Here is a 112789-nt window from a genome sequence, read left to right on the forward strand (position 1 = left end):
AGTTCTTGGTTTTCGAAAAGATACTGTAATACTAGGGCTAATTGGTGAATCGATAGGGATCTCAAAAGAGAGTGTTATTATTCCATCAAAAGAACATTTTACCATAAAACTTTCATCAGATTTATTAGGTTGTGTCATAAATTCAATGGGAGACATTGCTGAAGGTTTTAAAGAAAAAAGTGGTTTATTAACTAATGAAAAGCGTGGGATCAACCAAAGTTCACCAAATTATTTGCAAAGAAAACCAATACAACATCCATTTGTAACCGGTATTAAAGCGATCGATGGGCTAATTACCTGTGGAATTGGTCAACGATTGGGTATTTTTGATTCTGCTGGATGTGGAAAAACATCACTTATACATATGATGATACAACATGCCAGTGCAGATATTTTTGTTATCGCATTAATTGGTGAACGGGGGCGTGAGTTGACTGAATTTGTCGATACACTGAAACAAACTGGTCATATTGATAAATGTGTTATCGTCTACGCCACTTCTGATTACTCTTCAATAGATCGGGTAAATGCTGCTCTGGTTGCTACAACAATCGCAGAATATTTTCGCGATGAAGGAAGTAACGTAGTACTGTTTTTAGATTCAATAACACGTTATTCCAGAGCATTACGCGACGCGTTGCATTAGCTGCAGGAGAACCGCCAGCCAGACGCGGATATCCTGCCTCTGTATTTTTGAAGCATTGCCAAAATTATTGGAACGGCCAGGTCTTACACAAAAAGGGGGGGGGGCAATAACAGCATTTTATACTATATTATTAGAAAGTGATGATGAGCCTGATCCGATTGCAGAAGAGATCCGTTCTATTCTTGATGGACACATTTATTTAAATCGTAAATTGGCAGAAAAGAGTCATTACCCAGCTATTAGTATTCTACAAAGTATAAGTCGTGTAGCTTCTCACATATGTGATCAACAACATTTGAGTCATGCTGCTCAAGTTAGAAAAATTTTAAGTAAAATTGAAGAATTGAAAATATTTATTGATTTAGGTGAATATAAAGAAGGCGAAAACTGTGAAAACGATCAGATGTTATATAAATATAACAAAATAAATAGTTGGCTTATACAATCTCCAGATGAAAAAAAATCCTTTGAATCAATAAAGCAAGAGATGTATGAGATTTTATCGTAATGTAAAAAAAAGGCATACTTTAATATGTCAAAAAATAAATCAGAACGATATTTTACTGCAAAACCTAGATAATAGAATACTGATAATTGAAAATGAGATAAAAGAAATCAATAAAGAAATTTTATTTGTTAGTAATTTATTGGCAGATATTAATAATGTGGGGTTATTATCAAGAGATGAGTTGTTTTCAATAAAAAGAAAACAAGCGGTATTTAATCATAAATTAATAGATTTAAAATTGGAGAAAGCAAAAAAGGAAGCTGATCATCAAGTTGTTATTTTAGAAAAGAAAGAAAAATTAAACACTAAAAAAATTTTACATATGAAAAGCGAAAAGTATATTTTTTTATTAAAAAAGAAATGGTTAAAATTATTCAAAGGAAATATCTTATTGAAGAAAATGAAATAGAGGAAGTTCTTTATGCCAAAAGTCAGTTCAATAAAAACTTTTAATATACAATCAAAGCAGAATGGGACATGCTCATTAGATGATATCATTAAAGAAAATATAAAAAATAGCAAACCATTATCTAAAATCGATTTATCAAAAACTAATGTAATTTATTATATGATAATACTATATTTCATGATGGTAGATATAGCTATGATCTTGATGAAACTGATATCTTAATGAAAAATGAAGAAAAAGATAATACAATAGTAGATAATCAACTTTATAATATTTCTTTAAGATTATCTGATGTTAGCATAGAAAATATTATAATGAGTAATCAATCAATATTCAAGGCTTCTCGAAATATAGAGGAATTAAAAAATGATAACTTTAGTAATCATAAAAAATATGTTCCAACTGATAAAAAATCTGGCCGGATACACTATGTAAAACATGAAAATAGTGTTATAAAAAAAGAAAATATTGCCAATAAATTAAGTATTAATAATACAATCGATACAGATTATATAACTAACTTAATTCACTTTATTGGTTCATCATCCCGTGGGCAGAGCAAACAAATTAGGGTAAATAATTTATTTAACTATCAAGAAATGAATTTAACACCAAGTTATGAAACAATGCCAATAAGTTATAAAAGTAATATTGATTGCAATTACCATTCAAGACTTATTTTATCCAAAAGAACTTTTAATAAAAAAATTGAAATGCCATCATTGGAAAATTTACAAAAAAATAAATGTATAAAAAATAATTTTATTAATTACAATGAAAATAAAGAGTTGAAATATTTTTTCAAAAAATGGGGAAAAACACATTATGTGGATATAAGTATAAATAAAAAATTCCAATGTTATCGAATATTTAGCTTTAATCCATCAGATTCATTGGTTGATAATAGAATTCATAGTTATTTGAATAATAATAGTAACTCTGAAAAAAATCTTCTTATTATAAGAAAAGACAATAAGGATCAATTTAATGAAAAAAGTGATAAATACTAAATTTTCTTTGAGGATGAGGAATGATAAAAAATTATTTTCCTATAAAAAGCCACAAAGAAATTAATTTAAAACAATTATTAATTACTTGGCAAAAAAAAGGAATTAGTCAAAAAAGATTTCCATTACCAAATGGAGAGCTATCATTATCTTTTTCTACCAATAAAAATTGCAAAGGGATCATAGACCTTAGAGAATGGTTAGAATTAATAAAACCAGATTTAAGCGGTTTATCTATGTATGCCTGGAAATTTGATGAATTAGAAACTCTTTTTTTAAATAGCTATACATTAAATGAATTTTTACCTTCTGAATTAGAATTTAATACTTTATATAGTAATGGAAAAGTTAATTGTAATGATAGCGATTATAAAAATATCATCGCTATGCTCAGAACAGATTATGGTAATATCTGGATCCATGATATTGATAATAACTTGAATCATGTAAGTAAATTAGAAAAATATAAATGTGAACACATCTCAGTGGAACTAATTTTAAGAATGGGATTCAGCAATATAACTGTATTAACTTTAAATAAGGTTAATGTGGGTGATATTTTATTTGTGAATTAGCAAACACATGATGTGGTTATTCAAAATAAAGTTATCGGACATTTTACTAATGATAATGGAGTCTATATGATAAATACAAATTTTTATAATGATAATATTGATGATACAATCAATGACGATGATAATCTAATAGAATCTAGTGATAAGTTAGGCTCTAAAGGTGATATACCCATTACACTTGAATATATTTTACAGAAAAATAAAATTCCTTTATCAGAATTGGAAAGCATTTTTCAAGGTAAGGTACTACCATGTGACTTAGCCGCAGAAAATAATATTAAAATTGTTGCTAATGGGGTTTTAATTGCAAAAGTAAATATAATTTGGATTGAAGATAGATTGGGTGTAGAGATCACTCATTTATTTCATAACGAAAAATAAACAATTGTTAATACAGAGAGTAAAAGTAGAAATTATGAATAATGATATTTCTCTGATTACCCTATTGGCGTTTTCAGCCTTATTACCATTTATTATAGCGACTGGCACATGCTATATAAAATTTTCTATTGTTTTTATTATGGCTAGGAACGCTTTAGGACTACAACAAATTCCTTCTAATATAGTATTAAATGGTGTTGCATTAATGTTGTCATTTTTTGTGCTACTGCCTGTAGTGAAAACCAGTTATCAAGAATTTAATAAGGTTAATATAGATTATAAAGATATTGATTCTATTATTAATTCAGTAAACTCTGGATTAGGTGGATATAAAAATTATTTAATAAAATATTCAGATAAAGAATTAGTGTCATTTTTTGATAAGTTACATCAAAAGTCAGATGATGGAAATTATGATCAATATGAAAATGGTAATGAAAGCTCTATTATTTCATTGCTTCCTGCATATGCCTTAAGTGAAATAAAAAGCGCTTTTACTATCGGCTTTTATTTATATTTGCCCTTTGTTGTTATTGATTTACTTATTTCAAGTATTTTATTATCACTTGGAATGATGATGATGAGTCCGGTAACAATATCTGTTCCTATAAAATTAATTTTATTTATATGCTTAGATGGATGGAGCTTGTTATCCAAAAGGATTAATAACTCAGTATATTGAACTAGCAACAGGATAATATATAAAGTTTATGAGTAATATAATTTTTGCAAGTAATAAGGCATTATATTTAATATTGATCTTTTCATTATTTCCGGTCATCGTCGCTACTATTATTGGGCTAATTGTTGGGCTTTTTCAGACGATAACTCAGCTACAAGAGCAAACATTGCCTTTTGGATTAAAATTAATTGGTGTAATGGGATGTTTATATTTACTATCAGGTTGGTATAGCGAAGTTCTGTTAAGTTATGCTCATGAAGTTATTAAGCTAGCACTATCGTGATTTAATATTATGCATATAGATACTAATTTTTATTTTAATATTTATAATTTTTTGTCTCATTTAGCTGTCGTAGCTTCGCGTATTTTTCCAATATTTTCTATTATTCCATTTTTATCTAACAATATTCTATCCTCCACGATTAAATTTCCTCTTTCACTATTTATTGCTATGGGTGTATGGCCATATGATGCATATGATTTACCTCAATTTGAATCGACCAATTATTTAGTCATCTTGCTAAAAGAAATTATTATTGGATTAATGATTGCTGTTTTTATTTCTTTACCTTTTTGTGTTTTACAAATAGCAGGAAATATTATTGATAATCAAAGAGGAGCGACATTAAGTAGTAGTATTGACCCTATTAATGGTGTGGATACATCCGAGCTGGCTAATTTTTTTAATTTATTCGCGGTGACACTATTTTTAGCTAATGGTGGGGTTATAACTATTTTAGAAATTTATAATTATAGTTATCGTTTGTGGCTACCTTTTTCAATGGAATTGCCATCAGTTTCAAATATTTTAACTTTTATTTCTTATGCAATTTCAAAAGCGATAATGTTAGCGAGTCCATTAATTATTATTTTTTTAGCCACTGAAATTATGCTTGGGTTACTTGGTCGATATGCACATCAATTAAATCCATTTTCTATTGCTTTAACTGTTAAAAGTCTAATTTGTTTTACTATACTGATGATTTATTTTTCTTCATCTTTTAGCGAAACGGTATTAGTCATGCAGCAAATATCTTTTAAATTGATTGAAAACAGTATCTAATGGAATACTATGTCAGCAAACAAAACGGAAAAACCAACGCCTAAGAAGCTAAAAGATGCAGCTCAAAAAGCAAAAAGTTTTAAAAGTAAAGATTTAGTTATCAGTTGTCTTATTTTTTTAGGTTGTTTATATTTGACAAATTATATTAATTTCACAGCCATAATAGATATTTGGGCGAATACATTAAAAAATAATCATCGTATTACACCATTAAATTATACTTTTGTCCTTTTATTTTCGGCATTAAAGATTTTTTTACCTTTTCTTTTTTTATGTATATTAATTATTATGCTTACGACGATGGCACAGACAGGATTTAAAATTGCAACTAAAGTATTAAAATTAGATTTTAATACTTTAAATCCTATCAATGGAATTAAAAAAATATTCAATATTAGAACGATAAAAGACTTCATTAAAACATTTTTATTTATCTTAGTATTTTTTATTGTTACATATATTTATTGGGGTAATAATAAAAAAGTTATTTTTGCTCAAATTTATTTAAATATTCAAGATATTTTTTTAGTATGGAAAACGTTACTTATCGATTTTATTATTGTCATCTATTATTGTCTTGATTTTAGATTCTGTTGCAGAGTATTTTATTCATATTAAAGATTTAAAGATGGATAAAAATGAAGTTAAACGTGAACATAAAGAGCAGGAAGGAAATCCTGAAATCAAATCAAAAAGAAAAGAATTGCATGTCGAGATTTTATCCGAACAAGTAAAAAGAGATATTAAGAGTTCAAAATTTATGATTGCTAATCCAACACATGTCATTATTGGTATCTATCTAAATCCGCAAATAGTTGCTATACCAATGGTCTCAGTATTAGAGAAGAATCAACGAGCGCTTGCTGCTCGCGCCTATGCTGAAAAAGAGAGTGTGCCGGTAATAGAAAATATTGCATTAGCGCGTCGAATATATAATACCCATCAACTTTACTCTTTTATTAATTTAGAGGAAATTGGTGAAATAATTAAAATTTTAAGTTGGTTACAAAAAGTTGAAAATGAGTGGGATAGCGAGGTTACATAAAGAATTAACATTTTTTATGAGCGTTATTTATGTGAACACGATTTATTTATCTGTTTTAATTGTGAAAATGAATGCTAATAGCAATTCAGGAGATCTACTATGCCCTATAATAATGAAAATATATCTCTTACTCAGAATGAACAAGATAGTTTTGGTCTTGAAGAAACTATTCTGACCGTTATGAATACGGGTGCCACACTAAAAGATATTTATGAAATAGATGAGAATGTTATAGAGAATATTTATGCGCATGCTTATGAATTTTATCAGCAAGGTAGGCTTGATGAAGCTGAAAAGTTTTTTAAATTTCTATGTATGTACGATTTAAAAAATGCTGATTATTTCATTTGCTTAGGTGTTGTTTATCAGCTTAAAAAGGATTATGCTAAAGCCTGTGATATTTATGCTTTATCTTATGTAATGGCAAAAAACAATCATTGTCCGGTTTTTTATTCAGGCCAATGCCATTTGCAAATGGGAGATATTGCTAAGGCACTTTATTGTTTTGATTTAGTTTGTAATGAAAGTACCGATGTTAAATTAGTAAAAAAAGCGGAAGTCTATCGAAAAGTTATTAAAGAAGCTAGATTATCAGAAATAGAAGTTAAAACAGAAACTTCGATTTCTTAATGTTTTATATTTTTAATTAGGAGTTATTATATGGGAGAGATGGATACATTTAATATAAGAAAAAATTTTTCTAATAATTTTAATAATGAAGATATAAATGCTGATCATTTTAATGAAATTGCCGGCGTTATTAAAGATAAAATTACTATTTCTCCCAAAGAAAGTATTCAATTAAATAATAAAGCTAAATTAGAATTAATTCTAGCATCAGAGTTTAACAATAAAAATGTATCTGATAATTCAATAGATATTCCGTAGATTAGAAAGCCTAAATTTTCGCTGTCAGAAAAAGGTAATTTATTATTAGTATTAGCTGAAATGCAAAAAATTAGTGTCGATCTTCAAGGAAATAAATTAAAACTCAGAATTGAACTTTTTAATGTTAAATTAAAGGCTAAGACTGAAAATGCTAATCAATTATTTAATGAAATAGATCAGTTGAATCATGAACATCAACAACAATTAGCGCTTTTAAGTAGCATGAAAATCAAGCTTGAAAGTTTACAATTGAGTAAGAATGAGCTTGAAAAAGAACTTAGTACTAAAAAAAATGATAAAAATAACAAACAGATAGATTATTAAAATTTGAAAGAAAACTTAGCTGATAAAGATTTGGCCTTAGAAAACCAGTTAGTAGAAGAAATTAATGATCTTGCTGAATTTATTCAACAAAAAGAAACTGACTTAGTCTAATTAAACGACACATTTGAGATGTATTCAAATGAGTGTAAGACTGCTATGAAAGAAATAGCTCAATGTACGGGTTTAATTAATGATGCGCTTAATAAATTGAGTCAATTCAAAGCAGCAGACAGAATAGAAACTGATAAACCTATTGAACAGCATATTAAAGAAACTCTCTCAAATACAGGTGAATTATTAAAAATTTTATCAACACTAATTATTAATATCGGTAATTGTGCAGTTGATAAATTAAAGGATGATCTTGAGATTAATCGTAAACGGGCGATGGCTAATCAAAACGAATTGAAACGCCGATCTCAAGAGTTTGACCTGCAGGTACGCAAAGCCGAACAAACGCAAAAAATAGCTAAATGTGTAGGGCAAATCCTTGGTGGTTTGGTTATGGCTATTGGGGCAGTCAGTGCGTTATTTGGCGGCGCTGGAATTGCTTTGATGGCTGTTGGTGTAGCGTTATTAGCGGCAGATTTTATCGCTGAAAAAGCGACCGGTCGATCATTAACCGATAGGATCATGAGCCCGTTAATGGAGCATGTTTTTATGCCATTAATAGAGATGTTAGGTAAAGTTGTTGATGCGATATTGGAATACACACCACTGGGTGGTTTGTTAAAAGAGATCGATAAGGCAGCAGGAACTGTGATATATGTCGGATAACAAAGGGCATTGTAACGGCGGTGGGCGCGGTTGCAGCCGTTATTGCTTTAGCTTATGTGGGGAAATCGGCGGCAAAGTTTCTTATTGAAAAAATGTCACAAACTTTTATTGCCTCAATGGTACAAGTTGCTAAACAAGCAATAGTTCAGGTAATAAAGAAAATTATTCCCAACATGGTAAAAAATGCAACTAAGCAAACATGAGCGGTAGTAAAAAAAATAATTGATGAGATTACTAAAAAGTTAGAACAAATTGCCAGTAAGATTTCAACGATGATGGAAAAAACAACTCAGCAAATCAATAAATCTGTATTTAAAAATATGAAATTAAGCACACCAGAAGAAATTCATCGTTTAATGAAAATTACCGGAAATAGATTAGTTATGAGTAATCAAGTCATTATGTTTACCAATACAGCAGCGCAAGGAGGTTTAAACGTTAATGTTGCCAATGTTCAGCTCCAGAAAGCTAAGATCACTGCTGATATGTTGTTTGAACGGTATGAAATTGATCGTTTAATGGATGATTCAAAGAATTTATTTACAACTTATAAACTTCTGCAAGAGAGCATTATGAAATTATTTTCTAATATAACAGAGATAATCACTGCTCAGAATAATACTGGTAAATATATTACTAAGTCTATGCGTGCTTAAATTAAACAGGAAAATATGACAGCAATAAGTACTTCTGATAATAGAGCTATTTTGTATCAAACGGATCGTAATATTGATGATGCCGATACTATTTCAAATAAGGAAAAAACTTCTTTAGCTGGATTGTCTCTATCACCAATCGATATAGAAAATATAATAAATAATAGCACCCAGGATGAAGCGGAAAAATCTGTAATACGACGACCAGATGTTAAGAGTTATGGAAAGGTTCAAGCTAGTGATGTGAAAAATGCTTTTGAGGATTTACTTACCAATATTGAAAAGAAAGAACAATTATTTAACTTTTCTCTATCAGATGAAGATCTTGCGAGTATTGCTGATACTATAAATCGTTTGGAGATTACAAAGTTAGCGAATGGCTATACAGGTAACCAGGATAGCTTACTTCTGGCAATGATTAAGGCAGCTTTGAGTCAGTCAGAGACTTGTCGTCAATTAGCCAATATGGAGGATCGCATACGACTCAATTAAATCAAGTGCTAGTAATACGGTTATGGCGGCTCAGGAAGGGCAAAAACAAGCGATAACAACGGCAATGGTTTCTCTTGCCATGGCGGGTACTGCAACTTTTGGTTCGATTAAGAGCTTAAAGAATCAAAATTCGTCACTGAAACTTCATGAAACTCAATCGGTTAAACACAGCGCAGCTGCAACAGAACATTGAAATGCGGCCTTAAATGCCTCTCGTGACCCAGAGATGAATAAGTAGAAAGCTTGATGACTAAAGCTCAGGAATTTCAGAATAAATCCCAATTTTCACAGGTGGCTGGACGCGAAGCGCAAAATGAAGCGCAAAAAATTTTCGTGGCGTCAAATGCAGTGCAGCAAAATTCAGCATCGGTGGGGCAGATGGCAGGACAACAGCATACGACAGCGCAGGCAGAAAAATCTGGGCAATCACAAATGGATTCTGCGCAAGAACGTACTTTTAGTGAAGTAGCGCAAATAACTAAAAAAAATCATGAAGAATCCATCGCATTAGTGAAAAAAGCATTAGAGATGTACTTGGAAGAGAGCCAACGTAGAGTCGTAACTTGTGGAGCTATTATTGGTTAATTTGTTAACGACATTCGATTTAAAAAGTAAAGCACTGGATTAATATTACTGAAATTTAAGGCTAATATGAAGTGCCCTGATTGGGTTTTTTAGGCAATATCGGTAAAGGAATGGAGATGGAAATTTATAACCCCTTTATATATAAGGCATCCATTTTTTATAAAAATGATGATAACGGTGATAATGCTGATATTGATTTTCCTAAGGCGAATAATAAAAAAGCCATCATTGATAATTCAGAACTTCAATTAAATGAACTAAAAAGTTGGCGTAACCGAAATGAAAAGTTGGTTGGATACAATAAAAAATTAATTCAGTCCATGGCAAAGGAAGCTAGTAATAAATTAGTTCAATCAGCAGAAATAATAAATAATAATGGCCGTTTGTTGTTATCGTCAAACTCCCTACGCGCAGGGCAACAAATAGAAAATCAGATAATGACATCGTTATCGGATAGTCTTAATTATGAGGGGGAAAACAGTGAAGAGATTGACAAAAAAATTAGAACGATACGTAGCGTAATAGATAAATATAAAGAAGAAAATATACCTGGTTCAAAAAAATCATTATTTAATAATGCTAATTTTTCTAAAGTTAAATCAAGCCGGGAAATAGCTAAACATTTATTTCAAAGTATTACTAATATTAATAAACATTATTTAAAAATTTTTCAGGATGGCGCTAAAGTTTATGCCGATGTGTTAAGAGAACTCAATGAAATACTTGCTCCATTTAAAGATGCGATAAAAACGGATAAAGATACGGTTGAATTTAAATTTGATGAAACAAAAGAGATAATTGATAATCTTATAAAACTGAAAAGTAAGTATGGCCATAGAAGGCTGGTATCTGCTAAAGGTAGTCTAAAAAATCAAGATGAGGCGATTGCATGGGCTAAACAGCTTGGTTTGGATGCCAAGAAATGCATTGTTATTGATGGTAATAATTTTTATCTTAAAATAGATATTAGCTTTATTGATCAACTAATTGACCCTTTTCCAAAGGTTAGCACTAAAAAAGGTGAAAAAATTTTTATCGGATGCTAGTTTTAATTCAGCACGCTTGGCAATCTGGTTTTGACCAATTTAAAACAGAAGCGTAAACTCTTTCACAAACCGTGACGCAGAAATACTCAAATGCTAATGCTATTTACGATAATGTTATTAAAATATTGACCAATACAATTAGGGAATTACTAGAATCGAATAAATCATTCCTTATTACTTAATTGGAGAGGAGTTATGCCTAATCCATCTTATATTAATAGCACCAAATTAGCAGCAAATTTTAGTCTGCCACTAGACAAAACTAATTATTCTAAAGATATATCAACCCAGTATGCTAGAGGGATCCAAAAAGTTAGTAATAGTAAAGATTCGATTGCTGTTACTTCATATTCTGAGCAATCTGTTTTAGCCTTTGATTGTAACGTAAATAGTAATATTAATTACAGTGGCAATGTTTCTCTCAATGAACGCATGTATAAAGCTAAGAACAGCATGCCAGATTCAAAAAAGGCCATAATGATCAGTTGTGATAGTCAATTCGAGCTATTAAAAACAGGCTGTCAGGTATTTTTTACTCATTCTCCTGATAGCTTCAAAAAAATACTTTTAGCCAACTAACAAATGAACAAAAAGAATATCTTTATCTCTTTTTTGCCCTATTTAATTTTATACTAACATCAGATTTAACTAAAATTCACAAAAAAATCATATGAAGAATTTAATGATTTTTTTAAAAAAATATTAAAATATAAATGTGATACTTCAATATTAGATGGGACAACCACTAAAAAAGTAGAACAAGCACTTAAATTTCAAAAAATGGCTAAAGATTTATTAAGTAAATATAGTGAAACTAAAAATGGACCATCTTTTTCTAATTATATTAAACAACTTGCATTAACAGAATTATATGCTCATTTTAATAAATATGATATTAAACAAAATATCATTGATAGCGAAATAAAAAATGGACGAATTTTTTCGCCAAGTTTTAATATTCTCTATGATAAAAGAATGTCAACTATCAATAATGAAAAAGATATCTTGAGGCGCTTTAATAATATTGTTAGTCTTGAATTTATGATTTTTGATACATTAAATCGTTCATATGAAAAAATTGTAGAGGATACAGCACCTAGTGCTCCGCCTGAATCATTGATGCCTGATTTTCAAAATGTGAATATTATTGGATGGAAGCCAGAGTACCGGTTAGAGTTTCAGCCACAATATATTAATAAAAATCCTTGATTTGGTAACAGTTATTGCTAAATTATATAAAAGATGAACTCATGTTAGTGAAAATTAAAATAGCTATAATTTAATTTTATAAATAAGATAATTGATTCTATTTGATAACTATAATAAAAATTTAAAATATTAAATTTAATAAATAGTACTATATTTTTAATACGGTATAGATTTTAATTAAATAAAATTTTAGCTGCATCATTTATAATGAGATAATATATGGATGCTTTAGATTACAGAATGACAAATAGTATTATTGCAAAATGCCTCAATTTATCAATTAAAGAAATTTTACCAGAAATGCATTTAATATATGATTGCATGGCTGATTCTTTAATGTTAATAGATTTATTTATTGAACTAGAAAATTATTATCATATAAAATTTACCAGTAACAATATTGAAAATATAGAAACTGTTGATGACATATACAAATTTTTAAGGGCGATATAAAAAAATTTCAAGCAAAATATAGTAGTTACATTAGTAAATATTACGAGATTTATTTTTTCCTTCGTTAATTATGATTATAATTTGATGATTATCTGGTTATGATTTTTTTATAAAAAAACATATCTTAGTCGAAAGTAATAATTAGATAAGTATTAACTGTATGGAGATGAATAAAGATAACCAGCTCGTTTTTAGGATCCTGAGTGGAAAACTAGCTGGGTGTGAATTTTTGCTTGATAATCTTCATACTGTTTTTATGGTTACAAATGATAGCACTATTGAGACAATACATAAGGGAAATTTATATCCAAATAACCTTATTTATATTCCTTGTGTTGATCGCGAATATAGCTTTGAAATAGTTGTTGAAAATAATGCATTAAGTAGTAATGGTAATATAACTGTTAGAGAAATCAATGATGAAAATATAGATAATGGACAAACTATTGCATTAAATGAAATATACCATGTTAATGACCTTTCGTTTGCGATTCGTAACATGAGTGATAGCTTTAACGCAGAAGTTTTGCATTATCGTTACCCTATTATTAATATAACGACAGAGAAGGTTTTGCCAGTTAAGAAAAATTATTTAGCCATAACCATGTTTCTTTTATTGATATTATTACTTATAGGTTTATGTGCTTATTTTTATTTTACTAGTGAGCAGAGAAAAATATCTAAGCTTTCTGTTTTATTGCGTAATGATTTAGAACATTATCGCATAAGCTATGGTCAGGATAATATTATATATCTGTTAGCGAGTAATGAACGTTACGTTTATCATGCTAAAAAGTTATTGAATAATAGTGATGATGATAATCAAGTGAAAGTATTATCGAGAAAGCAGCAAATAAAAGCTATTTCTTGGTGGTTAAGAAAAAATTTTCCATCAGCCTATTTTCACTCTATTGAACTGGATAAGGCAGAGCAGCCAGTAATATCACTGAGTAAAGAAAGGACAAGCCTAGCAGATAAAGAAAAATCGAATATTATTAATAAATTAAAAAAAGATTTTTTATTTGTTAGAAATGTAGTCTTTCAGTCGATAAGTGATAAATATATTGAAAATATATCAGAAAATGGAATTAAAAAATTAAAAATAAATTATAAGAAAATTGTCTCTAAAAATAGTATTACTTTTTTTATCTTAGATAATTTAAGTGATCAGGAAATTCAATCAATAAAACTTTTTATTAATAATTTTTATCAAAATTGGGAAAAGAATTATATTTATTTTACTATTGAGTTAAATAGTGACTGGCTACAAGATAAATCTTATAGGTATGGTAGTAAAAATTATATACGTACTTCTCCATTTCACTATTATTTTAATAAAAATTAACAGGAGGTTTTATATGACTGTATCACCTAGCGGTGTTAAAGTTGGTCCGGCTGATGAAGGTAAATTTGATACAACACAGTCTGTTGGTGGTTATCTGGTACAAAAATCTGCCAGCTTTGATAAGGGTGTGGTAAATATGAATAAAGAACTTGATGCAACCTTAATTGAATTAACTAAAGATCCATCAAATCCCATGCTGTTAGCTAAATATCAGTCTCTACTCTCTGAATATACCTTGTATCGTAATCTCCAATCTAACGTAACAAAAACGCTTAAAGAGACGTCTATGAATACAATTAGAAATACGTGAGCTAAATTTTATAGAAAAATATTTCTGTTAAGAGTGATTTATGAAAACAAAGATTTTTAATTCTTTTGCTAGTAACTATCTTATTGATATTACTAACTTAACTCCTGATTCAACTGGCTTGGATAATCATTTAATAGCCAGTTTTTCTAAGTTATCTCACAAAACTAAAATGGAATATGATCAAATATTGAATATGGCAGAAAACCCTATCAATATTTCGGATCCGAAGTATCTAGGTTATCTTCAGCAAAGGACCGCAGATTATGGTTTACGTATTTCACTATTACAAACGTTAGTTCGTAAAGGAGTAAATGCGGTTGAAATATTATTGAAAACCTAGTATGAAAAAAATTTATCTCAGCATAATTTGGCTACTGTTATTATTAACGGGCTGTCATGAACAGGAACTTCTTAAAAATTTGGATCAAAATCAAGCTAATGAAGTTATCGCTTTATTACAACAAAATAATATTGATCCATATAAAAAAGAGAGCGCTAAATCGGGTTATATTATTTATATCGAAAAAGAAGATTTTATTCCAGCGGTAGATTTAATTAACCGTTATGGTTTACCACGTAAACCAAGATTAGAAATTGCGCAAATGTTTCCATCTGATAGCTTAGTATCATCGCCGTTAGCTGAAAAAGCACGCCTCTATTCAGGAATTGAACAGAGGTTAGCGCAATCTTTACATTCTATTGAAGGTATCGTAACTGCCCATGTGCATATTAGCTATGAGTTGAATAGTATTGAAAGCAAAAAAGAACAAAAATATCATGTTTCGGCATTGATTAAATATAATGATACGATTAAAGATGTAAATCTATTAATTAATGATATAAAAAGATTTTTAAAAAATAGCGTCAATGGCGTAAGCTATGATGATATTTCTGTTGTTACCACAGAAATGGAACAGATAAACCGATTAAAATTAACATCTAGTCATCAAGGGGCAACATCTGGTTTAATATGGCTATTTTCTGCTAATGTTTTTATTATTTTAATCATCTTTTTTCTATTTTTCTTGATAAATAAAAATAGAAAAACACCCGCTTTACTGACGATGAATAATAATTCGGTAACAAATTTCATTAAAGAAAAACTTATTATGAAAGATAGAAGTAATAAATAAATGGTTATGTCTAGTAATACAATTAATTTTTTTGTATGATCCGATATCTTGGATGCATCGCGATCATTTTTCTATTCCTGCAATTTTTAATAATAAAGTTTGTCGATCGATTTTTAATAGTGTGGTAATAAATTTTTATTCTCTTCCGATTGATAGTACTTTTAATCAAAATTATGTTGAAAGATATATTATAGAAAATTGGAAGAGCATGTTGCAGGTTTCCTTTATGTTAGCTTGCTTACGCTATCGTTCTCTATTATTTCACAGTGGAAAAATAGTAAAATTAGATGAAAATATAAGAAACTTTTGTAAGTTAAATATTATTGATGATTTTTTTCTTGTCGAAAAAAATGATTTTGCTGATATTGATTTTTGGTTATTAGCCAGAAATGAATTATTTATATTTCAAGACTATTTATCAGATACAGTAATAAAGCGATTGGCGATATTATTTCCCCGAATAGACAATAATGATTCTAATTTTGCAAAAATAAATCCACAATTTAGTTTATTAAAGTTAGCTGTTCAATATGCAAAAAGATATCAATATAATAGATAATGTTTTATTAAAAAAAGAGATATTGGCTGAACATAATAAAGCATGTTCAATTGCAGAAAAATCAAGGAATTATGCCAATACTGTAGTTAATAATGCAGTCAAAGAGTCAGATAGAATAACCAAAGAAGCATTTTTGATCGGCTACAAAGCCGGATTAAAAAGCATTATTGATAATATTATCTGTTATTTTAAAAATTCTGATGATATTTATCATGCAATGCAGCAAAAAGTACTAAATCAAGTTAGTCAAAGTTTGGTTAATATTATAAATGATGAAAAGTTGGTTTCTTATTTTATTAATAGCTATTTAGCTAGTTTTTCTACTAGTTCAGCAACAGATGAACTTATTATTATTCAGCCAGAATTATATAAAAAGTTGGAATATAAAATTATTAATAGTATTGATTTTAAAAAAGAAAATATTATTTTTGATTATCATGCCGAAAATTATTTTCTTATTAAATATAAAGATAATATGATAAGACTTGAGCATAATTTTATATTAGAACATATAAATTTATCTATCCAAGAAAAATACTTTTATAAAGAAGTGATCAAAAATATTGATCAACTTATTGATAACATTTAACCTTTAGGATAATAGCATGAAAATTCCGATAATTGATAATATTGTGTCATCTATTGCACCATCCTCTCTTAAAGAAACTAAATTATTAGATGATAGATTGAGAGAAAATATAATGGCTACAAATGGTAATGATTTCTCAGAGGTAAATAAAAAATCTGGAGTTAATATTATTTTTTTACTCAACTTCGTGAAATATATGATAAAGCCCAAGAAGATGAAGAGGAAGGATTATAAATGGTAAGTAAAACTTTTTTTATTTATCTTATCATATTTTTTCCTTGCATTATCAGTGGTTGCCATAATTTTCGTGATCAGAGTAATTTTTCAGGCAGCGATTTAAATAATAATTTAGAATGTGACAAAGTAAAAAGTAATCTAAATAAATCTACACCGATAGTTTTGTATAAGGGAATGGTAGATTGCATAAAAATAAATCAATATAAAAATGGTATTTTCCTCTATCTATTAGCCGGGAGTTATACTTATTATGATGCAAATCGTATAAATACTTTTTATGCCAGAAAGGTTCATCATGATTTATTGACTGAAAATTTAGCTTTGTTAACTACAGCCGAATATAACTCTTTTTGGCGTATTTTGAAAAATTTTATGCAGCAAGAAAATCAAAGAAAGATGGTTTGTAGCAAAATTGAGCGGATTGGAGCTCCTGATTATCAACCAATTTATATGTTAAGAAATAAAGTTACTACAATATCACGATATGATATTAATTATGTTTTATTCAAAAAAAGTTTAAATAACTACTTGAATTGTTGATATTAATTATTATTAGTTATTATTTTTAATAAAAAATAAATTGTTTATCATAAGTTAGTCTTTTATTTTCTTTAAATGTTATATTTCAGTATTTATTAATTTTTCCATCATGATTATGATTAACATTTTAGTTAACATACCATTATGCTAAATGTCTAATTTGATGGTGAATATTATGGATTGTATAAATTATAATATTGGACAAATGATAAGAAAAAAAAGACAAAAATTGCAAATTTCGGCAGCAGATCTGTCAGCATTATTAGGTATAAGCCAACAACATCTCTCTCGTTACGAGAGAGGAGAAGTTAAGATTAATGTTGAATGGTTGATCAAAGTTTCAAGGGTACTCGATATCGCTATAGAAAGCTATTTTGTTAATTCCAGAATTAATTTCTGGGAGGACTATTATAGTATGGGAAATTGTTTAATGGTAACTAAAAATAAGCGTTAATGTGTATCTAGTTTATTTTAAACAGTATATTAGAACTAGGAATTGCGATAATAATGATCAAATTTCAAATAGAATCTTCTTCGTCCCTATAGAAAAATAAACTGCACCTTTATTTTTCTTTTTAATAACCAATAAATAGTTATTGCCCCCATTTCTTCGATAGGAATTGGGGGGTTTTTAGTTTTTTTAGCTAAATTTATACTAGTGTATTATGCTATGTTTGACTTAATTGTATAAATTATTTCTATTTTCAGATGCGTATCTGCCATAATAAAAAATAAATATTATTTATGCTATTACTGGTTTTTATTATTAATTATTTAAAAAATTATATATTATAAAGCAGAGCGTATTTATCGAAATAACCTTTAGTAGTGTTACTAATATAAATCATGTCAAATTAAAAACAGACATTAATAGTAATAATAATAAGCTGAAAAACAATAAATCAGCAAAACAAAGATTAGATGAAAATATGGCAACAGTGATATCCTCAGAGGAAGTGCTTGATATTGCTGCTCATTTTGAAATGATGAATGCAATGAGTGCTCATCGAGCAGAAAATATACGTAATACTCAATTAAAAAAAACGATTTCAAGCGAAATTCTTGTTGATGTTCTCAATTTAATTAATGCTGCTGACAATAATATAAAACATCTAAATAATATAACTGGGTTGAGTTATTATCTTACAGTAAAAGATAAAATTAATATAAAACAATTACAACTAGACAGTTGTAGACAGCAATTAACGTTATTAAAAACAGATGAAGAGAAATATAAAATAATTGAAAATGAAATAGTTGAGATTGAAAATGATATTGAAGTTTATCGTAAAGTATTGTTGATAGCAGAAAAATCTACTCGTGCTCATCAACTTAGTACTATAGGTTTTTCAGTAAATACAATTCCTATTTTTAGATTTACTCAAGCGTTAAACAATATAATTAAAAAAATTTTTTATTATTCTCTATCAGACAATAGTAGCAAAGTGTTTATCTATGGATTAGATAACATAATTAATTTAATTGATCAAACGGATAAATATGTTTCTGATCACTACTTAAATATGATTGAAGCATTATATGAAAATAAATTAAAAAGTATAGTAAGAACACCTATACATTTTAAAAGAGAAGATATGATCCAGAATATAATTAGACTGCATGCAGAAGGTTGGCAAAATAAAACTGTCGCAGAAAAAGCAGAATTATATGAAATGATTAACGTATCGGATAGAATAGTAACAAAATTTAACAGTGGTAAATCTGTTATTGAACCAGAAATTGAAACATTAAATATTTATGCAATATCTGTTTTAGCATCTATTTATGAAACCGATTCACATGTATTTGGTAAATTATCATTAGATGATCTTATATCAACAAATTATGTTTATAGCTACAAAGATGAACGAGGTAGAATTCAAGTTGATATAACAACAATTTATGAATATATGTTACGACATATAAAAGAAATTGATTCACCATTATCAAAAAGAGATCATATTAAACTAAAGTTTCCTGCTGAGTTTCAACCAGGTTTAATTTCTTATCTGGAAGAAGAGTGCGAAAATATCAAAGAGCATTATTACTTTATTAAAAATTTTCAACAGTTAGAAAAAGAAGTAAATGATATTAATGAGTTAATACTGAGCTCAGTGCAATATTTAACTAATTTTTTATCTGATTTGGGTAATAAATATCGGGTGAAAAACCTTTCTTTAACAGATGAAGTAGATTATAAAATCATAAGACGGGGTTTTGGATATTTGGATGCTACTCACCCAGTTAGTAAATCTAAAAAATTTACAATATATGATATTCTTATAGGTAGAGATAGACAATATATATCAAAAGAATTAGGTTTTATTAATTATTCTTTACTGAGATCATTTCCTCTAAAATATAATAAAGAAATAATCGACGTTATTGATTCAGTTGATATTCAAGCTGATTATACTAATAAAATAGAACTATCAAAAAGTAATAATAATTTAAAAAATAATTTTTATCATTATATCGATGATTTAATTACTGTTTATAATAATAAAAGCAAACCTTATTATCTTATCGAAAATTGTTCATCACTGTTAGTTTATGCGCAGCCTGAAATAATAGATCGGACTGGGTTAGACCAAATTAATTATCAATATATCCATCCTGAAAATACTCCAATTAGTGTGATCCTCGATCACTACCGGTCAACGCCTTCAATTTAGTTCATTACGTGATATGAAAAATCAAATAAAAGATAATAAAGAAATAAGTGCTTGGTTTAATTATCACTTTCCGCTTGATTATAAAATGGCTGCTTTAGAATTAAAACTAATAAAGAAGGGTAAAGATTATTCTTATTTATATGAAAATATATTGGAAAAGTATCTTGCTGATATAGATGTACTAGTTTTTTCTCATAGTGAAGATAACATATTTAATACATTTGAATATATTAAGTTATTGATATTAGCTGTTTTTTTATGGGACCTTTAGGGGCATTTTTATATGGTAGTTTAATTTCTGTGATACCTTTACTTGGCCAGGCAGCTATTAGTGATACAGCGGAAGAACGTAATAGTTATCTAAAACAAGCAGCCTTTGCGATGGCTTTAGAAGTTGCCGGCAGGATTTCCACTGTGGTTTTACAAAAGATCATTTCTAAGGCAGCTACGCTTTATGCGAAGATTAAATTACCTAAAAAAGTATTTGCTACTCAAGATAATATTTTTAGTGACTTGTCTCATTATGGAATAAACCGAAATTTAACGTCCAGCATAGCGGTAAAAACGGCAGAGATAGCGGTCGCAACCACAGAATATTAATGTTATTAACAGGACTAATATGATGAGTTATTTAGGTTTGGCTCCAAGAAATCGTATAAGAGAAGTTATTCGTTCAAATATGCTGACTGGGACAAAGTATGAAACTGCCGAACTTTATATTGCTGATATATTAAAGCAAGCCAATGTAATCAATGAGTTGCAAGAACGGTCATTAATTGAAAATCTAAAGAAGACAAAACATTATACTAATTTTTTGCATAATAGTGGTTTATTTAATAATGTCAAAAAAATAACCACCATGGATGAGCTTTTGCAAATTAAACAAGGAGAACTTGTTGTTTTTACCCAAACGCTGGCTAATACAGATAGGCCAGTACATGCTATGGTCAGTGTTGGTAATGGTCGTTTTGCCGGGGTAAAAAATAACCTATTGGATGTTAATTTAGGCGATGGCAAGAAAATTATTACAGCAGAACAATTAGGCCAATTTGACAGCGGTATTTTAAAACATTCTAGTTCATTGGAAGCAGCAGGATTGAATGTTTGGGCTGGTTACCCTAAAGGAGCAAAATATAGTTATGGCCAACCAATAGAAGAAGTTGCTAGAAAATTAGCCTCAGAGCCTATCGCAAATTCAGCAAAATGTGTTGCTGAGCTATTAGAGCAATCAGGCGAGTTATCTTCTGAGTAAGCATTGGTATTTTATGACGTGGCGAAAGCACTATATTCCTCCAATACTCATCAAAAGGCGTTACAACAGTTGATTACTAATCAAAAACAAATTAATCATTATTCTGAATTAGCGTCGTTACCCAAAGTTAGCCTGGTTGCTTTTCATGAGAATAATTATACAGTTAAGAAATTAATGGTTAGCTTGGGTGATGGAAAGTTTGCAATTAGGCATGCAGATCATTTGGAATTAGCTTTTGGTGGTAATTTTACCCAACTTGCTGATGGTAAATTTGGTCCCTATCAAGTAACGGCCGGTAAGGTTAACTTATCGGCAATGCGGCAAGCGTCATTGTCACGAGTTACGCAATCTCCAAAAAAGAAGTATAAATTTAAAAACAAGAAAAAATCAGGGTGTTCATATTTTGTCGGGTTATCCATGTATTAAAGATATCTATAAAACATTCTTACAAGTAAGCAGTTTAAGATACTCTGGTTTAGCGTTATCAGAAGTAAGCCCATCGCCTTTATCTCATGACACTGTTAGCCGATGGCTAAAAAGTAGATGTTTTAGACCTAAAGACCTATGGCGATTAGTTGAACCTTCTATAGACAAAAAAAGCCCTTGCGTACTAATTGCCGATGATACATTGATTGCCAAAACACGTAGTAAAAAAATAGAGATGGTCCATTATCAATATTCAGGTAATGAACATGATGTTATTGCTGGCATAGGTTTAGTTAATTTGCTTTGGCATGATCTGACGAAGGTTGAATCAATTCCTATCAATTATCGTATTTATGATAAAGATTCTGATGGAAAAACAAAAAACACGCACTTTTCCGAAATGCTCACTCTTGCTAAAAAAAGAGGGATCATGCCAGAAGCCGTAGTGATGGATGCTTGGTATTCTAGCCTGGATAACCTGAAATCAATTTGCTCTCATGGTTGGATCTGGGTAACCACGCTGAGGAAAAATAGGATTGTTAACCATAACAAACAACTGAACAAGTTAGACATCTCAGAAGAAGGAACGTCAATACACTTGCGAGGATATGGTTGGGTAACCGTTTTCAAATTTACAGCCAAAAACGGCCGTATTGATTACATAGTAACAAACAAAGAGAATCCCACCCGTCAATACCTCAAATCTATCATGGATGCCCGTTGGTCTGTTGAAGTTTATCATCGAGAAGTTAAACAAAACTGTGGTATTGAACGCTGTCAGGCTCGCACGAGGCGAGCGCAAAGAAATCATATTTTTCTCGCTATTTCTGCGTGGTTTGAACAACATAAACGTCGTATATCTGAAAAAATAACCCTTTATCAACAAAACACGAGTTTCGCACGGGCATATAAAATTCTAGAAATGGCTTCAGAACAATAATTAATCTGTAACTTGCTAAGACGTATAAATTTACTTAAATTACAATAAGTTATTTTTAATTTATGAGATTTTTTCTATTTATATATTATGCTGAATTAAACTTAAAAATAGAGCGTTTTTTTATTGGTGCGAAACTCGTGCAAAATTGGGACGTAATCAAAAGTGCTATTACTGAGCAAATCCGTGTTTTATTAGCGTACCCAAATTAGTTTTGTGCGAAACTCGTGATTGTTAGGGAAAGATTCCATTTTTGGTTTAAAAGGTAATAAATTACTTATCAGAGCACATGGCGCACCATCGATTATTAATTATATGGATTCGATTGAATTTGCAAATGTTGTTAAGGGGTTAATTTTAAGAACAGAAAATTCGATTGATTTACGAAGTGTCGGCGCTATAGAGTTACAATCATGCTTTGGTGCTTTTGGCCGATATCCTTCCGGAAAGATTTTAGCGAATGAATTAGGTAAAAAAGTAACAGCTTATCCATTAACTTATAGTGAAAAGATTGCGCAAAATCCCGAATGGTGGCTGCCGTATCCTAAAACATTTTTGCCATCGAGTTATTTTAATTTTACTCAACTATGGTTAATTAATCAGCAACACATGCGTAATCATAATTTTTGGAATAAATTACTTGGTTTACACAAAAACGTTACAACGATTAATAGTCGCATTACCCGAGCAGTAGATCATAATGAAGCGGACAGCATTATTGAATCACTAACATATGATATAGCAAAGTTAGTCTTAAAAAAAATAAGCATTGATGATTTTTTACAATTATATGCAGAATATTTTAGTGATAATTTAACAGAGGTTCCGCCAGCTGTGCTAAAGTCAGCATTAGAGGCTTTATTGGGTAAGGATATACCTGATAATGAACAAAGTTTTGCTCAACAGATAATAGTCGTTTTTTCGTTAAATAGATATTCATTTCAGTTATTGGATAATTATCTCACCAATATATAATAGTCTTAACTGATGATTATATTATTAGCTGATGTACATGCAGCTAATAATAAATCCATTTTTCCGTAAAATTTAGTAGTATTGAATTCTATTATCAATAAGGATGATAGCAGAATAATTACTGTTAAAAAGCGTTAAAATTTTTTCGTATTAAAACAAGTTTTCGCTAGTCTATTTTAGGCGTTGGTATTGAAGGTTTTACTATTTATCGTTGAATGTTGCAATTTAGCGCTAAAATTTTCACTATGTTAGCAATAGGATGAATATCTTGGAAAATGCTAATGGCAATTTTTCATTTAATTTTTTTAAAATTTATTTTTTTAATTAAATTTTAAATTAAAAATAAACATTAAAATAACAAAATAAACTTGGAAATATTTTAATGTATTAATGAAAAAACCTTATCTTTAATGTCAAGTTAAAAAATAACAAAATTATCTTTACTAATTATTTTAATAAGTAACAAAATAAAAAAATGACTTTATTAAATTTTTTATTAATCGTGTTTTGTAGGATATTTATTTTGAGGATATAAAATGACTAACATAGAATTTAAAAGTAGTCGTTGGACCAGAGCTGATGCTCTTAAAGTTTGTATTGATGATCCAACCATGACTCAACCCCTCATTGATTATAATTTTCCTGTTATGGATGAAACGTTGTTTATCTGGGATACCATGCCGCTGAGGAATTTCGATGGAACGATTGTTTCGGTTAATGGATGGTCAATCATTTTTACGTTAACGGCTGAAAGACGTCCAGATTTATTCAAATATAAAGATGGTCGATATGATATAACAAGTGATTGGCATGACCGTCATGGTCGTGCTCGTATCTGTTACTGGTATTCAAGAGATGGCCAAAGTTGGGAATTCGGTGGTCGAGTGATGCAAGAAGGGGTTTCACCTACCAGCAGAGAATGGGCTGGCACACCGATCCTGATCAATGATAAAGGTGAAATAGAGTTATATTATTCCTGTGTCACACCAGGCGCGTGTATGGCTAAAATTTGTGGTCGTGTTGTTACATCAAACACTGAAGTTAGAATGGTAGGTTTTGACGAAGTGATTCAGTTATTTTCGGCGGATGGTTTTTATTATCAGACAGAAGAACAAAATCAATACTGGAATTTCAGAGATCCATGGCCTTTTATCGATCCTATCGATGGAAATCTGTATATGGTGTATAAAGAAGTAATTTATTTGATACTTGTGGGAACATCCGGGAATTGGCGGGAACTCATGGGATTTCTTAGGGTTAGCTCGGATTTATCTATTTGATACCGATGAGCAAAATATGAACAAAAATGAGCCTATAGGCAAAATATTTGATACTTACTGCAATGGATTTAATACCGTTTTAAAATAGCTTTAATATAGTAAAAAGCATTAGCTTAGCAAGCGCCTCAAGCACTGGCTTGGTGCTTATGATTTATTTCTTCAGAAAGGGTACTACATTGCTTGATTTCACGCAAAATCTCTCTTACGCGATTAGGTGGTAATTCCTGCAAACTAAGAGCTGCCTCCCTTGCCTCTCCTGAAAGTTTAAGTAAATCTACACCCCCCTGTTCTAGTAATAAAGCTAATAATTCAGCACCTTTGCGCCCAAGTAATCTAGCTAACTTTTCCCGTTCTACAGGCTCCAACGACCTTAAAATAGCATTAAGATCTTGCAAGTTACGATCAAGTAATGACTCATTCTGTTGTGGCTGTTGTGGCTGTTGTGGCTGTTGTGGCTGTTGTGGCTGCTGGCCATTAACTAACCAATCAATACTGACATTTTCTTTACAAGCGATTTTTTGAATCATACTTAGTAAAGGTTGAGTATTTTTGCTTAAGTAGTTATTCAAAGTTGATGTTGGAATCCCCCAGTCTTTTGCGGCTGCTCGTACACTTCTGCTACCTATAAGTGCTTTCAATCGGTCTTTAAAACTTTCTTTTTCAGTATGTTGCAAAGAAAAATCTTTGCTTTTAGCATCTGTCATTTTCTTTTCCTCTAATTTATTGAATCAAAAGGCTTTGTTTTAACTTGAGCAATTTTCGTGTTAAAAACGAAAAGAAAGGAGCTAATTTGCTTTACTTTGATTCAAGTTAAGATAATAATATCTATGGATAACACACCCATGTTATCTGCATATCTAACCTTTTAGGATAATCGAATAATGCTTATAAATGAAGTTTTAAACCGTGATTGGCACCGCCAACATATTGTGGCTGCGGTGCATGTGAAAGGGTTCACACTTCGCCAGCTCTCCGTTCAGGCAGGATTAAAGCCAGATTCACTAAAAAACGTGCTATATCGCCCCTGTAAAAAATACGAACGTATTGTTGCGGAGGCGATCGGTGTTGCTCCTGAAGAAATCTGGCCAAGTCGGTATCGTCGTGCCCGTGAGGTAGCCTGATTATGTTTGTATCAGTGAATGAATTAATCGGGATACCTGGTTTACCTAGTACTGTGCAAGGCTTGCGTTGGTCTCTAAATAAATGGGCCGCTGGTTCTGTTTCGATGAAACGCAAACGTCCAGGCACCAAGGCTTACGAGTACCACATTGATTGCTTACCACCTGAAGCCCAGAACGCGATCCGTGAGCGTCATCTTCAACAACTGATGATCGCTGCACCGGTGGATGATGCTGCCAAACAACCCACTGTATCAAAGGTCAACACCGATCCGGAGAAGCTTGGCAAGTTGGACGTTTATCGCCGTTGCCCTGCGTTGATTGGCAATAAACTGGCCGACCTGACGGACAAGCAGCGCCAGATTGCCGATGCGAGAATGTTACTGGTACAGCATATCCTTACTATCGGCCAACAGCCGCGTTATAGCTGCGCACAGGCCATCCGCTTTATTGTCCAGCAGGCGAAAAAAGGCCAGTTGCCCGAAAGCATCGCGCAAGCGGCACAGGTGGCTAATGCCAAGAAGGGCAAAAGCCGTCAACTCAGTGAAATCACCCTTAAGCGCTGGCTGGCCGACTACAAAAAAGCCGCCACGCCCGCCGAGCGCCTGATTATCTTGGCACCGGGTAAGCGCGAGGTGGTCAAACCGGAGCAGATAGCCTGGTTACATGACTATCTGGCGCACTATCGCAAGCCAAACGGGTGCAGCATGAAAGAGGCCTATGTGGATTTTTGCGCCGAATGGCAACAACGCTATGCCGATGAGCCGCTGATGTTGGCCGCGCAGCCTTCCTACGATGCGGTGCTGTACGCGATGGAGAAACTCCCCGAAATCGTCAAACAGCGCGGGCGCAAAACCGGCAGCGAATATCGCCAGCTGGAAGGGTTTGTCCGCCGCGACTGGACCAGCCTGCCGGTTAACTACGTCTGGATTGGCGACGGTCACGGCATGAAGATGAAAGTCGCCCATCCCGACCACGGTCAACCCTTTTCGCCGGAAGTGACTTTTATTATCGATGGCAGCTGCCGCTATATCACCGGCTGGAGCCTGTCGCTCTCCGAGAACGTGATTGCCGTTACCGATGCCCTGCGGTATGGCATTGCCACTCACGGCAAACCGTTTCTCTACTACTCAGATAACGGCAGTGGTGAAACCAATCTCACCCTGGATGCAGACGTGACCGGTATTCTGCGGCGGCTCGAGATTGACCACCCGACCGGTATCGCCGGCAATCCCCAGGGGCGCGGCATTATCGAACGCCTTAACCGTACCTTGCCCATGTACCTTGCCCGCCGCTTTGCCACTTATTACGGTACCGGCGCTGACCGGGAAACCGTGCGCAAGACTGGCAAGGCGCTTAAATCCGCCTTAAACGCTCAGGCAAAGGGCCATGCACTGACGGTCGCCCAGCAGAGCACGTTACGCAAGCTGCCCTCCTGGGAGAGGCTGATTGATGAAATCAAGGCCGGGGTCGAGTGGTACAACGCCCGTCCGCACAGTGAATTACCCAAACGCCCCGATGGCCAGCATTACAGTCCGGCCGAGTTTCGCCGCTGGAAGCTGGAAAACGAAGCCACCGAGCTGGAGTGGCTGACACAGTTTGAACTGCGCGACCTGTTTATGCCACAGACCGAGCGCACGGTCAGGCGCTGTGAAATCCGTTTCCTTAACAATATTTATTATGCCGCCAAACTGGCCGAGGAGCACGACCGCAAGGTGTTAATCAGTTACGACATTCACGATGCCAGCAAGGTTATCGTGCGCCGTATGGACGGTACTTACCTCTGTGACGCCCTGTGGGACGGCAATAAACAGCTGGCCTTCCCGGTAACGGCGGAATACCACAACCGGCAGCAACGTATCAAAGGGATGCGTAAGCGGGGTGAGGAGAAAGTGGCATTAGCAGAGGCAGAAAATACCCTGACGTTGCCGGCTGAAAAAGTCAATGACCTCGGCTTACCGGTCAATGTTTATCGGCAATTGGGGAATACCGCATTAAAAGCTGAGGTTGAAGAACAGAGCGACCTTGATGCGGAAGCCGCGTTACAACGGGGTTTGGCATTACTGGAAGCCCAGCAGATTGACCCGCTGTTGTAAAAAAGCCATCTGGTCGGCAAACCGAATGGCCTTATCGAAACACAAAAACACTTTCTTTCAAAGAGGCAAGATGATGACTCAAAATGATGATCTTATCAAGACGCTGCATCAACTGATTGATTCAGGCCAGGTCACACAGGCGCAGATTGCCCGTGAAACCGGCCAGTCGAGTGCAGTGATATCCAGCTTTATCAACGGTAGTTATAACGGCAATAACCAGCGCGTCGGTGAACTGTTAACCCGCTGGCTGACGGATTATCAGCAAAAAAAGACTTTGCCCGCGCCGCCGCAGTTTGTGGAGACGGCCACGGTCAAGGAGATATGGGCGGTGTTCCAGTTTGTCCGGCTGGCGCAGTGCATGAATGTGATTGTCGGGGTGCCGGGGGTGGGCAAAACCTTTGCTGCCTGTCAGTACTGCCAGCATGCCAATACCTGGATGGTGACCCTTTCCCCGGCCCACGCCAGCATTACCGAGTGTCTGCTGGAGCTGGCGGAAGCGTTGGGTCTTAGCGACCTGCCCAAAAACAAGGGGACGCTGGCGCGCGCGATACGGCGGCGGCTGACCGGCACTCACGGGCTGGTGATTGTCGATGAGGCTGACCACCTGGGCATTGACGGCCTGGAGCAGCTGCGCGCCATTCAGGGTGCGACCGGGGTCGGGATGGTGCTGATTGGTAACCCGCGCGGCCTGTCGAAATCGGCCCGCTCAACCCAGGGGGCGGATGACTTGGCTCGGCTGTACAGCCGTATCGCCCGCTCCAAACGGCTGTTAAAGGCCAAAAAAGCCGATGTGACCGCGATTGCTGCCGCCTGGGGCATTACCGGCGAAAGTGAGCTGACGCTGGTACAGGCCATTGCCCAGAAAGCCGGTGCCTTGCGGGTATTGTCGCACACCCTGCGCCAGGCGTGGCTGATGGCCAGCGGTGATGCACAGGTCCAGCTGGGGGAAAAATACATCAAGGCGGCCTTCAGGGAGGTGTATACCGATACCGACCTGCTGCCGGCAAGGGGGTGAGTATGGGCGGTGTGCTCTTTACCGACAGCGCCGGACGCCAGGTGCTGCTCAATACCCGGCGGGTGGTGTCTGTCTCGCTGGAATCGTCACACAGCCTGTTAGTGTCGTTTGGCAACCGGGGAGACGCGCTCTATGTGTTGCCGGATGCGCAGGAGGTGATGATGCAGGTCTGTCATGACATGAACCAGTTACTCAGGAGAGCCAGTGATGAATAACCCTTTACGCCATGAAGTCCGCGCCCTGCGGCGTATGGCCCGCTACGCCAGCTATAACGTTGATGGCACTATCCGGCCCAATATTACCCTGTCACGCGGGGCAACGCCGTACCTCTGGCTGGACCGGTATGAGATGGCGGCGGCGACCTTGCCCCCGGCCCAGCAACAGTATTACCGGTGGCAGGGATTTGATGTGGATGTCTGGGAAGCGCTGCAACTGGGCTGTTATCTCTCTGGCCCAAGCCGGCGTCAGGCGTGGTACGCCGCCTGGCACACCTTACGGGCATTGCTGTCCGGGCGGTCAGTGCCGTCCGAATCGGGGCCGGTTTTACTGAGCACGCTACTGTATGAGGCTCGGTTATCAATGAAAAGGCTGAATAAGGAAAGGTCATCATGATGAACATGTTTGATGCCATGAACGCCGTGCGCCGCCGGCTACGTCAGGCGGGCAGCGACATCCTGCATACCCGGCGTTACTGCCAGCGCCCGTTTATAAAAATCACCCCGCCGGTACGCCCGGGGGAGAGGGATAACGCGACGGAAATCACCCTTTGCTGCCAGGGAGAGCGCCGTCAGGTGTATGCCCGCCAGATTGAGGGGTGTCTGGTGTATTGGGACACCACAGAAGAGAAGAGACCACAGGAGTGATAAAAGCGATGAAAAATAGCGTGCAACGTATGAAAAATCCCGCGAGCGAAGCCGTACCACAAAGTCGGGAAGCGGTCTGCCAGGCGATAAAAACCCTGGGCGATCTGAAACGGGAACAAGTGCGCACCGAGACGCAGATGAATGACGCGATTGCCAATATTACCGGGCAATATGTTCCCAGGCTTGAACAGCTGAAAAAAGAAGGCAAGGCATTACTTAACGGTATCCAGTCCTGGTGTGAAGCGCATCGTCAGGCGCTGACGCTCGACGGTAAAGTGAAAACGGTCAACTTTACCACCGGTACCGTCAGTTGGCGATTGCGTCCAGCCTCCTGCGCTATCCGTCATACGGATGAGGTCCTGGAGGTACTCCGACGTATGCAGCTTGAACGTTTTATTCGGGTAAAGGAAGAAATTAACAAGGAGGCGATTTTAAACGACCCCAGTGCCGTAAAAGGGATTGTCGGCATTACCGTGAAAAACGGTGTGGAGGACTTTGAAATCAAGCCTTTTGAACAAAAAGACGCCGGATAATTCCGCGCGCGTTATTTCGTTTTACCTCTAATAACCTGAGTTCGGGATAAGCGTTAGTTATGAGAAAATAAAAATAGCTCATTTATCAATAAAAACCTTTTAAAATCAATAAAATGATAAAAAAAGGAATATTTTTAGTTGGTTGTAGGTTAAAAAATAAGCTATTTTCTCTGCTAAAATCATGAAAAAAGCCAAAATTTAGCACTGTTTTATGTAATAATTTTAATTTAAGTAATTGAATATATAATGAAAAAATTTATATTCCTTATCCCGAACTCAGGTTCTAATAGTGTTAAATCCGGCGCGTGCGTCAGGGCTTCGTGCGCGCCAAATTCAGCCGAGGACATATTATGTCAGTGAATGAACAGTCTATTTATGATGCCGCCCTGGCGCCATGACCGGCAAATGTTAAAAACCATTGAGCGCTGTGGGGCACTGGCCGGCGCGCTGTGCCGTTTTCTTTCGCAGGGGCAGAATATGCGACAAGTCTGTCAAACCGTGGCGGACATGGAAATCATGCTCGCCCAGCTTCGCCTGAACGGTCTGGCGGCGATGATTGACGATGAAAAAGTGCGCAAGCTGGACGCCTTGTCGCAACGCCTATTGACCCAACAACCGGCGACGATAAACACGGGGGAAGGATAAGTCATGAACCGGGCTACCTTAATCAAACTTATCCATGTGGCCCGTCGGGAGTTGCAGCTGGACGAAGCGACCTACCGCGCGGCGCTGATGAAGGTGTGCGCCGATAAAACCAGTTGCCGGGAAATGACGGTACCCGAGCTGGTCAGGGTGTTACATGCCTTTCAGCAAAAAGGCTTTACCGTGCGTTCAAAGCCGGTTTTACGCGGCGTTAAACCCGCGTCACCGGTCGCTAAAATCCTTGCCATCTGGCAGACCATGCACCGCCAGGGGTTTGTGCAGTCCGGCGATGAGGCAGCACTGAATGCCTGGATAAGGCGTACCACGGCAAGGGAGAACGGTGGCCTGGGGGTGGCACAGCTGGCCTGGCTCAATCAGGATAACGCCCTGGCCGTCAAGGTGCTTGAAAGTCTTAAGCGCTGGCATCGGCGCTGCATGCTGGCGACACTCCCCCCGGGTACGCCGGCTGAAAGTTATCCGCGCGTTTGTCAGCGTTATGAGGCCGAGACCCGTGTATCGTCATAACGTCGGTAACGGGGTATCTTCACCGTGGGCAGAAGGGGCGTCTCGCTTTAGGGTTATGGGATAATATATTGTATAATAACATTATTACTCAACTCACCTGATGAGGTAGACGATGAAGATACAACAAGCAGATTTACTCGCCGATGATACCCAGCTGCATGCGTTAATTGACCGAATAGACACGGTGGATGAGGAAACCTTACAGCCTCAGTGGCCACAATTACTCGCCGCGTTGGTGGATGTGATGGATAATGAACTGCAACGCCAGGGATTTACCGCCCCCCAATCTCGCCCTCTGGCGCGTAAAATGGCGGCGGCCCTGGCCGCGTATGCGGGTGGGCGTAACTATTATTTGCCCAAAGGCGACAGTCTGCTTACGGCGTTACGCGACGATGAAATTTTCCACCGCTGGCAGCAGGGCACACCGATTGAAACGCTACGCAAGGCATACCGGCTCGGCCAGATACAGATTTATAAAGTGATTGCCACCCAGCGCCAGCGCTATGTCAAGCGTACCCAACCCGCCCTGTTTGCCGACTAACCCCTGCTAACGTATCCGAACAATCGACTGGCCCCCAGGGGACGGATTGTTAACGGAGCGTAATCCCCCGCCTTATCACGCAACGCTTACCCTGTGACCAGGAATCCCTGTATCAAGGTATCGCTATGCCGCCGTTGCCCGACCCGTTACGTAAAAAACTCCTCGCCGTCTCCGGTGCCGGTCTGTTGACTATTGCCGCCTGCTATACCGCGTTCTGGGAAGGTCACGCCCTCCAGCCCTATGCCGACAGCGGCGGGGTGCTGACGGTGTGCTACGGCCATACCGGTAGCGATATCACCCCCGAGACGACCCAAACGCCGGCGCAATGTGAGGCCCTGCTGGCGGCGGATATGCGCCAGGCTTTCGCTGTGATTGACCAGCAGGTCACCGTACCGCTGTCAGACGGGCAGCGCGTGGCGCTCGCGGCGTTTATTCACAATGTCGGGTCGGGGGCCTTTGCGCGCTCGACCCTGCTAAAGCGCCTGAATGCCGGCGATATCCCGGCGGCCTGCGATGAGTTTCGTCGCTGGGTTAAGGTGAAGGGCGTCACGCTGAACGGTCTGGTCAATCGCCGCGCCGCCGATGAATGGCTGTGTCGGCATGGACTGCCTGACCCCGAGGCGACGCTGTGAACACGTTACTTAAAACGGGGCTGACGCTGTGCCTGCTGGCGTTATTACTCGCTACTGCCGGCTGGCTCTGGCAACGTGAACGCCTGCGGGAAACCGCGCTGCACGACTTGCGCCAGGAGCGGGACGAAGCCTGGCAGGCACTGGCAGAGCAACGCCAAATACAGCAGGTATTTCATACCTTGGAGCAGACCGTCACGCATGAAAAACAACACCTGCGCGGAGAAAGCGAAAAGGACCGCCAACAGGTGCGCCAGCGGTTATCGTGGGTCAATTGTGCCCGTGAGCCTGTGCCTGGCCCTGTGGCTGACCGGGTGCGCCGCGCCGCCCGTGAAAGTGGTGACGTTGCCGCCCGTACCGCTCCCTGAAGGCTTACTGGCGGCCTGTCCGGCTCCGCTACCACCGGAGCCGTTGACCTTTGGGGCCAGCGTGGACTATTCCCTGCAACTGCTGGCCGTGATTAAACAGTGTAATGCCGACAAGGCCGCGTTGCGCCAGGCCGAGCATTACCGACAAGAGCAACCCCATGATGAGTAAACGATGGAAACGATAACCCCCTCAATACCGGACAACGGACGGACCCGAACCCCGCCCGCGCGTTATTGCGCCGCGTGCCGGGTTCCGATAGACCCGGCAAGGCTGGCCGTGATGCCCCAGGCGCGCTGCTGTGTGGCCTGCCAGGCACGACGGGAGCGGCGGCGTGTGGGTTAACGTGCTTAAAGACTCTATTGCCCCGGCGCTCTCTGCTGCCAGCACCGCAGGGGCGCTGTTTATGTGGCTGATGCGCCGCTCCTTTGCCGGACGCGAGCAGGTCGAGCGCCTTAACGCCCGTCTGCTGACGGTAGAAACCCAGCTGGGTAATGCGCCGTCGGCACAGACAGTGCATGCCCTGAAAGTGGAAATCACCGAGCTGCGCGGCGATTTGAAAGAAACCCGCGCCAGCTTGCAGGCGGTGACGCATCAGCTAGAGTTACTGGTGGAAAAAGCCCTTTACCGGAGTGACGGATGATTGACGATATTTTGACGCAAGACCAACGCCTGGTGATAGTGCGTTCACTGAATGAGTATCACGGCGAATTAAATGAATCGGTGTTGCAGGACTGCCTCGACGCCTACGGTCATAAGGTGTCGCGCGACCGGGTGCGCGTGTTACTGGCCTGGCTGGCGGAGCAGGACCTGTTGCGGCTTGATACCTTGCCCGGGGGTTATCTAGTGGCCCATCTGAGCGGGCGCGGGCAGGAGGTCGCCGAGGGTCGCGCAACCGTGCCGGGCGTGAAGAAGCCACGTCGGCGCTAGGGAGGTCGCGATGGAAGAAAACCTCACGCGCGGGCGCGCCAGTAAGGTGGATTTATTACCGGCGGATATTCGTCAACGCCTGTTTGCCCTGCTGCGAGAAAAACGCATTACCCAGTTACAGATTGTGGACGAGATTAACCGCCTGATTGATGCCGCAGGCCTCCCGGTCGAGCAACAACTGTCCCGCTCAGGGGTGAACCGGCTGGCAACGCAAAACGAGCGCGTGGCGCGGGATTTACGCGAGCTGCGTGAGCAGACCCGCGCCCTGACCGCTGAACTGGGCGAAAAACCCACCGGCGAAACCTCGCGGCTGATTATGGAGATGGCGCGCTCCCTGCTGTTCAAGGGCATCCGCAAGCACCAGATTGCCAGCCAGGATAACGACGAGATTGATATTGATTTTCTCAAAGAAGCCATGCTGGCCGCCCAGCGCCTGGAGCGCACGGCAGAGATGAGCCACAAGCGCGAGGCACAAATCCGCCAGGCTTATGCTGAGGAAGCGGCGAATGCCGTCAGTGAAGCGCTCCGTGGACAAGAGGGCATGAGTCACCAGATGGAAAGCAAAATCCGCGACATTTTGCTGGGTAAGGCCTAATGCATTTTTTAACGGTTTGATTTTTAATGGAAACAGACAATGCGAACCGCTGAACAACCGGCCCCGATGCACCGATTGACCGACCCGCGCAAAATTGACCTGCGCGAGGCCACCCGCGCCTGCGGCGTCGATGTGCCCGAATCACTGGCGTTACCCGAAAATGAACCGGTGTTTTTGCCTTATCAACAACGCTGGTTCCTCGACGACAGCCCGGTGTGCATTGCCGAAAAATCCCGCCGTACCGGCCTGACCTGGGCCGAGGCCGGGCGCAACGTCATCACCGCCAGCAAGTCGCGGCGCGATGGCGGACGCAACGTGTTTTACGTCGGCAGCAAGAAGGAGATGGCGCTGGAATATATTGCCGCCTGCGCGCTGTTTGCCCGCGCCTTTAACCAGCTGGCCCAGGCCGATGTTTACGAGTCCACTTTCTGGGACAGCGAGAAACACGAGGAAATTCTCCAGTACATGATCCGCTTTCCGCACAGCGGCTTTAAAATTCAGGCGTTAAGCGCTCGCCCGTCCAACCTCCGTGGCTTGCAGGGCGACGTGGTGATTGACGAGGCGGCGTTCCATGAATCCCTTGAAGAGCTGCTCAAGGCGGCGCTGGCGCTCAACATGTGGGGCGCGCGGGTGCGGTTGATTTCCACCCATAACGGGGTCGATAACCCGTTTAATGCCTACATTCAGGACGCCCGCGAAGGGCGCAAGGATTACAGCCTGCACCGCATCACGCTCGATGAGGCGATTGGCGAGGGACTGTATCGCCGTATCTGCACGGTCACCGGGCAGATGTGGTCGCCTGACGCCGAAAAATCGTGGCGCGATAACCTGTATAAAAATGCCCCCAATCGCGAATGTGCCGAGGAGGAATACGGCTGTGTGCCGCGCAAGTCGGGCGGTGCCTATCTTGCCCGCCCGCTGATTGAGGCGGCGATGGCCCCGACAGGCCGTGTCCCCCTGCTGCGCTTTGAGGCCCCGGCGGTATTTGAACTGTGGAGCGCCGCGCAGCGTGAAGCTGAAGTGGAGGCCTGGTGTCAGGCGCACCTCGAGGCGGTGCTGACGACCCTTGCGCCGGACTGTCGTTACTGTTTCGGCGAGGACTTTGCTCGCAAGGGCGATCTGTCGGTGTTTGTGGTACTGGCCATCGCCCCGGATTTAAGCAAGCGCGAGGCGCTGCGCGTCGAGCTGCGCAACGTCACCTATGACCAGCAAAAGCAGATAATGCTCACCATCCTGACCCGGCTGCCGCGTCTGGTGGGGGCCGCCTTTGACGCCACCGGCAACGGCGGCTATCTGGCCGAAGCCGCCCGGCTGCATTTCGGCCCGGACATGGTGGATTGCGTCACGCTCTCGGCAAAATGGTATGCCGAATGGATGCCCAAACTGAAAGGTGAGCTGGAAGCGCAAAACCTGACCCTGGCCCGCCATCAGTCCACGCTGGATGATTTGCTGCATATCAAGGTAGTGAACGGGATACCGCAAATTGACAAGGGCCGCAGCAAGGATACGCCGTCAGGCGTTCAGGGCGCGCGCCGTCACGGCGACTATGCGGTGGCGCTCTGTATGGCCAACCGCGCCGCCGCGCTGGACGGTTTTGTGCTGGATGAGGCGGCCTGTCAGGCATTGCCAGCCCGTATCCGGGCGATGGAGTATGCCGATGAGGTCGGCGATGACGATGATAACGCTGATGAGCGAGGATGCTGGTAATGAAAAGGCTTGTAGATATTCAGGGACAGCCGCGGGTGTTTTCACCGGACAGCCAGACGGCAAAGACCGATATTCCCCAGGTGGCCAGCCGTGCGCCAGAACATCCGGCGTCCGGTATCACCCCTAACCGTGCCGCACGCTGTTTGCGGGCGGCAGAGCACGGTGACATGACCGCTCTGGTGGATTTGGCCGCCGATCTGGAAGAAAAAGATACCCATCTGTTTTCTGAACTCAGCAAGCGCCGCCTGGCGCTGCACAGTGTGGAATGGCGTATTCAGCCGCCGGATAACCCCAACGCCCAGGAGAAAGCCCAGGCAGTGGCGCTGGAAGCGCGGCTCACCGATGCGCCCTGGTTTGACAATGCGCTGTTTGACGCCACCGACGCCCTTCTCAAAGGCTATGCGATGCAGGAAATTATCTGGGGTCCCCGGCGCGGCGGCGAATTTTTCCCGCGCGCTGTCCACTGGCGCGATCCGGCGTTGTTCTGCGTCAATCCCGACGACTACCGCGAGCTGCGGCTGCGCGATGGCAGCTATGCCGGACAGGTGTTACAGCCGTTTGGCTGGATTTGCCATGAGGCCAAGGCCAAAACCGGCTACCCCGGCACCCAGGGGCTGGTGCGCACGCTGATTTGGCCGTTTATCTTCAAGAATTACAGCGTGCGGGATTTCGCCGAGTTTCTGGAGATTTACGGACTACCGTTGCGGGTGGGGAAATACCCCAGCGGCGCGAGTGCCGAGCAGAAAAGCGCCCTGATGCGGGCGGTGATGGATATTGGCCGCCGGGCCGGGGGGATTATTCCCGCCGGCATGAGCCTGGAGTTTGAGGCCGCCGCTAACGGTCAGTCTGACCCGTTTATGGCGATGATTGCCTGGGGAGAGCGCGCGATATCTAAAGCGATCCTCGGCGGGACACTGACCTCAGAGGCGGGCGATAAAGGCGCGCGCTCGCTGGGCGAGGTGCACAATGCGGTGCGCAAGGAGATCCGCAACGCCGATTTACGCCAGCTGTCACGGACCTTTAACCGTGATCTCATTTATCCGCTGCTGGCACTGAACAGCCCGGTCCCGCTTGACCCGCGGCGACTCCCCCGCCTGGTGTTTGATACGCTGGAATGTGAGGATATGGCCAGCTTTGCCGAGGCTATTCCCAAACTGGCGACCGGCATGGCGATACCGGTTTCCTGGATCTACGATAAGCTGCGCATTCCAGTGCCGGATGGCAATGAGGCGGTGTTTACCGTCTCGTCACCACCGGCAGTGGCGCAAACGGCGCTATCCGCGACCCTCACACCGGCAGCGCCGATAAGCGACGCGCTGGACGCGGTGCAGACAGCACTTGACGCCCCGGGATTGAACGCCAGTGCCGACCCGCTACTGGCACCGGTGATAGCCGCTATCCGTGAGCAGGGGCCAGAGGCGGCGCTGGAGCAGGCGGCGATTCTTTACCCCGAGATGGACGACCGCGCGCTGATTGAACTGCTGACCCGCGCCACCTTTGCACTGGAAGTCTGGGGGCGTCTCGATGCCACAACCGATTGATTTGGGCGTCGTCGCCCGCCTGCCGCCAAAAGAGGCCATCGCCTACTTCCGCGCCAAGGGGTATCACATCACCTGGAACTGGTTTGAGCAACAGGCGGACGTTCATGCCCGGATATTTACCGTCGCCAAGGCGGCGCGGCTGGACGTCCTGAGTGCGATCCGTGACGAGGTGGATAGAGCAAAATCACAGGGAATATCCCGGCAGGATTTTATCGACACGCTGACGCCCCGGCTGCAAACGCTCGGATGGTGGGGGAAGCAGGTCGTGGTCGACAGCCAGGGCAAGGCCGAAGTCGTACAACTGGGCAGCGCCCGCCGTCTGGCGACGATATATAACGTCAATACCCGCGTCGCCTATAATGCCGGGCGCTATGCACAGATGATGGCCACCGCAGACCTGTATCCCTACTGGCAGTATGTCGCCGTCGGGGATAGCCGCACCCGGCCCTCGCATGCCGCCCTGCATGGCAAGGTCTTTCGTTACGATCACCCCTTCTGGCAAAGTCATTACCCGCCCAACGGGTTTAACTGCCGCTGCCGGGTACGCGCCTTGTCAAAACGCCGACTCGATGCGTTGGGCCTGCACGTTACGGAAGAGGCCGGTCAGCTACACACGCATGAGGCAGCGGCGGGTGTCGATAAGCGTAGTGGGGAAATCGTCACCAGCCCCGTGACCACCTTTGATGATGGCAAGGTAAAAATGACGCCGGATGTGGGTTGGTCCTATCACCCCGGCGCGGCGGCGTTCGGTGTTGACCAGACCATGATCCGCAAACTCCTTGAGGTCAAAGACGCGGCGCTGCGTGAAGCCGTGGTGCAGGATCTGAACAACAGCCCGGTGCGTCAGTTGAGTTTTTCGCTGTGGGCCACGCGCATTATGCAAAGCCGGCGTGCCGGCAACGGCATTCACACGCTGGGCTTTTTGCCGGAAGCCATTGCCCGTGCGGTACAGGCACGCACGGGGCAAGCACCGGCCCGTCTGCTGGCAATGAGCGAAAAAAACCTGTTGCATGCCGACAGTGACAAGCACCCTAAAACCGGGGTGGCATTGTTGCCCGAGGATGTGGCCGCACTTCCTGGCTTGTTGGCAAAGCCTCAAGCTGTACTCTGGGATAAGGCTCACCAAAACCTGCTTTTTCTTGTGCCAGGAAAAGCGGGGCTGGCACGTATTGTGGTTAATGCGTCTTATGGCGTTAAGAAACACCCGGATACCCTGGATGTGGTGATCAATGCTTATCGCATTCTCAACCTCAATAAAGTGAAATCTGATTTGGCCGGTGGCAAGCTAGAACTGCTGGCAGGAACGTTAGACTAAACCGGTGGCAGGGATCGAACCTGCATACATGTTATGCCCCATTGCTGGGACTGACATCGACTTTACCATTAAGCGTACACCGGTCTATTGGCTGTATTTTAACCGACCCCCATACGGAGGGCAAGATGTCACAGACTGAATTAACCGCAGTGATTGATCGCCAGCGCCTGCAAACCCTGTTTGCTGAACTGCAACGCGTTGGCGAAGACGGCAAGGCGATCACCCGTATCGTTGCCGCCAGCCTCCTTTCGGCCACTGAGCAGGCGTTTGAACGCGAACGCGCGCCGGATACCGGGGCAGCTTGGGCACCCTTGAGCGATCCGTATCGCCGCTGGCGTGAGCGGCACGGCTATAGCCCGATCAAGGTGTTAACCCGTGAGGGCGATATGGCGCGCTCGGTGAGCATCGACTGGGGGGATAGCTGGGCGCGTATCGGGGCCAATGCGCCGCAGGCGGCCATCCATCAGTGGGGCGGCAAACCGGGGATGCGTCCGGGGCCGGCAGCCATCCCGGCCCGTCCGTTTATGGGACTGGATCCGACCGGCGAGCGGGATATCCTTGACGCCCTGGCGCAACGCCTGTCCAACGCCCTGCACCCATAAACGCCAGTGCGCCCCACCACGCGATGATGACGGAGAAGGTATACCTTGCATCAAAAAAATCTTTTGAACGCGCTACGGCGTTTTTGAAGGGGTTTTGAACGGGGTTATTCAGGCGATCGCCCGCCGTTGTCAGTGCCCATTGAAATCTGCCCCCCTGCCAACGTAAAACTGGCCCCCTCTTTGATTGTTAATGTAGCGTAATCCCACCGTCCGCACTCAGGCTGCCACACTGCCGGCATGACGACAAAACCCCCTGTTCCCAAGATAGCCTATGCGGTGCTCAACGCCGCGACGCTCTCGCCCTTTGATCATGACGGCTGGTGTCAGGTGATGCCCGCCGGCCATGTCCGGGCGCGTGACGGTCGCCCCGAGACGCCCGCCGAAGGCTGGCTGATTAACGAAGCCGCGTTTAACCGCATGGTGGCGCGGGTGGTGGCACTCAATCAGCCTGTCAAAATCGATTATAACCACCAGACGCTGTTTAAACAGGAAGCGGCCCCGGCAGCCGGCTTTGTTCCGGCTACCCCGGCACGTTTTCGCTGGGACGACAACACCGGGGTCTGGGTCAAGCCGGAGTGGAACCCGCCGGCGCTTGAGCGCCTAAAAAACAATGAATTTCCCTATTTTTCGCCGGTGATGGGCTATGACGCGCGCAGCGGCGAACCCCTGGAGCTAAGAATGTTAGCCATTACCGGCGATCCGGGTCTGACGGGCCTGCGCCCGGTGGCCGCTCTGAGCGCCGAAGATATCTACCAGGCGTTAACTGTTCCCCCTTCCTCCCCTAAGGAGCCTGCAATGAATCCATCGTTAACAGCGCTGCTGGCCGCGCTGGGCCTGACGGTGCCGGAGGGCGGCGAGCTGACCGATGAGGTCGCCACCGCCGCCCTGTCTGCCGTGACCACGCTAAAAAGCCAGGCGGACAAGGCTACCGCGCTGGAAACCACTATGGCGGCCCTGTCCGCTGACCTGAACGCCCTGAAAACCCAGGCACCGACGGCGGCCGTGGATTTACGCCGCTATGTCCCGGTCGAGACCTATAACGCGGTGCGTGAGCAGGTGGTGTCACTGTCCGCCGACCTGGGAAAAACCACCCTGGCGCAGACGCTGGACCAGGCCGAGCAGGACGGGCGGATATTGAAATCCGAGCGCGCCTACCTGGAAACACTCGGCGACCAGATTGGCGTGGCGGCGTTGTCGGCGCAACTGGCGACGCGCCAGCCGATAGCCGCCCTGACCCGGGTGCAGACCGAAACCCTGATGCTGCCGCCCCAACACCGTGAAAAAACCGCCACCGTCGCCCTGTCGGCGGAAGAGTTACAGGCCGCGCGCGTGCTGGGGATGACCCCGGCGGCGTTCCAGAAAATCAAGACCGAGGACGCACTATAATGCCAACCCCCATTACCCCGTCGCAAATCACTGCCCTGATGACCGGCTTTCGCAAAGAGTTTCAGAACGGGCTGGCGATGGCCCCGTCTCACTATCAGCAGGTGGCGACCAGCGTGCCCTCGACGTCAAAATCCAATACCTACGGCTGGCTGGGGCAGTTTCCCGCGTTCCGTGAGTGGGTCGGTGCACGCAGTATCCAGCAGATGAAAGTCTATGGTTACACCATCAACAACAAGACCTATGAAGGTACGGTGGCCATTACCCGCGATGATTTCGAGGATGACAATCTGGGCGTGTATACCCCGCTGTTTCAGGAAATGGGGCGCGCTGCCGCCGCACAACCGGACGAACTGGTGTTTACCGCCTTGCGCGACGGCAATAAAACCGACTGCTACGACGGTAAACCTTTTTTTGATAGCGAGCATCCGGTCTATCCCAAGGTCGACGGCACCGGCACCGCCAAAAAGGTCGCCAACCAGTTGATTGAAAAAACCGGCACCGGGGCAACAGAAAAAGACTACGAGGGGGCGGTATGGTATCTGCTGGACTGCTCACGGGCGCTTAAACCGCTGATTTTCCAGAACCGCCGCCCGCCGGAGTTACTCGCCCTGACCAAGGTCGATGAGGGGCGCGCGTTTACCGATAACGAATTTGTCTTTGGTGCCTCCGCCCGGCGCAATGTGGGCTACGGCTTCTGGCAGATGGCTTACCGCATGCAGGCGTCACTGACGCTGGATAACCTCTGGAAAGGCTGGAGCGCCATGCGCGGCTTTAGTGCCGATGGCGGTCGCAAGCTGGGTATTCGCCCGACCCATCTGGTGGTGCCGGTGGAGCTGGAAAAAACCGCCACCCAGTTACTGGAGCGGGAATTACTGGCCGAGGGCAGCACCACGGTCTCTAACGAAATGAAAGGCAAGCTGACACTGTTGGTGGCGGATGCGCTCTAAACGCCCTTTAAACCGGGTTTTAACGGTCATTAACGGAGAGTCAGGGGATGTATGCCAGTGAGCAGGATTTACGCGCCCGCTATAGCGCCCCGTTGATAGAAAAACTGGTCGACGGGCGCGGCGATGAGGCGGCAGCCCGGCAGAAAGTGGACCAGGCGCTCAGCGATGCCAGCGCCCTGATGGACAGCTTTATCGCGGCCCGTTACGCGCTGCCGCTCTCGGTGGTGCCGTCGGTGCTGAAACAGCATGCCTGCACCCTGGCGTTTTACTACCTGAATGACGAGCGGGCCACTGAGCAAACCCGCCAGCGTTACCAGGATGCGCTGCGCTGGCTGGAGGCGGTGAAAAAGGGTGAACTGCCGCTCGGGGTGGATAACGATAACCAGGCTCCCGACAGTGCCGACCTGCCGCAGATGCAGGCCGAGGCGTCGGTGTTCGGGCGCAGGCAGAAGGGGTTTATCTGATGATTGTCTCCACCGAAAACGCCTTGCTGGCGCGACTACATGAGGTATTTGGCAACACGTTGCGTGATATCGCCACCCATCCCGGCGACTGGAGCGAGGCGGGGCTGCGTGATGTGCTACTTACACCGCCCTCGGTATATCTGGTGTGGCTGGGAGCGCAGGCGGGTCAAGTGAAAGGGGTGATTGACAGCCGTTTTGTTTTTTACGTGGTGGCCGAGGTTATCAATGGTGCCGAGGGAGACCGCCCCGGCCTCTACCAGATAGTGGCGCGGCTGATAGCGGGCTTGTCGGGTTTTCGTCCCGGTCATGCCGGACCGATGCGTTTTGAAGAAGGGCGCAACCTGTACACCGAGCAACAGGGGCAACATGGCGTGGTGCTGTATGGCACTTATTTCACCTGCGAGGAGCCGGTGCCGCCTTTGCTTCAGGATGACGGTGTGGATGCGTACCTGCGCCATTATCAAACCTTTACCCAGACGGACGGCAGCCCGCCGTTCGCCGCCCCTATCACCCTGCGCGGAGAGAACAACGACCATGAATGACACCGATAACGCTTTGATGCGCTTCCCTAACCCGCATGACTTACCGATGATTTTTGTGGTGCCGGCCCCGGAGCGTGCGGTGCGTGAACCGAATTCCCTGCGGATGTTACCGGATACGGGGGCCTGGGTGCCGCGCAATGCTTTCTGGCTAACACGCCTGCTGCGTTTCAAGGATGTGCTGGAAATCCCGCCCCCATCCAAACCGGCGGCCACCCGGCAAACGTCAGCCCCTGCCGCCTTGAGTAAACAGGAGTCGCCTTCATGACCATAAGCTTTAATGAAATCAGCGCCGGGGTTCGCCTACCGCTGACGCATATTGAGATTGATAATTCGCAGGCCGTCACCGGTACCCCGACCACGCTGACCCAGGTGCTGATGTTGGGTCAGGCCGCCATCAAGGACGGCAAGGTCGACGGCAGCGGCGCAGTAGACACGCCGGTCCGCATCACCCGCGCCGATCATGCCGCGACACTCTGGGGCCAGGGATCGATGCTGGCGGCGATGGTGAGGGAATTTTTAACCGATAACCCGGATGCGGTGTTAACCGTGATGGCGCAGGGTAACGGGGCGGGCAAGGCCGATGCCGGCAGCCTGACCTTATCGGGCACAGCACAACAGGCCGGGGTACTGAATGTCTATCTCGGCGGTGTGCGGGTGCGCGTGACGGTGGAGAAAGGCCAGCAGGGTAAGACGGTCGGTGATGCGTTGGCGACAGCGATTAATACCCTGCCGTCGCTGCCGGTGACCGCGGTGTCTGCCGCCCCGGGGGGTGAAAATGTCACTGCCGATCAAACGGTGGTGACCCTGACGGCACGGTTTATTTCCGACTATTCGGCGCAGGATATCCGCCTGAATTATTACGATGGCGAGATAACGCCGCCCGGACTGGCAGTGACACTTGCCGCGCCCGCTGCACGGGCGACGAACCCTGATTTGGCCAACAGTATTGCCGCGCTGGGGGATACCCAGTATCACCATATTGTCATGCCCTGGCTCGATGCGGCTAATCTGAAATTATTGAGTGAAGCGCTGCGCGATCGCTGGGGACCGACCAAAATGTCTGACGGCATCGCCTGGGCGGCCCATACCGGCAGTCTGGGGGAAATCACCCAGTTCGGTAAGACGCGCAATGATTTTCTGCTGACCTGTAGCGGCATTCAGCGCGCCCCCGAGCCGGGCTATCTGTGGGCGGCCACCCTGTGCGCCATTGGCGCAAAACATTTAAGTCTTGATCCGGCGCGCCCGCTGCAAAGCCTGCGCCTGCCGCGACGGCTGGCGCCGGCATTGTCTGACCGGCTGCGCCCCAATGAGCGTAACCAGCTGCTGTATGACGGCATCGCTACCGTGACCGTGGGGGCCGACGATGGGGTGCAGATTGAGCGGCAGATAACCACCTATCGTACCAACGCCTATGGCGATCCGGATCCGTCTTACCTCGATGTGAATACCGTGGCGACGCTGTCTTATCTGCGCTATTCCACCGGGGTACGCATCACCCAGCGCTTTCCGCGCCATAAGCTGGCCGATGACGGTACGCCGGTGGCACCGGGGCAGGCGATGGTGACGCCGGCCATTATCCGCACCCAGTTACTGGCGCTGGCGATAGAGTGGCTGGAGGCGGGGCTGATTGAGAACTTCGAGCGCTTCCGCGACAGCCTGATTGTCGAGCGCAACAAAAACGACCGCAACCGGGTAGACGTACTGTGCAGGCCGGATGTGGTCAACCAGTTCCGCATTTTCGCAGAACAAATTCAGTTCATTTTGTAAGGGGGTACGATGGCATTTGGCAAACTGCAATACCAGGGCAAGGCCATTGTCCGGGTTAACGGGCAGGAATACCCGACCCTGACGGGGGCCACCTTTACCCCGTCCGGGGAAAAACGCGAGGAAGTGACCGGCGCACGCGTTTATGGCTACAAATCGACACCTCGCGCCGCCACGCTGGAATGCAAATTCCCGGCGCGGGGTGATCTGAGTGTGGACGTCATCAACGGCTGGCACGATGTCACGCTGGAGTTTGCCGCCGATTCCGGCGAAACGCACATGATGACCAACGCCTGGAGCAACGGGGAAGAATCCCTGACGGACGCGGGCGAAATTTCCGCCAAATTTACCGCCATTCGCAGCCAGCGTGTGGCGTAAGGAGCAAGCATGACCCACAGCATGGAAACCCTGGCGGCGGCCCACGAGGTTGAAGGGGTGTCGCCGGATATCGCCAGTGTCGCCGACGAACTGGCGCGCGGGCAACTGACCCTGGTTGACGGTCTGGTCACCGGCAGCGGTGATGATGAACAGCGCCATACGGACGTCACCCTGCGGCCATTAACCGGCAAGGACATTATTGATGCCGAATTGGCCGCCGAGCGGGTGGTGCAGACGGCTAACGGCTCAGAGTTAGTGCGTTCGCCAGCGATGGTGGAGTTTGAGCTGCTGCGCCGCCAGGTCGCCCGGCTGGGCAACCTCAACGGCCCATTGTCGCTGCTGCAACTGAAAAGCCTGTCGGCGCGGGATATTGAACGCCTTATCATCGCCCAGCGTCTGGGCGGCAGCGCGCTGGCCGGCCAGCTGGCGGCTGATGCGGGGCGACTGGATGCAGTGTCGGGAAAAAATTGAGGAAGCGGCGCTGATGCTCGCAACCGTTACCAAATCGGGCATGGACTGGGCGCTTTCCCTGCCGTTAATCCGGCTCTACCGGCACTGCCAGCAAGCCACCCATTTATTACAGCGTGAGTAACCGATGGCAGAAAAAAAAGTCAAAGCCGCCGTCATTGTTGACCTGCTGGGCACCCTGCCCCGGCAGGCGCGGCTGTTCGGTCAAAGTCTGGTCGGCATGGGGCGGCAAGGCGGCGCATCCCTGCACGGTCTCGGTCTGCGGGCGAATAGCCTGGGAAGTCAGCTTGACCGGCTGGGCCATCAGGGCCAGCGCACCTTTAGCGGTCTGCGCCTGGGGCTGGCGTCGGTGTCATCCGGTTTTGACCATCTGGAGACGCGCGCCAAGGCGGCCTATGGCGGCGTAGCACGCCTTTACGGGCTGCTGGCCGGGGGCGCGGCACTGGTTGGCCTGAAAAAAGCCTTTATCGACCCGGCGGCGGCAATGGAAAACTACACCATTCGCCTGAACGCGCAGAATAACAAGAACAAGGGACAGACCGACGACGATATTCAGTGGGCGACGAAAAACGCCAAAGACACCACCTGGGGCTTGCAGGGCGTCATTCAGGAGTACACGACCAGCCGTGAATTTGGCATGAACCGAGAGCAGGCGAGGCTTTTTGTCGCCATGCTGGAAGACCAGGGCGCGCGGCACGGCTGGACGCTGCCGGAAGCGCAAGGTGCCTCCCTTCAGCTTAAGCAGATGTTTTCCCGCAAAAGCATTCAAGCGCAGGATGCGAACCTGTTAACCGGCTATGGCGTTGATGTTTACAGCATCCTTGGCCGGGCGCTGGGAAAAACACGTCCTGAAATGCAGGCTCGCGGGGAAAAAGGCTTGCTGGGGCCTGAGTCTATTCGCTTGCTGTTTCAGGCGATGCGGGCAGAGGCCAAAGGGGCGCAGAAAGACGCGATGAACTCGTGGACGGGACTCACTTCCCAGCTGGGTGATGTCTGGCAGCAGTTCGCCGTCAAGGTAATGAATCAAGGGCCGTTTAAACGGCTTAAAACCGAGTTAAAAGACTTTCTGGATGTTGCCGGCGAGGCGCAGGAAAGCGGTTTGCAGGACCAATGGGCCAACCGGCTGGCCAGCCGTTTTAACGGGGTATTCGACAGTGCCCGACGGGGCGTCACGCTGTTTAAAAATGGCCTGAGCCGGGTCAATGCTGAATTGATGGCGCTACGCCAGGCCGGTTACGGCGACACCCTCGACACTATCGGCAAATATGCCGCTAACACCGCCAAAGCCATGCTGGCGATTTACGTCGCCTCGAAACTGGCCCGTGTCGGCATGGCGATAGCCCGTCCCGCCTGGGGGCTGGCCAGTGCGCCGGTGCGTTACCCGTGGCGGGCTTATCGATGGTGGCGTGGGCGCGGCAAAAATGCCCCGGCGGGTTTGCCTGGCCCGGCACCGTTTGCGATGGGCGGCGGACTGGGTGCGCCGGTGAGCGTGTTTGTCACCAACTGGCCGGCGGGCGGCGTCGGGGGAGGCAGTGAGACTTATGTCGATGGCAGCGGACGCACCCGCCGTAAAGGCTCGCGCCTGCGTCCGGGCCGTCCAGCGGCCCCGGTGCCGCGCTCCCGTCTGGGGCGGGCGGCCTCCGCCGTCTCAGGCTTCTTTGGCGGCCTGGTCAATCGTGCAGGCACCCTGCTTGGCAGCGTGCCGGGTGTGGCTCGTGCAGGCCGGTTTATGGCCTCCATTGGCCGCCGCGCCGGCGGCTGGTTGAGTCAGGTGGGCGAGCGGGCCAGCGGCCTGTTCGGCGGCGCAATGCAGACACTGTCGGGCGCGACCGGCTGGCTGAGTAATAAGGCCGGCGCACTCGGTCGCGGTGCCCTGCGGTTTGGCAGTCGGCTCGGCGGCCCGTTACTCACGGCTTTGTCGGTTGCCCCTACGCTGCTCGATAAAGACGCGACAGCCGAAGATAAAGGCGGCGCACTGGGGTCGGCAACCGGGGCGACGGCGGGCGGACTCGTCGGCGCTATCGGCGGCCCGATTGGCGCGGTGGCCGGCTCGATGCTGGGTAGCGTACTCGGCGAAAAACTCGGCGGCTGGCTGGGCGATATCTACGCCCGGTGGGACAAGCAGGACGAGCAACAGGCAATACCGCAGGCAGTGAAAGCCCAGGCCGACATGCGTATCGCCCTGGCCCCGGGCCTGGTGCTGCAAAACAGCGCCGTCACCGACAGCAACGCCTTTGGCTTACAGCTCGATGTGTATAACGGCGACAACTACCGTATTTATTGAGGTGCGCAGATGAAAAGTACCGGTCAGGGCCGCTTTCGCGGCGTGCCTTTCTGGGTTTACAAAGAGCAGCGCAGTCGCGGCGGTCGCCGGGTGGTGCGGCGTGATTACCCGCTGCGCGAACACGGCGGGGCAGACGATTTAGGAAAAAAACTGCCTGAGCACACCTTCACCCTGTCACTGACCGGCGATGATGTGCAGGCGCAGCGGGTACGGCTGACGCAGGCGCTGAATGCGCCGGGACCGGGCGAGGTGTTGCACCCTGACTGGGGTACGCTGTCGGTGCTGGTTGAACATTTTGAAAGCCGCTACAGCGTCGATAACCAGCGTCTGGTGGAGTTTACCGTCACGGTGGTGCCGGTGGCCGATGAGACCGCCCCTGCGGTGGCGCAAGATACGGCTGGGGTGGTCAATCGCCAGGGCGACAGCACACTGGCCGCACTCTTTTCAACGCTGGCTGATGGCTGGCAGGCCTCGCTGCATGACGCGCAGGCGTTGATGGATACCGTTAGCGAGCAGGCCAACACGCTGGAAAGCGCCCTCACGGGTCTGGGGCTGCTGGCCGATATGCAGAGCTTTAGTGCCTCGTTTACCGCCCTGCGCGGCAATATCCAGGGGCTTATCAGCACCCCCGACCGCCTGGCGCTGGCCTTCAAGGGCATTTTTCAGGGCATACAGCGCCTGCCGGCTTACCCCCAACCTGAGCAGATAAAAAACCGGGCACGCGCGCCGGTCTCCCCGCAGCCCGGCGCTCTCCAACACCAGATAGTCCAGCTGGCCGACCGGCTGGACAGCGCTTTGGTCCGTCAGGATCGCCTGCGCGATAGGCAGGGGCTGCAACCTGCCACCCGCGCCACGCTGCAACTGCTGCACAATACGCTGCGCCTGGCGGTGGCGGTGGTGCAGGTACAGATGTTGTCGTCCCTGCTTACCGCCAGTCTGGCCGCGGTCGGCCAAAACGCACCGGCGCAGGTGTTGCCACACACGGTCTCGCCCGCCCCGCTGCCGCTCAGTGACAGCGCCAGCGTCTGGCTGGAAAGTACGCCGGATGTGGTGCGCGTCAGCCAGCAGGTCGCGCGCCGACTGGATGCGTGTGCCCTGACCAGCTCGGCGCTGGGCTATCAGAGCCTGGCCTTGCAGGTGCGGGCGTTAAGCCGCGCCTTTGTGGCGGATTTATCCCATCGCGGCGTGGCGTTACCCGGCCTGATCCAGGCCGCAGTGACAATCACCGAGCCGGCGCTGGTGACCCTGTACCGCATCACCGGCGATGCGCGTGACACGGCGCGCTTTATTCGTCGCAACCGGCTGCGTCATCCGCTGTTTGTGCCGGGGGGCGAGCGCGTGGAGGTGCTCGGTGGCTGAGGTGGCGTTGCGCATCGACAACCGGATTTTCACCCACTGGCTCTCGGTCAGTATTACCCGCGGGCTGTCGCGTCTGGCCGGGGATTTTACCCTCGGGATCATGATGCCCGGCCAGGCGTTGCCCGACAGCCTGCGCGCCGGCGGAACGCTCGCGCTGACCCTTGACGGGCAACCGGTCATCACCGGCTACCTGGACAGCGTATCGCACAAGATGGCGGCCGACGCGGCACAGGTGACGATAAAGGGCCGGGATAAAACCGGCGATCTGGTGGACTGTTCGGCGGTCTATCCGGGCGGGCAATGGCGTCAGCGCACCCTGCAACAGATTGCGCAAGACCTGTGCAGCCCTTTTGGCATTGCGGTGCGCTGGGCGGTGTCTGACCCCGAGGCCGCCAAACCCTTTACCTCCTTTACCCTTGAACTGTCTGAAAGCGTAGCGGATGTGCTGAGCCGGGCGGCGCGTTACCGGGGGGTTTTGGTGACCAGTGATGCCGATGGCGATCTGGTGTTTACCCAGGCGGCGAACACCGCCACTGACACCCTGCGTCTGGGTGAAAATCTGTTGTCCGCCGAGTACACCGAGGACTGGCGCGACCGCCACAGTCAGTATCGGGTTAAAGGCCACGGCGGCGGCGGTGGGCACGCCGGCGACGCCAACACCAACGCACTGCGCGCTGCCCCCAAGGGAGAAAGCGACGACCCCGCGATGGGGCGTTACCGCCCCAAAGTGATTCTGGCTGACAGCACACTGACCCCCGCCACCGCACGGGCGCGCGCCCTGCGGGAAAGTCGACGGGCATTGGCCCAGTCAGAACGCTTTACCACCGTGGTCAAGGGCTGGCGGCGCGAAAGCGGTGAACTGTGGCAGACCAATCGGCTGACCCGCGTCATTGCGCCGCGTCTGTCGATGGTCAGCCGTGACCTGTTGATTAGCCAGGTGCAGTTTGATCTCGATGCGGACCAGGGGGAACGCACAACGTTAACACTGGCCCCGCGCGAGGCGTTTATTGTGCCGGCGGAGGCCGAGCGTCAGGCGGGCGGTACTGACGGCGGCGTCGACGGTCTGGTGCGGGCCTGGCTTAACCAGGGGAATAAACTCGATGAGTAATATCGCACTGCAACGGCTGCTTGCCCCGGTGATACGCGGGATCCGGCTGTTGTTTGGGCGTGGCGTTCTGACCGGGGTCAATGACAGCCTGAAAGCGCAAAACGTCCAGTTGACGGCGCTGGACGGCGAAACCTTCGATGAGGTCGAGCGCCCGCAGCAATACGGGCATATCAGCGTGCCGTTGCCGGGGGCTGAGGTGGTGTTTGCCTGCCTGGGCGGCAGTCGTGACCAGGCGACCGTGCTAGTGGTAGAAGACCGCCGTTATCGACCCACCGGACTGCCCGCCGGGGATAGCGGCCTGTATCACTATGAGGGGCATCGTCTGCGTCTGACCCGGGACGGGCGCTGCATCATCACCTGTAAAACACTGGAAGTGGTCGCCGAGCAGGAGGCGGTGTTTAACACTCCGACAGCGCGCTTTACCGGTGATGTGGAAATAGCAAAGAGCGTGAGCGTGAAACAGAACATCACGATTGAGGGCAGTGCTGAATCTAAAGGCACCTTAACCGCACCGGAAGCCGTTATCGGCGGTGTCAAACAGAGTGCTCACCGCCATCAGGAAAATGGCCGGGGCAGTCTGACCGGGGGGCCGCAATGAGCGACGCGGCGCTACGCTGGATGAATGGCGAGGGGATGCTGGTACAAGAGGGCGCGGATTTACTCGCCGACGACAGCCTGACGACCACGGTGCTGCTGTGCCTGTTTACCGACCGGCGTGCCGAGGTCTCCGACTGTTTGCCGGATGGCGGCCATGACCGGCGCGGATGGTGGGCGGACAGTTACCGCGACCGCCCGGTTGGCGCGCGGCTGTGGCTGCTGTCACGGGAAAAGGCGCTGCCTGCGGTATTGGCGCGGGCGGAAGCCTACGCCCATGAGGCGCTGCGTGGCCTGCTGGACGCCGGGATGATAAGCCAGTTGCATTGCCAGGCGAGTGCGCCGCTGCCGGGCTGGCTGCGACTGACCGTGCGCCTGACGCTCAAGGACGGCAGTGCGCGCCCGTTTACCTTTAAAGCCCGTTTGGAGGGGATGTAAATGCCGTATCAGATACCCACGCTCGGCGAGCTTATCAGCCAGACGCAGCAGGATGTGGCGCAACGCCTGCCGGGCGCGCTACCGGCCCAGGACAGTCTGCTGGGTGCCATGGCGATGGCGCAGGCCGGGCTGTCGGCGCTGGAGCATGAGCACCTGGGCTGGATAGCCCGGCAAATCATTCCGAGCGACGCCGACGAAAGCGAACTGCTCAAACACTGTGCGTTCTGGGGCGTGGTGCGCAAACAGGCCGCACGGGCCAGCGGCCCGGTCAGGCTGTCGCTGTATGATGCCGCCAGTGTGCCGGTCGGCACACGTTTGCAACGGGCTGACGGCGCGCTTTACCGCCTGACAGACGCCGCCGAGGGCAAGGCCGGCAGCGTAACGGTCAACGTTGAGGCCGACCAGCCGGGGCTGGCGGGTGACTGCGGTGCGGGACAGTCCCTCGGTTTTGTGACCCCGGTTGCCGGGGTGGCCCAGCAGGCGCTGACGGAAGCACCGGGTATTCGGGGCGGCGCTGACCGCGAGCGCGTGGAGGAATTGCTGTCGCGCCTGCTGTATCGGGTGCAGTTTCCGCCGGGCGGCGGCACGCGCTGGGATTACGAACGCTGGGCGCGCGAGGTGCCGGGCGTCACGCGTAGCTGGTGTCTGCCCACCTGGAACGGGGCGGGCACGGTGGGCGTGACCTTCGTGATGGACCATCACCCAGATATCTTCCCCGGCCCGACCGATATTGCGCGGGTGACCGACTATCTCGCGCGCCACCGGGACCCGGCCACCGGCGAGTGGGTCGGCCAACCGGAGGGGCCGACGGTGACGGTGTTTGCGCCAGGGGCAAAAAAGGTCGATATCACGCTGCGTATCGCCCCCAATACCCCGGATAACCAGGCCCGTATCCGCGAGGCGCTCAGGCAACTGTTTTACACCGCGGCCAAACCAGGCGAAACCCTGTTGCCTTCGGCATTCTGGCGTGTGCTGTCCGGGATAAGCGGGCTGGATGATTACGCCCTGAAAAACCCGCTGACGCCGGTCAGTAGCGGAAAAACCGAGCTACTGGTGATGGGGGATATCACATGGCTTTAAAAGCACACCAGCGCGCACTGCTGCAACTGCTGCCTAATGGCCTGGCCTGGAACAAAGCGCCGGATACGCTGCTGGCGTCGCTGGCCGACGGCCTGGCCCGCAGCACAGCACGCGTCACCGAACGCGCCGAGCAATTGTTGGCCGAGCGTTTTCCGCTGACCGCCACACGGTTGCTGGCTGACTGGGAGCGTTTTTTAGGGCTACCGGACTGTGATATCGGCGACGATGCCGGTATCGATGAGCGCCAGCGCTATGCGGCCAACAAACTGCGCATGAAACCGAGCCTCAACCGGCAGTTTTACATTGACCTGGCGCGGTCTTACGGCTTTACGGTGAACATGAGCACCTTACCGGATAATCAGTGGGTCACGATGGTGACGATTGAGACCGACGTGGACTATCGCCCGATGCATGTGCTTGACCCGATCACCACGCCGCTGCGTATTTATTATGCAGGAATACTGGAATGCCTGTTAAACCGCTATAAGCCGGCGCATCAGGACTTTCGCTATGTGTATGCTGACAAAAAGGAGAAAGGCTAATGTATTTTTTAGATAACAACAGCGGCATTGCCACCATGCCGCCGCTGAAAGAAACCCAGAGCACCACGCCGTTATGGTTTACCGAGGGCGACGGCCACAAGGGCATCAGCTGGCCGGGGGAAGACTGGTTCAATATCCAGCAAGCTGAACAACTGGCCTTGCTGGACGCCGCGGGCATCCGCCCGGATAAGGGCAAGTTAAATCAGCTGACGCTGGCTATCCGGGCGATTATCGGTCAGGAGGCGTTACTGAAAACCCAGGCATTGACGGAGATTGCGGCAGCGGGTAAGACGGCGCAGGAAAAGGCCCGCACGCATCTGGGGCTGGGCAAACTGGCGACCCAGGACGGTATTCAGGAAGCCACGGTGCACCGCAAAGGGATTGTGCAGTTAAACAGTTCCCCTCGCAGCGCGGACGACACTACCGCCGCGACACCCAAGGCGGTCAATGACCGGGTGAATGCGGTTGTTGATAAAGCGCCGTCCGATTTAGATACGCTGAACAAGCTGGCCCAGGCCATCAGCAATAACCCCAAATTTGCTGAAAACGTCATGCAACTGTTGAGTCAAAAACTGGCAAAAAATGAGAATGGGGCGGACATCCTGGACAAAAATCAATTTATAAAAAACCTTGGTTTGTTGAAAACCATAAATCTGGCTAAAAATGCCACACCCAATCAGCGTAAAATTAACGGCAAAACGCTGACTCAGGATGTGCATCTAACCGCAACCGATGTTCATGCTGTTACTCCAGAAATATTACGTGTAGAAATCCCTGTCGGCGTTCCTCTTCTTTGGCCTACTGAAACGCCTCCGACAGATTGGCGTATATGCAATGGTGAGAGCTTTGATAAAAAACAATATCCACTTTTAGCGCTGGCTTACCCGTCGGGAAAGCTCCCTGATTTACGCGGCGAATTTATTCGGGGCTGGGATGCAGGACGAAAAGTGGATAACGGACGCAAAATATTAAGCGTACAAGGTGATTCCCTTCAAAATTTCACTGGAAACATAACCGGCATTCAGTTTGTCGGTCAATCACCAACCAGTGGGATTTTCAAAATGGGTAGTCGAACAGGCGGCAGCAGTATTGGTTCTGGAACCAGCGGCGTATTCGCTGTTGATTGCTCAGCCAGTTTTCAATCTGGTTTGAGAACCGCGTCAGAAACAAGGCCGCGAAATGTCGCGTTTAACTACATTGTCAGGGCAGCATAAAGTTTTTATCTTTTCGGAGCTTCCGGTCACGCAATATCCAGCGTTTTGCTGATATCGACACGGTTTAGCAGCACGCGGTATTTTTCATTACCACTCAATCGTTAACCAACCATTGGCACCATCGCTACCGTTACCGCCAGCCGTCCCAGAGATGCGTGTTCCACCGCCACCACCCCCTCCAGCACCATAGCCGTAAGCAGGTCGGGCATGGTGCGCTCCTTGTGACCCGACATGGCCACCTGGGCCACCTCCACCAAAAGCGCAGGATGCGCCGCTAGCCGCTACCATATAAAAAGTGCTCATGGCATTCAAGTTGCCGCCAACAGCCGTCTCGCCATAGGGATAACCGGCACCACCGTAGCCATTTGTTCCTCCTATACCAGGTGGCCCACCATCACCTCCGGGTAACGTGAGTAAATCGCCTAGCGCCGTCAGGCCACCGTTTCCGCCTTTTATTCCTGAATTATTCGACGCTCCTCCTGCACCGCCTTTGCCACCACGACCTATCGTAATGGTTATCTGTTCACCTGGTGTTACTTTCACAGCTTCACGTATAACCGTTTTTCCCGCACCACCGCCACCTCCGCCACCTCCGCCACCTCCGCCAGAGGTATAACCATTCAGATAGCCAAGTCCACCGCCACCACCGCCCCCTGCTCCACAGCCTGAAACATAAACGGTCGTAATGCTTTCTGGAACGGCAAACACACCACCGTTAAAAAAGGTAGAAAAGCGAGGTTCTAACAAACCAAGGTTTTCTTAAATCGGGGATTTAGCTAATATTTTGACCAAAACCAGCGATGACAAGGCTTTCAGGGGAAGGATTAGAGGCTAAAATGGCAAAAATAGGCTATATGAGGGTGTCAAAAAATGACCAAAACACCGATTTACAGCAAAAATCCTTGATTTGCTCAAATTGTGACCAGATTTTTGAGGATAAAATCAGCGGAAAAACAGACCAGAGACCCGGATTAAAACGCGCTTTAAATTGCTTAAAAGCGGGCGATACGTTAGTTGTTTGGAAACTGGATAGACTAGGCCGCAGCATCAAACATTTAATCGGTTTAATCTCTGAACTAGAAGATAAAGGGATTCATTTTCATAGTTTGACGGATTCTATCGACACCTCTTCATCCGCAGGGCGTTTTTTCTTTCATGTGATGAGCGCGTTGGCACAAATGGAGCGGGAACTGATTGTTGAGCGAACTCAGGCGGGTTTAGCCGCCGCGAGAAGCAGAGGCCGTATCGGTGGTAGACCTTGCTCATTATCTTCTGCACAGCAGCAAGCTAAAAAATTACTTGAGTCCGGTCAGAGTAGAAAACAGCTTACATTACTGTATGGCGTTTCATTAACCAGCATCTACAAATATTGTCCAGTTGATCATACCGCTCGAACAGGCAAAAGTCCCTCTGATGAAAATTGAGAATGATGTTAATCCAAGTCTGATGCCTGATGGCGTTCCGAGACACCGTCATTACCTGTACGATTGACCTTACGACCACGGATCACTGCGGATCGGGCAGTAATCTCATCAGCCCAGCGTTTGACATGGTGATAATTCTGCACTGACAGAAATTCGCCTGCATCGTACAAAGTGCCTTGCACCAGCCAGCCATACCAAGGCCAAGCGGCAATATCAGCGATGCTATATTCTTCCCCCGCTAAATAACGTTTTTCAGCCAAATGGCCGTTTAATACATCTAGCTGGCGCTTGGTTTCCATTGCATAGCGATTTATCGGATATTCAAATTTTTCCGGTGCGTAGACGTAGAAGTGCCCAAAACCGCCGCCGACGAACGGAGCAGAGCCCATCTGCCAGAACAGCCAGTTTAAGGCTTCAGTGCGTGTTGCTGAATCACGTGGTAGCAGCGCGTCAAATTTTTCTGCCAGATAGAGTAGAATTGAGCCAGATTCAAACACCCGCAACGGTCTTTCACCGCTGTGATCAAGCAGTGCTGGTATCTTAGAATTAGGATTTATTTCGACAAAACCGCTAGAGAATTGCTCTCCTTCGCGGATAGAAATTAGCCAAGCATCGTACTCGGCACCGGTATGACCAAGTGCCAGCAACTCTTCCAGCATTACCGTGACCTTAACACCGTTTGGTGTACCCTGAGAATAGAGTTGTATCGGATGCTTGCCGATTGGTAGCTCTTTTTCGTGAGTTGAGCCGGAAACAGGGCGGTTGATATTAGCAAACGTACCACTAGATAACCTGAGTTCGGGATAAGGAATATAAATTTTTTCATTATATATTCAATTACTTAAATTAAAATTATTACATAAAACAGTGCTAAATTTTGGCTTTTTTCATGATTTTAGCAGAGAAAATAGCTTATTTTTTAACCTACAACCAACTAAAAATATTCCTTTTTTTATCATTTTATTGATTTTAAAAGGTTTTTATTGATAAATGAGCTATTTTTATTTTCTCATAACTAACGCTTATCCCGAACTCAGGTTAGATAGGGGTTGTTGCCATATTTTTGGCGGTATATAGGTCGAAGAATTGGTCATGGAAAATCTCCTTGATAGGTGACGTAGTGAGTAAAAGTAAGGAAGTCTTGTTGTTTCGCTGTACAAGAAAATAATTACCATCCAGTTATGGTTAATATGTGAACAAGTGAATACTAGACAGACTGTAGGAGCATTTTTCAATACTTTATTTTCGGCATTGTACAAAAGATTAGTATCAAATAGCTTACTTTTGTATGTTCTTTGATCGTCATGAGTTTCGCACCAATAAAAAAACGCTCTATTTTTAAGTTTAATTCAGCATAATATATAAATAGAAAAAATCTCATAAATTAAAAATAACTTATTGTAATTTAAGTAAATTTATACGTCTTAGCAAGTTACAGATTAATTATTGTTCTGAAGCCATTTCTAGAATTTTATATGCCCGTGCGAAACTCGTGATCGTATCAAATATTTTACTTTTAGGTATCAAATGTTTTGCCGCGCTATATACCGGCACTCAGCTACAAGAAATGTATATTACGCCTGAGCTGTTAAGCGATAATAATTGGCAGGTATTAGCCAGTGCGGCAAATTGGGCGTATGAAAATCAAGCTATTTTATTTGATAGTCATTGGATAGGTAGTGATCCAACCAAATTAGCGATCTATGGTTGGGCTGCCTGGGGTAGCAATAAATCGATTATCAGTTTAAGAAATCCATCGGATAAACCCCAGGTTTATTATTTGGATTTACAGCGTGATTTAGAATTACCCGCTGGCACGTCACAAAGTTATCAAGTTAGCCTGAATTATATTAGTCAAGCGGGTAGTAAGAAACCGGCTACCATTAATCAATCGGCATTAGTGGCGTTATCGCCTTTTGAAACCGTGGTTATGTCATTAGTGCCTGATAGAGGCAAACAGAATCGATAAAATAGTGACTAAGATTTTCGCTTAAAATAGAATAAGCCAGTTAATTAGTCTTGAGATATAAATACCTCCTTGCCACTGTTGGCATGGAGGAAATTAAAGCTTTATTGCTCAAATTTAATTTTGGAGTGTACATTCTTTGATATTAACAAAAGCATTGGGGCCATCAACTTTATATTGCTTTTCGGCTTGACTTTCAGCATCTGCTTTACTAGATGCGGTGAAAATATAATCCCATAGTCCTCGATCATTATCATCACCATGGTTATCTTTGCAATAATATTGCTGTTTTCCTTCTGTTCCTGCAATTGCAGTTGATGAAAAGGTTGTGACCATGGCAGAAGTTACTGATAGTATTAATAACCCACGTTTTATAGCAAGATTCATATTAAGCTCTTTAATATAATATTTACTGATTTATTTATGGATCGATCGATAGTACAAACACTAGCCATATAAAGGTAATTCATTTGTTAATATTTTGTCAAATTATATTTATTTATTAAATAAAAGCGGTTAAAGTGTAAAATAATTGCATTTAATAAGAGTGGGAAATATTACTATTCAATTTTCAGGTGCTACTTTATCTATTGGTTTTTTATTTTATCCATTGTATCAACTTTCTGAATATCAAATAGCAGAATTAAAGTCTATTATAATATGATGATAATTTAGTCTGAAATTAATAAATTATTTCTATGTTCAATATTAAGTTATAAAAATAGATAAATATTTATTTTTATCCTTATCAATAATAGGGTATTAAGAATCAGTTAATTCTACTATTTTTTTGATTAATAATAAAGATAAAAATTATTATTGATAACAGATTAACCATAATTACTATATTATTGATTATCAGTCAGTAGCTAAATGTTAAAAATTAATGGCTTATATGTTGTTATTATTAATAGTAGATGGTGTAATATAAATTAAGATTTTAATTAATCTTAATATTTAAAATTAAATAAGTCCGCATGATATGGATATAGTGAAAAGTAGTAAATCTAGAGGAGCTGGCGTTGATGAAACAAATGATTGGCTTTAGCATTCTGTTATTACTGATTGGGTGTAGCAATAAAACACCTCATTCATTATCATTATTTAATGATAAGCAAGATATTAACGTTATTGATCAAACGAAAAAACTTTTTCCGATTGCTAATTATCCACAAAGTAGCGCTCGCTGGATCCCACCTAATGAGCCTGGTTACCGACAACCCTTTTTAACTGAACTACAACAAAAAAAAGCTTTCAATACCCTGTTAGCACACTATTTTGGTGCGCAATCTCCCTGGAATGGTGATTATATTCAGTCAGTTTTGCAGGATGCAAAAGGTGCGAAAAGAAATTTATCACATTTTGCTGAAAAATTTACTGCGGCTAATGTCAGTCACTATGGCGAAAATTTTCGTTTATTAGATGCTAGCTGGAAAGCAAAAATGCAACATCGGGTATCCGTGTCGATCGCCGATCGATACACGCCTACAGCCCGGGGGATCACTTTACGTGAAACCGCGGTAAGATTACTACCAACAGCTTATCCTGCTTTTGAAGATCCGCGTGAGGCAGGTCAAGGTTATCCTTTTGATATGTTACAAAATTCCACTCTGCATCCCGCTGAACCGGTTTACATTGTGGCAGTAACCGCTGATAGATCCTGGAGTTTTATAATATCGCCTACTGAAATGGGCTGGGTAGATAGTTCACATATTGCTAAAGTGAATGATCATTTTATCCAACAGTGGACAACCATGGCGAAAAAAAAGCTTGGGGCAGTTATTAATGATAATGCCAGTTTCACTGATAAGCAGGGCGTATTTAGATTTACCGCCCGTACCGGTACATTATTGCCATTAAAATCGATTAACGGTAAAACAAATGTCGCATTACCGGCCTACGATGATAAGGGCTATGCTGTTATTCGTTATGCGCCACAGTTTGAACAGATGGTGCGTCAGACACCTATTTCACCAACAGCAGAAAATATGGCGCATATCATTCAATACATGCAAGGTAAAGATTATGGCTGGGGAAGTCTTTATGGTTTCAATGACTGCTCTGCGGAAGTAAGAAATCTTATGCTGCCTTTTGGTATTTTTCTACCCAGAAATTCACTACCTCAATCGTTAAGTGGTAAGCGGATTGATTTAAGCCATTATTCAACTGATCAACGGCTTGCTTATTTGATCAAATATGGCCAACCATTTAAAACATTAGTCTATATAAAAGGGCATATTATGCTGTATGTCGGTAATGCAGATTGGCAGGGTAGTACTGTGCCGATAATCTACCATAATGTGTGGGGATTAAGACCAGCAGCGCCGCCAAGTCGCAGCATTATTGGCCAGTCAATTTTTATGCCCTTATTGGCGCAATATTCTGATGCTCCAGAGTTTGAATCACTGGCAAGCAAGTCATTATTTATCATTACCTATCTCGATCAAACGGAAGGCTGATTATTTGATCGGCTTTTAACCTCTCATCTTTTATTTAGCATCATGTAATTGCCAGTAGCAAATTAGCCATCTTGCTGCTGGCAACAATTCTTTTATGGTTCATTCAGTTATTTGCCAATGCTTTCCATTTTCTAGTAATTATTTTATGCAATATTTGATGCAGTTAACATTTCTATATTACACGAGTTTCGCAATCTCCAAAAAAGAAGTATAAATTTAAAAACAAGAAAAAATCAGGGTGTTCATATTTTGTCGGGTTATCCATGTATTAAAGATATCTATAAAACATTCTTACAAGTAAGCAGTTTAAGATACTCTGGTTTAGCGTTATCAGAAGTAAGCCCATCGCCTTTATCTCATGACACTGTTAGCCGATGGCTAAAAAGTAGATGTATTAGACCTAAAGACCTATGGCGATTAGTTGAACCTTCTATAGACAAAAAAAGCCCTTGCGTACTAATTGCCGATGATACATTGATTGCCAAAACACGTAGTAAAAAAATAGAGATGGTCCATTATCAATATTCAGGTAATGAACATGAGGTTATTGCTGGCATAGGTTTAGTTAATTTGCTTTGGCATGATCTGACGAAGGTTGAATCAATTCCTATAATCGACATAGGTCTTTAGGTCTAAAACATCTACTTTTTAGCCATCGGCTAACAGTGTCGTGAGATAAAGGCGATGGGCTTACTTCTGATAACGCTAAACCAGAGTATCTTAAACTGCTTACTTGTAAGAATGTTTTATAGATATCTTTAATACATGGATAACCCGACAAAATATGAACACCCTGATTTTTTCTTGTTTTTAAATTTATACTTCTTTTTTGGAGATTGCGAAACTCGTGAGATATATTTTTACTGCATCAGCAAAGGCAATTTTTAAGTCGGTAGCCACATTGACTTTACAGATCCCTACACGAGTTTCGCACAGGCCTATAAAATTCTAGAAATGGCTTGAAAGTAATGATTAATCTGCAAGTTACTGAAATGCATAAATTCACTTAATTTACAATAAGTTATATTTAATTTATAAGGTTTTATCTATTTACATATTATGCTGAATTAAACTTAAAAATAGAGCGTTTTTTATTGGTGCGAAACTCGTGCCCTAATGAAATAGATTGGCGTATCATCTCTTCAGATATGCCTGATGCGCTATGTAAAACTAATGGAATATCTACCTGCTGCTGGATCTCCGCCAGGCGCTCAAAGTCAAGATGAGGTTCATCATGGTAGAGTCCGTGAGCAGAGCCAATGGCAACTGCCAGCGAATCCATACCAGTTTGCGCAACATATTTTTTAGCAGCAATCGGATCGGTATAAAAACTTTCTTTACTATCAACAACTAATTCATCTTCTTGCCCCCCCAGGCGACCTAATTCAGCTTCGACACTCACATCGTAACGTTGGCAAAATTGCACAACATTAGCTACGATCTCGATGTTTTCTGCAAATGGTAGATGGGAGGCATCTATCATTACCGAGCGAACACCGGCTTTGACTTTATTGCAGATATCGCTCAATCCTTCATGATGATCCAGATGGAGAGCAAGCGGTAATTTATTCAATGAAGCGGCTTGGGTACAAATAGATACCATGTATTCAAGGCCGGCGTAGGTAAAGGTACTCGGTGTACCGGCCAGAATGACCGGTGAAGCCATTTTGGCCGCAGTTTCCACAACGACTTGGATAGTTTCTAAATTGTGAACATTAAATGCGGGTATCGCATATTGCCCTCGTTGGGCATTTTTTAGCATTTCGCGGGTAGATATTAAATACATGGGAACTCCTTAAATACCATCATTATTATGAGATCTTTTATTCTGCTGTTGCTGATGCCATAAACTGGTTAATCCTTGGTGGCTACAATCCAGCGCCATATCACGAAATTTTTCTGCATCGAGCGCTTGTCGTTCTAACATCATTTCGACCGCGATTTGCATATTCGTTCCCGTTAGGACTTGCCATTGTGGATGTGCCAATGTTAACTGCGAGGCTTGTGAAAATGGTGTGCCGCCAAGTAAATCAGTAAGAAATACTAAGCCGTCACCGACATCACAAATTTTACTGGCTTGATTTAATGCTTGATGTAAATCTTCTGTTGTCATGCCTTCAGTAAAATCAATGGCAGTACACTGCTCTTGTTTACCAACAATTTGCTCCATTGCTTGCATTAAACCACTAGCAAAACTTCCATTGCCAGTAATGACAATGCCTAACATATTCACGAGTTTCGCACAAAACTAATTTGGGTACGCTAATAAAACACGGATTTGCTCAGTAATAGCACTTTTGATTACGTCCCAATTTTGTTGATAAAGGGTTATTTTTTCAGATATACGACGTTTATGTTGTTCAAACCACGCAGAAATAGCGAGAAAAATATGATTTCTTTGCGCTCGGCTCGTGCGAGCCTGACAGCGTTCAATACCACAGTTTTGTTTAACTTCTCGATGATAAACTTCAACAGACCAACGGGCATCCATGATAGATTTGAGGTATTGACGGGTGGGATTCTCTTTGTTTGTTACTATGTAATCAATACGGCCGTTTTTGGCTGTAAATTTGAAAACGGTTACCCAACCATATCCTCGCAAGTGTATTGACGTTCCTTCTTCTGAGATGTCTAACTTGTTCAGTTGTTTGTTATGGTTAACAATCCTATTTTTCCTCAGCGTGGTTACCCAGATCCAACCATGAGAGCGAATTGATTTCAGGTTATCCAGGCTAGAATACCAAGCATCCATCACTACGGCTTCTGGCATGATCCCTCTTTTTTTAGCAAGAGTGAGCATTTCGGAAAAGTGCGTGTTTTTTGTTTTTCCATCAGAATCTTTATCATAAATACGATAATTGATAGGAATTGATTCAACCTTCGTCAGATCATGCCAAAGCAAATTAACTAAACCTATGCCAGCAATAACATCATGTTCATTACCTGAATATTGATAATGGACCATCTCTATTTTTTTACTACGTGTTTTGGCAATCAATGTATCATCGGCAATTAGTACGCAAGGGCTTTTTTTGTCTATAGAAGGTTCAACTAATCGCCATAGGTCTTTAGGTCTAAAACATCTACTTTTTAGCCATCGGCTAACAGTGTCATGAGATAAAGGCGATGGGCTTACTTCTGATAACGCTAAACCAGAGTATCTTAAACTGCTTACTTGTAAGAATGTTTTATAGATATCTTTAATACATGGATAACCCGACAAAATATGAACACCCTGATTTTTTCTTGTTTTTAAATTTATACTTCTTTTTTGGAGATTGCGAAACTCGTGATATTTACTCCTTATAAGAATCCAACTAATTTACCTGCCAGCCCAAATAGGATGGTAATTCCGATCATTTTTACGGCTGAAAACCCCCGTTTTAAAAAACCATAAATGATTAGTGTGAAAGCCAGCGGTAATAAATTGGGCATTAATTTATCCAACACATCGGTTTGTAATGCCACCTTGGCCTCACCGGCCTTTAGTATTAACGGCGTAGAGAGGTGAACATATGAAGCTACCAGTGCCCCGATTACCGTCATACCGACAATAGAGGCAGCATGAGAAATATTTCTGGTGTGAGTTTTTAGTATCGCAATCGCCTTAGTTCCTGCTTGATAACCGTAATGGGCTAGACCAAATCGTAAGGCAAAATCAACAATATTAAATAACAGCAAGAAAACGATCGGGCCAAAAATACTCCCCTGCAAGGCAAGTGAAGCACCGATACCGGCACATATTGGCAATAGAGTGAGCCAAAATAAGGGATCACTAATCCCGCCTAATGGCCCCATCAAGGCAACTTTAACCGCGCGGATAGTCGAAATTTTTTCTTTACCGCGCTCCATAGCTAATACCAGGCCGGATAAAAAAGTGACATCAAAAGGGTGAACATTAATAAATTCCATATGTACACGAGTTTCGCACCAATAAAAAAGCGCTCTATTTTTAAGTTTAATTCAGCATAATATATAAATAGAAAAAATCTCATAAATTAAAAATAACTTATTGTAATTTAAGTAAATTTATACGTCTTAGCAAGTTACAGATTAATTATTGTTCTGAAGCCATTTCTAGAATTTTATATGCCCGTGCGAAACTCGTGATGTATTTTCATGGAGTTGGCGAGATCTTCTGGATTGTTGTGAATTTTAGGCAAAGCCGGAATAAGCGTATATAACCAGCCACCGGCTTGCATACGTTCATAGTTAAAAGAAGCTTGCAAAAGGAGCGAACGTAGCGCCATAACATTAATATCATAGGAGGTTAGTGCTTTACCCGCCGTGGTATCAATATAGTCATCACTCTCTACCTGGCTGGTGGCTAGGGCTTGGGCCATGCGTTGTTCGCTTTTATTTGCCATCTCTTCATCAGATCCATTAAATGCCATCATTCATCTCCTGTTGATTGGTTTTTGATGGCATGTTTGCTGTTTCGCCATCATTATTACGAGTGCGGTTAAAGAAATCGATTAAAGCGATAGCAAAGGCACCTAAAGCGACGGCGATAATCGTAGGTTAAGGAAGGTGACAGCAAGAAAACCTAAGATAAAATAAGCAATATAAGTTTTTTTCATCATGATTTTCATCAGTAAAGCGAAGCCGATTGCAGGCATCATACCACCGGCAACCGCCAGTCCATCGAGCAGCCACTGTGGGGCTTTTTGTACCATAGCACTGGCGGCGTCAGCGCCGAAGTAAATAGGTAAGAAAGCAACGATAAAGTAAAAACAAAATAGAATAATAATGCCAAAATAGTTTACCCACTCAACACCACGCCAATTGAGATTTTTAACCATTTGATCGCATTTATGCATCATGGGTGAATAAAGGGTAAATAATATAGGGTAATGCAACCTTGCACCGCAATCGAAAAGGGGATGGCAATCCCAATAGCAACTTTAGGATCAGAATGGGTGAGAATAGCAAAAGCGGTGCCAATAATACCACCGATAACCACATTTGGGGATTGCGCTCCAGCAAGTGGTACCATTCCCATCCAAACAACTTCTAAAGTCCCACCAACTAATAAACCTGTCTGCACATCACCTAAAATTAGCCCTACGATCGGGCCTATTACAATCGGTCGATGAAGATGAGTTAGACCATTAAATAAGTCAACACCAGCAATACCTGCTAATAAGGCGATTAATAATGCATCAATAAACATATTTGTCTCCATTAATTCAGCAGATTGGTAATATTTTCACCGCTTTCATCTGTAACACGGCGAATTTCGCAGGTGATACCTAATTGATTAAGCTGATGAAAAGCGTCGATATCATTGTTATCAACGGAAACGGTTTTATGGATCTGTTTTTTCCCCTTCGCAGAAATGCATATTACCGATATTGACAAAATCGATCGGTACCCCACCCTTTACCAGCGTCAATACATCCTGCGTCAATACATCCTGCGGCGTTTTGCAAACAATGAAAATTTTCTGCCGTTCTGCTGCCTTATGAATAATGTCAATCGTTTTTTGTAAGGTAAAATAGCGGGTTTGCACGCCATCGGATACCACCATATCCATGAGAGATTGTTGGATTGGATCATTGGCGGCCTCATCATTGGCAACGATAACTAAATTGGCACCGAGAGAATTGGTCCAAGTAATACCGACTTGACCATGGATCAGACGATTGTCAATTCGAGTCATTAAGATGTTTGGAGGGGACATATACGCTCCTTATTATTGTTCTGGTTGTATGTAGGGATAAATATGGACACCTTTTACTACCCGATTTACTTCACCTGTTGGACAGGGATTATCAGGCGCTAGCCCTAGGGATAGTGAAGTTTCGACCGCGATTAATTGTAGAAATAATAGGTAGGGAAAAATAAGCCAAATATCAGCTAGCGTCGTGTTAAGTTCAATGGCATTACTATCAGGTAGACTACTTAAGGCCAGGATTTTTTTAGCCCGTCCATCATGCTTTAATTCATTAAGTAGATCCAGATCATAACGTCGACAATACGCTTCTTGAGAAAGCAAAATGATAACTAACGTTTCTTCATCAATAAAAAATTTCGGGCCATGGCGAACTCCCATCGTTGAGTCATAACGGGTGGCAACTTGTCCCGCCGTTAACTCTAACATTTTAAGCGCACCTTCTTCGCTTATACCGGTAAAACAGTGGGAACCTAAAACTATCATGCGATTGAAACCTTGCTGAATAATAGGTTGAATAATTGTTTGCCAGTTGCTTGCCTGGTTTTCACATAAAGTGATTAAGGTGGCTAAATTCTGTTGCGCATGGCTTAAATTTGAATTGCCTAATAACAATATGGTCGCTAATGCCATGCAACTAAAACTCGATGTCATGGCAAAACTGCGATCGTTTGATCCTTCGGGCATAGTGAGTAAATAGACATTTGCTCGGTTTGTTGCATAATCTGTGAGTTTGCTTTGGGGATTACAGGTTAAGATTAAATGATGGCACTCTGTTAACAATTGATCTGCAAGCTTTATTGCCGCAAAGCTTTCTGGACTATTACCCGAGCGGGCATAAGAAATAAATAAAGTGGGTTTACTTTTGTCCAAATATTGCTTTGGTGTTGGCACAATATCCGTTGAAGCAATAGCATAAACATTTAAATGTCTGTGTTCGCGTAACCAAGGTGCGATTGATTTGCCAACAAATGCTGAAGAGCCTGCGCCACACAGAATAATTTGTAAATTAGCTTGTTTTAGTATTGGGTTAAGGAAGTTTTGCCAGGCAGCTGAATTATCTGTTAGCGTTTGATATAAGTTACGCCATAACTGAGGTTGTTGCTCGATTTCTTGTACGGTGTATTGCGCGTTATGGCTTTTAAGCCATAGGGGATCATATGAGAAAAAGGGGATCATAATACAACGGCTCCTTCTGTTTTTGTCTCACAAGCGATGGCATAATGCATTAATACCGAACGAATTTTATCCTTTACCCACTCTTTCGGCTCAGTGGCTGATAAGCGACCTGCATTAATTGCTTCCATTTGCTCTGGTAGATATTGGCTTAACATAGCGAGGGGAACGGTATGCTGGCGTAAGTTGGTTAATAACTTTTCAACTGCCGCCGCGACTTTAGGATTGGCCCAATAATAGCGAATACGATCGCTCAAACTGTATTGGCGATCAATATATTGCTGATGTGCACTACCTTGGTAATAAGGCCGCCAGTGGTTTGGCTGTTCATACATCACTTGCTCAAGAGTTTCGCTAAGATGCGCTGCAAAATGTTCTCCATTCCATTCACGATCTAATTTATCTAGTGCAAACAGTGCTTCACGCAGGGCAAATGTTAATGCCGGCCCGACTTTTAAAATAACGAAATGATCACGTACCAAATTCTGGTAAGCTTGTGCAGTTTGATAATCGGTTGAATGGGCTTCGTAAACGATGTGGGGATGGCTCTCAATATATTGACTAAGTGCTTTCGCTTTTTCTGGCTGATAGTGTTCAACTTGGTAATGGTCAAACTCAACGCCCGGTTGCACAACCAGAGCGATAACTCTAGGCCAAACGTCGGTGAGTCCTGTATTGTGCCAAGCTTTTTGATGGATATTAAGGGTTGTGTCGGCAGCTTTAGCTGATGTGATTTGTATAGCGGTCAGTGCTGATTTAGCACCACCCGGTGTAGGCACTTCCGTACCAATAACATAAACGGGTGCTTCACCGCCATTTTCTTGCCAACTGCGTTCAGCCACAGCGCACAAACGGGCTGCACGTTGAGCTACAATTTCGTCCGTTAAAGGTGTTGCATCGTCAGCACAAGGCATTGAACAATCAAGATGAATTTTTCGAAATCCAGCTTTGACATAGTCGTAGATCAGCGTTTCTGAAAATATCATAGCCTGTTCTGCACTGTATTCTTGCCATACATTGGGCCCTAAATGATCACCGCCTAGCCAAATTTGTTGGGTCGGAAAATCCAGTTTATGCGCGATGTTGAATACTTTATTTCTAAAATCAATTGGTTGCATGCCAGTATAGCCGCCAAATTGATTTACTTGATTAGAAGTAGCTTCAATTAAAAGCACGGTTTTTCTCTCTTTTGCTAGTTGTAAAGCGCTTTCTAATACCCAGGAGTGAGCAGAACAAACAGAATAGATCCCGACCGCTTCGCCAAATTTATGGCGATGAATAAGTTGTAGTAGCGACTGCATAATATTTCCCTGCTAGCTGATGTATATTTAGGATTAAATCAACAAGGCGTTATTCGTCGACAATAATGACATTAACCCCAAGTTCAGCTAGTGTTTCACGGTACTGTTTTGGGATCCGGCTATCAGTAATCAGATGATGAATTTGTGTGGTTTCACAAATTAAACAAAAGCTCTTACGGCCAAATTTACTGCCATCTGTGACAGCAATAATTTGATGTGCTACATCACACATAATACGATTAAGGTGGGCTTCGCCTGGATGAGGGGTTGTGATGCCAGCTTCAAGATCAAAACCATCAACGCCAAGAAACAAGGTATTGAAACGATATTGAGCAAGCTGTTGTTCTGCGACTGAACCATAAAGGGAGTAGGAATTTTTACGCGTATTTCCACCTAAAACTATCACATCAATTTGCTCAAGATTGGCTAATTCATAAGCGATATTAAGTGCGTTGGTCATCACCACCAATGCATGATGATTACGTAAAAAAGGCACAATTTCAGTTGTTGTTGAGCCTGAGTCGATAATTATCGAATCGCCATCTTGGACAAACTCTGCCGCTTTGGCAGCGATCAATATTTTTAGTTCTCTATCTATTTGACCTTTTATTTGAAAAGGTCTGTCGAAAGCAAATTTGTTATTTGCCATTGCGCCACCATACGAGCGTAATGCACAGCCTTTTTTTTCTAAATAACGTAAATCATTACGAATGGTCACCAGAGAGATATTAAAACGCCGGCTAAGAGTGGTAACTTTTACACTACCATCATGGTATAGCATGTCTATAATAGTTTCTCGGCGTTTTATTGTATCAGTACTCATTTTAACTCCTGTTACGTTATTAAATCGTGGTGGTAAACAATAGAAACTAAAGTTAATTGCACAAACAACGCATTAGTAATTACAACAAAAGAAAGTAAACGAAACTGTGATCATGATTAAAGTTCATTTTTATAGAATAATGGGTTTATATTACTTTCGATTTATAAAATATCGAAAGTAATAATATTGTGATGATTTTTTTATTTACGAAGTTTAAGCCAGGTAATACGGTGTTTGATAAAAAATCATGCACGAACAAAACGAAAGATATTTTGTTTAGTAACAGTATCATCGCTTATACAGTAGGGGTAGTGATAAGGATCACAAAATAAAAAATAGTTGCGCAATGGGTAAAGTATTTATTAACATCTTTAGTGGGAGGAAAATAAAATAATTATTTACAATATTATTAAAATACAATATTTGTTATTTTATTGATCATAATTAATAGCATTATAGATTCAATTAAGTTGTTTATAAGATTATTATTGTGTTTAACAAAATAACTTATCTTAATATTAAAAATTTATCTGTTATTGCTGTGAAAACAATATCAACTTTTTTAATTAATTGTTTTTATATAATTAAAAATAATAAGAATAAATAGATAATAAGGTTTTTGTTTTTGTAAAAAATAAAATATTAATCTTATTTTATGCATTCGATAGAATACTTTTTTAGGCTATAAATAGCTCAAATGGTTGCAATAATGAGTTAGTGTTTTTATTCTCTTTATCAAAGATCCTTGGCCTATTATTGACTATAGTTAAAATTATCTATTGTTCATTAGCGGCTATCTTTTATCTAGCTAGTAAGATTAGCTTTGATGACAAAATTTTCTTCGCTGTGAGTAGAGGGAAAAATGGTTATTGAACAGTAAACAGCTTAACTCATTCAGGACATTGATTATTTTTATCTGCGCTATTTATCTCAGTTGGAAAAGCGACCTGAAGATATCGAAAGGTTAGATGGCTTGCAGTAAGATTTTTTCAGCAGGTCAAATTAAAAAAGGTCAATTACTTAGACAAATATGCTGATGAATAGTATATAACCAAAAGGATAATGATTATGGCACTAGGAATTGCAAATAAAGTTATTGTCGTTGTCGGTGCAAGTAGTGGATTAGGTGAAGAACTAGCTCGTCATTTAGTTAAAGATGGTGCCAAACTGGTTTTGGGGGCGCGTCGTATTGATAGATTGCAATCATTAGCCGAAGAATTAAATCTTGATAAAGAAGCCGTTGTCGCCACCGATGTCACAAAACCTGAGCAACTACAGGCATTAGTTGACAGAGCAATTGCATTGTATAACCGAATTGATGTGATAGTTAATAATGCCGGTATTATGCCGCAATCACTGTTAGAAGATTGTCATATTGATGAATGGAATGAGATGATCGACATTAACTTAAAGGGCGTGCTTTATGGGATAGCAGCCAGCGCTTCCCTATATGAAAAAACAGATGAGTGGTCATATTATTAATACATCGTCAGTCGCAGGACATAAGGTAAAGCCAGGCAGTGCAGTTTATTCAGCGACCAAAACGGCAGTACGAGTGATCTCAGAAGGTTTACGGCAAGAAATGATACCTTATCATATTAGAACAACAGTGATTTCGCCAGGGGCAATCACTAGTGAGTTGCTTGATAGTATTAGTGATCCAGATATCGCTGCCAGAATGCGATCTTTTTATAACGATTATGCCATTCCGGCAGATTCCTATGCTCGAGCGGTAATTTTTGCTATAAAACAACCAGAAAATGTTGATATTAATGAAATTCTGTTTCGTCCAACCCGGCAAGAGTTTTAATAATATTTTCAATAGACCTAATTAGATAGGTCTATTGATTTTAGTAATTAATATTAATAATCGATTTATCAGAAAGCATAACCTAATTGTATGGATGTTTTGGTGCTGATCCGTTTTGGTGCCGAGAGAGGAGGATTATCATTCCAGTTAACGTTGTAGATCAAATTGAGTGAAAGCCGTTCACTCATGGCAACTTGTAAGGCAGTTTCTGAGATAGCGGAAGAGTCATTGTTGAGTCGGGTAAAAAATGATATACCTTGTTTAAATGACGTATTATCAGTAATTTTCCATTCATAGTTTGCACCAATGTGGCCTAATCCTGTTATTTCATGGCCACCACTGGTAAAATGTTCATATCTGACACTTGGGCCAGCTTCAACTTTTAGTGAATGAATGGGGCCATCAAATATTTGTCGGCCATAGCCCACGGCAAATACGTCTTTAGAATCAAAGCCATTATATCTATCAGTTAACCAGCTAGCTTGGCCGAATAGATAATCATATTTAGTTAAATTGTATCGAGTCCTGGCGCCTAACTGATAGGTTTCCGATGATCTTTTATCATTGGATGAGTTGTTGGTAGCATTTCCCCAAAAACTATAAGCTAAGTTTGAAGAATAGAGTGTTAGTGCTGATTTTGCTGTTAAGTTTGAACTCTTTGAGTTTCCTGTTTGTACTTGATAACCACCTGAGATTGACATTTCAATATCTTTTTTTGCCGTTGCAGGGTCATCCATTACGGTAAATAGGCTATCATTAGCTATCGCAAGAGGACTAATAAAAAATGTCATCCATAAAACTTTTTTATCAAAGGTGAGCATGCGTGCTCCTATTATTACTTGTTACTTGCATGTTATCTAAATTAAACGAATAATGTAGTTTAATAATCCTCCAATATAGATAAAATTGTGCTTTTATGCCAGCAATGTTTGATTATTGTCATTTTATTAAATTAACTGGCTAAATACTGAAATATATTTTATATCAGTATTTTATTGATCAATTTGAAGCCTAAATGGTAATTTAATCTATTAAAATCTATAATAAAAAATTAATTCACTATTTAGTGATCGATTTATTTCAATTATTTAAAAAATCAAAAAAATAGGAATTTTCTTATAAAAGGTTCACTATAAATCTGAAAGCTAGTTATCATTGCCGGGTGAGGAAAATGAATTAGGGCAGGAAAATACTATTATTTAATTTTTTATCTACTGGTATTAATTAAAACAATGTTTATTTTCCTAGTAAGGCTTGCTTTATTGCATTTAATTGACTCTCAATAGTGGCATTTAACATACCGACTTCAGTTTCTAAAATACAATCTTTCTCTTCTAATCTCGGATCTTCAACAATGTCGATATATTCAATTTCTGGTTGTATTTTATGTAGTTCGGTTAATTTACTTTGCAAAAAATTAACTTGCTTAGGTGAAATGCGTAAGATAACTTTTTTATGTTGATGAACAAGCGCAAGATTTTGGCTGATATTTTTATATAAAAGTTCATCAGGTTCATAATTAGCAATAATTTTTCGCATCGCTTCTATAGTAATATTAACTAATTAGTTTTCAACTTGTTGATAAAAAATTTGGCAATTTATTAAAGTTTGATGAATAATCTCTGCTTGTTCTTGGGCTGATTGTGCCAAACCTTCTTGCCAACCGGCGGTATAACGCTCTTGATAAATACTATCTGCATCATTTTCAATTTTTCTGGCATGCTGTTTGGCAATATTGATAAATTCTTGGCCATTAAGATAGGATTGATAATCGGCTTTTTTTAAAATTTTTATTTCATCATTAATGATAATCTGATCATCTATTTGAGTAAATGGTAACATTGTAAATTTACTTCTTTGGTTATCTTTTTAATATCTCTGCAACAGGTTTATACTTATCGGCTATGATAATATTTTTTTCTATCTTTTTTTTCGGTAAGCGTAATTTTAAGCGTTTAATTAAATCGACATTATTCTGGTTGATAGTCTCTAACCAGAAATTAAGTCCGGTTTGGCAAAAATAATTTATATGCATTTCAAGTGGTAATTTTTGTTGCCAGCCTTCCGGCCAATTACCAATAATAAAATTTGCGTTGGCTAAACAAAAGCGATATTTTTCTTTACCAATCTCATTAATAATAAAGCCTATTTGCTTACTATTAATGCAATGAGAAAGCGATTTGATGTGTAACATTATGCCTAATAAAGCTAAAATTTGATTAAATTCATATTGAGGGAAAAGGGCAATATTTTCATTTTTCTCAATTTTTATCATATTGTTATTTAATTTATAATGTTTAAAAATAATTTTATTTATATTTTTTGAGTGGCGCCAATTAGTTAAATTTTGTAGTGTTTTTCGCCATAGATTAGGTAAATTTTCAATATTAATATAAAGTGCCGGGCAATATTGTAATTGGAAAAGTGTCAGCATATTTTATTACGATTTTCTTTTATTAAGGAAATATTGCAGTAGATTAGTACTAATAAGTAAAAAAATAAGTAAAGATATAAGAATAATAAATTTATTATAAGTATGTTCATTAATATCGATACCTAAAAAATGTTTTTCTTGACTATATGTATTGCTAGGTAATATTTCCGAGCCAGGTATTAATGCTACGCTAATTCTATCAAAATCTAACCCAGCAATGCTATTGTGAATTAATCGCTTTATTTGTGGAGTATAGTTATCTAGTTGGACATTAGGCGCATATTTTATAAAGACAGATGCGGAAGAGAAGCTATTTTTATCATTATTATTAGGCATAACCACATGCACCGGAGCATTAAGGACGCCATCTATTTGTGATATTGCTTTTGCCAGCGCCTGTTCTTTAACAAAGTTAAGCCGCGCTTGCTCTTCAACAGGAAAAGAAATCAAACTATCTTTTGGAAAAACGTCTTTTAACGAAGAGAAAACTTCTCTTGGGTAACCATGTTGTTTTAATATCTCAGTTGCCTGGGCGATGTCTGATTCATCAATCAGCAATTTGACGGTATTTTCTTTGTCAACTTCTTTGTGGATGGAAACTCCTTCATTTCTGAGTAATGCATACATCTCATTAGCCTCTTTTTGCGACAGGCCAGTATAGAGATCAGTTTTACAGCCAGTTAGCAGTATGGATAATAACAACGGTAAGGTAATCAGCACTATTTTCATCTGGTTATTGTGCCTTTAATAAGGTTTCCATACTTTGGGTAACTTTACTGGCAGTTTTAGCAATTAATTCTTCCTGTAAGGTAATTCTCATCAACGACCACTGTACTTGCATTAATTTTTGCGGTGATAACTCTTCACTATTCATATTTTGCTGGAATTCAGTTTTTGCCCGGCTCATATTTTGGCGTACTGATTCTATTTGTTCAAAGAAATTGATTTCATTATTCGCTGATCTTGCAGTTGTGGCAAATTGATTATTGATTGGATTAACATTTTCTATCGATTGATTAATTTCATCTAAATTAAATTTTATGTTGTTATTAACCTGTTTAATATCCATTATTCATCCTTATCAATTTGATGCGTATATTGACTTAAATTTTTGATTAATCCATCAAGTAATATTTGCTGTTGGTTAAGCGCAATATTATCTGTAGTGACAACAATATTATTGTGCTGATCGTCAGTTAATTGCACTATCGTTTTGAAATCATGTGGATAATAATCATGGTTAATTTTCATATTAATTGCTCTGATAATTTTCTATTAATGCTAAAGCAAAATTAATTAAATCAGCATGTTGGTTTTTATTTATATTAAGTTTAGCCAAAAAGTTATTTTTTAATTTTGTTAACCCTAGCTGATGGGCAGATAAAATAAAAAAAGGCATTAAATTTAGATAGTCATATTGTTGCGCCAACTCTAAAATAGTTTGATACTGCTCCTGACGCAGCAAAATAAGGATTTTTATCAGTAATGCTGATTCAAGATATTTTTTATCTAATTGCGTTAGCCAGCAATAAATATCATTAGCTTCAGTTAAATACTCTTTTTCTACGGCGGTAATTGCCAGCTCAATTAATAATTTTTCTAATTGCAGAGCCATGATTAGATTTTTTGTAAAATACCCTGGATCATATCGCGCATTGATCGGGTAATGGTTGAATGCATATTGAACATCGCTGACCATTTATTAATTTTATGTTGTAATTCAGCAACTAGCGCTGGGTTATCCAGGCTTGTGCCAAGTGCATCGATGGCGGTTTTGACATCATAAGATGTTGTTTCCATTTGTGTTTTTAGTTTTGTGGCGACCTCATCAAGTGCAATGCTTTTGCCTGAATCAAAAATAGCGGCCATATTAACTCCATTTAATTTTTTCTAAAATAGTGATCCCTGCCCAAATAGCGGTTTGCTGCTGAATGGATTGACGGTGCTCATCACGTGATAGTGGTTTATTTAGCTTTTTACGGCAGTTATTTAGTTGGTCATAAAGATAATGTTGAATTTTAACATATTCAACGCTATCACTGACTCTTTCTTCCAGTTGGGTTAACATCATTTATTCCTTTAAGGTAATGATAATTTCCTGACTATTTTTCTTAAGTATAATTTTATTATCTTCAATCGCGGCAATTGTTTCTCCGGTTGGTAAGGTTGAATTTATTGAGTATTTCATATTATTTCTTAGAATCACGAGTTTCGCAATCTCCAAAAAAGAAGTATAAATTTAAAAACAAGAAAAAATCAGGGTGTTCATATTTTGTCGGGTTATCCATGTATTAAAGATATCTATAAAACATTCTTACAAGTAAGCAGTTTAAGATACTCTGGTTTAGCGTTATCAGAAGTAAGCCCATCGCCTTTATCTCATGACACTGTTAGCCGATGGCTAAAAAGTAGATGTTTTAGACCTAAAGACCTATGGCGATTAGTTGAACCTTCTATAGACCACGAGTTTCGCACAGGCATATAAAGTTCTAGAAATGGCTTAAAAGCAATGGTTAATCTGCAAGTTACTAAAACACATAAATTTTATTAAATTACAATAATTTGTATTTAATTTATAAGGTTTTGTCTATTTATATATCATGCTGAATTAAACTTAAAAATAGCGCGTTTTTTTATTGGTGCGAAACTCGTGTAGACAAAAAAAGCCCTTGCGTACTAATTGCCGATGATACATTGATTGCCAAAACACGTAGTAAAAAAATAGAGATGGTCCATTATCAATATTCAGGTAATGAACATGAGGTTATTGCTGGCATAGGTTTAGTTAATTTGCTTTGGCATGATCTGACGAAGGTTGAATCAATTCCTATCAATTATCGTATTTATGATAAAGATTATGATGGAAAAACAAAAAACACGCACTTTTCCGAAATGCTCACTCTTGCTAAAAAAAGAGGGATCATGCCAGAAGCCGTAGTGATGGATGCTTGGTATTCTAGCCTGGATAACCTGAAATCAATTCGCTCTCATGGTTGGATCTGGGTAACCACGCTGAGGAAAAATAGGATTGTTAACCATAACAAACAACTGAACAAGTTAGACATCTCAGAAGAAGGAACGTCAATACACTTGCGAGGATATGGTTGGGTAACCGTTTTCAAATTTACAGCCAAAAACGGCCGTATTGATTACATAGTAACAAACAAATAGAATCCCACCCGTCAATACGTCCAATCTATCATGGATGCCCGTTGGTCTGTTGAAGTTTATCATCGAGAAGTTAAACAAAACTGTGGTATTGAACGCTGTCAGGCTCGCACGAGCCGAGCGCAAAGAAATCATATTTTTCTCGCTATTTCTGCGTGGTTTGAACAACATAAACGTCGTATATCTGAAAAAATAACCCTTTATCAACAAAATTGGGACGTAATCAAAAGTGCTATTACTGAGCAAATCCGTGTTTTATTAGCGTACCCAAATTAGTTTTGTGCGAAACTCGTGAGAATAATATAGGGAGCACGTCCCAATGAAATACCTTTAATATCTAATTGGATTTCTTTTTTTTTAAATATTATTATTATCGGCTTTGATTAATTTAAGTTTATACCTCTGCTTAAATTCAATATTAAATGTTTGCTGTAATTCAATAAATTGTTGCCGCTGTTTTTCATTTAAATAGCCATACAATTCGGTGATATTATTTTCTTTTTCATTATAAATAAGAACATTTATTAAATCATATTGCTCTAGTAATTCGACTAATTTTTTTAGGTGATCGTCGTTTATTTTGACATGATTATTAATTCCTTTTAAGCCGCTAATATCACGCTTAAGGATTGTGGCTAAGTTACTCCAGGATTTATTATTAATAAAGCGTACTTCACCAAACAGATCTATCCAACCGACTTTTTCGCCATTGCTTACTTCAATGTGATTATAACCCATAGTATGTAGGGTATATTTTAAGCTTTGTTTAATCTCTTCAATCGAATATATATTCAATTGATGATTTAAGTTGTTATTATCCAAATAACGTTTTATCAGCAAACGTTGCTGGTTATTTTGTACATAACCACCCAAAATAAACAGTTGCTTATTTTGTTCGATTCGCATGGTAATGTATTTGTATTCCTCTTTATTCAGGTAATTTTGTAATTTATGTTGTTCCTGAATATAATCGATTTCAGCCGGGCCGGAGAAAAACAGCAGATACAAACTGACCAATAATATCGAAAAAATAGCAATAACAATAAAAGTAACTCTTTTTTTGTGTTTATGCTGTTGTTGATTATTAATCAACCTAATATGACTATCCGTTAACTCATCTGGATTGGCGGGCAGTTGCTGTTTGACGGTACTATAGATCCAAATGAGCATACCCGCATCTTGCCGGTTACAGGGGAGCAGCATTTCACCCTGATTTATTGCCTTGTCATTTTGTTGCGGCGTTTCCTCACCAGACCGGTCGATAACTCTAATCCCTTCTTCTTCAATTTCTAGAATCAAATGAACGGCTTCAATACCCGCATCAACCAGAATTAAATCGGCTTGTACTGGATCTGAGCCAATAATAAAGCGGCCATTATTTAGTTCTCACGAGTTTCGCACAAAACTAATTTGGGTACGCTAATAAAACACGGATTTGCTCAGTAATAGCACTTTTGATTACGTCCCAATTTTGTTGATAAAGGGTTATTTTTTCAGATATACGACGTTTATGTTGTTCAAACCACGCAGAAATAGCGAGAAAAATATGATTTCTTTGCGCTCGGCTCGTGCGAGCCTGACAGCGTTCAATACCACAGTTTTGTTTAACTTCTCGATGATAAACTTCAACAGACCAACGGGCATCCATGATAGATTTGAGGTATTGATGGGTGGGATTCTCTTTGTTTGTTACTATGTAATCAATACGGCCGTTTTTGGCTGTAAATTTGAAAACGGTTACCCAACCATATCCTCGCAAGTGTATTGACGTTCCTTCTTCTGAGATGTCTAACTTGTTCAGTTGTTTGTTATGGTTAACAATCCTATTTTTCCTCAGCGTGGTTACCCAGATCCAACCATGAGAGCGAATTGATTTCAGGTTATCCAGGCTAGAATACCAAGCATCCATCACTACCGCTTCTGGCATGATCCCTCTTTTTTTAGCAAGAGTGAGCATTTCGGAAAAGTGCGTGTTTTTTGTTTTTCCATCAGAATCTTTATCATAAATACGATAATTGATAGGAATTGATTCAACCTTCGTCAGATCATGCCAAAGCAAATTAACTAAACCTATGCCAGCAATAACATCATGTTCATTACCTGAATATTGATAATGGACCATCTCTATTTTTTTACTACGTGTTTTGGCAATCAATGTATCATCGGCAATTAGTACGCAAGGGCTTTTTTTGTCTATAGAAGGTTCAACTAATCGCCATAGGTCTTTAGGTCTAAAACATCTACTTTTTAGCCATCGGCTAACAGTGTCATGAGATAAAGGCGATGGGCTTACTTCTGATAACGCTAAACCAGAGTATCTTAAACTGCTTACTTGTAAGAATGTTTTATAGATATCTTTAATACATGGATAACCCGACAAAATATGAACACCCTGATTTTTTCTTGTTTTTAAATTTATACTTTTTTTTTGGAGATTGCGAAACTCGTGTTTATACTTCTTTTTTTGGAGATTGCGAAACTCGTGCATTTAATACCGCATTGAGCTTGTTAAATAGGGTATTAAGTAACGAGGTAGGGCTTTTTTCATTATCGACGGTGGCTAATATTTTTTCTGCTGTTGCAGCCGTTAAGGCGACAGGCATACTGGGTGGCTCGATGTTATTTTCCGTCCGCTTTTCTTTATCCAGCCGGATATCTGCTGCCGGTGGTTTTTTTCTGGTTGCGAAATAACCTCTATTCGGTCAGTCAATTTATCTGGCTTAGATATTGACGGGATTTTTTTGTTAGCAAAATGTTGCTGATAGTTTGCTGGATAAGTAATCGCTGTCTGTTCACTATTTGGTGAGATTATAATGGGTTTTGCTAAATCAGCCGCTGTTATTGGCTGATTAGCTAGTTGACTGGCCGATAAGGCATTAGCTAACAACGGTGTTTGCAGCGGGTTGTTTAGCTCAGATTTATTAGTTGGCGAATTAACTGAATGCTTTATTAGTTGATTTGCTGCTTGATTAGTCGATAAATTATCAGTGAAAAACGCTGTTTTTGCCTGTCCATCTGGTTGAGCTTTATCAACCAATGAATTAAATGGGGTATTGACGGCTTATGTTTGCTAGTAGATGGAATTAACTTATCATTCTTATCAGTTTTTGCTGCTGCCATATTAGCAGTTATAGTGTATAGCATATTATTATTGGCTTGGCAGTGATTATCGGTGATTTCCTCACTAGTGATAGGCAATTTTTGGCGAGTTTTATTTTCTGGTTGTATTGTTGATTTTTTTTAACGCTATGACTGAATGGGTGTTCGCTTAATAGAGCATGAGTATCGTATAAGTTTTTATCGGTTGCTACATGGGGAGCTTCAACGGATGAACCGGCTAACTTCAGCGCTGATTCAAATTTCTTTTTTAAAACAGGATCACTTTCTAACGGTAATTTGGCTGTTGGTGCTAGCGCCAAAGACTGCGGTTGTGGATTATGTGATATATGGGTGACCTGCTCTTTTTTCATATTATTTCCCTATCGATAACCTTACAAACTCTTCCTGCTCTTGTTCTTCTCGTTGTTCGTTTAATTGTTCCAGAGCACATTTTTGTTGTTGTGTTAGTTGAGTAAATTTTTCTGTTTGGTGTAAACAAAAATTGAGTTTTTTTCTTGATTCTATAAGTTGTTTTTCTAATTGATTAACTTTATCGGTATGAATTTCGATATCTTTAATTAATTTGTCTTTTTGCCATTGAAAATATTGCAGTTGTGCCAGCCAGTTTTGCCATTGGGCAGGTGAAATTGCTGCTTGTTGATGCGTTTGAAAAAATTGCTGTTCCCGTGTTTTTATGATGGTGATAATGCTCTTGCAATTGTTGCTCAGCTATATTTAATTGCTGTTGTTGTTTATCGACTTGATTTTTATCTTGCAGAATCTGTTTTTCTGCTTTTTGTTTTCTTAATTGCTTAATGTTTAATAAACGTGAAAAAATCATTGGCTGATGGTCGCTAATTGATTTAGTGTCTGCTCATAGCGACTTTTTTCATCGGTAGATTGACAAAGCCAGCTTTGAATTCGTGGGTAACGTTTGATTGCTTCATCGGCCAATTCATCATTGCCAGGTTGATATTCACCAATTTGTAGCAATAATTCTATTTCCTCATATTTGGCTAACCATTTTCTGAGTTGTTGGGCTTGCTTATAATGCTCCCGGCTAATAACCCGATCCATCACTCGACTGGCGGAGCGTAAAACATCAATAGCTGGATAGTGGCTGGCAGCGGCCAATTTTCGTGACAGAATAATATGCCCATCTAAAATTGAACGGGTTTCATCGGCAATCGGTTCAGTCATATCATCGCCTTCAACCAACACTGTATAAAGAGCAGTAATTGAGCCTTTATCAGACTAGCCGGCACGCTCCATTAAGCGTGGCAACTCAGCAAAAACGGAAGGCGGAGAACCCCGCCGGGTTGGTGGTTCACCCGCAGCTAACCCGATTTCCCGTTGCGCTCTGGCAAAACGGGTAACCGAATCCATCAACAATAACACGCGCATATTTTGGTCACGAAAATATTCGGCGATACTTGTAGCGACAAAACCGGCTTTGGCGCGTTCAATGGCTGGGCGATCTGAGGTAGCTACAATTAAAACGCTACGCTTTAACCCTTCTTCACCCAAATCCTCCTCAATAAATTCGCGCACTTCTCGTCCTCGCTCACCTATCAATGCCAAAACAATCACGTCCACATCGGCACCACGAATGAGAGAGGCTAGCAGGTTACTTTTGCCACCGCCAGCAGCCGCAAAAATTCCCATTCTTTGTCCTTCGGCACAGGTTAATAAACCATCAATTGCTCTTACCCCAAGGGAAAGCGGTTTTTCAATTAATTTTCGCTGCATCGGGGCAGGTGCATCACGGTAAATGGGATACCATTGTTCAGGTTCAATATAGTTTGCGGCGTTAAAGGGATTACCTAATCCATCGAGTACTTTGCCTAATAGATGGCGGCCAACGCCAACCTGGTGGCTGGTGCTGGTTGGGCAGACTTCTGTATAAATGGATAATCCACGCGTATCGCCAAACGGGGTAAGGATAGCTTGTTGTTGTTTAAAACCGATGATCTCCGCATCTAACGATTCACCGGTATCACTATTGTATAATTTGCATAGCTCACCCACTTTAACGCCAGGTAGTTGGGCGGTGATCAAGGTGCCTGTAACTTCTGTTAGACGCCCTCTAAGCAGTACTGGCCGGCAGGCTCTAAGTGCTGCCAGCATTTTTTCAGGAATACACGAGTTTCGCACCAATAAAAAAGCGCTCTATTTTTAAGTTTAATTCAGCATAATATATAAATAGAAAAAATCTCATAAATTAAAAATAACTTATTGTAATTTAAGTAAATTTATACGTCTTAGCAAGTTACAGATTAATTATTGTTCTGAAGCCATTTCTAGAATTTTATATGCCCGTGCGAAACTCGTGGAATAGAATAAAGTTTAAGCTTGCTTTGCATTGTTTACCTCGATGCAAAACATATCGGAATAACAGCAACAAATATTTAGTTTTTGGTTCAGTTTTTTTTATTTCGCCCGCTATTAAAAATAGCGGCTTCTAATGACATCCAGCGAGATTATCTAACTCTATACTCATATCTAAAAAGTAAATAATGATCGATACATATGAGAAAAATAAATAGATTAGATTCACCATCAGCAATTACTGCTATCACTGATCATTTCTCAGCAGAAATTGTTGAGTATAGTGAGATAGAACCCGTTGTATTAGTACCAAATGGTCAAGCGGTAGCGGCCCATTTTTCCAATCTATATCCGACCTTTTGTATAGAGACTGCATTATTAAATTATGTAACACCTAAGTTAATTACACCGTTATTAATGACGCCTATTTTTTTAAAATTAACGATGGCACGCCTAAAACAGCAATTAGCTGAGGTTAGCTTGCCAGAAGTTGCTGCTGCTTATGATCTATTGATGGAACTTGCTGATGTAGAACGGTAATTGCAACTGGCAACCAGCTTATTGCATCGAGGATAAAGGTGATTTTAGATCCCATTACACAAAATGCTTTATTGCTACAGGGATGGTTAGCACTGCAATACGGCCAGTTGGCGCGTAGTCAAATATTGCTGGAAGCACTGTTAAAAATGGCACCGGATGATTATCAAGCCAGAAAAATGTTGGTTGTGGTGTTATTAAAACTTGATCTGCCTGAACAGGCTCTAGTGCACTGTACAAGATTAAGAAAAGCTGACTATAGCGCGGCAAATCATTTGATACCGAAAGGCAAAATATTTGATACGCTCAAAAAACACACAAAGGAAAGTTATTTGATACTAACTGCGGTATCGAGGTAAATATTTTAACCTGAGTTCGGGATAAGAAATAAAGAGAAAGTCTTGATATTCAAATAGTTGAATGAGCCTGTTTTGTTAAAATACTCTAACAGTCTGGTTAAAGAGTAGAGCATTGTTAAACAATTATGGAAAATCTTACTGAACTTTATTGCCTGATGGATGATTTTTGCAAAGACTTCGAGCCAAAAATGCATGAATATTTGCTGACTAACGGTACTAAGCGTCGTAGACGGTCTACTCAGCTTTCGTTGGCGGAAATGATGACACTGGTTGTGTTGTTTCATCAACTCCGATTCAGGCAATTCAAGGTATTTTATCTCTATTATGTCCGCTTATATCTCCGGAAGGAATTTCCTAACTTGCCATCCTATTCACGCTGTGTAGAGTTACTTCCGCGTAGTGCCTTAGCGTTAACGGCACTGTTTGAGTCAATTAAGGGAAAATGCACGGGGCTATCGGTTGCCGATTCTACTCCGATAGCAGTGTGTGATAACTTACGGATCCGCAGGCATAAAGTCTTCAATGGGATAGCTCAACGGGGAAAAAATTCAACAGGTTGGTTCTTTGGTTTCAAGCTTCATATAATTATCAATCATTTGGGGGAAATACTCAGTTTTCGACTCACACCAGGAAACACCGATGATCGGAAACCATTGCCTGAGCTGACAAAGGATCTTTCTGGTTGTTTGTACGCAGATAAAGGGTATTTATCGGCTTCACTGAAACAGCAACTCAAAACGATGGGAATTAACCTTATAACGAATATCAAGAAGAAAATGAAGCCTATTAAACAGACTTGTTTCGACAAAGCCATCTTGCGTCATCGTTCTGTCATTGAAACGGTATTTGATGAGTTAAAAAATCTTTGTCAAATAGAGCATACGCGACATCGCTCTCCGGCTAATTTTGTAGTGAATTTATTAGGCGGACTGGTTGCATATTGTTTAATGCCATCTAAACCAAAGATACCTGTTGCAGGTACGTATCTTCAAGCATAATTGATTATGCTTATCCCGAACTCAGGTTAAGTATTGTGAATGTAGTTAAGCCACTGTAATTGATCTGTTTTGACGATCGATAACACTTTATTGATCGTCTATATCGCTGATGTTTTATGTTATCCGACAAGAGTTCAGTAGTGAGATTTTGCTGTACATAAAACACCCCAAAATGGATTAAAATTTAATCAAAACCTCGATTTTAGCCCTAAATCGGCATTTTGGCTAAAATTTGAACGGTAAATACAGTGTTTTTTGCCGTGCATTTTCCTCATCAAGCCATCATTTAGGCTTATTTTGTCAGGAAACAGGCGAAATCCTTTTTTACAAAAAACCTTGGTTTGTTGGAAACGGTAGATTGTGCAAAAAACGCACTGGATAAACGGACCGGCGGAACGGTCAACGGCGGTGTCACATTAGGGCAAAATTTGACCATTTCATGGGGCGGCAGAACGGCCACTTATCATGAAAATGGTGATATTACTGGCCCTAAATGGGGCGGGGCGTTAAGCAGATGGCTTAATGTTCATGCTGTTACTCCCGAAGTATTGCGTGTCGAAATCCCTGTCGGCGTTCCTCTGCCTTGGCCTACTGAAACGCCTCCGTCAGGTTGGCGTATATGCAATGGTGAGAGCTTCGATAAAAAACAGTGTCCACTTTTAGCGCTGGCTTACCCGTCGGGAAAGCTCCCTGATTTACGTGGCGAATTTATTCGGGGCTGGGATGCAGGACGAAAAGTGGATAACGGACGCGAAATATTAAGCGTACAAGGTGATTCCCTTCAAAATTTCACTGGAAACATAACCGGCATTCAGTTTGTCGGTCAATCACCAACCAGTGGGATTTTCAAAATGGGTAGTCGAACAGGCGGCAGCAGTATTGGTTCTGGAACCAGCGGCGTATTCGCTGTTGATTGCTCAGCCAGTTTTCAGTCTGGTTTGAGAACCGCTTCAGAAACAAGGCCGCGAAATGTCGCGTTTAACTACATTGTCAGGGCGGCCTGATATTCAACTTTACTCTGGTTTCTGTGGCGATTCCGGCCACGCGATATCCAGCGTTTTGCTGATATTGACACGGTTTAGCAGCATGTCAGCGATCATGCAAAACTGATCCACTAACGATCATCTAAAACTGATCCACTTGGTATTATTCGTACATTTTTGTACGGGTAATTTAACCTGAGTTCGGGATAAGAAATAAAGAGAAAGTCTTGATATTCAAATAGTTGAATGAGCCTGTTTTGTTAAAATACTCTAACAGTCTGGTTAAAGAGTAGAGCATTGTTAAACAATTATGGAAAATCTTACTGAACTTTATTGCCTGATGGATGATTTTTGCAAAGACTTCGAGCCAAAAATGCATGAATATTTGCTGACTAACGGTACTAAGCGTCGTAGACGGTCTACTCAGCTTTCGTTGGCGGAAATGATGACACTGGTTGTGTTGTTTCATCAACTCCGATTCAGGCAATTCAAGGTATTTTATCTCTATTATGTCCGCTTATATCTCCGGAAGGAATTTCCTAACTTGCCATCCTATTCACGCTGTGTAGAGTTACTTCCGCGTAGTGCCTTAGCGTTAACGGCACTGTTTGAGTCAATTAAGGGAAAATGCACGGGGCTATCGGTTGCCGATTCTACTCCGATAGCGGTGTGTGATAACTTACGGATCCGCAGACATAAAGTCTTCAATGGGATAGCTGAACGGGGAAAAAATTCAACAGGTTGGTTCTTTGGTTTCAAGCTTCATGTAATTATCAATCATTTGGGGGAAATACTCAGTTTTCGACTCACACCAGGAAACACCGATGATCGGAAACCATTGCCTGAGCTGACAAAGGATCTTTCTGGTTGTTTGTACGCAGATAAAGGGTATTTATCGGCTTCACTGAAACAGCAACTCAAAACGATGGGAATTAGCCTTATAACGAATATCAAGAAGAAAATGAAGCCTATTAAACAGACTTGTTTCGACAAAGCCATCTTGCGTCATCGTTCTGTCATTGAAACGGTATTTGATGAGTTAAAAAATCTTTGTCAAATAGAGCATACGCGACATCGCTCTCCGGCTAACTTTGTAGTGAATTTATTAGGCGGACTGGTTGCATATTGTTTAATGCCATCTAAACCAAAGATACCTGTTGCAGGTACGTATCTTCAAGTATAATTGATAATGCTTATCCCGAACTCAGGTTAATTTATGTTAACCAAGGAGATATTTGTGGATATTCATGTTCGCGTTGCACAAGGACAAAGCCTTCGAAAAATTGCCCGTGAATTGGGCATTTCCCGTAACACCGTAAAACATCATTTACAACAGCAGGGAATGCCAACTTATGCTAAAAGAAGTCAACAACCGAGTAAACTGGCACCCTTTAAACCTTATTTGCTTCAGCGAATTGAATTGGCTAAACCTGATTGGATCCCTGCAACAGTCTTATTTGATGAGGTAGTTGAAAGAGGTTATCAAGGCGGTATTGCTCAATTACGCCGATTTGTTTGTCAATTTAAACCAAGCATCGTTCCCGAAGCTGTCGTCCGTTTTGAAACACAGCCAGGTCAACAAATGCAAATCGACTTCACCACCATCCGGCGAGGAAAACAACCTCTAAAAGCGTTTGTTGCAACGCTCGGCTACTCGCGTGCGAGTTATGTAAAATTCTTTGATAATGAGCGAGCAGAATCCTGGCAACAAGGTTTAAAAGACGCTTTCGACTATTTTGGTGGTGTACCACAGGAAGTATGGTGTGATAACGCAAAAGCTCTCATCATCGAACGGGATGCTTATGCAGAAGGTGAACATAAATTAAATGTCGAAATGCTTCAGATGTCGAAAGATTACGGATTTAAATTGAGTGCTTGTAAGCCCTACAGGGCAAAAACAAAAGGTAAAGTAGAGCGCTTTAACCACTACTTAAAAAACAGCTTTATCGTACCATTAAATACCGACCTTCGTGCTCATAATCTTGAACTGGACATGGAGATAGCCAATGCAAAAGTGGGGCCCTGGTTACAACGAGTCGCTCATCAGCGGATTCATGGAACAACGTTAGAGAAGCCAGCAGATAGATTAGCTAAGGAAATTAAGTATCTTCTTCCTTTGCCAACAAGGATTTGCCAATCTATCCCGCAGACTAATGCGCTTAATATCCGTATCGTACGGCCGCTTGAATCTGTCAATTTGCAACACTCAATCAGCGTATATGAAGCATTGCTGGGAGGTGAACATGTTATTGCATGAACAAATTGAACACCTGTGTGAGTCATTGAAATTAAATTCTGTTCCGACTCATTGGTCATCACTTGCCCAACAGTGCATTGCCCAAGACAAAAGCTACGGAGAGTTTTTATTGTCCCTATTAAAATGTGAGCAACAACAACGAGATGAACGAACTCGCCATCTCTTTAGTCGGATGGCAGGATTCCCAACGCACAAAGAACTTAGTTCGTTCGATTTTAAGTTTGCAACGGGTGTTCCTAAGCAACAAATACAAGACACGAGTTTCGCACAGGCATATAAAATTCTAGAAATGGCTTAAAAGCAATGATCAATCTGCAAGTTACTAAAACACATGAATTTTCTTAAATTACAATAAGTTGTATTTGATTTATAAGGTTTTATCTATTTATATATTATGCTGAATTAAACTTAAAAATAGAGCGTTTTTTTATTGGTGCGAAACTCGTGCAAGAATTAAGTGCATTAACTTTTATTGAACGTAATGAAAATGTCGTGTTGCTTGGCCCAAGCGGTGTAGGCAAAACGCATTTAGCTATTGGATTAGGATTAAAAGCAGTACAGGCCAGGAAGAAAACTCGCTTTACAACAGCGGCTGAACTGATGTTGCAACTCTCAACTGCTAAACGACAAAATAAGCTCAAACAATATCTATCACGTTCGGTAATGGCCCCGAAGTTGTTGATCATAGATGAGATTGGATACCTGCCATTTGGGCGAGAGGAAGCAAACCTATTTTTCAATGTGATTGCCAAGCGTTATGAGCATGGCAGTGTCATATTGACGAGTAACTTATCATTTGGACAATGGCCTGGTGCTTTTGCTGATGACGCAACATTAACCGCCGCTATGCTTGATCGTTTACTTCATCATTCGTATGTACTGCAATTGAGCGGTGAAAGCTATCGATTGAAAGATAAGCGGCGATCAGGAGCAATAACCGAGTAAAACAGTGGATCAATTTTGATTGATCGTATTTAGCTAAAAAGTGGATCAGTTTTCGGTGATCGTTGACAATGTCATGACATAACTGCATCATCAGCTCTTGCGCATCCGGCAACACATAGAGCTCAGCGCCCCGATTGCCAAATGACACCAGCAGACTGTGTGACGATTCCAGCGAGACGGACACCACCCGCCGGGTATTGAGCAGCACCTGGCGTCCGGTGCTGTCGGTAAAGAGCACACCACCCATACTCACCCCCTTGCCGGCAGCAGGTCGGTATCGGTATACACCTCCCTGAACGCTGCCTTGATGTATTTTTCCCCCAGCTGGGCCTGTGCATCACCGCTGGCCATCAGCCACGCCTGGCGCAGGGTGTGCGACAATACCCGCAAGGCACCGGCTTTCTGGGCAATGGCCTGTACCAGCGTCAGCTCACTCTCGCCAGTAATGCCCCAGGCGGCAGCAATCGCGGCCACATCCGCTTTTTTGGCCTTTAACAGGCGCTTGGAGCGGGCGATACGGCTGTACAGCCGAGCCAAGTCATCCGCCCCCTGGGTTGAACGGGCCGATTTCGAAAGGCCGCGCGGGTTACCAATCAGCACCATGCCGACCCCGGTCGCATCCTGAATGGCGCGCAGCTGCTCCAGCCCGTCAATGCCCAGGTGGTCAGCCTCATCGACAATCACCAGCCCGTGAGTACCGGTCAGCCGCCGCCGAATTGCACGCGCCAGCGTCCCCTTGTTTCTGGGCAGGTCGCTAAGACCTAGCGCCTCGGCCAGCTCCAGCAGACACTCGGTGATACTGGCGTGGGCCGGGGAAAGGGTCACCATCCAGGTATTGGCATGCTGGCAGTACTGACGGGCGGCAAAGGTTTTGCCCACCCCCGGCACCCCGACAATCACATTCATACACTGCGCCAGCCGGACAAACTGGAACACTGCCCATATCTCCTTGACCTTGGCCGTCTCCACAAACTGCGGCGGCGCGGGCAAGGTCTTTTTTTGCTGATAATCCGTCAGCCAGCGGGTTAACCGTTCCCCGACCCGCTGATTGTTGCCGTTATAACTACCGTTGATAAAGCTGGATATCACTGCACTCGACTGGCCGGTTTCGCGGGCAATCTGCGCCTGGGTGACCTGGCCTGTATCGATTAACGGTTGCAGCTGCTTGATAATCTCTGGGTTTTCAGTCATCATCTTGCCTCCTGATAAAAGTTGTTTTGTATTTCAATCAGCCATCGGTTTGCCGACCAGATGGCTTTTTTACAACAGCGGGTCAATCTGCTGGGCTTCCAGTAATGCCAAACCCCGTTGTAACGCGGCTTCCGCATCAAGGTCGCTCTTAACACCTTGTGGTCGTGCTCATCGGCCAGTTTGGCGGTATAGTAAATATTGTTAAAGAAACGGATTTCACAGCGCCTGACCGTGCGCTCGGTCTGTGGCATAAACAGGTCACGCAGTTCAAACTGTGTCAGCCACTCCAGCTCGGTGGCTTCGTTTTCCAGCTTCCAGCGGCGAAACTCGTCCGGACTGTAATGCTGGCCATCGGGGCGTTTGGGTAATTCACTGTGCGGACGGGCGTTGTACCACTCGACCCCGGCTTTGATTTCATCAATCAGCATCTCCCAGGAGGGCAGCTTGCGCAGCGTGGTCTGTTGGGCGACGGTCAGTGCATGGCCCTTTGCTTGGGCGTTTAAGGCGGATTTAAGCGCCTTGCCGGTCTTGCGCACGGTTTCCCGGTCAGCGCCGGTACCGTAATAAGTGGCAAAGCGGCGGGCAATGTACATGGGCAAGGTACGGTTAAGGCGTTCGATAATGCCGCGCCCCTGGGGATTGCCGGCGATACCGGTCGGGTGGTCAATCTCGAGCCGCCGCAGAATGCCGGTCACGTCTGCATCCAGGGTGAGATTGGTTTCCCCGCTGCCGTTATCCGAGTAGTAGAGAAACGGCTTGCCGTGAGTGGCAATGCCATAACGTAGGGCATCGGTGACGGCAATCACGTTTTCAGAGAGCGACAGGCTCCAGCCGGTGATATAGCGGCAGCTGCCATCGAGAATAAACGTCACTTCCGGCGAAAAAGGCTGGCCGTGGTCGGGATGGGCGACTTTCATCTTCATGCCGTGACCGTCGCCAATCCAGACGTAGTTAACCGGTAAACTGGTCCAGTCGCGGCGGACAAACCCTTCCAGCTGGCGATATTCGCTGCCGGTTTTGCGCCCGCGCTGTTTGACGATTTCGGGGAGTTTCTTCATCGCGTACAGCACCGCATCATAAGAAGGCTGCGCGGCCAACATCAGCGGCTCATCGGCATAGCGTTGTTGCCATTCGGCGCAAAAATCCGCATACGCCTCTTTCATGCTGCACCCGTTTGGCTTGCGATAGTGCGCCAGATAGTCATGTAACCAGGCTATCTGCTCCGGTTTGACCACCTCGCGCTTACCCGGTGCCAAGATAATCAGGCGCTCGGCGGGCGTGGCGGCTTTTTTGTAGTCGGCCAGCCAGCGCTTGAGGGTGATTTCACTGAGTTGACGGTTTTGGCCTTTCTTGGCATTGGCCACCTGTGCCGCTTGCGCGATCCTCTCGGGCAACTGGCCTGTTTTCGCCTGCTGGACGATAAAACGGATGGCCTGCGCACAGCTATAACGCGGCTGCCGCCCTATGGTGAGGATATGCTGCACCAGTAACATCCGCGCATCAGCAATCTGGCGCTGCTTGTCCGTCAGGTCGGCCAGTCTGCTTCCAACCAATGCCGGGCAACGGCGGTAAACATCAAGCTTGCCAGGCTTATCAGGATCGGTACTGACCTTTGATACAGTGGGTTTTTTGACGGCATCATCCACCGGTGCAGCGATCATCAGTTGTTGAAGATGACGCTCCCTGATCGCGCACTGGGCTTCAGCCGGTAATCAATCAATGTGGTACTCGTAAGCCTTGGTGCCGGGACGTTTGCGTTTCATCGATTCAGAGTCACGTGCCCACTTATTCAGTGCTAACCGTAGCCCCTGTACTGTCACAGGCAATCCTGGGCTCCCAATTAGTTCAGTTGCTGATACAAACATGATCAGGCTACCTCACGGGAATGAGGATACCGACTCGGCCAAATTTCTTCAGGAGCAACACCGATCGCTTGAGCAATAATGCGTTCGTATTTTTTACAAGGGCGATCAAGCACATTTTTCAGTGAATCAGGTTTCAGACCTGCTCGCATCGATAATTGACGCAGTGTCAATCCTTTTACATGCACCGCAGCCACAATATGTTGGCGGTGCCAATCACGGTTTAAAACTTCATTTCTGAGCATAATTAGATTACCCTAAAAGATTATCTGTATAGATGATGCTATGAGCTTATCTCTAGAGGCTATTATGAGAATAAAAAGAAAATATGTCAAGTTTTTCAGTTTCTTTTTAATAAAAGAAACCCAATAGAGAATTTAATTAAAAATCAAAAGGTTGTCTTGAATGGAAACAAAAAATGATAAAAACCACACGGTTTCTTTTCTGGTAGGGCAAAAAGAAACTTTCTTAAGCAGGCTTCGTGAGCTTGTGGCAGGTAGAGCGCTACAGCAAGCGGCTGATGACTGGGACATACCAAAATCAACGCTTAGTAACTATTTTTACCGAGGCTCTAATCCTAGGATTGCTAGCGTTAAAAAAATAGCCCAAAAAGAAAACGTAGACTTTGATTGGCTTACTGGTCATTCAGATAAGAAACCAGAAAGAAATCTTCAGACACAGCAGACACAGCAGACACAGCAGACTTTATCGTCAGAGTTTGAGCATGATATGCAAGCTATTATGGCGATTTTAGCGACCTTGGAACCTGAGGAACGTTCTCAACTGGTTAAATTACTTGGCCGTAGAGGATCAATGTATCTATTAGGTTTACTTGATCATGATAATCAGGTTCTTTTGGATCTAAGAGAAGATAGGAAACGTGCAGCTTTGCGCATGGAATCTATGTCAGAAGAACAATTTAGAGAGATTTTATCCAAAATTGAAATCAGTACCGGAGAAACCATTTCAGAAGTAGATCACATTGATGATAACATCAGGGTCAGAGCCTGAAATAAGCCTTGGCCCAGTAAAGCTGTTTTAATAAATGCGATTTAAAGGACATTAAAGCTTGTTTGTAGTGGTATCAACTATTTTACTTCTAGGCGAGAAATTGTTTATTTTTTAAGCATTGGTATCAAATCAGAAAATTGCTTCTAACCTCAAGAAATCCCATGAGTTCCCGCCAATTCCCGGCTATTCCCAAAAGTATCAAATAAATTACTTCTCTATACATTACATCATCACGAGTTTCGCACAAAACTAATTTGGGTACGCTAATAAAACACGGATTTGCTCAGTAATAGCACTTTTGATTACGTCCCAATTTTGTTGATAAAGGGTTATTTTTTCAAATATACGACGTTTATGTTGTTCAAACCACGCAGAAATAGCGAGAAAAATATGATTTCTTTGCGCTCGGCTCGTGCGAGCCTGACAGCGTTCAATACCACAGTTTTGTTTAATCTTCTCGATGATAAACTTCAACAGACCAACGGGCATCCATGATAGATTTGACGTATTGACGGGTGGGATTCTCTTTGTTTGTTACTATGTAATCAATACGGCCGTTTTTGGCTGTAAATTTGAAAACGGTTACCCAACCATATCCTCGCAAGTGTATTGACGTTCCTTCTTCTGAGATGTCTAACTTGTTCAGTTGTTTGTTATGGTTAACAATCCTATTTTTCCTCAGCGTGGTTACCCAGATCCAACCATGAGAGCGAATTGATTTCAGGTTATCCAGGCTAGAATACCAAGCATCCATCACTAGGGCTTCTGGCATGATCCCTCTTTTTTTAGCAAGAGTGAGCATTTCGGAAAAGTGCGTGTTTTTTGTTTTTCCATCAGAATCTTTATCATAAATAAGATAATTGATAGGAATTGATTCAACCTTCGTCAGATCATGCCAAAGCAAATTAACTAAACCTATGCCAGCAATAACATCATGTTCATTACCTGAATATTGATAATGGACCATCTCTATTTTTTTACTACGTGTTTTGGCAATCAATGTATCATCGGCAATTAGTACGCAAGGGCTTTTTTTGTCTATAGAAGGTTCAACTAATCGCCATAGGTCTTTAGGTCTAAAACATCTACTTCACGAGTTTCGCACAGGCGTATAAAATACTAGAAATGGCTTAAAATCGATGATTAATCTTCAAGTTACTAAAACACATAAATTTTATTAAATTACAATAAGTTGCTTTTGATTTATAAGATTCTGTCTATTTATATATTATGCTGGATTAAACTTAAAGATAGAGCGTTTATTTATTGGTGCGAAACTCGTGTACTTTTTAGCCATCGGCTAACAGTGTCATGAGATAAAGGCGATGGGCTTACTTCTGATAACGCTAAACCAGAGTATCTTAAACTGCTTACTTGTAAGAATGTTTTATAGATATCTTTAATACATGGATAACCCGACAAAATATGAACACCCTGATTTTTTCTTGTTTTTAAATTTATACTTCTTTTTTGGAGATTGCGAAACTCGTGATCATATAAACGTAATGATCCCATACAAGGAACAACAAATTCTCGTGCTGAGTGGTTAGCTGATGATATTCACTGTGCGCTAGGTCGTGATAAACAGCATAAGCTGATTCATCATGGTGCAGATGTTTATAATGAGTCATCGGAGTTGGCTGACAATTTTCCGGTAACGCTATTTTTGCCTAAAGTGATTGGAAAATATGCCAAAATAACGGTACTGGATTCAGTAGAGGCACTGGCTGAATTTATTCAAGCCGCCAAAAATGAAGGTTACCATGTACCACTCAATGTACGTTGGCAAGAAATGCATAATATTCGTCGCGCGTCTTTTGAAAAGTCCCATCAACGAATTGAACAGTTTTTTCGTAGATTGTCATTATAAAGACCACACTCGGCAGATAGCTGGGTTAAGTTGTTATTTATGCGTTGGTAAATCAAAATGGCGGGCCAGTATTGGAGCAGTAAAATTTTTCTTCAGATAAAATCCACGCGGTAGCGTCATTATTGGCTGGCCGTGTCTACCTATCCCTTCTGTCAAAGCCTTATTATTTGCAGCTTTAGGCCGGATTTGTAGTACCTGGCCATGGCGTGCGGTGATGTTTTCAACCTGACCTAATACGATCATATCCATTAATTCTTCCCAATCTGTTTTAAGCAGCTGCTCTTCAATGGGATTGGGACTCCACAATAAGGGTGAAGCAACTCTTCGTTTAGCTAATGGGATTTGGCGCTCACCTTCAATGGGTATCCATAAAACCCGTGATAGCTTATGACGTACATGACTTGAAAGCCAGGTTACTCCACTATTACCGGTTAAAGCTGCCACACAAACGAAGGTTGTTTCTAATGGCTCACCATAGCGGTTAATAGGGATGGTTTTAAGTTCAATACCAAGATGAGCAAAATCTTGTTCTGCTTTGCTACCAGCATTTGCGCCTAAACAATATTCTAATAACTGACCTACCCAACCTTTAGCAAATCTAAGGTCGTGGGGGACTGCGATATCTGCCTGATAAGCCAGTTCAGCCATGGTATAACCCGCTAGGCTTTTGGCTTTACTCAGTAAACTTTGTTCATCATCAGGGGGCAGGGGAGAAAATTGCATAAATCACGCCTGTATAAAAAATAGCCAGTTAAATTTGTACACACAGTGAAAATTTTAACATAGATCGAGTAAATAAGAACAATCCATTGATAATCAAATCATTTTATCCATGGTCGATATATTTTTTTCTGTTATGAATTTAATCGAATTGGTAATAAACAGGATCTCAGCTATAGTTATCCACAATTTTACTGGATAACTCTAATAAAAAGCCTTTACTGGTTTAATTTACAGTCTTGACAGGATGGTTTATTTTAAAAAGAGCTGTTAGCTTGTTTAACAAAACAGCGTATCCTGTGGATAAAATGGATATTGCTGGATCTTTGTTCATCCTGTTTTGATGGTTAGCTATCTGTTCTGCTTTGAGCTATGTTTAATCGATTTATCTCTATGAAAAAAAACTATTAATTTTTTATTTCGAAATCTATCGATTGAAAAACTTATGAAATTATACCCTGTTTACTCTAGCTTTTTTCACATGGATATCCACAGAAAAGGTGAATAAATTAATAAATATAGCCCTACATGTGGATAATTTTTCATTATTAATAGATAAATTAAATTATTTTTCAGTAAATAAAACGCAATATAAGATTTAGGCATCTAATTAAATAGAATGTCATCACCTTTTCTAACATTTTAATTAATTTAAATAAAAAGAAAAATAATCAGGCTTTGCCTACATAGTGAGGCAGTGCCTGTTATTTGAACTGTTATCGCAAAAATAGTGGTTGCTGCTCTTCATAACGGGTAATGAACTTTTCATATTGTAAAGTCAATCCAATATTATCTAACCCATTTATCAAGCAATAACGATGAAAATTATCAATGCTAAAAAAATAAGTTTTATCCCAAGCAATGACTGTTTGGGTCGTCAAATCAATGGTGAATTGACAACCCTCATATTGTTCAACATACTTAAATAACTGGTTAATTTCTTCTTCATTTAATTTAATTGGTAATAATTGGTTGTTAAAGGCATTGTTATAGAAAATATCGGCAAAACTTGGCGCAATAACGGCGCAAAAGCCATAATCTGTTAATGCCCACGGCGCATGTTCGCGGGATGATCCACAACCGAAATTTTCACGGACTAATAAAATAGTGGCACCTTGGTAACGTGGTTTATTAAGGACAAAATCCGGATTAGGTTGTTGCCCGTTATCGTCCAGGAAACGCCAATCGTGGAAAAGGTGTTGACCAAAACCGATTCGAGTGACTTTTTGTAAAAATTGTTTTGGAATAATCACATCAGTATCAATATTGGCAACATCTAAAGCAGCCACTAAGCCGGTGTGTTGGATAAACTTTTTCATTTTGCCAATTCCTGTTTTAATTTGATTATTATCGATCTTACGTACATCGACAAAATGGCCGTAAATAGCCGCCGCGGCTGCCATTGCTGGGCTGACTAAATGAGTTCGACCGCCACGGCCTTGCCGTCCTTCAAAATTACGGTTGCTGGTGGAGGCACAACGTTCGCCAGGAGCAAGGCGATCGTTATTCATTGCTAAGCACATAGAGCAACCCGGTAAACGCCGTTCAAAACCCGCATCGATAAATATTTTGTCTAAACCTTCGTGCTCAGCTTGTGCTTTTACTGGCTCTGAACCAGGAACAACAATTGCTTGTACATTAGGGGCCACTTTGACAACTTCTCGCCATAAAATCGAACTTTGCAATACATTAGCTTTGTCTATTGATGTTACTTTATAGCTTCGTTTACGTGCTGCCTGAAAAGCGATATGCGCAATTCGTTCTATTTCAAAACGATGATAAATCTCGGTATCAAAGGCTTTTTCATCAATACCAGAACCAACACGTCCTTTAGGATGACCAAAATAGATCCCACCGGTTAATTCACGCACACAAAGAATATCAAAACCTTTTGCGGCAATATCCGCTCGTAATGGACAGAAGTTATTTAAACTAGGATATAGACGAGCGGGTCGTAGGTTACTAAATAACTGAAAATGTTTACGTAAGGGTAATAATGCGCCACGCTCAGGCTGACTAGCAGGCGGCAGGGGTTCCCATTGCGGGCCACCAACTGAACCAAAGAGTATCGCATCCGCTTGTTGCCAACCTGAAAGTGTTGCAGCTGGTAATGGCTGACCATGGCGATCAATAGCAATTCCGCCGACATCATATTTATGTGTTACGATGGTCAAATTAAACTGTTGGCCAATAGCAGCTAACACCTTTAAGGCTTGTGCCATAACTTCAGGGCCAATACCATCACCTGGTAAGACAGCAATATTATAATTACTAGCCATATTATTGAACTACCTCTGTATTGCTGTGATTTTTTTGTTTTTTCACTAATTCTGCGCGCCAAATGTTATTTAACACATTGATCATTGCCATAGCAGACGATTCGACAATATCGGTTTCCAGGCCGATACCATGAAAACGTCGGCCAAAGCATTCTGCAACGATATCAACTTGACCTAAAGCTTCATTGCCATGAACTTTAGCGGATAACTGCACGAGTTTCGCACAGGCCTATAAAATTCTAGAAATGGCTTAAAAGTAATGATTAATCTGCAAGTTACTGAAATGCATAAATTCACTTAATTTACAATAAGTTATATTTAATTTATAAGGTTTTATCTATTTACATATTATGCTGAATTAAACTTAAAAATAGAGCGTTTTTTTATTGGTGCGAAACTCGTGAACTGGTAGGAAATCAGTTTAATTGGATATTTTGCTATTTTATTAATGGCCTGATAAATCGCATCCACCGGACCATTGTCTGTTGCTGCATCAGATTTTTCCTTATCGCCACATATTATTTTTATCGTGGCTGTGGCTAGTAGATTTGAGCCAGATTGGATACTGAAATAGGCTAAATGGAAAAATTCAGGCTCTTGTTGTTGTTGATTTATAAAAGCTAAAGCTTCCAGGTCATAGTCGAAGATCTGGCCTTTTTTATCAGCTAAGTGCAAAAATGCTTCATACAAACATTCTAAATTGTAATCTGTATCTTGATATCCTATCTCTGTCATTCGGTGCCTTACCGCCGCTCGGCCAGAACGAGAAGTCAGATTTAATTGCGTTTCCCTTAAGCCAATGGATGCTGGTGTCATAATTTCATAAGTTTCTCGATTCTTTAGTACACCATCTTGATGGATACCTGAAGAATGTGAGAAAGCATTACTGCCAACGATCGCTTTATTAGCAGGGATAGGGGCATTACATAACTTGCTGACTGATTGGCTGGTACGGTAAATTTCTTGATGACACGAGTTTCGCAATCTCCAAAAAAGAAGTATAAATTTAAAAACAAGAAAAAATCAGGGTGTTCATATTTTGTCGGGTTATCCATGTATTAAAGATATCTATAAAACATTCTTACAAGTACACGAGTTTCGCACCAATAAAAAAGCGCTCTATTTTTAAGTTTAATTCAGCATAATATATAAATAGAAAAAATCTCATAAATTAAAAATAACTTATTGTAATTTAAGTAAATTTATACGTCTTAGCAAGTTACAGATTAATTATTGTTCTGAAGCCATTTCTAGAATTTTATATGCCCGTGCGAAACTTGTGAAGTAAGCAGTTTAAGATACTCTGGTTTAGCGTTATCAGAAGTAAGCCCATCGCCTTTATCTCATGACACTGTTAGCCGATGGCTAAAAAGTAGATGTTTTAGACCTAAAGACCTATGGCGATTAGTTGAACCTTCTATAGACAAAAAAAGCCCTTGCGTACTAATTGCCGATGATACATTGATTGCCAAAACACGTAGTAAAAAAATAGAGATGGTCCATTATCAATATTCAGGTAATGAACATGAGGTTATTGCTGGCATAGGTTTAGTTAATTTGCTTTGGCATGATCTGACGAAGGTTGAATCAATTCCTATCAATTATCTTATTTATGATAAAGATTCTGATGGAAAAACAAAAAACACGCACTTTTCCGAAATGCTCACTCTTGCTAAAAAAAGAGGGATCATGCCAGAAGCCGTAGTGATGGATGCTTGGTATTCTAGCCTGGATAACCTGAAATCAATTCGCTCTCATGGTTGGATCTGGGTAACCACGCTGAGGAAAAATAGGATTGTTAACCATAACAAACAACTGAACAAGTTAGACATCTCAGAAGAAGGAACGTCAATACACTTGCGAGGATATGGTTGGGTAACCGTTTTCAAATTTACAGCCAAAAACGGCCGTATTGATTACATAGTAACAAACAAAGAGAATCACACCCGTCAATACCTCAAATCTATCATGGATGCCCGTTGGTCTGTTGAAGTTTATCATCGAGAAGTTAAACAAAACTGTGGTATTGAACGCTGTCAGGCTCGCACGAGCCGAGCGCAAAGAAATCATATTTTTCTCGCATTTCTGCGTGGTTTGAACAACATAAACGTCGTATATCTGAAAAAATAACCCTTTATCAACAAAATTGGGACGTAATCAAAAGTGCTATTACTGAGCAAATCCGTGTTTTATTAGCGTACCCAAATTAGTTTTGTGCGAAATTCGTGTCTATTTCTTTAGCATTACTTGAATTAGGGGTGAACGTACAAGAAAATGTCGCTATTTTTGCCGACAATGGTATGAATTGGTCTTTAACTGATTTGGCCATTTTACAACTTCGGGCAGTGACAGTGCCTCTCTATTCAACCAGTAGTGTCACTCAGGCTACTTATATCTTAAATGATGCTAATATTCGCATTCTATTTGTCGGTGATCAGGTTCAATATGATATAGCTAAGTCGCTATTTGAATTTTGTCCTAAATTGACTGATATTATTGTTTTTAATGAAGATATTTATATTTCTGATTGCCCAAAAGCTTACCCTCTATCTGCATTAATAGCGAAATCTTCAACCCTATTTTTGGCAGAATTGAAACAGCGGATTGCATAATATCAATTAAGTGATTTATTTACATTAATTTATACTTCAGATACCACCGGTGAGCCGAAAGGTGTGATGCTTGATTATGCCAATATGGCGGCTCAACTTTATTTACATGATAAACGCTTAACATTAACTGAGTCAGATATTTCACTCTGTTTTTTACCACTTTCTCATGTTTTTGAGCGAGCTTGGAGTTTCTATGTTATGCATATTGGCGCACAAAATGTCTATTTAACAGATGCTCAAAGTGTTAGAGAAGCTATGGTTGTAGTAAAACCCACTGTGATGTGCGCGGTGTCCCGTTTTTATGAAAAAGTTTATGCTGCCATAAGTCAGAAAGTTGCCAAAGCGTCTTGGCTTCGTAGACAGCTTTTCAATTGGGCGCTTAGTCAAGGTAAACGTCATGTAGCACTGGCTCAACAAGGAAAAAAAGGCAATTGGTTGCACTGTTTTTTTTATAGTAATGCCGATAAATGGGTATTAACTAAATTAAAAATGATTTTAGGTGGTCGGTTACGTTTTTTACCTGCCGCTGGCGCTCATCTTGATGATAAAGTTATTAGTTCCTTTTTGGCTGTCGGTATCAATATCAAATATGGTTATGGTATGACAGAAACTTGCGCAACAATTTCTTGTTGGGAAGAGAATAATTATTGCTTAGGTTCGATTGGTACACTGCTATCTGATATTCAGGTGCGTATTGGTCAGGAAAATGAGATCCAGGTTAAAGGGCCTATTGTAATGAGGGGCTACTTTAATAAGCCAACTGAAACAGCACAGGCCTTCACCCAAGATGGTTGGTTCAAAACAGGAGATAGCGGTAAGCTTAATGCAGCCGGAAACTTGTTCATTACCGAACGGTTAAAGGATTTAATGAAAACCTCTAATGGTAAATATATTGCTCCTCAATTGATTGAAGGGGCATTAGGTCAAGATCGTTTTATTGAACATATTGCAGTAATCGCTGATGCGCGTAAATTTGTTTCCGCACTGATCGTGCCTTGTTTTGATTCACTGGAAGAGTATGCCCATTCAATTAATTTGAAATATTGCTGTTGATTGGAGCTATTACGTAATAGTCGTATTGTTGAACTATTTGATTCACGCCTTAAAGAAATGCAAAAGAATTTTGCCAGTTTTCATCAAGTAAAACGTTTTACTCTGTTACCTATTGGTTTTTCTATGGAAAATGGCGAATTAACCCCGACTTTAAAATTAAGGCGTATGATCATCGCACAACGATATCAGCGTGAAATTGAATCCATGTACCAAGACTAAATTCTAATAGGGTTTTCATGGTGAAAAAAAAGCAAATTTTGCGGTGAAAATATCTCTTCAGCAAGTTAAAATGGAGCAACATTTATTGTCTCAAGCTTTTGAGACTTTTCCTGTTTGTAAAAGGGGTCATCAACGTGAAATTGGATGAAATTGCCCGTCTAGCCGGAGTTTCTCGCACAACCGCCAGTTATGTTATTAATGGTAAAGCTAAACAGTATCGAGTCAGTGATAAGACTGTTGAAAGAGTGATGTCTGTTGTTAAGGAACATAACTATTATCCAAATGCGGTTGCTGCAGGTCTTCGAGCTGGTCGTACCCATTCAATTGGTTTGGTGATCCCAGATTTAGAAAATACCAGTTATACACGGATTGCAAATTATCTTGAGCGTAAGGCACGTCAATGTGGGTATCAGTTACTCATTGCCTACTCGGAGGATCAACCAGATAACGAAACTCGGTGTATCGAGCACTTACTAAAGCGTCAGGTGGATGCAATCATTGTTTCTACCGCTCTAGCCCCGGAATATCCCTTTTATCAGCGCTGGACTAACCGTTCATTACCTATTATTGCTTTAGATCGCGCATTAGAACAACAGCATTTTATTAGTGTTGTTGGTGATGATTTACAAGATGCCAAAATGTTAGCAACTGAATTACACAAATTTTCGGTTAAAAAAGTTCTCTATTTAGGTGCGCTGCCAGAGCTTTCTGTTAGCTTATTACGTGAACAGGGATTTAGAGAATCTTGGCAAGATAATTCACATTCTGTCACTTATTTATATGCGAGTAGTTATGAACGTCATGCTGCTGAAGAAATTTTTGCGCAGTGGTTAAATCATAATGAAATGCCGGAAGCGTTTTTTACAACATCATTTTCTCTGTTACAAGGAGTAATGGACGTGATGTTAAAGCGTAATGGGCAATTAGCAAATGATATTGTGATTGCAACTTTTGGTGATAATGAATTGTTAGATTTTTTTACTTGTCCAGTATTATCGGTTGTTCAACGTCACCAAGCTATTGCTGATAAAGTAATAGAACTGGTATTAGCCAGTTTAAGTGAAAATAATAAGCCAAGCATTGGTGTAACACGTATCCAGAGTGACCTATGTAGAAGAGGTAGCTTAAGTCGTAAAATTTAACTTAAGTTAAAAACTATTTAATCAAATTTAAAAAATGCGCTATTAAAATGGCGTATTTTTTAAAAATTAATAAACTAATAACAATAAATAACCTGAGTTCGGGATAAGCATTATCAATTATACTTGAAGATACGTACCTGCAACAGGTATCTTTGGTTTAGATGGCATTAAACAATATGCAACCAGTCCGCCTAATAAATTCACTACAAAGTTAGCCGGAGAGCGATGTCGCGTATGCTCTATTTGACAAAGATTTTTTAACTCATCAAATACCGTTTCAATGACAGAACGATGACGCAAGATGGCTTTGTCGAAACAAGTCTGTTTAATAGGCTTCATTTTCTTCTTGATATTCGTTATAAGGCTAATTCCCATCGTTTTGAGTTGCTGTTTCAGTGAAGCCGATAAATACCCTTTATCTGCGTACAAACAACCAGAAAGATCCTTTGTCAGCTCAGGCAATGGTTTCCGATCATCGGTGTTTCCTGGTGTGAGTCGAAAACTGAGTATTTCCCCCAAATGATTGATAATTACATGAAGCTTGAAACCAAAGAACCAACCTGTTGAATTTTTTCCCCGTTCAGCTATCCCATTGAAGACTTTATGTCTGCGGATCCGTAAGTTATCACACACCGCTATCGGAGTAGAATCGGCAACCGATAGCCCCGTGCATTTTCCCTTAATTGACTCAAACAGTGCCGTTAACGCTAAGGCACTACGCGGAAGTAACTCTACACAGCGTGAATAGGATGGCAAGTTAGGAAATTCCTTCCGGAGATATAAGCGGACATAATAGAGATAAAATACCTTGAATTGCCTGAATCGGAGTTGATGAAACAACACAACCAGTGTCATCATTTCCGCCAACGAAAGCTGAGTAGACCGTCTACGACGCTTAGTACCGTTAGTCAGCAAATATTCATGCATTTTTGGCTCGAAGTCTTTGCAAAAATCATCCATCAGGCAATAAAGTTCAGTAAGATTTTCCATAATTGTTTAACAATGCTCTACTCTTTAACCAGACTGTTAGAGTATTTTAACAAAACAGGCTCATTCAACTATTTGAATATCAAGACTTTCTCTTTATTTCTTATCCCGAACTCAGGTTAAATAGTAATAATTCGGATAATTCCTAATAAAATTGTTTCGAATAATAAGATTCACACATAAAATAGTCACGGACTGATTAGAATATTTTTCTATTCAAAGTATAGACTTTGTACGATAAGCGATATAAAAAGTTACTGCATATTTATCAGTATGTGCAATATACTGATAAATAATATAATTTTTAAAATTTTACGACAAATAATTTTGGGGAAGTTTGATTAATTGTTATTTGTATGGATAAAGTGTTATCTGAAGGTTGATTTAAAATGAAGCATTGGTTGTGTATTTTAGTTTTTATTTCATTTTTTGCGAAATAAATAAGTTTCGGCAGTGAATATAAGTATAAAAATTAATTTATTCAATTTTATCATAATGTTAATTGTTTTTAATTTTTTACTCGTCAGAAAACCCACCCAATCATCTTTCAACATTATTCTGTAAATAAAACTAAAGCACCGTGCTGTTGCTTGACAAGATTTTCATACCCTTCGTAAACTCTATAGTAAGTGGGAAATTGTGGTGTAATGTGGTGATTTTTGTAATATAAGGGTTGAAGAGATATGTTTCGTGGCGCAACACTCGTCAATCTCGACAGCAAAGGGCGATTAACCGTGCCTACGCGTTATCGCGGTATGCTGAACGAGGAGTCTGAAGGGCAGATGGTTTTTACTATCGACCTTCATCAGCCATGCCTATTACTTTATACATTACCTGAATGGGAAATTATTGAAAAAAAACTATCACAACTTTCTACTATGAATCCGGCTGAACGTCGTGTTCAGCGTTTATTACTTGGGCATGCCAGTGAATGTCAGATGGATAGTGCAGGTCGTCTTTTGCTCGCTAATACTTTGCGGCAACATGCCGGGCTCAAAAAGGCAGTTATGCTGGTTGGTCAAATTAATAAATTTGAGTTATGGGATGAGCAGACTTGGTATCAGCAAGTACAAACGGATATTGAGGCTCAACACAGCACAAATGAACCATTATCAACGCGGTTACAGGATCTATCTCTTTAATATGGCAGACAGTCGGTTTAAACACATCAGTGTGCTTCTTGATGAAGCAGTCAATGGATTGAATATAAAAGCAAATGGCATTTATGTTGACGGTACTTTTGGCCGGGGAGGGCACTCGCAATTAATTCTCTCCCAGTTAGGCAGTGAAGGGCGCCTGATCGCGATAGACAGAGATCCGCATGCAGTGGCAGCCGCTGAAAAAATGATCACTGATGACAGATTTTTAATTAAACATGGTTCTTTTTCTCAGTTACAGACATTTATTGCAGAAGAGGAATTAGTTGGCAAGATTGATGGCGTACTGCTTGATTTAGGTGTTTCATCACCGCAATTAGATGATCCAGAGCGAGGCTTTTCTTTTATGCGTGATGGACCATTAGATATGCGAACGGATCCGACGACAGGTCAATCTGCCGCTGAATGGCTGATGAAGGCTGAAGAATCCGATATAGCCTGGGTATTGAAAACTTATGGTGAAGAACGATTTGCAAAAAGAATTGCAAAAGCGATTGTGGCTCGTAACCATCATTCAGCGGAAGAGCCATTAACACGGACAAAACAACTTGCAGAATTGATAGCACAAGTTAGTCCGTTTAAAGAGAAACATAAGCATCCAGCAACGCGATCGTTCCAGGCAATTCGTATTTATATCAATAGTGAATTAGAAGAAATAGCAAAAGCATTAGAGGGTTCATTGAAGGTATTGGCACCGCAGGGACGGTTGTCGATTATTAGTTTTCATTCATTGGAAGATAGATTGGTTAAGCGTTTTATCCGCGAGCATAGCAGAGGACCAAAAATCCCGGTCGGATTACCATTAACCGATGTGCAATTAAAAGCAATTGGTAGCCCGATATTGAAAGTGTTAGGCAAAATGAAACCGACAGCAAGAGAAGTTATCGAAAATCCACGAGCAAGAAGCTCAGTTGTACGTTTTGCTGAAATGTTGGAATGATAATGACTGCGGAAAAATATAGCTTAATTAGGATCATTGGTTACGATATTTTTCGGCACGGAGCTGTCCCGTTGATTCTATTGATAGTGATTATCATATCAGCGATTTCAATTGTTACAGTCAGTCATCAAACACGATTATTAACAGCACAAAAGGATTTGATGACAGAAGAAAAAGAATCTTTAGATATAGAATGGCGCAATTTGATTTTGGAAGAAAACTCATTAGGAAATCATAGTCGAGTTGAACGCCTTTCGGTTGAAAAGCTACAAATGGTCCATGTAGATCCGACACAAGAACATATTGTGATTGCAAAATAGTTTTAGTCAATAGGTAAACAACATGAAGCCTGCGCGCTCAGTGAAGTATAGAAGACGGTACGAAGAAAAAGTTAGCTATGTTAGCTGGCGTTTCTTGCTATTGTGTGCGGGCATAGGATTGGCATTAATTGGTCTCATTATTCGTGTTACTTATCTACAAGTTATTAACCCGGAAGAGCTTGTTAAAGAAGGTGATATGCGTTCGCTTCGCGTTCAGAAAGTGACGGCTGCACGGGGCATGATAAGTGATCGTGAGGGGCGTCAGCTAGCAGTAAGTGTTCCGGTTTATGCTATTTGGGCTGATCCGAAAATAATTTACGAAAATGGTGGATTAACCAATGATGAACGTTGGCAAGTATTAGCGGATGAGCTAAGGCTCCCGCTCGAGCAAGTGAACCATAAAATTAGTCTTAACCCTAACAGTCGGTTTGCCTATTTAGCGCGCCAAGTGAATCCATCTGTTGGTGAATATATTAGCAAATTAAAAATAGCCGGTATTTATTTGCGTAAAGAGTCTCGTCGCTATTATCCATCTGGTCCAGTAGCAGCGCATTTAATTGGGGTAACAGATATTGATGGACAGGGAATTGAAGGAATTGAAAAAAGCTTTAACTATCTATTAACTGGGGCTCCAGGCGAAAGGATAGTGCGTAAAGATCGTTATGGGCGAGTTATCGAAGATGTTTCTTCCATTGATAGTCAGGTTGCCCACGACTTGGTATTAAGTATTGACGAACGCATACAGTCATTGGTTTATCGTGAATTAACACGCAGTGTAATGGAGAATAAAGCCGAGTCGGGTACTGCTATTTTAGTCGATGTTCATACGGGTGAAGTATTGGCGATGGCTAACAGCCCCTCCTATAACCCGAATAATCTTGCGGGTACTCCAACTCAAGTGATGCGTAACCGCGCGATCACCGATGTATTTGAACCTGGATCAACAGTTAAACCGATGGTAATTGTTAGTGCATTGAATAATGGAATTGTCAAAGCCAATAGTGTGTTAAATACTCAACCCTATATAATTAGTGGTCATGAAATTAAAGATGTAGCAAGGTATAGAGAGTTATCGATTACAGGTATTTTACAAAAATCAAGTAATGTTGGTGTTTCAAAGTTAGCGTTAGCGATGCCTGCCGATGAACTGGTAGACGTTTATGCTCGTTTCGGTTTGGGTAAACCAACAAATTTAGGATTAATTGGAGAAAGTAGTGGCATCTTTCCTAATAAAAAAATGCGGTGGTCTGAATTTGAAAGGGCCACCTTTTCTTTTGGTTATGGGCTAATGGTAACACCATTACAGTTAGCGAGAGTTTATGCAACAATTGGTAGTTTTGGTATTTATCGCCCGCTATCAATTACAAAAGTTGATCCGCCGGTATCTGGAGCTCGTATTTTCCCTGAGGCGATTATGCGGACGGTGGTTCGCATGATGGAAAGTGTTGCATTGCCTGGTGGCGGTGGTGTTCGAGCCGCAGTGAAGGGTTATCAAATAGCAATTAAGACAGGTACAGCAAAAAAAGTTGGTAATGATGGCCATTATATTAATCAATATATTGCTTATACGGCTGGCGTAGCACCAGCAAGTAACCCTCGTTATGCCCTGGTTGTGATTATCAATGAGCCTACTGCGGGGAAATATTACGGTGGTGCTGTTTCTGCGCCCGTATTTGGAGCCATTATGGGCGGCGTTTTACGTTTAATGAATATAGAGCCTGATGCATTGACCTCAGATGATAATGAATTAGTAATTAACAAGATAAAAGAGGATACAGGTGGCAGATCGTAATCTACGCGATTTACTTGCACCACTGGGTGTTAACGCGCCAGATAAGGTGTTACGAGAAATGACGCTTGATAGCCGTAAGGTAGCGGCAGGAGACCTATTTTTAGCAATTAAGGGCCATCAAACAGATGGACGACAATATATTTCTCAAGCGATAGGGCAAGGTGTCGCCGCAATTATTGCTGAAGCACAAGGCGAGACAGAAGCTGGAACGATTCGATATATGCATGGCGTCCCTGTCATTTATATTAATGATCTGAATAATCAATTATCACTGTTAGCGGGAGAATTTTATCAACATCCAGCTGCAAAATTGCGATTAATTGGTGTAACAGGAACAAATGGTAAAACAACCACTACTCAGCTAATTGCTCAGTGGGCTAAAGGGCTGGGCGAAGTCAGTGCCATAATGGGCACGGTTGGTAACGGAATATTAGGACAAATTGTACCTAGTGAAAATACCACCGGCTCGGCGGTTGATGTTCAGGCTGAATTGCAGTTGTTGGTTGACAAGCAGGCAACCTTAGTGGCGATGGAAGTTTCCTCCCATGGCTTAGTGCAAGGTCGGGTTGCTGCTATTCCTTTTACCGCTGCTGTGTTTACTAATTTAAGTCGTGATCACCTTGATTATCATGGTGATATGCAAAATTATGCAGCGGCAAAATGGTTATTATTTTCAAGCCATAAATCTGATAAACAGATTATCAATGTAGATGATGATACCGGTTTGCAGTGGCTTGCAAGATTGCCACAAGCATGTGCAGTTTCGATGGAGGATCGCATACCTACTGATTGGCAGGGTGCTTGGGTGCTAGTGGAGCAAGTTGATTATCATGATCGTGGGGCGACTATTCATTTTAATTCGACTTGGGGAAAAAGTTCGCTAGAAAGCCCACTAATGGGGGCTTTTAATGTTAATAATGTCATGTTAGCCATGGCGACACTTTTAATTATCGGTTACCCATTTGATACGGTGATAAAATCATCACATGCCATACAACCGGTCTGTGGACGAATGGAAGTTTTCACCTCACCAGGGCGGCCAACGGTTGTTGTCGATTATGCTCATACTCCGGATGCACTCGAAAAAGCATTAATTGCGCTCCGTCTCCATTGTCGTGGCAAACTTTGGTGTGTATTTGGTTGTGGTGGTGATAGAGACAAGGGTAAACGTGCATTAATGGGCAGTGTGGCTGAACAGTATGCTGATATTGTGGTAGTAACCGATGATAATCCACGTAGTGAAGAGCCAAAAGCCATAATCGATGATATTTTAAGCGGTTTTCTTGATGCTGGTCGGGCAATGCCGATTGTTGGCCGAGTGGAAGCGGTCACTAGTGCGATTATGCAGGCCGATACTGATGATGTCATATTAATTGCCGGTAAAGGTCATGAAGATTATCAAATTATTGGTGATCGTCGGCTCGATTATTCCGATCGCTTGACGGTAGCCCGGCTATTGGGGGTGATGGCATGATCCCTATTTCATTGAAGCAATTGGCTACTGTAACCCAAGGTGCTTTACAGCAAATAAATGATCAGCAGGCAGCGAGTTTATGGCTGGATACGGTAACAACCAATAGCCGCCAGCAACCCATTAATGGTTTATTTATTGCTTTAAAGGGTGAACATTTTGATGGTCACCATTTTGCTAAAGAGGCTATTGCAGCTGGTGCTACGGCATTATTAGTTGAGCGGCCGTTAACTATTCACTGTCCACAAGTTATTGTTAAAGATACGCGTTTAGCTATGGGGAAGTTAGCCGCTTGGGTTCGATCACAAAGCAAAGCTAAGGTTATAGGGCTGACGGGCTCTTCTGGCAAAACTTCGGTTAAAGAGATGGTGGCCGCCATTCTATCACAATGTGGTACAACACTTTTTACTGCAGGTAATTTCAATAATGATATTGGTGTGCCGTTAACGTTATTTCGATTGACGGCAGAGCACCAGTATGCAGTGATTGAAATGGGAGCCAATCATATCGGTGAAATTGCCTATACCACTAATATGGTTAGACCGGATAGTGTATTGGTTAATAATTTATTTGCTGCTCATCTTGAAGGTTTTGGTTCATTAGCGAGTGTTGCTAAGGCAAAGGGAGAGATTTTTCAGGGATTAGCGGAAACAGGAACGGCAGTTATTAATTTGGCTAGCCATGATTGGAAAAATTGGCAATCTTATTTTAAACAACAACAAACCATTTGGCGTTTTTCTATGGAGAAACAGCAACAGGCTGATTTTTATGCGGAAAATATTACCACGAAATCAATAGGTAGCGAATTTGAGTTGCATACACCAATCGGTATTGTATCAATATTATTACCCTTAGCCGGTAAACATAATGTTGCTAATGCATTAGCGGCTAGTGCTTTAGCTATGTCTGTTGGTGCGACGCTTGAGCAAATAATGCTTGGATTGGCAGCTGTTCAGCCGGTATCAGGTCGTTTATACCCAATTCATTTAGCGCCCGGTAAACTTATTTTAGATGACACCTACAATGCCAATACCGGCTCTATGATTGCTGCTGCTGATGTTTTATCTCAAATGCCTGGATACCGTATTTTGGTGGTCGGTGATATGAGTGAATTAGGCGATCAGACCGAAAAATGGCATCAAGCAGTCGGCTTGGCGACTCAGCAAATGAAGCTTGACCGAGTGTTAAGTATTGGTCAACAAAGTATCGTTATTAGTCAACAGAGTGGTTGCGGTGAGCATTTTGCTTCTAAAAAAGAGTTAATTGCAAAACTGATCCCATTAATAAAAGAACACGAAACGGTATCAGTTTTAGTTAAAGGTTCGCGCAGTACAGCAATGGAAGAAGTTGTACACGCCTTACAGGAGTGCTTTTTATGTTAGTCTGGTTAGCCGAATATTTAGTTAAATATTTTTCTGGCTTTAATCTTTTCTCCTATTTGACATTTCGGGCTATTACCAGTTTGTTAACGGCTTTGGTGATTGCGCTATGGATGGGGCCCCATTTGATTTCCTATTTGCAAAAATTACAAATAGGTCAGATTGTGCGTGATGAAGGTCCCGAATCGCATTTTTGCAAACGTGGCACACCTACCATGGGCGGTGTGTTGATTTTATCTTCTATTGTGATTTCAGTCATGCTATGGGCGCGGTTAAATAATCCATATGTTTGGTGCGTATTAGCCGTTTTATTGGGATATGGTGTTATTGGCTTTATTGATGATTATCGTAAAGTGGTACGTAAAAACTCTAGAGGATTGATTGCTCGGTGGAAATATTTCTGGCAATCCGTATTGGCTTTGGGAATAGCATTTGCTCTATATAGCACAGGTAAAGATACGGCAGTCACTCAATTGGTTGTACCATTTTTTAAAGATGTCATGCCACAACTTGGTCTGTTTTATATTTTACTGACTTATTTTGTTATTGTTGGCACAAGTAATGCAGTTAATTTAACTGATGGACTAGACGGTTTAGCGATTATGCCAACCGTTTTTATTTCGGCAGGTTTTGCATTAGTGGCTTGGGCAACGGGTAATTTCAATTTTGCCAACTATTTAAAAATTCCTTATATCAGCCACGCAGGTGAATTAGTCGTGGTTTGTACGGCAATTGTTGGTGCCGGTTTGGGATTTTTATGGTTTAACTCCTATCCTGCGCAAGTTTTCATGGGCGATGTTGGCTCATTGGCATTAGGCGGTGCATTGGGAACGATTGCGGTTTTATTACGGCAAGAATTTTTATTACTGATTATGGGGGGTGTGTTTGTTGTTGAAACCTTATCGGTAATTTTACAAGTTGGATCATTTAAACTGCGTGGTCAACGCATTTTTCGGATGGCGCCGATCCACCATCATTACGAATTAAAAGGATGGCCTGAACCTCGAGTCATTGTGCGTTTTTGGATCATCTCATTAATGCTGGTATTGATTGGATTGGTAACATTAAAGGTACGTTAATAATGGCTAATTATCAGGGCAAAAAAGTTGTCATCATCGGGTTAGGCCAGACAGGTCTATCTTGTATCGACTTTTTTCTCTCTCGCCAGGTTGTGCCACGCGTAATTGATACCAGAATAACACCGCCAGGTAAGGATAAATTGCCGGCGGAAGTCGCCTGCCACTGTGGTAGTTGGAATAGTGAATGGTTGATGGCGGCTGATTTGATCGTTGCAAGCCCCGGTATTTCGCTTGCTACTCCAGAATTAAAAAAAGCCGCAGATAAAGGTATTGAAATTATTGGTGATATTGAACTTTTTTGTCGTGAAATAGATAAACCGATAGTTGCTATCACCGGTTCTAATGGTAAGAGTACGGTTACAGCATTAGTTGGTGAAATGGCAAAAGCAGCTAATTGGCAAGTGGCAGTTGGTGGCAATATTGGAACGCCGGTGCTGACATTATTAGCAAAAGATTATGATTTGTATGTATTAGAGCTTTCTAGTTTTCAGCTTGAAACAACATCAAGTTTAAAGGCTACGGTAGCAACCATATTAAATGTGACAGAAGATCATATGGATCTGTATCCGACAGGTGTTGAACAGTACCGCGCGGCTAAGTTACGAATTTATGCTGGCGCTAAAGTTTGTATTATTAATGAACAAGAACCACAAACTTGGCCACTATTGGGCCGTGATGCACGTTGTATCAGTTTTGGCATTAATAGTGGGGATTATCAATTAAATACACGTTGCCAAGAACTACAAATAAAAGGGCAACCGATTATTGATACCGCTGAAATACGGTTAGTTGGGCAGCATAACTATCTTAATGGCGCGGCTGCCCTGGCTTTAGCGGATGCGGTGAAGATTCCAAGAAAAGCAAGTTTAACGGCATTAACTCAATATGCAGGCTTGCCTCATCGTTGCCAATTAGTTCATCAGAATCAAGGTATTCAATGGGTTAATGATTCTAAAGCAACGAATGTTGGCAGCGCAGAAGCCGCTTTAAAAGGTTTACAAGTAGCTGGAACGCTTTATTTATTATTGGGTGGGGAGGGAAAGTCAGCAGATTTTTCACCATTAAAATCCTATATCTCAGCAAAAAACATTAAATTATGTTGTTTTGGCCGTGATGGTTATCAATTGGCACAATTAAAACCGAATAGTTTGTTACTAGATACAATGGAGCAATGTCTGCGCGCCATCGCACCGGAATTGAAAGCCGGTGATATGGTACTTCTTTCACCAGCTTGTGCTAGCTTCGACCAATTTCGTAACTTTGAACAACGGGGTGATAGATTTAGCCAATTAGCAAAGGAGTTAGGTCAAGAATGATATTTAACTTCAAACGACTAACAAATTGGGCTAACGGTGAGCCGGATAACGATGTTCT

134 protein-coding genes and 20 pseudogenes (2 of these 154 only partly in view) are annotated in these 112789 nt (G+C 42.2%); 107 read left to right on the plus strand and 47 right to left on the minus strand.

Going from position 1 to position 112789, the window contains the following annotated elements; all coding sequences use genetic code 11:
* The 40 genes and pseudogenes from sctN (V3224_RS10985) to V3224_RS11180 form a co-directional block, all read left to right on the plus strand.
* Positions 1-1154, plus strand: a pseudogene (sctN, locus tag V3224_RS10985) (type III secretion system ATPase SctN) (it extends 149 nt beyond the left edge of the window).
* Positions 1138-1563, plus strand: coding sequence for a hypothetical protein (locus tag V3224_RS10990; RefSeq protein WP_334470495.1), 426 nt, complete (start codon positions 1138-1140; stop codon positions 1561-1563). The pseudogene sctN (V3224_RS10985) and the gene V3224_RS10990 overlap by 17 nt, the downstream one beginning before the upstream one ends.
* A 221-nt stretch (positions 1564-1784) precedes the next feature.
* Positions 1785-2573 (plus strand): SpaN/EivJ family type III secretion system needle length determinant, encoded by a 789-nt coding sequence (locus tag V3224_RS10995; RefSeq protein WP_334470497.1) that lies wholly within the window; start codon positions 1785-1787, stop codon positions 2571-2573.
* 20 nt (positions 2574-2593) lie between these two features.
* Complete coding sequence (locus tag V3224_RS11000; protein ID WP_334470499.1) at positions 2594-3145, plus strand: hypothetical protein; 552 nt, start codon at positions 2594-2596, stop codon at positions 3143-3145.
* A gap of 66 nt (positions 3146-3211) precedes the next feature.
* Positions 3212-3526 carry a FliM/FliN family flagellar motor switch protein gene (locus V3224_RS11005; protein ID WP_334470501.1) on the plus strand — a complete coding sequence of 105 codons (315 nt, stop codon included), beginning with the start codon at positions 3212-3214 and terminating at the stop codon, positions 3524-3526.
* Between the two features lie 34 nt (positions 3527-3560).
* Positions 3561-4224: pseudogene (locus V3224_RS11010) on the plus strand (EscR/YscR/HrcR family type III secretion system export apparatus protein).
* Positions 4225-4236: 12 nt separating this feature from the next.
* Entirely contained in the window at positions 4237-4491 is a 255-nt protein-coding gene (locus V3224_RS11015; protein WP_032115431.1) for an EscS/YscS/HrcS family type III secretion system export apparatus protein, read from the plus strand.
* Positions 4492-4500: 9 nt separating this feature from the next.
* Positions 4501-5271 carry a type III secretion system export apparatus subunit SctT gene (gene sctT / locus V3224_RS11020; RefSeq protein WP_334470503.1) on the plus strand — a complete coding sequence of 257 codons (771 nt, stop codon included), beginning with the start codon at positions 4501-4503 and terminating at the stop codon, positions 5269-5271.
* A 9-nt stretch (positions 5272-5280) separates the two neighbouring features.
* Positions 5281-6316, plus strand: a pseudogene (locus V3224_RS11025) (EscU/YscU/HrcU family type III secretion system export apparatus switch protein).
* A 99-nt stretch (positions 6317-6415) separates the two neighbouring features.
* Positions 6416-6946 (plus strand): SycD/LcrH family type III secretion system chaperone, encoded by a 531-nt coding sequence (locus V3224_RS11030; protein ID WP_334470505.1) that lies wholly within the window; start codon positions 6416-6418, stop codon positions 6944-6946.
* 30 nt (positions 6947-6976) lie between these two features.
* Positions 6977-7204, plus strand: a complete 228-nt coding sequence (locus V3224_RS11035) for a hypothetical protein (RefSeq protein ID WP_334470507.1) — start codon at positions 6977-6979, stop codon at positions 7202-7204.
* A gap of 60 nt (positions 7205-7264) precedes the next feature.
* Positions 7265-7528, plus strand: coding sequence for a hypothetical protein (locus tag V3224_RS11040; RefSeq protein ID WP_334470509.1), 264 nt, complete (start codon positions 7265-7267; stop codon positions 7526-7528).
* A gap of 156 nt (positions 7529-7684) precedes the next feature.
* Entirely contained in the window at positions 7685-8305 is a 621-nt protein-coding gene (gene sctE, locus V3224_RS11045; protein WP_334470510.1) for a type III secretion system translocon subunit SctE, read from the plus strand.
* 20 nt (positions 8306-8325) lie between these two features.
* Complete coding sequence (locus tag V3224_RS11050; RefSeq protein WP_334470512.1) at positions 8326-8508, plus strand: hypothetical protein; 183 nt, start codon at positions 8326-8328, stop codon at positions 8506-8508.
* Positions 8509-8577: 69 nt separating this feature from the next.
* Positions 8578-8961, plus strand: coding sequence for a hypothetical protein (locus tag V3224_RS11055; protein WP_334470514.1), 384 nt, complete (start codon positions 8578-8580; stop codon positions 8959-8961).
* A 15-nt stretch (positions 8962-8976) separates the two neighbouring features.
* Positions 8977-9453, plus strand: coding sequence for a hypothetical protein (locus V3224_RS11060; protein WP_334470516.1), 477 nt, complete (start codon positions 8977-8979; stop codon positions 9451-9453).
* A 22-nt stretch (positions 9454-9475) separates the two neighbouring features.
* A complete protein-coding gene (locus tag V3224_RS11065; RefSeq protein ID WP_334470518.1) occupies positions 9476-9646 on the plus strand; it encodes a hypothetical protein in 171 nt (56 codons plus the stop codon).
* Positions 9647-9699: 53 nt separating this feature from the next.
* Entirely contained in the window at positions 9700-10038 is a 339-nt protein-coding gene (locus tag V3224_RS11070) for a hypothetical protein (RefSeq protein WP_334470521.1), read from the plus strand.
* 80 nt (positions 10039-10118) lie between these two features.
* On the plus strand, positions 10119-11084 hold the full coding sequence (locus tag V3224_RS11075; RefSeq protein ID WP_334470523.1) for an IpaD/SipD/SspD family type III secretion system needle tip protein: 966 nt from the start codon (positions 10119-10121) through the stop codon (positions 11082-11084).
* A gap of 71 nt (positions 11085-11155) precedes the next feature.
* Entirely contained in the window at positions 11156-11266 is a 111-nt protein-coding gene (locus tag V3224_RS11080) for an IpaD/SipD/SspD family type III secretion system needle tip protein (protein WP_334470524.1), read from the plus strand.
* A 13-nt stretch (positions 11267-11279) separates the two neighbouring features.
* A complete protein-coding gene (locus V3224_RS11085) occupies positions 11280-11663 on the plus strand; it encodes a hypothetical protein (protein WP_334470526.1) in 384 nt (127 codons plus the stop codon).
* A gap of 201 nt (positions 11664-11864) precedes the next feature.
* Complete coding sequence (locus V3224_RS11090; protein ID WP_334470528.1) at positions 11865-12293, plus strand: hypothetical protein; 429 nt, start codon at positions 11865-11867, stop codon at positions 12291-12293.
* Between the two features lie 219 nt (positions 12294-12512).
* Positions 12513-12746, plus strand: a complete 234-nt coding sequence (locus V3224_RS11095; RefSeq protein WP_032115423.1) for an acyl carrier protein — start codon at positions 12513-12515, stop codon at positions 12744-12746.
* Between the two features lie 166 nt (positions 12747-12912).
* Positions 12913-14091, plus strand: coding sequence for a PrgH/EprH family type III secretion apparatus protein (locus V3224_RS11100; RefSeq protein ID WP_334470530.1), 1179 nt, complete (start codon positions 12913-12915; stop codon positions 14089-14091).
* 13 nt (positions 14092-14104) lie between these two features.
* Entirely contained in the window at positions 14105-14401 is a 297-nt protein-coding gene (locus tag V3224_RS11105; protein WP_334470532.1) for an EscF/YscF/HrpA family type III secretion system needle major subunit, read from the plus strand.
* 40 nt (positions 14402-14441) lie between these two features.
* Positions 14442-14741 (plus strand): type III secretion system inner rod subunit SctI, encoded by a 300-nt coding sequence (gene sctI / locus V3224_RS11110; protein WP_334470534.1) that lies wholly within the window; start codon positions 14442-14444, stop codon positions 14739-14741.
* Between the two features lies 1 nt (position 14742).
* The gene (gene sctJ, locus V3224_RS11115; protein WP_334470536.1) at positions 14743-15534 is read left to right on the plus strand and encodes a type III secretion system inner membrane ring lipoprotein SctJ; all 792 of its coding nucleotides are present in this window, start codon (positions 14743-14745) and stop codon (positions 15532-15534) included.
* A 52-nt stretch (positions 15535-15586) separates the two neighbouring features.
* Positions 15587-16093: a hypothetical protein gene (locus V3224_RS11120; protein WP_032115421.1), complete on the plus strand. Its 507-nt coding sequence runs from the start codon at positions 15587-15589 to the stop codon at positions 16091-16093.
* Complete coding sequence (locus V3224_RS11125) at positions 16065-16682, plus strand: hypothetical protein (RefSeq protein ID WP_334470538.1); 618 nt, start codon at positions 16065-16067, stop codon at positions 16680-16682. The genes V3224_RS11120 and V3224_RS11125 overlap by 29 nt, the downstream gene beginning before the upstream one ends.
* A 16-nt stretch (positions 16683-16698) precedes the next feature.
* A complete protein-coding gene (locus V3224_RS11130; protein WP_334470540.1) occupies positions 16699-16923 on the plus strand; it encodes a hypothetical protein in 225 nt (74 codons plus the stop codon).
* Positions 16917-17459, plus strand: coding sequence for a hypothetical protein (locus V3224_RS11135; RefSeq protein ID WP_334470542.1), 543 nt, complete (start codon positions 16917-16919; stop codon positions 17457-17459). The genes V3224_RS11130 and V3224_RS11135 overlap by 7 nt, the downstream gene beginning before the upstream one ends.
* A 175-nt stretch (positions 17460-17634) precedes the next feature.
* Positions 17635-17913, plus strand: a complete 279-nt coding sequence (locus V3224_RS11140) for a helix-turn-helix domain-containing protein (protein ID WP_052044881.1) — start codon at positions 17635-17637, stop codon at positions 17911-17913.
* Between the two features lie 475 nt (positions 17914-18388).
* Positions 18389-20134, plus strand: coding sequence for a hypothetical protein (locus V3224_RS11145; protein WP_334470545.1), 1746 nt, complete (start codon positions 18389-18391; stop codon positions 20132-20134).
* Between the two features lie 13 nt (positions 20135-20147).
* A complete protein-coding gene (locus V3224_RS11150; protein ID WP_334470547.1) occupies positions 20148-20405 on the plus strand; it encodes a hypothetical protein in 258 nt (85 codons plus the stop codon).
* Positions 20393-20734, plus strand: a complete 342-nt coding sequence (locus V3224_RS11155) for a hypothetical protein (RefSeq protein ID WP_334470548.1) — start codon at positions 20393-20395, stop codon at positions 20732-20734. Before V3224_RS11150 ends, V3224_RS11155 begins: the two co-directional genes overlap by 13 nt.
* Before the next feature lie 19 nt (positions 20735-20753).
* A complete protein-coding gene (locus tag V3224_RS11160) occupies positions 20754-21386 on the plus strand; it encodes a hypothetical protein (RefSeq protein WP_334470550.1) in 633 nt (210 codons plus the stop codon).
* 3 nt (positions 21387-21389) lie between these two features.
* Positions 21390-21812 carry a hypothetical protein gene (locus tag V3224_RS11165; RefSeq protein WP_334470552.1) on the plus strand — a complete coding sequence of 141 codons (423 nt, stop codon included), beginning with the start codon at positions 21390-21392 and terminating at the stop codon, positions 21810-21812.
* Positions 21790-22752, plus strand: a complete 963-nt coding sequence (locus V3224_RS11170) for an IS701 family transposase (RefSeq protein WP_334470554.1) — start codon at positions 21790-21792, stop codon at positions 22750-22752. Before V3224_RS11165 ends, V3224_RS11170 begins: the two co-directional genes overlap by 23 nt.
* 228 nt (positions 22753-22980) lie before the next feature.
* Positions 22981-23724 carry a hypothetical protein gene (locus V3224_RS11175; RefSeq protein ID WP_334470556.1) on the plus strand — a complete coding sequence of 248 codons (744 nt, stop codon included), beginning with the start codon at positions 22981-22983 and terminating at the stop codon, positions 23722-23724.
* A gap of 536 nt (positions 23725-24260) precedes the next feature.
* Positions 24261-25004, plus strand: a complete 744-nt coding sequence (locus tag V3224_RS11180) for a glycoside hydrolase family 68 protein (RefSeq protein ID WP_334470558.1) — start codon at positions 24261-24263, stop codon at positions 25002-25004.
* Positions 25005-25129: 125 nt separating this feature from the next.
* Here V3224_RS11180 and V3224_RS11185 read toward each other — a convergent pair whose 3' ends face one another.
* Complete coding sequence (locus tag V3224_RS11185) at positions 25130-25708, minus strand: helix-turn-helix domain-containing protein (protein ID WP_334467881.1); 579 nt, start codon at positions 25706-25708, stop codon at positions 25130-25132.
* Positions 25709-25885: 177 nt separating this feature from the next.
* Here V3224_RS11185 and V3224_RS11190 point away from each other — a divergent pair, with 177 nt between their 5' ends.
* The 18 genes from V3224_RS11190 to V3224_RS11265 all read left to right on the plus strand — a co-directional run bounded on the left by V3224_RS11190 (position 25886) and on the right by V3224_RS11265 (position 36564).
* Complete coding sequence (locus V3224_RS11190) at positions 25886-26125, plus strand: helix-turn-helix domain-containing protein (protein WP_334467883.1); 240 nt, start codon at positions 25886-25888, stop codon at positions 26123-26125.
* 2 nt (positions 26126-26127) lie between these two features.
* Positions 26128-28218, plus strand: coding sequence for a Mu transposase C-terminal domain-containing protein (locus V3224_RS11195; protein WP_334467884.1), 2091 nt, complete (start codon positions 26128-26130; stop codon positions 28216-28218).
* Between the two features lie 73 nt (positions 28219-28291).
* The gene (locus V3224_RS11200) at positions 28292-29233 is read left to right on the plus strand and encodes an AAA family ATPase (RefSeq protein ID WP_334468085.1); all 942 of its coding nucleotides are present in this window, start codon (positions 28292-28294) and stop codon (positions 29231-29233) included.
* A 2-nt stretch (positions 29234-29235) separates the two neighbouring features.
* Positions 29236-29448, plus strand: coding sequence for a hypothetical protein (locus V3224_RS11205; RefSeq protein ID WP_010618224.1), 213 nt, complete (start codon positions 29236-29238; stop codon positions 29446-29448).
* Complete coding sequence (locus V3224_RS11210; RefSeq protein ID WP_334467886.1) at positions 29441-29845, plus strand: hypothetical protein; 405 nt, start codon at positions 29441-29443, stop codon at positions 29843-29845. The genes V3224_RS11205 and V3224_RS11210 overlap by 8 nt, the downstream gene beginning before the upstream one ends.
* Positions 29842-30096 (plus strand): hypothetical protein, encoded by a 255-nt coding sequence (locus V3224_RS11215; protein WP_334467887.1) that lies wholly within the window; start codon positions 29842-29844, stop codon positions 30094-30096. The genes V3224_RS11210 and V3224_RS11215 overlap by 4 nt, the downstream gene beginning before the upstream one ends.
* 8 nt (positions 30097-30104) lie before the next feature.
* On the plus strand, positions 30105-30629 hold the full coding sequence (locus V3224_RS11220; RefSeq protein ID WP_334467889.1) for a host-nuclease inhibitor Gam family protein: 525 nt from the start codon (positions 30105-30107) through the stop codon (positions 30627-30629).
* 360 nt (positions 30630-30989) lie between these two features.
* The gene (locus V3224_RS11225; RefSeq protein ID WP_334467891.1) at positions 30990-31274 is read left to right on the plus strand and encodes a hypothetical protein; all 285 of its coding nucleotides are present in this window, start codon (positions 30990-30992) and stop codon (positions 31272-31274) included.
* Positions 31275-31277: 3 nt separating this feature from the next.
* Positions 31278-31796, plus strand: a complete 519-nt coding sequence (locus tag V3224_RS11230; protein ID WP_334467893.1) for a gp16 family protein — start codon at positions 31278-31280, stop codon at positions 31794-31796.
* A gap of 112 nt (positions 31797-31908) precedes the next feature.
* On the plus strand, positions 31909-32337 hold the full coding sequence (locus V3224_RS11235; RefSeq protein WP_334467895.1) for a Mor transcription activator family protein: 429 nt from the start codon (positions 31909-31911) through the stop codon (positions 32335-32337).
* Between the two features lie 125 nt (positions 32338-32462).
* Positions 32463-32969, plus strand: a complete 507-nt coding sequence (locus tag V3224_RS11240; protein ID WP_334467897.1) for a lysozyme — start codon at positions 32463-32465, stop codon at positions 32967-32969.
* Entirely contained in the window at positions 32966-33334 is a 369-nt protein-coding gene (locus V3224_RS11245) for a hypothetical protein (RefSeq protein WP_334467898.1), read from the plus strand. Before V3224_RS11240 ends, V3224_RS11245 begins: the two co-directional genes overlap by 4 nt.
* Positions 33306-33503, plus strand: coding sequence for an Rz1-like lysis system protein LysC (gene lysC, locus V3224_RS29920; protein ID WP_442889673.1), 198 nt, complete (start codon positions 33306-33308; stop codon positions 33501-33503). The genes V3224_RS11245 and lysC overlap by 29 nt, the downstream gene beginning before the upstream one ends.
* A gap of 3 nt (positions 33504-33506) precedes the next feature.
* Positions 33507-33677 carry a TraR/DksA family transcriptional regulator gene (locus tag V3224_RS29925; protein ID WP_442889627.1) on the plus strand — a complete coding sequence of 57 codons (171 nt, stop codon included), beginning with the start codon at positions 33507-33509 and terminating at the stop codon, positions 33675-33677.
* Positions 33667-33975 (plus strand): DUF2730 family protein, encoded by a 309-nt coding sequence (locus tag V3224_RS11250; protein ID WP_334467899.1) that lies wholly within the window; start codon positions 33667-33669, stop codon positions 33973-33975. Before V3224_RS29925 ends, V3224_RS11250 begins: the two co-directional genes overlap by 11 nt.
* Positions 33972-34262 (plus strand): VpaChn25_0724 family phage protein, encoded by a 291-nt coding sequence (locus V3224_RS11255; protein WP_010618208.1) that lies wholly within the window; start codon positions 33972-33974, stop codon positions 34260-34262. The genes V3224_RS11250 and V3224_RS11255 overlap by 4 nt, the downstream gene beginning before the upstream one ends.
* A gap of 10 nt (positions 34263-34272) precedes the next feature.
* Complete coding sequence (locus tag V3224_RS11260) at positions 34273-34857, plus strand: DUF3486 family protein (RefSeq protein ID WP_334467901.1); 585 nt, start codon at positions 34273-34275, stop codon at positions 34855-34857.
* Positions 34858-34896: 39 nt separating this feature from the next.
* A complete protein-coding gene (locus V3224_RS11265) occupies positions 34897-36564 on the plus strand; it encodes a hypothetical protein (RefSeq protein WP_334467902.1) in 1668 nt (555 codons plus the stop codon).
* A gap of 19 nt (positions 36565-36583) precedes the next feature.
* Here the strand turns inward: V3224_RS11265 and V3224_RS29930 are convergent, their stop codons facing one another.
* Entirely contained in the window at positions 36584-36733 is a 150-nt protein-coding gene (locus V3224_RS29930) for a hypothetical protein (protein WP_442889630.1), read from the minus strand.
* Here V3224_RS29930 and V3224_RS11270 point away from each other — a divergent pair.
* Both V3224_RS11270 and V3224_RS11275 read left to right on the plus strand, forming a co-directional pair.
* Complete coding sequence (locus V3224_RS11270; RefSeq protein WP_442889632.1) at positions 36732-38105, plus strand: DUF935 domain-containing protein; 1374 nt, start codon at positions 36732-36734, stop codon at positions 38103-38105. The two genes, V3224_RS29930 and V3224_RS11270, sit on opposite strands and share 2 nt — an antisense overlap.
* Positions 38089-39420, plus strand: coding sequence for a phage minor head protein (locus tag V3224_RS11275; protein ID WP_334467906.1), 1332 nt, complete (start codon positions 38089-38091; stop codon positions 39418-39420). The genes V3224_RS11270 and V3224_RS11275 overlap by 17 nt, the downstream gene beginning before the upstream one ends.
* On the opposite strand, the pseudogene V3224_RS11280 reads toward V3224_RS11275, so the two are convergent.
* Positions 39420-39504, minus strand: a pseudogene (locus V3224_RS11280). The gene V3224_RS11275 and the pseudogene V3224_RS11280 overlap by 1 nt on opposite strands.
* 41 nt (positions 39505-39545) lie before the next feature.
* Here V3224_RS11280 and V3224_RS11285 point away from each other — a divergent pair.
* The gene (locus V3224_RS11285; RefSeq protein WP_334467908.1) at positions 39546-40022 is read left to right on the plus strand and encodes a phage virion morphogenesis protein; all 477 of its coding nucleotides are present in this window, start codon (positions 39546-39548) and stop codon (positions 40020-40022) included.
* Between the two features lie 104 nt (positions 40023-40126).
* Here V3224_RS11285 and V3224_RS11290 read toward each other — a convergent pair whose 3' ends face one another.
* On the minus strand, positions 40127-40261 hold the full coding sequence (locus tag V3224_RS11290; RefSeq protein WP_334467910.1) for a hypothetical protein: 135 nt from the start codon (positions 40259-40261) through the stop codon (positions 40127-40129).
* Here V3224_RS11290 and V3224_RS11295 point away from each other — a divergent pair.
* From V3224_RS11295 to V3224_RS11350, 12 genes are read left to right on the plus strand one after another with little or no spacing between them, the layout of a single operon-like run.
* Positions 40260-41408, plus strand: a complete 1149-nt coding sequence (locus V3224_RS11295; RefSeq protein ID WP_334469524.1) for a phage protease — start codon at positions 40260-40262, stop codon at positions 41406-41408. The two genes, V3224_RS11290 and V3224_RS11295, sit on opposite strands and share 2 nt — an antisense overlap.
* Positions 41408-42355 carry a Mu-like prophage major head subunit gpT family protein gene (locus V3224_RS11300; protein WP_334467912.1) on the plus strand — a complete coding sequence of 316 codons (948 nt, stop codon included), beginning with the start codon at positions 41408-41410 and terminating at the stop codon, positions 42353-42355. Before V3224_RS11295 ends, V3224_RS11300 begins: the two co-directional genes overlap by 1 nt.
* 47 nt (positions 42356-42402) lie before the next feature.
* A complete protein-coding gene (locus tag V3224_RS11305; RefSeq protein ID WP_334467914.1) occupies positions 42403-42819 on the plus strand; it encodes a gp436 family protein in 417 nt (138 codons plus the stop codon).
* Positions 42819-43361, plus strand: coding sequence for a phage protein Gp37 (locus V3224_RS11310; RefSeq protein WP_334467915.1), 543 nt, complete (start codon positions 42819-42821; stop codon positions 43359-43361). Before V3224_RS11305 ends, V3224_RS11310 begins: the two co-directional genes overlap by 1 nt.
* A 46-nt stretch (positions 43362-43407) precedes the next feature.
* Positions 43408-43626 carry a DUF2635 domain-containing protein gene (locus V3224_RS11315; RefSeq protein ID WP_334468087.1) on the plus strand — a complete coding sequence of 73 codons (219 nt, stop codon included), beginning with the start codon at positions 43408-43410 and terminating at the stop codon, positions 43624-43626.
* Complete coding sequence (locus V3224_RS11320) at positions 43623-45128, plus strand: phage tail sheath subtilisin-like domain-containing protein (RefSeq protein ID WP_334467917.1); 1506 nt, start codon at positions 43623-43625, stop codon at positions 45126-45128. Before V3224_RS11315 ends, V3224_RS11320 begins: the two co-directional genes overlap by 4 nt.
* A gap of 9 nt (positions 45129-45137) precedes the next feature.
* Positions 45138-45503 (plus strand): phage tail tube protein, encoded by a 366-nt coding sequence (locus V3224_RS11325; protein WP_334467919.1) that lies wholly within the window; start codon positions 45138-45140, stop codon positions 45501-45503.
* 9 nt (positions 45504-45512) lie between these two features.
* Positions 45513-45974 (plus strand): hypothetical protein, encoded by a 462-nt coding sequence (locus V3224_RS11330; protein WP_334467921.1) that lies wholly within the window; start codon positions 45513-45515, stop codon positions 45972-45974.
* Positions 45952-46095: a hypothetical protein gene (locus tag V3224_RS11335; protein WP_334467923.1), complete on the plus strand. Its 144-nt coding sequence runs from the start codon at positions 45952-45954 to the stop codon at positions 46093-46095. The genes V3224_RS11330 and V3224_RS11335 overlap by 23 nt, the downstream gene beginning before the upstream one ends.
* Positions 46096-46098: 3 nt before the next feature.
* A complete protein-coding gene (locus V3224_RS11340) occupies positions 46099-48255 on the plus strand; it encodes a tape measure protein (RefSeq protein ID WP_334469520.1) in 2157 nt (718 codons plus the stop codon).
* 9 nt (positions 48256-48264) lie between these two features.
* Positions 48265-49614: a DNA circularization protein gene (locus tag V3224_RS11345; RefSeq protein ID WP_334469518.1), complete on the plus strand. Its 1350-nt coding sequence runs from the start codon at positions 48265-48267 to the stop codon at positions 49612-49614.
* The gene (locus V3224_RS11350; protein WP_334469516.1) at positions 49607-50722 is read left to right on the plus strand and encodes a phage baseplate assembly protein; all 1116 of its coding nucleotides are present in this window, start codon (positions 49607-49609) and stop codon (positions 50720-50722) included. Before V3224_RS11345 ends, V3224_RS11350 begins: the two co-directional genes overlap by 8 nt.
* Here V3224_RS11350 and V3224_RS11355 read toward each other — a convergent pair.
* A complete protein-coding gene (locus V3224_RS11355; RefSeq protein WP_334470380.1) occupies positions 50694-50891 on the minus strand; it encodes a hypothetical protein in 198 nt (65 codons plus the stop codon). The genes V3224_RS11350 and V3224_RS11355 overlap by 29 nt on opposite strands.
* Here V3224_RS11355 and V3224_RS11360 point away from each other — a divergent pair.
* The 5 genes from V3224_RS11360 to V3224_RS11380 are packed head-to-tail and all read left to right on the plus strand — an operon-like array spanning position 50811 to position 54590.
* Positions 50811-51320: a phage baseplate assembly protein V gene (locus V3224_RS11360; protein WP_334470336.1), complete on the plus strand. Its 510-nt coding sequence runs from the start codon at positions 50811-50813 to the stop codon at positions 51318-51320. The genes V3224_RS11355 and V3224_RS11360 overlap by 81 nt on opposite strands.
* Positions 51317-51754, plus strand: coding sequence for a phage GP46 family protein (locus tag V3224_RS11365; protein ID WP_334469514.1), 438 nt, complete (start codon positions 51317-51319; stop codon positions 51752-51754). Before V3224_RS11360 ends, V3224_RS11365 begins: the two co-directional genes overlap by 4 nt.
* Positions 51755-52834 (plus strand): baseplate J/gp47 family protein, encoded by a 1080-nt coding sequence (locus V3224_RS11370; protein WP_334469513.1) that lies wholly within the window; start codon positions 51755-51757, stop codon positions 52832-52834.
* The gene (locus tag V3224_RS11375; protein WP_334470560.1) at positions 52825-53376 is read left to right on the plus strand and encodes a YmfQ family protein; all 552 of its coding nucleotides are present in this window, start codon (positions 52825-52827) and stop codon (positions 53374-53376) included. The genes V3224_RS11370 and V3224_RS11375 overlap by 10 nt, the downstream gene beginning before the upstream one ends.
* Complete coding sequence (locus tag V3224_RS11380; protein ID WP_334469509.1) at positions 53376-54590, plus strand: tail fiber protein; 1215 nt, start codon at positions 53376-53378, stop codon at positions 54588-54590. Before V3224_RS11375 ends, V3224_RS11380 begins: the two co-directional genes overlap by 1 nt.
* An 87-nt stretch (positions 54591-54677) precedes the next feature.
* Here the strand turns inward: V3224_RS11380 and V3224_RS11385 are convergent, their stop codons facing one another.
* Entirely contained in the window at positions 54678-55337 is a 660-nt protein-coding gene (locus V3224_RS11385; RefSeq protein ID WP_334470563.1) for a hypothetical protein, read from the minus strand.
* A gap of 89 nt (positions 55338-55426) precedes the next feature.
* Here V3224_RS11385 and V3224_RS11390 point away from each other — a divergent pair, with 89 nt between their 5' ends.
* Positions 55427-56014: a recombinase family protein gene (locus V3224_RS11390; RefSeq protein WP_334470565.1), complete on the plus strand. Its 588-nt coding sequence runs from the start codon at positions 55427-55429 to the stop codon at positions 56012-56014.
* A gap of 8 nt (positions 56015-56022) precedes the next feature.
* Here V3224_RS11390 and yghU read toward each other — a convergent pair whose 3' ends face one another.
* Positions 56023-56847, minus strand: coding sequence for a glutathione-dependent disulfide-bond oxidoreductase (gene yghU / locus V3224_RS11395; RefSeq protein WP_334470883.1), 825 nt, complete (start codon positions 56845-56847; stop codon positions 56023-56025).
* 659 nt (positions 56848-57506) lie between these two features.
* On the opposite strand from yghU, the gene V3224_RS11400 reads away from it, so the two are divergent.
* On the plus strand, positions 57507-57983 hold the full coding sequence (locus tag V3224_RS11400) for a hypothetical protein (RefSeq protein WP_334470567.1): 477 nt from the start codon (positions 57507-57509) through the stop codon (positions 57981-57983).
* Positions 57984-58097: 114 nt separating this feature from the next.
* Here V3224_RS11400 and V3224_RS11405 read toward each other — a convergent pair whose 3' ends face one another.
* Positions 58098-58367, minus strand: coding sequence for a hypothetical protein (locus tag V3224_RS11405; protein ID WP_334470570.1), 270 nt, complete (start codon positions 58365-58367; stop codon positions 58098-58100).
* A 638-nt stretch (positions 58368-59005) separates the two neighbouring features.
* Between V3224_RS11405 and V3224_RS11410 the strand changes: the two genes are divergently transcribed.
* Positions 59006-60439 (plus strand): SH3 domain-containing protein, encoded by a 1434-nt coding sequence (locus V3224_RS11410; protein ID WP_334470572.1) that lies wholly within the window; start codon positions 59006-59008, stop codon positions 60437-60439.
* A 249-nt stretch (positions 60440-60688) separates the two neighbouring features.
* A pseudogene (locus V3224_RS11415) lies at positions 60689-61051 on the plus strand (IS701 family transposase); the annotation flags it as partial.
* Here V3224_RS11415 and V3224_RS11420 read toward each other — a convergent pair.
* From V3224_RS11420 to agaR, 11 genes and pseudogenes are all read right to left on the minus strand, one after another.
* Positions 61050-61220 (minus strand): annotated as a pseudogene (locus tag V3224_RS11420) (IS701 family transposase); the annotation flags it as partial. The pseudogenes V3224_RS11415 and V3224_RS11420 overlap by 2 nt on opposite strands.
* 276 nt (positions 61221-61496) lie before the next feature.
* Positions 61497-62225, minus strand: a complete 729-nt coding sequence (locus V3224_RS11425) for a ketose-bisphosphate aldolase (RefSeq protein WP_334470578.1) — start codon at positions 62223-62225, stop codon at positions 61497-61499.
* Positions 62226-62234: 9 nt separating this feature from the next.
* Positions 62235-62666, minus strand: coding sequence for a PTS galactosamine/N-acetylgalactosamine transporter subunit IIA (agaF, locus tag V3224_RS11430; RefSeq protein ID WP_334470885.1), 432 nt, complete (start codon positions 62664-62666; stop codon positions 62235-62237).
* A gap of 21 nt (positions 62667-62687) precedes the next feature.
* Positions 62688-63662, minus strand: a complete 975-nt coding sequence (locus tag V3224_RS11435) for an IS701 family transposase (RefSeq protein ID WP_334470580.1) — start codon at positions 63660-63662, stop codon at positions 62688-62690.
* Positions 63663-63742: 80 nt separating this feature from the next.
* Positions 63743-64360 (minus strand): annotated as a pseudogene (locus V3224_RS11440) (PTS system mannose/fructose/sorbose family transporter subunit IID); the annotation flags it as partial.
* Positions 64361-64524: 164 nt separating this feature from the next.
* Positions 64525-64833, minus strand: coding sequence for a PTS system mannose/fructose/sorbose family transporter subunit IID (locus V3224_RS11445; RefSeq protein ID WP_442890243.1), 309 nt, complete (start codon positions 64831-64833; stop codon positions 64525-64527).
* Positions 64823-65612: pseudogene (agaW, locus tag V3224_RS11450) on the minus strand (PTS N-acetylgalactosamine transporter subunit IIC). Before agaW ends, V3224_RS11445 begins: the two are co-directional and overlap by 11 nt.
* An 11-nt stretch (positions 65613-65623) precedes the next feature.
* Positions 65624-66122: pseudogene (agaV, locus tag V3224_RS11455) on the minus strand (PTS N-acetylgalactosamine transporter subunit IIB).
* Between the two features lie 12 nt (positions 66123-66134).
* Entirely contained in the window at positions 66135-67292 is a 1158-nt protein-coding gene (locus V3224_RS11460; protein ID WP_334470582.1) for an SIS domain-containing protein, read from the minus strand.
* Positions 67289-68590, minus strand: coding sequence for a D-tagatose-bisphosphate aldolase, class II, non-catalytic subunit (locus tag V3224_RS11465; protein ID WP_334470584.1), 1302 nt, complete (start codon positions 68588-68590; stop codon positions 67289-67291). The genes V3224_RS11460 and V3224_RS11465 overlap by 4 nt, the downstream gene beginning before the upstream one ends.
* Positions 68591-68639: 49 nt before the next feature.
* Positions 68640-69413 (minus strand): transcriptional repressor AgaR, encoded by a 774-nt coding sequence (gene agaR / locus V3224_RS11470; RefSeq protein WP_334470586.1) that lies wholly within the window; start codon positions 69411-69413, stop codon positions 68640-68642.
* Positions 69414-70481: 1068 nt separating this feature from the next.
* Here agaR and V3224_RS11475 point away from each other — a divergent pair.
* A pseudogene (locus tag V3224_RS11475) lies at positions 70482-71223 on the plus strand (SDR family oxidoreductase).
* 68 nt (positions 71224-71291) lie between these two features.
* Here V3224_RS11475 and V3224_RS11480 read toward each other — a convergent pair.
* The 10 genes from V3224_RS11480 to V3224_RS11525 form a co-directional block, all read right to left on the minus strand.
* Positions 71292-72044, minus strand: a complete 753-nt coding sequence (locus tag V3224_RS11480) for a DUF481 domain-containing protein (RefSeq protein ID WP_334470588.1) — start codon at positions 72042-72044, stop codon at positions 71292-71294.
* Between the two features lie 415 nt (positions 72045-72459).
* On the minus strand, positions 72460-72777 hold the full coding sequence (locus V3224_RS11485; RefSeq protein ID WP_334470887.1) for a FliH/SctL family protein: 318 nt from the start codon (positions 72775-72777) through the stop codon (positions 72460-72462).
* A gap of 9 nt (positions 72778-72786) precedes the next feature.
* The gene (locus tag V3224_RS11490) at positions 72787-73065 is read right to left on the minus strand and encodes a hypothetical protein (RefSeq protein ID WP_334470589.1); all 279 of its coding nucleotides are present in this window, start codon (positions 73063-73065) and stop codon (positions 72787-72789) included.
* Positions 73066-73084: 19 nt separating this feature from the next.
* Complete coding sequence (locus V3224_RS11495) at positions 73085-73657, minus strand: SctK family type III secretion system sorting platform protein (protein WP_334470591.1); 573 nt, start codon at positions 73655-73657, stop codon at positions 73085-73087.
* 6 nt (positions 73658-73663) lie between these two features.
* Positions 73664-74386 (minus strand): type III secretion system inner membrane ring lipoprotein SctJ, encoded by a 723-nt coding sequence (sctJ, locus tag V3224_RS11500; protein ID WP_334470593.1) that lies wholly within the window; start codon positions 74384-74386, stop codon positions 73664-73666.
* A 4-nt stretch (positions 74387-74390) separates the two neighbouring features.
* Positions 74391-74726, minus strand: coding sequence for a type III secretion system inner rod subunit SctI (sctI, locus tag V3224_RS11505; RefSeq protein WP_334470595.1), 336 nt, complete (start codon positions 74724-74726; stop codon positions 74391-74393).
* Positions 74726-74908 carry a hypothetical protein gene (locus V3224_RS11510; protein ID WP_310513058.1) on the minus strand — a complete coding sequence of 61 codons (183 nt, stop codon included), beginning with the start codon at positions 74906-74908 and terminating at the stop codon, positions 74726-74728. The genes sctI (V3224_RS11505) and V3224_RS11510 overlap by 1 nt, the downstream gene beginning before the upstream one ends.
* A 1-nt stretch (position 74909) precedes the next feature.
* A complete protein-coding gene (locus V3224_RS11515; RefSeq protein ID WP_334470600.1) occupies positions 74910-75272 on the minus strand; it encodes a YscG family type III secretion protein in 363 nt (120 codons plus the stop codon).
* Positions 75273-75274: 2 nt separating this feature from the next.
* Positions 75275-75526 carry a type III secretion system needle filament subunit SctF gene (gene sctF, locus V3224_RS11520; RefSeq protein ID WP_334470601.1) on the minus strand — a complete coding sequence of 84 codons (252 nt, stop codon included), beginning with the start codon at positions 75524-75526 and terminating at the stop codon, positions 75275-75277.
* Between the two features lies 1 nt (position 75527).
* On the minus strand, positions 75528-75725 hold the full coding sequence (locus tag V3224_RS11525) for an EscE/YscE/SsaE family type III secretion system needle protein co-chaperone (RefSeq protein WP_334470603.1): 198 nt from the start codon (positions 75723-75725) through the stop codon (positions 75528-75530).
* Positions 75726-75929: 204 nt separating this feature from the next.
* On the opposite strand from V3224_RS11525, the gene V3224_RS11530 reads away from it, so the two are divergent.
* The gene (locus tag V3224_RS11530) at positions 75930-76142 is read left to right on the plus strand and encodes a hypothetical protein (RefSeq protein WP_334470604.1); all 213 of its coding nucleotides are present in this window, start codon (positions 75930-75932) and stop codon (positions 76140-76142) included.
* 122 nt (positions 76143-76264) lie between these two features.
* A pseudogene (locus tag V3224_RS11535) lies at positions 76265-77101 on the plus strand (IS701 family transposase).
* Between the two features lie 81 nt (positions 77102-77182).
* On the opposite strand, the pseudogene sctD reads toward V3224_RS11535, so the two are convergent.
* The 7 genes and pseudogenes from sctD to sctN (V3224_RS11580) all read right to left on the minus strand — a co-directional run.
* Positions 77183-78199, minus strand: a pseudogene (gene sctD / locus V3224_RS11545) (type III secretion system inner membrane ring subunit SctD); the annotation flags it as partial.
* Positions 78200-78230: 31 nt separating this feature from the next.
* Entirely contained in the window at positions 78231-79205 is a 975-nt protein-coding gene (locus V3224_RS11550; protein ID WP_334470608.1) for an IS701 family transposase, read from the minus strand.
* Positions 79206-79275: 70 nt separating this feature from the next.
* On the minus strand, positions 79276-79428 hold the full coding sequence (locus V3224_RS11555; protein ID WP_334470610.1) for a hypothetical protein: 153 nt from the start codon (positions 79426-79428) through the stop codon (positions 79276-79278).
* Positions 79413-79862: a hypothetical protein gene (locus V3224_RS11560; protein ID WP_334470611.1), complete on the minus strand. Its 450-nt coding sequence runs from the start codon at positions 79860-79862 to the stop codon at positions 79413-79415. Before V3224_RS11560 ends, V3224_RS11555 begins: the two co-directional genes overlap by 16 nt.
* 91 nt (positions 79863-79953) lie before the next feature.
* Positions 79954-80295, minus strand: a complete 342-nt coding sequence (locus tag V3224_RS11565) for a hypothetical protein (protein ID WP_334470613.1) — start codon at positions 80293-80295, stop codon at positions 79954-79956.
* A 1-nt stretch (position 80296) separates the two neighbouring features.
* A complete protein-coding gene (sctO, locus tag V3224_RS29935; protein WP_442890314.1) occupies positions 80297-80653 on the minus strand; it encodes a type III secretion system stalk subunit SctO in 357 nt (118 codons plus the stop codon).
* A gap of 108 nt (positions 80654-80761) precedes the next feature.
* A pseudogene (sctN, locus tag V3224_RS11580) lies at positions 80762-82051 on the minus strand (type III secretion system ATPase SctN).
* Between the two features lie 402 nt (positions 82052-82453).
* Here sctN (V3224_RS11580) and V3224_RS11585 point away from each other — a divergent pair.
* From V3224_RS11585 to istB, 8 genes and pseudogenes are all read left to right on the plus strand, one after another.
* On the plus strand, positions 82454-82792 hold the full coding sequence (locus V3224_RS11585; RefSeq protein ID WP_334470617.1) for a hypothetical protein: 339 nt from the start codon (positions 82454-82456) through the stop codon (positions 82790-82792).
* A gap of 38 nt (positions 82793-82830) precedes the next feature.
* Positions 82831-83148, plus strand: a complete 318-nt coding sequence (locus V3224_RS11590; RefSeq protein ID WP_334470619.1) for a hypothetical protein — start codon at positions 82831-82833, stop codon at positions 83146-83148.
* A gap of 125 nt (positions 83149-83273) precedes the next feature.
* Positions 83274-84146, plus strand: coding sequence for an IS982 family transposase (locus V3224_RS11595; protein ID WP_334469778.1), 873 nt, complete (start codon positions 83274-83276; stop codon positions 84144-84146).
* 560 nt (positions 84147-84706) lie between these two features.
* Positions 84707-85150 (plus strand): annotated as a pseudogene (locus V3224_RS11600) (phage tail protein); the annotation flags it as partial.
* 289 nt (positions 85151-85439) lie between these two features.
* Positions 85440-86312 (plus strand): IS982 family transposase, encoded by an 873-nt coding sequence (locus V3224_RS11605; RefSeq protein WP_334467716.1) that lies wholly within the window; start codon positions 85440-85442, stop codon positions 86310-86312.
* Between the two features lie 33 nt (positions 86313-86345).
* Positions 86346-87386 carry an IS21 family transposase gene (gene istA / locus V3224_RS11610; RefSeq protein WP_334470623.1) on the plus strand — a complete coding sequence of 347 codons (1041 nt, stop codon included), beginning with the start codon at positions 86346-86348 and terminating at the stop codon, positions 87384-87386.
* Positions 87373-87684, plus strand: coding sequence for an ATP-binding protein (locus V3224_RS11615; RefSeq protein ID WP_334470624.1), 312 nt, complete (start codon positions 87373-87375; stop codon positions 87682-87684). The genes istA and V3224_RS11615 overlap by 14 nt, the downstream gene beginning before the upstream one ends.
* A gap of 143 nt (positions 87685-87827) precedes the next feature.
* Positions 87828-88331 (plus strand): annotated as a pseudogene (gene istB, locus V3224_RS11620) (IS21-like element helper ATPase IstB); the annotation flags it as partial.
* 249 nt (positions 88332-88580) lie between these two features.
* Here the strand turns inward: istB and V3224_RS11625 are convergent.
* The 3 genes from V3224_RS11625 to V3224_RS11635 form a co-directional block, all read right to left on the minus strand.
* Positions 88581-89522, minus strand: a complete 942-nt coding sequence (locus V3224_RS11625; protein WP_334470893.1) for an AAA family ATPase — start codon at positions 89520-89522, stop codon at positions 88581-88583.
* A complete protein-coding gene (locus V3224_RS11630) occupies positions 89522-91183 on the minus strand; it encodes a Mu transposase C-terminal domain-containing protein (protein ID WP_334470626.1) in 1662 nt (553 codons plus the stop codon). The genes V3224_RS11625 and V3224_RS11630 overlap by 1 nt, the downstream gene beginning before the upstream one ends.
* 206 nt (positions 91184-91389) lie before the next feature.
* A complete protein-coding gene (locus V3224_RS11635) occupies positions 91390-91629 on the minus strand; it encodes a helix-turn-helix domain-containing protein (RefSeq protein ID WP_334470628.1) in 240 nt (79 codons plus the stop codon).
* A gap of 160 nt (positions 91630-91789) precedes the next feature.
* Here V3224_RS11635 and V3224_RS11640 point away from each other — a divergent pair, with 160 nt between their 5' ends.
* Positions 91790-92395, plus strand: coding sequence for a helix-turn-helix domain-containing protein (locus V3224_RS11640; RefSeq protein WP_334470630.1), 606 nt, complete (start codon positions 91790-91792; stop codon positions 92393-92395).
* 249 nt (positions 92396-92644) lie between these two features.
* Here V3224_RS11640 and V3224_RS11650 read toward each other — a convergent pair.
* Positions 92645-93485 (minus strand): annotated as a pseudogene (locus V3224_RS11650) (IS701 family transposase); the annotation flags it as partial.
* A 173-nt stretch (positions 93486-93658) separates the two neighbouring features.
* Positions 93659-93817 carry a hypothetical protein gene (locus V3224_RS11655; RefSeq protein ID WP_334470634.1) on the minus strand — a complete coding sequence of 53 codons (159 nt, stop codon included), beginning with the start codon at positions 93815-93817 and terminating at the stop codon, positions 93659-93661.
* A 214-nt stretch (positions 93818-94031) separates the two neighbouring features.
* Between V3224_RS11655 and V3224_RS11660 the strand changes: the two genes are divergently transcribed.
* A complete protein-coding gene (locus V3224_RS11660; RefSeq protein ID WP_334470636.1) occupies positions 94032-94265 on the plus strand; it encodes a hypothetical protein in 234 nt (77 codons plus the stop codon).
* Between the two features lie 33 nt (positions 94266-94298).
* Here V3224_RS11660 and mutH read toward each other — a convergent pair whose 3' ends face one another.
* From mutH to V3224_RS11685, 5 genes and pseudogenes are all read right to left on the minus strand, one after another.
* Positions 94299-94988, minus strand: a complete 690-nt coding sequence (gene mutH / locus V3224_RS11665; RefSeq protein WP_334470638.1) for a DNA mismatch repair endonuclease MutH — start codon at positions 94986-94988, stop codon at positions 94299-94301.
* A gap of 713 nt (positions 94989-95701) precedes the next feature.
* On the minus strand, positions 95702-96388 hold the full coding sequence (gene leuD / locus V3224_RS11670; RefSeq protein WP_442890316.1) for a 3-isopropylmalate dehydratase small subunit: 687 nt from the start codon (positions 96386-96388) through the stop codon (positions 95702-95704).
* Positions 96374-97264, minus strand: a pseudogene (locus tag V3224_RS11675) (isocitrate/isopropylmalate family dehydrogenase); the annotation flags it as partial. The pseudogene V3224_RS11675 and the gene leuD, both read right to left, overlap by 15 nt.
* A gap of 1 nt (position 97265) precedes the next feature.
* Entirely contained in the window at positions 97266-97478 is a 213-nt protein-coding gene (locus V3224_RS11680; RefSeq protein ID WP_442890254.1) for an alpha-isopropylmalate synthase regulatory domain-containing protein, read from the minus strand.
* 182 nt (positions 97479-97660) lie between these two features.
* A pseudogene (locus V3224_RS11685) lies at positions 97661-98242 on the minus strand (homocitrate synthase/isopropylmalate synthase family protein); the annotation flags it as partial.
* A 282-nt stretch (positions 98243-98524) separates the two neighbouring features.
* Here V3224_RS11685 and V3224_RS11690 point away from each other — a divergent pair.
* The 3 genes and pseudogenes from V3224_RS11690 to cra all read left to right on the plus strand — a co-directional run bounded on the left by V3224_RS11690 (position 98525) and on the right by cra (position 102290).
* Positions 98525-99474 (plus strand): annotated as a pseudogene (locus V3224_RS11690) (IS701 family transposase).
* Between the two features lie 48 nt (positions 99475-99522).
* A pseudogene (locus V3224_RS11695) lies at positions 99523-101148 on the plus strand (AMP-dependent synthetase/ligase); the annotation flags it as partial.
* A 134-nt stretch (positions 101149-101282) separates the two neighbouring features.
* Complete coding sequence (cra, locus tag V3224_RS11700; protein ID WP_334470640.1) at positions 101283-102290, plus strand: catabolite repressor/activator; 1008 nt, start codon at positions 101283-101285, stop codon at positions 102288-102290.
* A gap of 117 nt (positions 102291-102407) precedes the next feature.
* Here cra and V3224_RS11705 read toward each other — a convergent pair whose 3' ends face one another.
* Positions 102408-103280 carry an IS982 family transposase gene (locus V3224_RS11705; protein WP_334467716.1) on the minus strand — a complete coding sequence of 291 codons (873 nt, stop codon included), beginning with the start codon at positions 103278-103280 and terminating at the stop codon, positions 102408-102410.
* A gap of 680 nt (positions 103281-103960) precedes the next feature.
* Between V3224_RS11705 and mraZ the strand changes: the two genes are divergently transcribed.
* The 9 genes in view from mraZ to ftsW are tightly spaced (at most 22 nt apart) and all read left to right on the plus strand, a layout consistent with a single transcriptional unit that may run on beyond the window.
* On the plus strand, positions 103961-104419 hold the full coding sequence (gene mraZ, locus V3224_RS11710; protein ID WP_032115232.1) for a division/cell wall cluster transcriptional repressor MraZ: 459 nt from the start codon (positions 103961-103963) through the stop codon (positions 104417-104419).
* Position 104420: 1 nt separating this feature from the next.
* Positions 104421-105374, plus strand: a complete 954-nt coding sequence (rsmH, locus tag V3224_RS11715; RefSeq protein ID WP_334470643.1) for a 16S rRNA (cytosine(1402)-N(4))-methyltransferase RsmH — start codon at positions 104421-104423, stop codon at positions 105372-105374.
* Positions 105375-105376: 2 nt separating this feature from the next.
* Positions 105377-105694 carry a cell division protein FtsL gene (ftsL, locus tag V3224_RS11720; protein WP_081932879.1) on the plus strand — a complete coding sequence of 106 codons (318 nt, stop codon included), beginning with the start codon at positions 105377-105379 and terminating at the stop codon, positions 105692-105694.
* Between the two features lie 22 nt (positions 105695-105716).
* Positions 105717-107486, plus strand: coding sequence for a peptidoglycan glycosyltransferase FtsI (gene ftsI / locus V3224_RS11725; protein ID WP_334470645.1), 1770 nt, complete (start codon positions 105717-105719; stop codon positions 107484-107486).
* A complete protein-coding gene (gene murE, locus V3224_RS11730) occupies positions 107473-108960 on the plus strand; it encodes a UDP-N-acetylmuramoyl-L-alanyl-D-glutamate--2,6-diaminopimelate ligase (RefSeq protein ID WP_334470647.1) in 1488 nt (495 codons plus the stop codon). Before ftsI ends, murE begins: the two co-directional genes overlap by 14 nt.
* A complete protein-coding gene (gene murF, locus V3224_RS11735) occupies positions 108957-110339 on the plus strand; it encodes a UDP-N-acetylmuramoyl-tripeptide--D-alanyl-D-alanine ligase (RefSeq protein ID WP_334470649.1) in 1383 nt (460 codons plus the stop codon). The genes murE and murF overlap by 4 nt, the downstream gene beginning before the upstream one ends.
* Positions 110333-111415, plus strand: a complete 1083-nt coding sequence (mraY, locus tag V3224_RS11740) for a phospho-N-acetylmuramoyl-pentapeptide-transferase (RefSeq protein WP_334470651.1) — start codon at positions 110333-110335, stop codon at positions 111413-111415. The genes murF and mraY overlap by 7 nt, the downstream gene beginning before the upstream one ends.
* A 2-nt stretch (positions 111416-111417) precedes the next feature.
* Positions 111418-112731 carry a UDP-N-acetylmuramoyl-L-alanine--D-glutamate ligase gene (murD, locus tag V3224_RS11745; RefSeq protein WP_334470899.1) on the plus strand — a complete coding sequence of 438 codons (1314 nt, stop codon included), beginning with the start codon at positions 111418-111420 and terminating at the stop codon, positions 112729-112731.
* Positions 112728-112789 carry the beginning of a cell division protein FtsW gene (gene ftsW, locus V3224_RS11750; RefSeq protein WP_180816745.1) on the plus strand. Its footprint extends 1129 nt past the window's final position, so the window shows 62 of its 1191 coding nt (coding positions 1-62); it begins with the start codon at positions 112728-112730; its stop codon lies off the right edge, out of view. Before murD ends, ftsW begins: the two co-directional genes overlap by 4 nt.

This window comes from Arsenophonus sp. PmNCSU2021_1 (assembly GCF_036919435.1).
Taxonomy (GTDB): Bacteria; Pseudomonadota; Gammaproteobacteria; order Enterobacterales; family Enterobacteriaceae; genus Arsenophonus; species Arsenophonus nilaparvatae.

Excerpts from the sequence above, each read along its gene's own strand:
- V3224_RS11490 (WP_334470589.1), bottom strand. The coding sequence starts at position 73,065 with ATGTTACCATTTACTCAAATAGATGATCAGATTATCATTAATGATGAA.
- V3224_RS11605 (WP_334467716.1), top strand. The coding sequence starts at position 85,440 with ATGGAAAATCTTACTGAACTTTATTGCCTGATGGATGATTTTTGCAAA.
- V3224_RS11155 (WP_334470548.1), top strand. The coding sequence starts at position 20,393 with ATGGGACCTTTAGGGGCATTTTTATATGGTAGTTTAATTTCTGTGATA.
- V3224_RS11635 (WP_334470628.1), bottom strand. The coding sequence starts at position 91,629 with ATGCTCAGAAATGAAGTTTTAAACCGTGATTGGCACCGCCAACATATT.
- V3224_RS11310 (WP_334467915.1), top strand. The coding sequence starts at position 42,819 with ATGATTGTCTCCACCGAAAACGCCTTGCTGGCGCGACTACATGAGGTA.
- V3224_RS11195 (WP_334467884.1), top strand. The coding sequence starts at position 26,128 with ATGTTTGTATCAGTGAATGAATTAATCGGGATACCTGGTTTACCTAGT.
- V3224_RS11640 (WP_334470630.1), top strand. The coding sequence starts at position 91,790 with ATGGAAACAAAAAATGATAAAAACCACACGGTTTCTTTTCTGGTAGGG.
- sctE (WP_334470510.1), top strand. The coding sequence starts at position 7,685 with ATGAAAGAAATAGCTCAATGTACGGGTTTAATTAATGATGCGCTTAAT.
- agaR (WP_334470586.1), bottom strand. The coding sequence starts at position 69,413 with ATGAGTACTGATACAATAAAACGCCGAGAAACTATTATAGACATGCTA.
- V3224_RS11585 (WP_334470617.1), top strand. The coding sequence starts at position 82,454 with ATGAGAAAAATAAATAGATTAGATTCACCATCAGCAATTACTGCTATC.
- V3224_RS11285 (WP_334467908.1), top strand. The coding sequence starts at position 39,546 with ATGTCACAGACTGAATTAACCGCAGTGATTGATCGCCAGCGCCTGCAA.
- sctJ (WP_334470593.1), bottom strand. The coding sequence starts at position 74,386 with ATGAAAATAGTGCTGATTACCTTACCGTTGTTATTATCCATACTGCTA.
- V3224_RS11210 (WP_334467886.1), top strand. The coding sequence starts at position 29,441 with ATGAATAACCCTTTACGCCATGAAGTCCGCGCCCTGCGGCGTATGGCC.
- V3224_RS11345 (WP_334469518.1), top strand. The coding sequence starts at position 48,265 with ATGAAAAGTACCGGTCAGGGCCGCTTTCGCGGCGTGCCTTTCTGGGTT.
- V3224_RS11375 (WP_334470560.1), top strand. The coding sequence starts at position 52,825 with ATGGCTTTAAAAGCACACCAGCGCGCACTGCTGCAACTGCTGCCTAAT.
- V3224_RS11615 (WP_334470624.1), top strand. The coding sequence starts at position 87,373 with ATGTTATTGCATGAACAAATTGAACACCTGTGTGAGTCATTGAAATTA.
- V3224_RS11525 (WP_334470603.1), bottom strand. The coding sequence starts at position 75,725 with ATGTTAACCCAACTGGAAGAAAGAGTCAGTGATAGCGTTGAATATGTT.
- V3224_RS11365 (WP_334469514.1), top strand. The coding sequence starts at position 51,317 with ATGAGCGACGCGGCGCTACGCTGGATGAATGGCGAGGGGATGCTGGTA.
- V3224_RS11140 (WP_052044881.1), top strand. The coding sequence starts at position 17,635 with ATGGATTGTATAAATTATAATATTGGACAAATGATAAGAAAAAAAAGA.
- V3224_RS11185 (WP_334467881.1), bottom strand. The coding sequence starts at position 25,708 with ATGACAGATGCTAAAAGCAAAGATTTTTCTTTGCAACATACTGAAAAA.
- V3224_RS11340 (WP_334469520.1), top strand. The coding sequence starts at position 46,099 with ATGGCAGAAAAAAAAGTCAAAGCCGCCGTCATTGTTGACCTGCTGGGC.
- V3224_RS10995 (WP_334470497.1), top strand. The coding sequence starts at position 1,785 with ATGAAAAATGAAGAAAAAGATAATACAATAGTAGATAATCAACTTTAT.
- sctT (WP_334470503.1), top strand. The coding sequence starts at position 4,501 with ATGCATATAGATACTAATTTTTATTTTAATATTTATAATTTTTTGTCT.
- V3224_RS11135 (WP_334470542.1), top strand. The coding sequence starts at position 16,917 with ATGGTAAGTAAAACTTTTTTTATTTATCTTATCATATTTTTTCCTTGC.
- V3224_RS11325 (WP_334467919.1), top strand. The coding sequence starts at position 45,138 with ATGGCATTTGGCAAACTGCAATACCAGGGCAAGGCCATTGTCCGGGTT.
- V3224_RS11425 (WP_334470578.1), bottom strand. The coding sequence starts at position 62,225 with ATGTATTTAATATCTACCCGCGAAATGCTAAAAAATGCCCAACGAGGG.
- ftsI (WP_334470645.1), top strand. The coding sequence starts at position 105,717 with ATGAAGCCTGCGCGCTCAGTGAAGTATAGAAGACGGTACGAAGAAAAA.
- V3224_RS11320 (WP_334467917.1), top strand. The coding sequence starts at position 43,623 with ATGACCATAAGCTTTAATGAAATCAGCGCCGGGGTTCGCCTACCGCTG.
- V3224_RS11235 (WP_334467895.1), top strand. The coding sequence starts at position 31,909 with ATGAAGATACAACAAGCAGATTTACTCGCCGATGATACCCAGCTGCAT.
- sctI (WP_334470595.1), bottom strand. The coding sequence starts at position 74,726 with ATGGATATTAAACAGGTTAATAACAACATAAAATTTAATTTAGATGAA.
- V3224_RS11335 (WP_334467923.1), top strand. The coding sequence starts at position 45,952 with ATGCAGTGTCGGGAAAAAATTGAGGAAGCGGCGCTGATGCTCGCAACC.
- V3224_RS11150 (WP_334470547.1), top strand. The coding sequence starts at position 20,148 with ATGAAAAATCAAATAAAAGATAATAAAGAAATAAGTGCTTGGTTTAAT.
- leuD (WP_442890316.1), bottom strand. The coding sequence starts at position 96,388 with ATGGCAGCCGCGGCGGCTATTTACGGCCATTTTGTCGATGTACGTAAG.
- murF (WP_334470649.1), top strand. The coding sequence starts at position 108,957 with ATGATCCCTATTTCATTGAAGCAATTGGCTACTGTAACCCAAGGTGCT.
- V3224_RS11005 (WP_334470501.1), top strand. The coding sequence starts at position 3,212 with ATGATAAATACAAATTTTTATAATGATAATATTGATGATACAATCAAT.
- agaF (WP_334470885.1), bottom strand. The coding sequence starts at position 62,666 with ATGTTAGGCATTGTCATTACTGGCAATGGAAGTTTTGCTAGTGGTTTA.
- V3224_RS11625 (WP_334470893.1), bottom strand. The coding sequence starts at position 89,522 with ATGACTGAAAACCCAGAGATTATCAAGCAGCTGCAACCGTTAATCGAT.
- V3224_RS29925 (WP_442889627.1), top strand. The coding sequence starts at position 33,507 with ATGGAAACGATAACCCCCTCAATACCGGACAACGGACGGACCCGAACC.
- V3224_RS11630 (WP_334470626.1), bottom strand. The coding sequence starts at position 91,183 with ATGATCGCTGCACCGGTGGATGATGCCGTCAAAAAACCCACTGTATCA.
- V3224_RS10990 (WP_334470495.1), top strand. The coding sequence starts at position 1,138 with ATGAGATTTTATCGTAATGTAAAAAAAAGGCATACTTTAATATGTCAA.
- V3224_RS11040 (WP_334470509.1), top strand. The coding sequence starts at position 7,265 with ATGCAAAAAATTAGTGTCGATCTTCAAGGAAATAAATTAAAACTCAGA.
- V3224_RS11390 (WP_334470565.1), top strand. The coding sequence starts at position 55,427 with ATGGCAAAAATAGGCTATATGAGGGTGTCAAAAAATGACCAAAACACC.
- V3224_RS11370 (WP_334469513.1), top strand. The coding sequence starts at position 51,755 with ATGCCGTATCAGATACCCACGCTCGGCGAGCTTATCAGCCAGACGCAG.
- V3224_RS11315 (WP_334468087.1), top strand. The coding sequence starts at position 43,408 with ATGATTTTTGTGGTGCCGGCCCCGGAGCGTGCGGTGCGTGAACCGAAT.
- V3224_RS11290 (WP_334467910.1), bottom strand. The coding sequence starts at position 40,261 with ATGCCGGCAGTGTGGCAGCCTGAGTGCGGACGGTGGGATTACGCTACA.
- V3224_RS11275 (WP_334467906.1), top strand. The coding sequence starts at position 38,089 with ATGCCACAACCGATTGATTTGGGCGTCGTCGCCCGCCTGCCGCCAAAA.
- V3224_RS11065 (WP_334470518.1), top strand. The coding sequence starts at position 9,476 with ATGGCGGCTCAGGAAGGGCAAAAACAAGCGATAACAACGGCAATGGTT.
- V3224_RS11270 (WP_442889632.1), top strand. The coding sequence starts at position 36,732 with ATGACCGCTCTGGTGGATTTGGCCGCCGATCTGGAAGAAAAAGATACC.
- V3224_RS11200 (WP_334468085.1), top strand. The coding sequence starts at position 28,292 with ATGACTCAAAATGATGATCTTATCAAGACGCTGCATCAACTGATTGAT.
- V3224_RS11445 (WP_442890243.1), bottom strand. The coding sequence starts at position 64,833 with ATGGCATTTAATGGATCTGATGAAGAGATGGCAAATAAAAGCGAACAA.
- V3224_RS11565 (WP_334470613.1), bottom strand. The coding sequence starts at position 80,295 with ATGAAAAAAGAGCAGGTCACCCATATATCACATAATCCACAACCGCAG.
- V3224_RS11510 (WP_310513058.1), bottom strand. The coding sequence starts at position 74,908 with ATGAAAATTAACCATGATTATTATCCACATGATTTCAAAACGATAGTG.
- V3224_RS11090 (WP_334470528.1), top strand. The coding sequence starts at position 11,865 with ATGGCTAAAGATTTATTAAGTAAATATAGTGAAACTAAAAATGGACCA.
- murD (WP_334470899.1), top strand. The coding sequence starts at position 111,418 with ATGGCTAATTATCAGGGCAAAAAAGTTGTCATCATCGGGTTAGGCCAG.
- V3224_RS11120 (WP_032115421.1), top strand. The coding sequence starts at position 15,587 with ATGCATCGCGATCATTTTTCTATTCCTGCAATTTTTAATAATAAAGTT.
- V3224_RS11000 (WP_334470499.1), top strand. The coding sequence starts at position 2,594 with ATGATAAAAAATTATTTTCCTATAAAAAGCCACAAAGAAATTAATTTA.
- V3224_RS11480 (WP_334470588.1), bottom strand. The coding sequence starts at position 72,044 with ATGCTCACCTTTGATAAAAAAGTTTTATGGATGACATTTTTTATTAGT.
- V3224_RS11555 (WP_334470610.1), bottom strand. The coding sequence starts at position 79,428 with ATGCCTGTCGCCTTAACGGCTGCAACAGCAGAAAAAATATTAGCCACC.
- V3224_RS11060 (WP_334470516.1), top strand. The coding sequence starts at position 8,977 with ATGACAGCAATAAGTACTTCTGATAATAGAGCTATTTTGTATCAAACG.
- V3224_RS11145 (WP_334470545.1), top strand. The coding sequence starts at position 18,389 with ATGGCAACAGTGATATCCTCAGAGGAAGTGCTTGATATTGCTGCTCAT.
- V3224_RS11405 (WP_334470570.1), bottom strand. The coding sequence starts at position 58,367 with ATGAATCTTGCTATAAAACGTGGGTTATTAATACTATCAGTAACTTCT.
- V3224_RS11595 (WP_334469778.1), top strand. The coding sequence starts at position 83,274 with ATGGAAAATCTTACTGAACTTTATTGCCTGATGGATGATTTTTGCAAA.
- V3224_RS11410 (WP_334470572.1), top strand. The coding sequence starts at position 59,006 with ATGAAACAAATGATTGGCTTTAGCATTCTGTTATTACTGATTGGGTGT.
- V3224_RS11160 (WP_334470550.1), top strand. The coding sequence starts at position 20,754 with ATGATGAGTTATTTAGGTTTGGCTCCAAGAAATCGTATAAGAGAAGTT.
- V3224_RS11015 (WP_032115431.1), top strand. The coding sequence starts at position 4,237 with ATGAGTAATATAATTTTTGCAAGTAATAAGGCATTATATTTAATATTG.
- V3224_RS11085 (WP_334470526.1), top strand. The coding sequence starts at position 11,280 with ATGCCTAATCCATCTTATATTAATAGCACCAAATTAGCAGCAAATTTT.
- V3224_RS11230 (WP_334467893.1), top strand. The coding sequence starts at position 31,278 with ATGAACCGGGCTACCTTAATCAAACTTATCCATGTGGCCCGTCGGGAG.
- V3224_RS11130 (WP_334470540.1), top strand. The coding sequence starts at position 16,699 with ATGAAAATTCCGATAATTGATAATATTGTGTCATCTATTGCACCATCC.
- sctJ (WP_334470536.1), top strand. The coding sequence starts at position 14,743 with ATGAAAAAAATTTATCTCAGCATAATTTGGCTACTGTTATTATTAACG.
- V3224_RS11380 (WP_334469509.1), top strand. The coding sequence starts at position 53,376 with ATGTATTTTTTAGATAACAACAGCGGCATTGCCACCATGCCGCCGCTG.
- sctF (WP_334470601.1), bottom strand. The coding sequence starts at position 75,526 with ATGGCCGCTATTTTTGATTCAGGCAAAAGCATTGCACTTGATGAGGTC.
- V3224_RS11300 (WP_334467912.1), top strand. The coding sequence starts at position 41,408 with ATGCCAACCCCCATTACCCCGTCGCAAATCACTGCCCTGATGACCGGC.
- V3224_RS11255 (WP_010618208.1), top strand. The coding sequence starts at position 33,972 with ATGATTGACGATATTTTGACGCAAGACCAACGCCTGGTGATAGTGCGT.
- V3224_RS11190 (WP_334467883.1), top strand. The coding sequence starts at position 25,886 with ATGCTTATAAATGAAGTTTTAAACCGTGATTGGCACCGCCAACATATT.
- V3224_RS11705 (WP_334467716.1), bottom strand. The coding sequence starts at position 103,280 with ATGGAAAATCTTACTGAACTTTATTGCCTGATGGATGATTTTTGCAAA.
- V3224_RS11225 (WP_334467891.1), top strand. The coding sequence starts at position 30,990 with ATGAACAGTCTATTTATGATGCCGCCCTGGCGCCATGACCGGCAAATG.
- V3224_RS11460 (WP_334470582.1), bottom strand. The coding sequence starts at position 67,292 with ATGATCCCCTTTTTCTCATATGATCCCCTATGGCTTAAAAGCCATAAC.
- V3224_RS11095 (WP_032115423.1), top strand. The coding sequence starts at position 12,513 with ATGGATGCTTTAGATTACAGAATGACAAATAGTATTATTGCAAAATGC.
- mraZ (WP_032115232.1), top strand. The coding sequence starts at position 103,961 with ATGTTTCGTGGCGCAACACTCGTCAATCTCGACAGCAAAGGGCGATTA.
- V3224_RS11240 (WP_334467897.1), top strand. The coding sequence starts at position 32,463 with ATGCCGCCGTTGCCCGACCCGTTACGTAAAAAACTCCTCGCCGTCTCC.
- V3224_RS11180 (WP_334470558.1), top strand. The coding sequence starts at position 24,261 with ATGACTAACATAGAATTTAAAAGTAGTCGTTGGACCAGAGCTGATGCT.
- V3224_RS11265 (WP_334467902.1), top strand. The coding sequence starts at position 34,897 with ATGCGAACCGCTGAACAACCGGCCCCGATGCACCGATTGACCGACCCG.
- V3224_RS11305 (WP_334467914.1), top strand. The coding sequence starts at position 42,403 with ATGTATGCCAGTGAGCAGGATTTACGCGCCCGCTATAGCGCCCCGTTG.
- V3224_RS11220 (WP_334467889.1), top strand. The coding sequence starts at position 30,105 with ATGAAAAATAGCGTGCAACGTATGAAAAATCCCGCGAGCGAAGCCGTA.
- mraY (WP_334470651.1), top strand. The coding sequence starts at position 110,333 with ATGTTAGTCTGGTTAGCCGAATATTTAGTTAAATATTTTTCTGGCTTT.
- V3224_RS11215 (WP_334467887.1), top strand. The coding sequence starts at position 29,842 with ATGATGAACATGTTTGATGCCATGAACGCCGTGCGCCGCCGGCTACGT.
- V3224_RS11495 (WP_334470591.1), bottom strand. The coding sequence starts at position 73,657 with ATGCTGACACTTTTCCAATTACAATATTGCCCGGCACTTTATATTAAT.
- V3224_RS11515 (WP_334470600.1), bottom strand. The coding sequence starts at position 75,272 with ATGGCTCTGCAATTAGAAAAATTATTAATTGAGCTGGCAATTACCGCC.
- sctI (WP_334470534.1), top strand. The coding sequence starts at position 14,442 with ATGAAAACAAAGATTTTTAATTCTTTTGCTAGTAACTATCTTATTGAT.
- V3224_RS11295 (WP_334469524.1), top strand. The coding sequence starts at position 40,260 with ATGACGACAAAACCCCCTGTTCCCAAGATAGCCTATGCGGTGCTCAAC.
- ftsL (WP_081932879.1), top strand. The coding sequence starts at position 105,377 with ATGACTGCGGAAAAATATAGCTTAATTAGGATCATTGGTTACGATATT.
- V3224_RS11260 (WP_334467901.1), top strand. The coding sequence starts at position 34,273 with ATGGAAGAAAACCTCACGCGCGGGCGCGCCAGTAAGGTGGATTTATTA.
- V3224_RS11055 (WP_334470514.1), top strand. The coding sequence starts at position 8,578 with ATGATGGAAAAAACAACTCAGCAAATCAATAAATCTGTATTTAAAAAT.
- V3224_RS11355 (WP_334470380.1), bottom strand. The coding sequence starts at position 50,891 with ATGCCCGTATTGCTGCGGGCGCTCGACCTCATCGAAGGTTTCGCCGTC.
- V3224_RS29930 (WP_442889630.1), bottom strand. The coding sequence starts at position 36,733 with ATGTCACCGTGCTCTGCCGCCCGCAAACAGCGTGCGGCACGGTTAGGG.
- V3224_RS11070 (WP_334470521.1), top strand. The coding sequence starts at position 9,700 with ATGACTAAAGCTCAGGAATTTCAGAATAAATCCCAATTTTCACAGGTG.
- V3224_RS11330 (WP_334467921.1), top strand. The coding sequence starts at position 45,513 with ATGACCCACAGCATGGAAACCCTGGCGGCGGCCCACGAGGTTGAAGGG.
- V3224_RS11205 (WP_010618224.1), top strand. The coding sequence starts at position 29,236 with ATGGGCGGTGTGCTCTTTACCGACAGCGCCGGACGCCAGGTGCTGCTC.
- rsmH (WP_334470643.1), top strand. The coding sequence starts at position 104,421 with ATGGCAGACAGTCGGTTTAAACACATCAGTGTGCTTCTTGATGAAGCA.
- V3224_RS11030 (WP_334470505.1), top strand. The coding sequence starts at position 6,416 with ATGCCCTATAATAATGAAAATATATCTCTTACTCAGAATGAACAAGAT.
- mutH (WP_334470638.1), bottom strand. The coding sequence starts at position 94,988 with ATGCAATTTTCTCCCCTGCCCCCTGATGATGAACAAAGTTTACTGAGT.
- V3224_RS11465 (WP_334470584.1), bottom strand. The coding sequence starts at position 68,590 with ATGCAGTCGCTACTACAACTTATTCATCGCCATAAATTTGGCGAAGCG.
- V3224_RS11035 (WP_334470507.1), top strand. The coding sequence starts at position 6,977 with ATGGGAGAGATGGATACATTTAATATAAGAAAAAATTTTTCTAATAAT.
- V3224_RS11125 (WP_334470538.1), top strand. The coding sequence starts at position 16,065 with ATGCAAAAAGATATCAATATAATAGATAATGTTTTATTAAAAAAAGAG.
- istA (WP_334470623.1), top strand. The coding sequence starts at position 86,346 with ATGTTAACCAAGGAGATATTTGTGGATATTCATGTTCGCGTTGCACAA.
- V3224_RS11100 (WP_334470530.1), top strand. The coding sequence starts at position 12,913 with ATGAATAAAGATAACCAGCTCGTTTTTAGGATCCTGAGTGGAAAACTA.
- V3224_RS11105 (WP_334470532.1), top strand. The coding sequence starts at position 14,105 with ATGACTGTATCACCTAGCGGTGTTAAAGTTGGTCCGGCTGATGAAGGT.